The organism is Exiguobacterium sp. KRL4, from assembly GCF_001870785.1.
In the GTDB taxonomy this organism is placed as follows: Bacteria; Bacillota; Bacilli; order Exiguobacteriales; family Exiguobacteriaceae; genus Exiguobacterium_A.
The window spans coordinates 57672-173014 of sequence record NZ_MOLV01000001.1 but is presented as its reverse complement, the minus strand read 5'-3'; the positions used below and the strand labels follow the sequence as shown (position 1 = coordinate 173014).

The window sequence follows — 115343 nt, the reverse complement described above, 5'->3', positions numbered from 1 at the left end:
CCTCTGAATACGAACTCCATACCTATACGGACATGGAACAGATCGAGTTTTGGGAATTCATGGTCAAGTCAGGTCATGAACTCGGCATCTATCGGGAGTCCGTTCCACAGGAGCTTGTCAAACAACATCTGTGGGAGTTACGTAAACAATATGATCTTCACTACGTGACGGCGCGATCGGAAATCGTCCGCCCTGTGACGGAAGAGTGGATCAAGCAACACGAATTGCCACTTGATTCGTTGATCATGACAGGTTCCCACGATAAAGTACAAGTCGTTCGTGATTTGTCGCTCGATCTCTTCATGGAGGACCGGCTTGAAAATGCGATTCAAATTGCGGAAGACACGTCGATTCCGGTCATCTTGTTTGATGCACCGTACAACCGGCGTGCGATTCCTGAAAACATCGTTCGCGTCTCGTCTTGGAACGAAGCCGTTCAGGCAATCCATAAGTTTGCGCCGATTCGCTAAAACAGCCTTTATTGGCTGTTTTTTCTGTATTTTGCGGTTCGAGTATCGTACAATGATGACAGATTCCAGATTATCTCATTTTTACATAGTGCTAAACGTGAAAGGATTTCTTTATGCTATCGACCCTTAACATCTTTTTTCTGAATATCTGTATCATTTTTTTAGTTCTGTCCGTGACATTTTACCTCATGCGCAACCGGCTCCCCATCCAACGTGATTCCAAAATCTCGACCCGTTTTTACTTTGGGTTGGCCAACGGTCTGACAGGCATCTTACTGATTCATAACTCGATTTCCATCAATGGCGCCTTTATTGACTTGCGGTTATTGCCACTCGCCTTATCCGCTTTATACGGTGGACCAATCAGTATCATGACGACGGGTTTCCTGTTAATCGCCTACCGGATTCTCCTCGATACGGGCGAATCGATGATTGCCTTACAAAATTCCATCATTACGTTAGTCAGTTTCATCGGACTTGTCTTACTCTGTACACGGTTCATTAAACAAAAGGCGACTTTGTTTACGGTCATCGTCACGATCGGCTCTCTACTCGTTTTAGTTCGGATGTTGTTAAGTGAAGCAGAAAACAATGCGTGGCAATCGATTTATGTCCCGTACTTTTTGATCACGATTTTTTCTTCTCTCCTGTTTTACCGGTTGTCCGGTCTGTTGCAAGAGCATTTTGTCCTGTACTCGTATCAATCCTACTTGGCTTCGACCGATCAATTGACACGACTTGCCAATCGCCATGTCATCATGGATAGAGTAGCGGTTCTTGAACAGGAGCAAGCTCCTTGGGTCGTCATCCTGTTTGACTTAGACTACTTCAAAGCCGTGAACGACCAATACGGGCATGCCGTCGGCGACGCCGTCTTACGCCACTTTTCTGTTTTGCTGACCCAAGAATGTCCGGACGACGTGACAGTCGGTCGGTATGGCGGCGAGGAATTCATCGCCATCTTTCCGAATACATTTAAGATTTCTCCCGTTCAATTGGCACAACAGATTGTTTCGACTGTGACGAAGACCCCTTTCGTCATGCAAGATCATGCCCTGTCCATCACCGTCTCAGCCGGTGTTGCCTTTGCTCGACGCCAATCCGCAAGTATCGTTTTTAAACAGGCTGATGCTGCATTATATGAAGCGAAGAAGAATGGACGAAATCAATCCCATCTGTATTCAAACTAAAACGGAAGCGACGTCAATCCGTCACTTCCGCTTGTTTCATTTGCAGCAGGCAAATGATTTCTTCAAGGACAACAGGTTTTGCAAAAAAGTAACCCTGGAATAGATGAATGCCGATATTTTTCGCAATCCGAACCTCTTCGCCCGTCTCGACACCTTCTACGATACATTCAACGTGCATCGATTGACTGAGTTGGAAAATCGATTCTAAGATCGATCGCCGCTTTTCCGACTCTTCGACTTGTTCAATAAATTGTTTCGGTACTTTTAACTGACGAAGCGGCAAGAGTCGTTCGAGGACGTGATACGAAGCATGCCCTGTCCCGAAATCATCCAGCGAAACCGGGAAATCGAGGGTCTTAATGCGCCTTAATGCCCGCAGAATCGGCTGGCTCTCAAAATCAAGCGCCTGACTTTCCGTAATCTCAATCTTGATTTGTTTTGGCTGCAAGGAATACTTCAGTAACATCCGTTCGATGAACGGCATGAATGAATCATGTGTCAGTTGGCGTGGCGAGACATTGACCGACAAACTGAAGTCATCCGGAACCAGTCCGATCAGCCGTTTCCTCGTTTTACAGCCCTCTTCAAAAATCCATTCTCCGAGACGAATGATTAAATCGCTTTTTTCTGCGATCGGAATGAAAACAGTCGGACGTCCTGCACCTGGGATGGGGCTGTTCCAACGGACAAGTGCTTCAAGTCCAATGAATCGGTCCTGATCGGAATCATACTGCAATTGATAAACAAGATAAAAATCTTGATTGACGTCCGCTTGTGATAAGGCTTGAGCCGCCTCGACCCGAAGTGCCTGTTCGTCTCTCCACTCTTGATTGAGACACATGACTTTTTCTGAATTCCGGACGCTTTCCGGAAGTGCGGATGTAATCTGTTGAATCCGTTTCGTCATGCTTGATGGTTGGACTGTCCCGTCATCGATGACGATATATAAATTGACGTAAATCTGATGCCGGTCGACTTGATAAGGAGCCGACATCTGTTGGCTGAGTCGCTCCATCTCTTCTTGACAAGACACGCCAGGAGGCTTTTCCATCACGACGACGAGGGTCCCCCCCTCGACACGAACCATCCCTAAATGCGGTGGCAACAAGGTTTTAAGGCGTTCGATACAATCAAATAACACCCGTTCTTGAATCTCATCGCCAAAATATCGAGCCAACTCATAATAATTTTCAAGGTGAACGCCAACTAACAACAGTTGTTGATGGTGCGGCTGTGCAAAACGTTCTTCCAGTCCACGCATATTCAGAAGTTGTGTTTGTAGATCATGACGGGCTGCGTCATGTAATTGATTCGCCAGCATTTGAAGACGATGCAGATGGCGAAGGTGAAGATGATTAATGATAAAAGCAATACAAATCGCAATCCCAATCATTCCAAGTCTGGCATAGTGATCGGTTGGATCAATTTCGACTGAAACCGTCTCCGATTGGAGCATGACATATCCATTGGTCGCAACGATAATGACGACGGCGTACCACATCATGATCCGATCATACGCAATCAAGGCAATCATTAAAAATAAAAAGCAACTTGCCCATACTGTAACCGCAGCGTACGGCAACAAACTAATGGACGTAACCGGAATGATCAGAAACATGACGGATAACAAATGCGATTGGTAACGGTTCGATAATCGACTGCGACTGATTAAAAAGGTCATCAGACCAATAAGCACCAGTATGCTGATAATCGTTGATCGATTTAAGTACGCATTTTGAATTGTTTCATCCGTCGTGATCCAAAAAATAAGTGCTCCTGCACTCATCAAAAAAAAGGAAAAGTTACCAATCCACCTTTGCTGATTACGAACGATTTTATCCACTGTCTTGATGGGCATCGGTCTCCTCCTTCCTAAATCGGATAATTGTCTTAACTTTTTGACATCACTTCATGATACCCCTGCCCTCCCATTCCTAGCAATTATTTCCTGAAAAAAGACATGCCCCTTCATTTGTTCAAAGAAGACATGTCTGTTTATCTGTTACGTTATTTAATAAGATCATCATTTTTCGACTTGACCAAGTTGTTCAATGACGTCCGTCGCGGTGATACTACTCGGATGAATCCGTTGCTCCAAGTGTTTGGACGCTTGCGCATACCAAGATACCCCCATTGCAATCAATTGCTCGAGCGGTACCTGTTTGTAGTGTTTACGTTGCCCGAGCAAACTTGTAATCAGACCGAACAACGTATCGCCACTACCGCCTTTTGCCAATCCACTTGATGCCCCGGCAACCACATAACCGCCGCCGTCTGGTTTGGCGATTAGGATCACATGCGCTTTTAAAACCACAGTCACTTGATGCAACATCGCATAATCACTTGCCTGTTCAAATAAATCGTCTTGGACGGTCTGAACGGATTGATTCGTCATCCGTGCAAATTCTCCGATGTGTGGCGTGACGACAATTGCCGCTTTACGTTCCGGATAACGATCCCGGATCAATGCGCCCGCATCCAAGACGATCGGAATGTCTTGGTCAAACAAAAGATCCAGCCAGTCCGAGACGGAGTCCGAAACTAAACCGGGTCCGATTCCAGCGACATCCACTTGCGAGACCATCTCTTGAATTGCTTCTGTCGTCTGATTGAGGACCATCGCTTCCGGAGCATTGACGATCAATCCAACTTGCGCCGTCGGAACCGTTGCGACCTGAAGTTTCCCGACGCCGGTTCGAAGAGCAGCACGTGCCGCCAGTTGAATCGAACCCGGCATGTGTTCGCTACCACCAATCAACAACGCCGTGCCGTATGTTCCTTTATGACCATATGCGTCACGGGTCAACAACGGCGCAATCGACTCGGAAAATAACTGCCATCCGCCAAATGCCGGTAATCCTAAATCAATCTTCTCCAAGCGCCCAAAAAACGGAGCGGTCTTCAACAAGAAAGCAGACCGTTTAAAGGCGTGAAGCGAAAACGTCACATCTGCTTTTATTCCCTGACCGGAAAACCCAATGGAATGATCGGTCGGAATGCCACTCGGAACGTCAACGGCATAAAGTGTTGCCCATTGTTGTTGCTCACACACCCAACCAAACAAATCGGTCAGCGGTTTCGTCAGGCGGGATTGATCAAACCCCGTCCCAAACACAGCATCGACAATCACATCGTATTGTCCACACACTTCCTCTGTCACTAGACCAAATTTTTCAGCATACCGTTGATGTAGCAAAGCAGTTGGTGTTTTCACCTCTCCAAACGGCGCATGAACCGTGACATCATAGCCGTCGCGCATCAGTTCACGGCCAATCACATAACCGTCTCCCCCATTGTTACCTGTCCCGCAAATGATCAGAATCCGTTCTTTATTCGTATGCATGCTCTTGATTCGCTTCGCTATTTCATTACCCGCCCGTTCCATCAAGACTTCAAGCGGCAATCCGGATGTTTTTGCCCACTCATCGATTTGCCTTGCTTCCTGTGCCTCATAAATCATTTTCATCACCTCTGTTCGTCCTATTCCCCTTTTAGCTCATTTCAAGCAAAAAAGCCCTTTGAACCATCAAAGGACTTTCCGGCATCACCTTACTTATTTTTGACAGGCTGCACAGCGACCGTAGATTTCGAATTTATGGTCTTCGACTTCGAAGCCCGAATCTTTAATCGGAGCCACCCATTGCATCGGACAGACGTCCAATGTTTCTGTTTTTCCACATGTCCGGCAAATCAGATGGTGGTGATGATGTCCCGATTGACACGCAGCCCGAAATTTCATTTCTCCATCCAACTCCGTTGTCTCTAAAATCTCGATTTCCGCAAAATCGTTTAAGTTCCGGTAAATCGTATCGTAGCTGAGTGACGGATGTGACAATCGCAATTCCTCTGCCACTTCCCGTGCGCTGACATACCGGTTGGCTTCAAAGAGATACGCCAGCAAATCCAGACGTTTTGGCGTCATTTTGAATCCGGACGCCTTCATCCGCTCACGCGCTTGTTCGATGTTTTTTTTCATGCAATTTCCCTCCGATCCTAAACCGTTCGATCACCATGACGAGAATAAGTTCTGCGACGGCGAGCATGACAATCATGCCGCCTGGCGCTAAATCAAATTGATAAGCCAGAATCAAACCGGTAATCGTCGCCACTTCTCCAAATACAATCGCATAGAAGATCGTCGCCTTAAAGCTTTTCGCAAAACGAAGAGCTGCTGCGACCGGCAAGGTGATTAAGCTCGATACCAACAAAATCCCGACGACTCGCATACTAATCGCAATCACCAAAGCAACGACGATCATAAATAGAATATGGACCAGCCGAAGACGAATTCCGGAAACCCGTGCCTGTTCCTCGTCAAACGATAAGAATAACAATTCTTTATAGAACGCAATCACAAATAAGATAACGACACCTGTGACAATCAAAATCGTATAGACATCCGTCAAGGTGACAGCTGAGACCGTCCCAAACAAAAAGGACACGAGATCCATCGAAAAGCCATTTGCGAGGCTGATGAAGATGGCCCCAAGTCCCATTCCCGTCGCCATGATGATCGGGATAGCCAGTTCTTGAAAATGTTTATATTTCGCACGAAGCCAATCAATCGTCAAGGCAGCTATGACCGAAGTCACGATTCCGAGATACAACGGATTTAAATCGGCAAGACTCGCAACCATACCGGATATCAACAGACTAAGGGCAATTCCGGCCAGTGTGACGTGTGATAACGCATCCGCAATCAAACTCATTCGCCGGACGACGACGAATGACCCGATCAATGGCGCCGTAAAACCAATCAACACTGCCGCGACAAGCGCATATTGTAAGAACTTTAATGTCATGAACGCTTCAATCACTGGACGACCTCCCCTCGGTGGACTAAGACGCGTCCAGGGACTGGGTAAAGCGAACGAATCGTCTGTTCATCCAGTTCCCAGTATTCCTTGATGCCACAGTTACAGCCAAGCCGTCCGTCGACAAGGTGGATCACATCCGTTACCAGTTTACTGACAAAGTGAATGTCATGCGTCACGAGGACGAACGTCCGTTTTTTATCACGCCGTAATTCCTCTAAGATTTCATAAAACTCTTTGACGTACCGTTGGTCGACTCCGACCGTCGGTTCATCTAAAATCATCAAGTCCGGATCATTGACGAGTGCCCGTGCGATAAAGACCCGCTGTTGTTGTCCACCAGACAGGTCTCCGACTTTCGAGTCACGACGATCCCACATGCCGACTGTTTCAAGCGCCGTCTTTACTTTTTGACGATCCTGTTTCGTCACACGCCGAAATAATCCTTTTTTTGCATACAGCCCCATCTCGACGACTTCGGCGACCGTAACAGGAAAACCTGAATTAAACGATGCTGCTTTTTGAGATACGTAACTGATTCGCCACCAGTCACTGAAGGCTGCTTGATCTTGTCCAAATAAACGAATCGAACCCGTCGGCTTTAATAATCCAAGCATACATTTAATCAAGGTCGATTTCCCAGAACCGTTTTCCCCGACAATCGCGAGAAATTGACCCTGTTCGACATCAAATGTCACTTCATTTAAAACACGTCGATCAGGATAATCATACGTAAGTTGCTTGATTTCAATAATTGGTTCAGTCATGTCTATTCTCTCCTTCCGTCTCATGTTAAAACGGAATAGTTACGTCTTATCAACTGTTTTATTATAGCCCCAGCCGTCATCCGGTGCAACTGATGTAACTTTTTTGTGAACAGACGGTTTTTAACAGAAGCACAAGGTACAATAAAAGCATACAAGCTGTCGTTTTCAGAATCCTTGATTCGGGAAAAGACGGATTGATAAGTGAAAGGGGGCGGATTTCTTTTGAAAAACGAATTAGCAGTCATCGATATTGGATCCAACTCGATCCGATATGTCATTTTCCATCCAATCGATTCCGGTCGATACATCGAAAAAATCAATGTCAAGGTCGTGGCTCGACTATCCGCTCATATTGATGAGGACGGTGCATTAGATCCAGCAGGAATTCGCTTATTGTGTGAAACGTTACAACGTTTTTACGAAATCGGCGTCACCCACCTCGTCGAAGAGACGATTTGTGTCGCGACAGCCGCCATTCGAAATGCCAGTAACCGTGCAGGCATCGTGCATGCCGTTGAACAAGAAACACCGTTTACGATGCGTGTCCTCTCGGATGAGCAGGAAGCCTATTATGGCTATTTCGCGATCATCAATTCAACTTTCCTGACCGATGGCTACTCAGTCGATATCGGTGGTGGGTCCATGGAAGTCACGTTGATTGAGAATCGGGAAATGGTTGCGTACCACAGCTTCCCTTTTGGTGCCGTCACGTTGACCCGCCAATTCCTCTCCGGAGAAACGATGACGTCAGGTGAACAAAAGAAACTGATTAAATTCTTGCGTGAACAATTCGACGAAATTCCTTGGTTGAAAAACAAAAAGCTCCCACTGATTGGTGTAGGTGGTTCAGCCCGAAACTTCGTCCGAATCCATCAGTCGACCATGGATTATCCCTTACATGGGATTCATCAATATCAAGTCCGGGCAAAGGAATTAGGAAAATTGATTGATGAACTGGAAGACAAAGCACCTAAGCATCTAACGAAAATTGAAGGACTTTCCAAAGACCGGGTTGATATCTTTTTACCTGCGTTGATTGCGATTCATGAGCTGGCGTTACATATCGAAGCTGATCAGTTTGTGATGAGTAATTACGGGCTGCGAGAAGGGCTCGTCTATGAATACGATTTACGGGAACAGAATCAACGGCGTATCGAAAACGTTCGGGAGGAAAGCCTTTACCAGCTCGAAAGTGATTATAAAGTCAACCGGGACCGAACGAACTATCTCGGGACGATTTCTAAATCGATTTATCGTCAACTGGTCACATTCGATATCATTCCGGAACGGGCCGTCGATTTACGCTTACTCGATTCAGCCAGTCGCCTGCTGTACTGCGGACAATATATCAATCCAGACACACGTTCCAATCAGACCTTTTATCTTTTGACGAATACCGATTTAAAAGGTATGACGCATAAAGATCGTCTGGCTTTAGCGCTCGTCAGTTCCTATTCTTCTTCTAAACGGATGAACCAACTCTTGAAACCCTTTAAGGACTGGTTTACCGATAAATCAATCGAACGTTTTGATTTACTCGGGTCGATCTTGAAACTGACAGAGGCACTTGATGTCACAGAACGTCGAGCCGTCAATAGTGTCGAGCTTGCGCTAGCAAAGGACGGGAAAAATATCCGAATCATTCTTGATACGGGCGATCACGACTATGGATTTGAAGTCGAAAAAGCAGAAAAACAAAAAAAGCATTTAGAACGTGTCATCAACCGGTCTATTCAGTTAGACACTAAAGGAGGCGGCCTTATATGAAAATTGACTCCCCGGAGTTCTTCAACAACCGAGAAATCAGTTGGTTACAATTCAACGAACGTGTATTAGGTGAAGTCCTGGACACACGAAATCCTTTAATGGAACGCTTGAAGTTTTTAGGAATCTTCAGTTCCAATCTGGATGAATTTTATATGGTTCGTGTCGGCGGACTGAAAGACGAGGTATTAGCGGGATTTAATAAACCGGAAAATAAACAATACCTGACTCCAAAACAACAGTTACGGGCCATCGCAACAAAAACAAAAGAACTTGTCGATCAGCAGTATGAAGCGTTTAAAGAAGTGACCCAAGCCTTGAAAGCAGAAGGTGTCTCCTTTTTAAAACATGAAGAATTAAATGAAACCCAAGCGGAATACGTCAAAGCCTTTTTTAGAGAACAAGTTTTCCCGGTCTTGACGCCCGTTGCTGTTGACGCCTACCGCCCCTTCCCGATGTTGTCGTCAAAATCACTCAACATCGCGACGGCTCTCGAAGCGGAAGACGGCTCGAAACGAAACTTAGCACTCGTGCAGGTACCTGCCGTCTTGCCACGGTTTGTCGATCTACCGGTCGATGATGAAGAAACGACAGCTGTCATCTTACTCGAAGACGTCATCATCTCGTTCATCGATTCCTTGTTCAAAGGCTACCGCGTGTTATCTGCCATGCCGTTTCGGATTACCCGGAATGCGGATTTACCGTTCCATGAAGAAGGAACCCATGATTTATTGAAATTGATTGAAAAAGAACTGAAGAAACGCCGCTGGGGAGTTGGAATTCGTCTCGAAATCCAAAAAAATGCCATCAATACGAATTTGCTGAATATGCTGCGTGATGTACTGGATCTACAGGACCGGGATATCTATGCCGTCGACGGACCCATCGATCTAACATTTGCCTTTGCGTTTTACAGTCAGATTGGTGTTGAATACGATCATTTGATTTATCAGACGATCATGCCTGTCGAACCTCCTGCTCTTGAAAAATCCAAAAATTTATTCGATCAAATTTTACAACAGGATTATCTGTTGCATCACCCGTACCATACGTTTGATCCTGTCGTCCGGCTGATCGTCCAGGCTGCCAATGATCCAAACGTACTGGCTATCAAACAGACGTTGTACCGTGTCTCCGGGGACTCTCCGATCATTAAAGCGTTGAAAACGGCTGCTGAAAACGGAAAACAGGTCACAGTCCTCGTCGAATTGAAGGCACGTTTTGATGAAGCGAAAAACATCGAATGGGCCAAACAATTAGAAAAAGTAGGAGCCCACGTCATCTACGGTTACAGTGATTTAAAGACCCACTCTAAAATCACGTTGATCGTCCGGCTGCAAGAAGGACGGATCCAACGCTTCGTCCACCTTGGAACAGGGAACTATAATGATTCCACGGCTAAGTTGTACACGGATATCGGTCTTCTGACAGCACGCGAACAGATCGCTGAAGATGCTACGAACTTCTTTAACTGGTTATCCGGTTACGGGGAACAGCCACAGTGGAATGCGCTCCATACATCACCGAACTCGATGCTCGAGAAATTTTTATCATTAATTGATGAAGAAATCAAATACCATAAAAAGCATGGAAATGGACGAATCGTTGCTAAAATGAACAGTTTAACGGAAAAAGATATCATCTTAAAACTGTATCAAGCTTCGCGAGCCGGTGTCCGAATCGAATTGATTGTACGCGGTGTCTGTTGTCTTCGTCCGCAAGTCGAAGGCGTCTCGGAAAACATTCGTGTCACATCGGTTGTCGACCGGTATCTCGAACATTCACGAATCTTTTATTTCCACCACAATGGCGACGATTTGATCTACTGTTCGAGTGCCGATTGGATGACACGGAACATGCGCAAACGGATTGAAATTCTTTTCCCGATCATCGATGAAGAACAGAAAAACTACATCAAGGATTGTTTGGCGCTGACATTAGCTGATAATGTAAAAGCACGCGAGCAAGATGAACATGGCGTCTATCACTATGTCACAAAAGGTAAACAAGCTTGCGAATCACAAATTTTGATTCAACATTATACAAATGGAAAATTGAAAGCAAAACCTTCTTTTGATCGTCCTTTGGATCAAAAATGGATTCCGGTTGAGAAATCAGAAGAGAAGATTACCTTTGATCCGAATTCTTCCAAAAAATAATCGTTGTTTAACGTCAGACATCTTCATATAATAAACATGTAAGCGTTTTTTCATATGAAGAAAGGACTGGACCTCATGCTTCAACAAATTTTATTGTCTTTGCTAGCTGGTATCATCTGTGGCGTCGTCTTCACGGCTCTTAAACTGCCAATTCCCGCTCCACCCGTTTTTCCGGCCATCGTCGGGATCTTTGGTGTGTTTCTTGGTATGAAAGTATTTTTATTCATTGCTGACCGCTGGCCATTCTGATTGCCTAACGTGCAGTGCGTTCAACATAAAAAGCGTTTTTCTTCTCCGATTGGACAAGAAAAACGCTTTTTAGTTATTTTTTTAATGCTTCTGCAATGACGTTGTCCCAATTGACGTCATCACAAGCGGTTTTACAGGTCGGCTCTACTTCACAGGTCGCACATTTTCCTTTTTTCGCTTTTTTCGTGAAGCGGACTAACGAAAAACCGGCATAACCAAATACGAGCAGACCAATAAACAAGTCAATCAGATGCATTGTTATTCCTCCCTTAAGAAAATCCTAGGGCTTGTCCCGTTTGGTAAATCAAAAACGAAATCCCATACGCAACAAACAATCCGTACAGGCTCGCAATCCAGGTCCATTTGGCACTACCGACTTCTCGGCGAATGACCGCAACGGTTGCAAGACATGGCACATACAGTAAAACAAATGCCATGAAGCTGTAAGCACTAAGTGGTGTAAATTGTCCGGACAATTGCCGTCCGAGTTCTGATTCGTTGACCGCATAAATGATGGCCATCGTCGAAACGACGACTTCTTTGGCTAAGAAACCTGTAATCAAAGCGGCTCCTGCCTGCCATGTCCCAAAACCAAGTGGGATCAATAACATTGCAATCAGACCACCAATCATCGCAAGGAAACTGTCATTCATATTGACATCGAATCCAGCTGGACCCGTATAGGCAAGTAACCAGATGATAACCGATCCGCCAAAGATGAACGTCCCTGCTTTCCGGACGAAGCCTTTTCCTTTTTGCCAAGTACTACGCCATAACGTTAACCCTTGTGGAACACGATATGGTGGTTGTTCAACTAAAAATAAACTCGTTGCTTCTTCGGCCGCAAGGACTTTTGAAAACACTTTTGCCGCAAGCAATGCTAACACGATACCTAGAATATAAAGTGATAAGACAATCGATGCCTGATTACTCGCAAAAAAGCTTCCTGCGAATACAGCATAAATCGGTAATCGTGCCGAACAAGACATGAACGGTGAAATGAAGATCGTCACCAGTCGTTCCCGCTCCTCTTCTACGGATCTTGCTGCCATGATCCCAGGAACATTACACCCGAATCCGATGATCATCGGGATGAAACTTTTCCCGTTCAATCCGACCATCTGCATGAAACGGTCCATGACGATTGCGACACGCGCCATATAACCGGAATCTTCAAGAAACGAGATAAAGAAAAATAAAACAAAGATTTGGGGCACGAATACCAAGACGCCACCTACACCTGCAATGACACCATCAATTAATAAATCTTGGATGAATCCGGATGCTCCGACCTGTGTCAGGATAAAGACGACACCTGTCGAAATTGGTCCTTCAATGATCGCCGCCAACAAATCCGACAAGGGGGCTCCAATCCAGTTAAACGTGACATGGAATAAGACATATAATACCGCAAAGAAAATTGGTAATCCAAGAATCGGATGTGTGACGACTGCGTCAATCCGATCCGTCCACGTTTTACGCTCTGACTTTTCTTCGACGACAGAGCACGCACGAATGGCGATTGCCCAGTTTCTTCGGCACTCGGTAATATGTGCATGAATGAACCGACCGAGCTGATGTTCCAACTGTTTTCGGACTTCAATGATACTTGGTGCTTTTGTTTCGAGGTATTCGACGAATACCCGATTGCCTGCTAAATATTGAACGGCCATCCAACGTTCATTTTCTAGCAAACCGGCTTGTTCGATAATGGTCGTGATGGCTTGTTCCGTCTCCGGACCATAATCGATTCGTAAAGGTGTGTTCGCCTTATTGGCGATGGACGACAACAAGACTTCACAGCCGTCTCCTGTTCTTGCGACGATTGGAAACACATCGACACCGAGTGCGGTTGCTAATTGTTTGGCATCAATCGTCGTTCCTCGATTACGCGCGACATCCATCATATTTAACCCGATCTGAATGGGTTTTCCGATTTCTAGAAGTTGTGCCGTCAGTTGCAGGTTTCGTTCCAGCTGGGAAGCATCGATGATATTGATCATACCGTCAAACGAGTCTTCCATCAAAAAGCGGGCAACGACTGCTTCGTCAGCTGACAGTGGATCGAGATCATATATCCCCGGTAGATCAATCAACTGCCCTCGATTTCCGTGCAGTTTTCCGACCTTTTTATCGACCGTTACGCCAGACCAATTTCCGACATGAGCGTACGACCCTGTCAATCGATTGAATAAAGACGTTTTCCCGGTATTTGGATTCCCTAACAGGGCGATTTTTTGAGTCATGGTAAGAACACTCCGATATTCTTGGCATCGCTTCTTCGGATTGCAATCATTTGATGATGATCACGTTGTTCTATCGTCAAAGGACCATGAAAGCTTGCTCGTCTTTTGACGACGACCGGACATCCTTCATAAAATCCAAGCGCAAGCAACCGTCTGCGGAGTCGATCTTCAATTTTGTTCAAGTCAGTCATCACAACAGGTTGATCAATTGGAATCATTGCTAAATCAGTCATGCCCTTTCCTCCAGTACTCCATTTTCACTGATAATAATTATCAGTCTTGATTATATCATGAGGACATCATCTAAAAAACAGCAAGCAGCCCGGAGATGAACATCCGGGTCGCTTACTGTTATGGTGATGATTCATCTGATGTCGCTGCAATATCCTTGATTTCATGCAATCCTTGATGTGCCAAACGATGACAGGTCGGACATACCGTTTGGAAATGCCCTTGATGTTCGTGCCATTCCAAGATCGATTGCTGTCTGTTTCCACAAAGCTCACAGGACTTTTCTAAAGGCATCAGGTGATTCCGTTCCCGAAACCGTTCCATCCGGCGTTCTTTCGCCTGTTTGATAGTCGTCACATCAGACTCGAAATGACCCGTCTGCCATGCTTCTACCAACCATTGTCTGATTTTCGGATCCATCTGCCCTGGGGTAATCTTTAGCGAGGAACCTAACAACGGATGACGTAAATCGACACTAATCAAATCCAGACAAGCATACGTCTGTTCTTGTTCATCCGCCTCCGTCAACCAGTGAGGATCGGCAGGACGTGTCGTATATTCACTGAACAGGACTTCGGCGTAAGCGATGATTCCATCCTTCGTCGCCAAAAAAACTTCTTCCCCTTCTGATAACTCTGCCGGCAAATAAAACGGCTCTTTGGTTTCATAATACGTGACGACCGCTTGACGTAAGGCAAATTCCGACTCTTCTATGATTAGTAGATGACACACGCGACAGACACCTCTCTCGTTTAAATGGATGTACCGATCAGTGGTAAACGCCACTCGGCATCAAAATTCCCCGAGCGTAGCATCGCAATCTCTTCTTGATACGGAGCCACTTTCTTTTTAGGATCAAGTCCGATATACGGCGTCTCAAGAATTTTTGGCAAATGTGCCAAGTCCCGATGATGGACGATCCGATGTAACGGATCAAATCCGATTTCACCAAAACCAATGTTTTCGTGACGGTCTTTTTTAGCACCTCGGATGTTTTTCGAATCATTGACATGAATGACGCCAAGACGGTCGATGCCAACGATTCGATCAAATTGTTCGAGTACCCCGTCCAAATCATGGACAAGATCGTATCCGGCATCATGGACGTGACAGGTATCGAGACAAACAGATAGACGATCATTATGGGTTACACCGGCGATGATTTCTGCAATCTCTTCAAACGTCTTTCCAATTTCCGAGCCTTTTCCGGCCATCGTCTCAAGCGCAATCTTGACTTGTTCATCTCCCGTCAACACTTCATTGAGTCCTTCAATGATTCGTTTGATCCCAATTTCTTCCCCGGCACCGACATGGGCTCCCGGATGAAGTACGATATGCTTCGCCTTTTCAAGCGCTTCTGCCCGACGAATCTCTTCTGCTAAAAAGGATACCGCCAGTTCAAATGTTTCTGGTTTTGTCGTATTTCCTAAGTTGATGATGTAAGGCGCGTGGACAACGATTTCTTCAATCCCGTTCGCCTCCATGTGCAACAAGGCTTCCGGAATCCGGAGGTCACTGATCGGCTTTCGTCTTGTATTCTGGGGTGCTCCTGTATAGACCATCATCGTCGTTGCTCCGTAAGATACTGCCTCTTCGCTCGCACCAAGCAGCATCTTTTTCCCTGAAAGGGACACATGTGAACCAATTTTCATTCGAATTTCCACCTTTCTTCTGTTTCCAGTGTACCAAATGTCGAAAAAAACAAGAACCTTTAGCCACGCTAAAAAAACAAAGTCCACGGATTGGTACCGTGAACTTTGCTTAAAGGGTCGATCCTTGACGAATTCGCCTCAGATTCATTATTTTGATTTGCTTGCATTTGCCTTACGCTCGGCACGACCAACTCCACGTTGTTCCTTGATGCGTTCGCGTTTTGCTGTTTCTTTCAGCTTATACTGGTGTTTCTTTTTATAACCTGGTTTTACACGTTTTTTCGCTTTTGCCGCTTCACCCGATAAACGACTGTGTGCTGTTTTCGAAACGGCTGTCTTCATGTTTGGTTTAGCACGGCGGCGTTCTTTGACTTCGCTGACTTGACCACTCTTGACATCAACGTTGATGAATTCAATCCCACGGTCTTCAAGACGGTTGATTGAACCATTTTCGTGATCTTCAAACAATGTGTAAGCCAAGCCGTCTTGGTCAACACGACCCGTCCGACCGACACGGTGAACATAGAAGTCAAGATCTTTCGGAATACCATGGTTGATGACATGCGAGACACCTGAGATATCAATGCCACGTGCAGCAAGATCCGTCACGATGACGTATTGGTACTTCGCTTCATTGATCTCCTTGATGGCTTGTTTCCGGCGGCGTGCCGGTAAGTCACCGTGAAGCGAACCGACATTGAGTCCCGCTTCAAGGAAGAGGGCTTCAAGTTCAATTGCTTCTGTTTTTGTATTCGTAAAGACAAGACAGATATACGGGTTAAGCGCCTTCGCCAGTTTCAATGCCAAATCAGAACGATCACGGTGTTTGACAGGAACGGTATGATGGACGATTTTCTTAGCTGTCTGTTGTTTTGGATCCACATGCGCATAACGTGGGTTGTTCATGTATTTTTTCAAGAACGGTTGCAGTTTCTCTGGAATCGTTGCTGAGAAAACCATCATTTGCAATTTCTCTGGAAGAGCTTGCGCAATCCGGTCGACTTCTGGTAAGAATCCCATATCGAGCATTTGATCCGCTTCATCAATGACATAATGTTTGACAAAATGTGGTTTCAAGGCTTGCTCTTTAAACAGATCCAAAATACGTCCCGGTGTTCCGATGACGATTTGTGGAGACACTTTGAGACGTCCGATTTGACGTTCGCGGTCCATTCCGCCTGTGATCAGACTCGTTTTAATATAGTCGGGTTGTTTGACGAGGATTGATTTCAATTCCTCGTGAATTTGCCATGCGAGTTCACGTGTCGGTGCAACGATGATCGCTTGCATTTCCTGTGACGCCGGATTGACGTTTTGAACGATTGGTAACAGGAACGATAATGTTTTTCCTGTTCCCGTTTGTGATTGTCCAATGATATCCCGCCCTTTGAGCGCTGCCGGAATGATCCGGGATTGAATATCGGTTGGTTTTTTAATACGTGCGTCTTCGAGTGCTTCGACGACGAACGGGTGCAAATCGAAATGGCTAAATCCATTCATATTTGTCACCATCCTTTCTCTTTCTTTAACAATTAAAGGCGAATCGTCCGCCCTCACCATCTATTTCTTTAGTTCAACATGGGTATTGGTCTACTACCGTCATACAAATATGAATACGTATAGAAACGATCGGGATTTTTTTTGTTTTTCGTATGAAGCTTCAACGCGCTGAAGGCGACTTTCATCATCTCTTCAGCGGACTGGACGACCGTCGCGTCCATCGATTTCATGTCAACAGCTTCTAATATAGCACGATTCCCATCGATTCCGACAACTATTTTTCCGGAAATGTTCGCTTTTTTCAATGCTTCGAGTACACCCATCGCAATATCGTCATTGTGACAGTAGACGGCATCAAACACGATTCCTGACTCAATCAGCTGTTGCATGACTCGCTCCGATGTGACGGGATCATAGTTTCCGCTAGCTGAATTTATGATGGAAAGACCCGGTTCGTTCTTGATTCCTTTTAAGAATCCCAGGTGTCGTTCATTGGTCGTATGGACGTTTGCCGTACCGGCAATCTCGATGATCCGGCCCTTTGCCTGCCCGGTTCGTCTAATCAACTCATTTTTCATATAGGAAGCCAATTGCTCCCCGATTACTTGATTGTTCGACGTGATGGAACTGATGACGGCATCTGAACGAATCATCCGATCAATCGCAAATACCGGAATTCCTGCTTGTTTAGCCTCTTCAATCGCACTGCCGATATAGACGTCGTCTAGTGTCGTAATGAAGATCGCATCCACTTTTAGTTGGATGAATTCTAAGATTTGTTCCCGTTCACTGATCCGTGAATTTTGTGAGGTCGCAACGAGTGCTTCGTATTTGTTTGCCTTGGCCTCTGCCTTAAAGGCGTTGATCAACCGTTGCGCAAATTCATGTTTATCGTTGACGACCGTAAAACCGACGACGTTTCGCTTCGGATTGGTTTCCTTTTGGACAAACAGATTCGAAATGATGAGCACGGACGAAACCCAGATGATTAACACAATCAACCACGACTTATTAAACCTCATGCTTGCTCACCCTGCCTTGGGAAAAACAACTGAATGGTCGTTCCGACTCCGACTTTACTATCCACTTCGATTCGTCCATTGTGTTGGCGAACGATTTGACTCGACATGAATAACCCTAACCCGTTCCCATTTATTTTAGACGTGTTGAATGCTTGCCCAATCAGACTAATCTGCTCCGCATCCATCCCGACCCCATTATCCTGGATGATAAAAACAAACTGATCCGGATAAACGTGCAGGTGGACATGACAGATTCCATCGATGCCTTTTGATTCGACAGCGTCGAGAGAATTTCCGATACAGTTCGACAACACCTGCAACAGTCCGTTTTCAGAAGCATACAGTGGCGGCATGTGTGCTGGCGTATAGATTTTACAGTCCGCTTCATATGGATGTGATTTTGATTCGAGAATGAATGTCAGCTTTTCCATCATCTTTTTCATGTCAATCCGAGTCATTTCCAACGTCGTTCTATCATTTTTTGATAAATCAAGCATCGTCTGAATCAGCTGATTGGCACGGTCGAGTTCCGATAAGGCAATCTGCATCATATCCGGATTGTTTTGTTTTTCTTCCGACAAGAGCTGAAGTGCCATCTTGACTGGTGTCAATGGATTTCGGATTTCGTGGGCAATCCCTGCTGCGAGCTGTCCGAGCGACGCTAACTTTTCTTGATGCAGGATGACCTGTTGTTGACTGAGCTGCTCGACCCGCGCATGCTCCATTCGTTGTGCATACTCATTATAGGCAGACACCAAGGTCTTGATTTCATTTGAACCAGACCGTTCGAGAGTGATCGGTTGCGGGGTCGTGCTTTTTTCGATTTTTTGAACCAATTCAAGTAACGGTGCCGTCAATTGCCGCGACATCAAATAGCCGACGATCAGACTCAAAACTAATGTGAGTGCCGCGATGACTAAATATTGTTGGCGTGTCGTATAGACCGGCTCGTAAAAGACACTTCGCGGCGTTCGAACTAGTATCTTCCAGTCCGTCACCTTCAAATCACGCGCGAAATAATACATGTCTTTATTCGTACTAAAGATTTCGTATGGTTTTGTACTCTGAAAGGCACGGTCAACGACACTTTGGCTCAAGACACGTTCTTGATCCGTGACCAGGTTTCTCGATGTCGCGAGCGGTTCACCTTGGCTGTTAAACAGATAGGCCATCGTGTCATCATCAAACGATTCAAGTGAATTACGAAAGACGACGGAATTCATCAGACTGAGCCCACCGCCAAACACGCCGACACGTTCGTTCCCATTCCGGACAGGTACATACATATAAGACAGATAGTCACTGTCCAGCTTATACCGTTTACTCATATGAAAATCCGTACTCGTTAAAGCCTGTAAAAAAGCATCATCTCGTCGAACGGACGATTCCCGGATACGCCGATCCTCACTTGAGAACCAAGTCATCTTGTCGGTTTTCAGGTCATAATAAAAGAAACTCTTAAAACCGGTATCGATATCAAGCAAGTTCGTGTCACGAATTGCTCGCTCGAGGTTCTTCATATTGGTGACATTTAATTGAAGACCCATGATTTTTTCGTGTAAATTTCCGACACTGTCCCGAAGTGCATTACTCGAGACTTCAACACTTTTTTCACTCTGCTTTTCTGTCTGTTGTTCCACTCGTGAAATCGTCACACGATCCGCCGTGAAGGCAAGTGCTGAGATGACAAGACAAATAAGAATGAATAATACAGCCGTGATTTGGAAAAAATAGGACCGCATCATCTTTTTCGTCTCCATCTTTCCACCTCCTCCTCCATTCATTACAACTCAAATAGTATATCATGTTATCTGCCCGCCGCAGACTCCTCTATTTTCATTCAACTTGAATCAATGGTACACTCTACGTAATCACTCTTTCTATACTAAAGGAGAATCTAGACTATGCTTGTAAAAAAAATCAGTCCTCGTGGTTACTGTTATGGTGTTGTTGATGCCATGAAACTTGCCCAACAAGCCGCAATGAATGAAAATTTGCCGCGACCTATTCATATTTTAGGTATGATCGTCCACAATGCCCATGTCACACGTGAATTCGAACGAATGGGTGTCTTGACCGTAGATGGTCCCGATCGCCTAGAAGCGCTCGAAACGATTCAAGAAGGTACGGTCATCTTTACGGCTCATGGCATTTCTCCGGCCGTCTACGCACGTGCTGCCGAAAAAAAACTGACCGTCGTTGATGCAACCTGTCCAGATGTCACCCGAACACATGATTTGATCCGGACCGTCGTCGCAGACGATTACGAAGTCATCTATGTCGGTAAACACGGTCACCCAGAACCTGAAGGTGCAGTCGGTGTAGCACCAGAACACGTTCACCTCATTGAAAAAGTGGAGGATATCGAAGCCTTACCAGCTCATCTCACGACTAAAAAGATCATCGTCACCAATCAGACGACGATGAGTCAATGGGATGTCCAAGCGTTGATGGGACATGTCCGCGAAAAATATCCACATGTCGAAGTCCATAATGAAATTTGTAATGCGACGCAAGTGCGTCAAGAAGCTGTCGCTGAACAGGCCGGTGAATGTGATTTAGTCATCGTCGTCGGAGATCCACGCTCGAATAACTCCAATCGTTTGGCTCAAGTTTCGTTTGACATCGCTGAAACTCCGGCTCACCGGATTGGCGATTTAACAGAACTTGATTTATCTTGGCTCGAAGGTGTAAACCAAGTCGGCGTGACGTCAGGTGCTTCAACACCTACGCCGATCACAAAAAAAGTCATCGACTTCTTACAGCAGTATGATCCTGCTGATATCAGCACACATGACAAAACGCCGTTCCTTGAGCTGCGCCGGATCTTACCGAAAGTCAAAATTCTTTAATCTAAAACAAAACGATTCCCAAACCGTCTCAGACGGCGGGAATCGTTTTTTTCATAGGAATTGAAATGGATTCGTATTGGTCACGGAAACAAACAGTTCGACACCTTGGATGTTCTGTTTGTCGAACCGTTCCGTCAAGAGATCGACCACTCCTTGTTTCATGACCGATTCGACGTGATGTCCCGGATCGATGACAGCAAGACCAAGTGCCATCGCATCGTGAGCGACATGGAAATACAAATCACCTGTCACTAACACATCGGCCCCCGCAAAGGCAGCCGTCGACACATACTTATTCCCATCCCCACCTAATACGGCAATCTTACGGACCATTCGGTTTTCATCTCCAACAAAACGTAAGTTCTCAACAGCGAAGGCTGTCCGTACGTGTTCGGCAAATGCTTTCAGCGGAATCGCTTCTTCTAGATATCCAATCCGTCCCAGACCGAGTGAGGGTGCTGCCATCTCTTGACGGAGCAAATCATACGCTACCTCTTCATACGGATGGGCTTTTTTCATCGCACGGATGACTTGTTTCTGATTCAATTCCGTTACGATCGTTTCGATTCGGACTTCTGTCACCCGTTCCACCTGACCTGGCTTACCTCTATACGGATCGGTACCTGTTGTTGGTTTAAACTGACCGATGCCCGTGCTGTGGAACTGACAGTCGCTATATGCGCCGCTATGCCCTGCTCCTGCTCTTCCAAGAGCTCCAGCGACCTGTTCAACTGCTGTTTCCGGAACGAAGACAACGAGTTTATAGACGGTATTCTCGTAAGAAGGTGCCAATACGCTTGTATTCGTCAATCCTAATGCAGTTGCCATCAGGTCATTGACGCCTCCTTCCGCGACATCCAGGTTTGTATGCGCTGCATAGACAGCAATGTCATGGCGGATACATTTCATGACGATTCGCCCGGCCGCTGATTGATCCGTGACTTTCGCTAATTTACTGAAGATCGGTGGATGATGCGCAATGATCAAATCGATATTTTTTTCAATCGCTTCATCGACTACAGACTCTAAGACATCAAGTGTCACGAGCACACGTTTGACCTCTTTGTTCAGTGTTCCGATTTGTAATCCAATTGGATCTCCTTCAAAAGCGAATTTCTTCGGTGCAAATGATTCGAATTGTTCGATAATCTGTTGTCCGTTCGCCATCACCCCGTCACCTCTCCCATTTTTTGAATCAGCCATTCAATCGTCTCGATTTTCCCCTGCAATACTTCTGAATCGTTTCCACGACGCATCTGTTCTAGAATATACTGCCGTTTTTGTTTTTCCGTTTGCCATTTCTCCACAAAAGCCGGAGCTTTTTCCCGTGTGAGTTGAGGACCAAAAAACAATTCCCATTCCCGTTGTTCAAAATCGTCGGCATATAAGGATTCTTCACCTTTTTGAGCGACAAGAATTTCGTAGATTTTTTCATTTTCTTTGACGATGGCTTCGGATAACAAGGCATATCCATTCGCTAAAAGCCACTTTCTGACATCGACAGCATCGACGTTCGGTTGGAGGATCAGACGTTCCTCTCCTGATAGATGTGTTTTTCCTTCTTCAAGAATCGTCGCAATCAATGTCCCACCCATTCCAGCAATCGTAATGGCCGTCGCTTCGCCTGGTGTTAAAACAGTGAGACCACTTCCAAGTCGGACCTCGATTTCATCTTCTAACTGGACAAGTGCCACTTGTGCTTGTGCTGCTTCCATCGGTCCAAGATTGACTTCACCCGCGATTGCCCGTTCGACTAATTTTTTTTGGATACAGTAACATGGGACAAAAGCATGATCGGATCCAATGTCCGCTAGCACCGCTCCTTGTGGAATATAAGAAACTACTTTTTGTAAGCGTTGATCGAGTATGACGTTCGTTTGCATCTCTTTCATCCTTCCTCTGTTCAATCTCTCTTTTAAAAATAGCCGAATTGACGAAAAAAAGAAATAGTCGTCCCTGGTGAACTACTCACCACTTATTTGCTTCGCAAATTGAAGTGGGAGCTTCTTGGGAAGACCGTACTTTTACGAGCTACGATTATTTACCAAGCTCATCGGGTGGTTCCCACCCTGAAGGGTTTCAGTCTGCTAACATCAACAAGTTGATACTTGCGTTGATATCTCGATCATGATGCGCACCGCAAACACAGATCCACTCGCGCACATCCATTGTTTTCTTCTCGCCTTTTACGCCGCAAGAAGAACAGATTTGGGTCGAGGCGAACCATTGGTCTGCCTTTACGAGCGTCCGACCGTGGAACTTGCATTTATATTCCAGCTGCCGAACGAACTCATACCAACTGACATCTCCAATCGATTTGGCGATCTTATGGTTCTTCATCATGTTCTTCGATTTAAGTGTCTCGACGACGATGACTTGGTTATCGTCAACGATCCGTTTCGACAGCTTATGAAGAAAATCTTGACGTTGATGTGCAATCTTTTCATGCTTCTTGGCGAGGATTAGCCTTGCCTTCTCTCGGTTCTTACTCCCGATTTTCTTGCGGGACAAGGCGCGTTGCGCCTTCTTTATCTTCTCTTCGGACTTTCGAAGAAAACGAGGATTGTCAACTTTCTCAGAAACCCTCTCATCATTCGTCATGATGGCGAAGTGCTCCAAACCAAGGTCGATTCCTACTTTATTCTTGGCTGGAACCCATTGCTCTTCGGCTTGATCTACAAGGATGGAGATGAAGAATTTCCTTGTCTTCGTCATCGAGACCGTCGCGGACTTGATCACGCCATCAAACGGACGATGTTGTTTCAACTTCACAAAACCGATCTTAGGAAGTTTCACCTTATACTCTTCGATGCGGATGCTTTCCTTCAGATTGTTTGTTGTGTAAGAGGCTCGGTCGTTGTGCTTCGATTTGAACTTCGGAAACCCGACAGACTGATCTCGAAAAAAGTTGTGATACACCTTGTTTAAGTCCATCTGAGCGTTCGCAAGAGAAAGACTGTCGACTTCTTTTAGGAAAAGGAATTCGGGCTTGTACTTCGCTGGGGTTGGGAGCTTCTGCTTCGTGTGAGGGTTGAGCTTCGAATCTTCGTACAATCGGATACGCTCTTCGAGCATCTTATTGTAGACAAAACGGACACAACCGAACGTCTTCATGAAATATTCTTGTTGAGGTTTCGTCGGATAGAGTCGAAACTTGTACGCCTTCAGCAACGCAATCACTCCTTTCCTTGTTTTTCGATATAGTGTCTGATGACGTCGATTGTCGCACCTCCGGTCGTCACTAGACAGTAACTTCGAGACCAAAACATTTCTTTCCATAGTTGTTTCTTGACATGCGGAAAGTCTCGTTTGATCAGTCCTTTTGATTAGTCACACTGATTGTATCAAACGATTGCAGTCTTACCAAGACGGGCGATTCATCTCTCACCTACGCTGGGCTTCGCCCCGAGACGCTTAGAGGTGGGAGAATTCTCGCTAAATTTAGTTAAAACCACCACAAAAAAACACCCATCTCGGAGAAGAGACAGATGTTGATTGACTTATTTCTTTTCAGCAAGCCATTTCGCTAAAACAGTGGCTTCTTCGTCATTCGCAAGACCACCAGGCATTTGCCCTTTACCGTTCATTGCGATTTCTTTAATTTCTTCTTCTTTCAGCTTCGCGCCGATCTTTGTTAAGTTCGGACCTGCTCCACCTTCAAGATTTCCACCGTGGCATCCTGTACATCCTTTTGATGCAAACAGATCTTCCGGCTTCATTTCAGCTGTTGATGGACCTTTTTCAGCTTGTTTTACCTGATCGACCCCAAAGTATGACAATGAAATCATGGCGATGATGGCGATGATCGCAATCGCTGCGAACGGTACTAACGGATTACGCATTTGGATTCCCCCCCATATTCTATACCCAACCAAGTTGGTGACTGAATGGTATTCCCCGTTACTATTCTACTGTAAAAAAAACAGAGAAGGAAGAAAAAAACAAAACTTTTTCTCCCTTCTCACTAAAATTTCATATTTTCTTCACACTTTGAAATTAATCGAGGAAATCCTTGAGACGTTTTGAACGACTCGGGTGACGCAATTTACGTAACGCTTTCGCTTCAATCTGACGAATCCGTTCACGTGTGACACCAAATACTTTCCCGACTTCTTCAAGCGTCCGCGTCCGACCGTCATCAAGACCAAAGCGCAGACGTAAGACATTTTCTTCCCGATCCGTTAATGTATCGAGTACATCTTCTAATTGTTCTTTTAACAACTCATACGCTGCTGCGTCCTGGGGTGCTGTCGCATCTTGGTCTTCGATGAAGTCTCCGAGATGTGAATCGTCTTCTTCCCCGATCGGCGTTTCGAGCGAAACTGGTTCTTGAGCAATCTTGAGAATTTCACGGACTTTTTCCGGCGTGATTTCCATCTCTTTTGAGATTTCTTCCGGTGTCGGTTCACGTCCAAGATCTTGGAGCAACTGACGTTGAACACGAATCAATTTATTGATGGTTTCAACCATGTGAACCGGAATCCGGATCGTCCGTGCTTGGTCAGCGATCGCACGTGTGATGGCCTGACGAATCCACCACGTGGCATACGTCGAGAATTTATACCCTTTAGTATAATCAAACTTTTCAACCGCTTTGATCAATCCCATGTTTCCTTCTTGAATCAAATCAAGGAACAACATGCCGCGACCGACATAACGTTTTGCGATCGATACAACAAGACGCAGGTTGGCCTCAGCTAGACGCTTTTTAGCTTCTTCATCATTTTGTTCGATCCGTTTTGCAAGTTCGACCTCATCTTCTGCATTCAAAAGATCCACTCGACCGATTTCTTTCAGGTACATCCGGACCGGATCATTGATTTTGACACCAGGCGGAACAGATAGATCGTTTAAGTCGGCTTCTTCCTTGTCGTCCCCTGTTCCATCGTTGTTGACTTTGATGCCTTCGGTTTCGAGCAATTGAAGGAACTCTTCGAATTGTTGCGCATCCATCGATTCAAACGAACTGAGTTTATCCTCGATTTTTTGATGCGATAGTTCACCATTCTTGTGTCCGAGCGCGATTAGTTCATCCTTCGCGAGACGGAGTATTTCTGCTTCTGATCTTGCTTTTTCTGCCATCGAACCATACACTCCTTCCACATCATGCAACAGGTCATCGATCTTTCAAACGCCGTTTCCGTTCGATGATCGCCTGCATTAGTTCCGCTTGAGCACGGATATCTGTTTGTTGACTTAACTGTGACTTTTCCTCGTCCAGCATCCGTCGTTGTCGTTCGTTTTGAACGGCACGAATATAATGACTCAGTAAATCCGGATCATATTCCGGCATTAACATAAACTCTAGATCGGCTACGATTCGCTGAAGCGAAGCATCGTGAAGCATCGTCAGAAACCGGTCCGGATCCGCTGGGGTATTTGCTCCGTAAAATTCATATAGTTTTCCTGCGATCAGTTGATGGGCTGGATCGTTAAATGCCACACCAAGCTGATCACGTACCTCAAGGCCAACTTCCTCTGAACGAATCATATAGGCGAGCAAAAATCGTTCTGCTCGTTTCCAGTTCGAGAAGGTGCGGTCTTGAGGGGAAGAGGTAACTACTTGTGTCTCTTGCCGTCGTTCTTGTTTTGGTTTAATGTGTTGCGTCTGCAACGGTTTAACTTGTGACAGCAATGATTCTTTCGACAAGTGGAACTCTTCCGCCAGTTTCCCTAAATAGATGTCGCGTAACAATGGATTGGCCGTCCGACCAATCTCCTCAAGCATAGTTTCAATATAACGGACCCGTTCTCCTTCTAATCGGAGGTTTTTTCCTTGCCGAAAATAAAAAGATTTAAATTCAAGGCTTGAAATCCGCTCCTGTTCGATTAAACGAAGAAAGGACTCTTCCGACTGTGTCCCAATAAAAGAATCGGGATCTTCCTCATCCGGAAGACGAATGACAGAACAATCAACCGCAATGTCTTCTAGCAGGCGTAACGCTTTTAAAGTTGCGGCACGTCCGGCTTTGTCTCCGTCATAACAAACAATGACTTCATCGACGATTCGCCCCAGATTTTGAGCATGGATCGGTGTCAAGGCCGTCCCTAAAGAGGCTACCGTATAGGGTATACCCGCTTGAGCGACACGTACAACATCTAAATTTCCTTCCACTAGTACTACTTGTTTACTTTTACGCATCGCACCACGTGCTTGTGCAAAACCAAATAGCAACTCACTTTTATTAAAGAGTGGTGTTTCCGCTGTATTGACATACTTCGGGTCTCTTCCGTCAATGGAGCGTCCACTGAATCCAACAATCGTGCCATCACGATCTGAAATTGGAAATACAACCCTACCATTGAACCGATCGCGATAATCGCCATCTCTACCTACAGAAATCAGCCCAGCTTCTACCATTTCATCCAGATCAAAATTTCTTCTTGCCAACGAATCGACCGTGAATCGTTCTTGATCAGGTGCATACCCTAACTTGAATTCCCGCATGGCAGGTTCTTGAATCCCCCGTTTTTCCAGGTATTCTCGCCCGACATCACCCGCAGCCGTCTGCAACATGACTTCATGATACAAATCCGCTACGATTCGGTGAGCTTCTCGCATCCGGTATTTCTTTTCTTGATCTGGTGTCGATTCCGTTTGATCGGATCGTTCAAACTCTGGTAATTTGATATCCGTTCGATCTGCGAGCTTCGTGACGGCTTCCGGAAAACTCATCCCTTCCGTTTCCATGACGAACGTAATCGCATTGCCCCCTGCTCCGCAGCCAAAACAATAATACATGCCTTTGTCCGGAGAAACAGAAAAAGAAGGGGACTTTTCAGAATGAAATGGACATAACCCTGAATAACGATTCCCTTGTTTTTTTAATTCTACACGTTCTGATATCAATTCAACGATATCCGTTGCTTGTCGGACTTGGTCAACCAATTCGTCAGGAAGCCGTTTCAATCGGTCACCTCTCCTTTCGAACGTTTATATACATATACCCGCAATGAAACGGAACGAATACTCGTTCCGTTTCATTAGAAAAGTTGCATCATCTCATTTAAGCAGCTAGATTAGTATACTACGTGAATCATCACTTTACTAGTCATGTGATTTGCCGGAAATCCCGGTCAAGATTAAATTGGCTGTTTCCTCGACTGCTTTATTCGTCACATCGATGACCTGACACCCAATCCGGTCGTATAATTTTTTAGCATAGTCGAGTTCTCGATTAATTCGATCGATTTGCGCGTAAGCGGCTTCCGGCTTCAAGCCAAGTGAGCGTAACCGTTCCATCCGAATATCAATCAGCTTTTCAGGAGAAATCAATAACCCAAAACATTTTTCTTTTGGAATATCAAACAGTTCCTCTGGCGGAATCGATTCCGGAACGAGTGGCACATTGGCGACTTTATATCGTTTCAATGCTAAATACTGAGAAAGCGGTGTTTTCGATGTGCGTGACACACCGATCAACACGATGTCCGCTCGTTTGATTCCCCGTGGGTCGCGTCCATCATCGTATTTCACAGCAAATTCGACCGCTTCGATTTTCCGGAAATATTCTTCATCTAGTCGATAAATTAAGCCCGGCTCTTCCTTTGGCTGCATGCCGAGGCGTTCTTCCATCGTATCGAGCAAAGGACCTAACAAATCGATTGCTTTGACGTCATGAGCATGCGCCGTCTCCGCAAGCAGACGCCGGTGCGTGGCGTGAACGATCGTATAAACGATCGTCGCTTGCTCTTCTTTCGCATGTAACACAAGATCATAGATGACTTGATCGTCATCGACGAAGGGAATCCGGACGGTTTCGATTGCCTGTTCCGGAAACTGAATCGCGGCTGCCCGCACCACGAGTTCACACGTCTCACCAACCGAGTCACTGACTACATAAATGCGTTGTCTCATCTGCGAACCTCCTCTTAAAGCTCTTCATCTCGTGCTAATGCGACTAATACTTTTGTCATATTCGTTTTCGTCATGCGTCCGACAACTTTTAAGATCCCGTCCACTTGTTCGACGACCGGCATGGAATCAATCTGTTTTTCGATCAATTTCATTCCGGCACCAATCAACGTCTCTGATTTTTCACAAACGGTCAAGTTCGGCATCCGGGTCATGATGATGTTGACCGGTAACGAGTCAAGCTCCTGATTCCCGATCGCAGCACGTAAAAAGTCCTTTCGGGACAAGACGCCTACTAGGGCATGATCTTTTCCGACGACGAACAATGAGCCGACGTCTTCGAGAAACAAGTGAACAATCGCATCATACACCGTCATCCCTTCATGAATGACTTTCGCAGAAGACATGAATTCGCCTACCGTCAACGTATCCAGTTTTTCGTGTAACATCGACGCATTTTTTTTACCGACATACATATAGCCGACGCGCGGACGTGCCTCTAGCATCCCTGTCATCGTCAAAATCGATAAATCCGGACGTAAGGTCGCCCGGGTCAAGGAGAGTTCAGACGCAATCTGCTCTCCTGTGATCGGACCATTTTCTTTGACGATTTGGAGTATTTTTTTCTGCCGTTCATTTAACTTCATCGGCTCATCCGTCCTTTATTCACACTAAAGTGAGTGCATTGAATCGTGCGACTTTTTCGATTGCCGTCGCAAATCGTTTCATCTCGCTAAGGCGATTTGTCCGAACCGCTTCATCATCTGCCATGATCATCGTCCCGTCAAAATAGGCAGTGATCGTCGGCACGCTAGCTTCGAGTACTTGAATCGCCCGTTCATAGTCAGAGACTTCGACGGCTGCTTCAATTTCTGGAATCAGCTGTTCGATCTGTTCATGCAACGCACGTTCCGCTTCATTTTCAAAAAGTGTCGGATCGACAGTGACCACGGTCTCCGCTTTTTTCGAAATGTTCAAGACACGGCTGAGCTGTTCGACCGTTTTCTTAAACGTCGGACGTTGCGTCGCCTGTTCGAGCATCGCTGCTCGTTTTTCATTTGCTTCGACCGTCAACTGGGGTTCAAGTGCCGCTTCAATCACATCATGACGATGACCTTTTTCCGACAGACGGAATTTCAGGCGCTGATTGAAGAAGTCTTCCATCGCTGCTTTTACTTGTTCTGCATCGGCTTGATAAAGACCTGCTTTTAGTTGAGCCGTCACCACGAAATCAATCAGTTCTGACAGCGTCAAATCAATCTGGCGGTCCGATAAAATCTGAACGATCCCCTGCGCTTGGCGTCGTAAGGCATAAGGGTCAGCAGAACCACTTGGAATCATACCAACACCAAAGAAACCAGCGACGCTATCCATCTTATCCAAAACAGCTAATACTGTTCCCGTTGCCGTGCTTGGACTTTCATCCCCGGCAAACCGTGGTAAGTAATGTTCACGAATCGATGCTGCAACTTCTGCATCTTCGCCTTTCATGTTGGCATACCGTTCGCCCATCATCCCTTGGAGTTCTGTAAACTCGTAGACCATTTGACTGACGAGATCAAACTTGTAGATTGTTCCGGCACGTTCCACTTTAGCCTGTTCTGCTCCGAAACGATTGGCAAGTTGTAAGGCCATCTCACGGACACGGCGGACTTTTTCGCCTGTCGTTCCGAGTTTTTCATGGAAGACGATTTTATCCAACCGTGCTGCTTGCGCATCGATATCAGCCTTTTTATCTTCTTCATAGAAGAACTGAGCATCTGCAAGACGTGCCCGGATGACCTTTTCGTTTCCGCGGGCGACGTTCTCGATGTGATGCGCATTTCCGTTGCGGACCGTGACGAAATAGTGTAATAATGTCCCGTTTTTCTTCACTGGGAAATACCGTTGATGTTCTTTCATCGTCGTGATGAGGACTTCTTCTGGTAGTTCGAGATAGGCTTCATCAAACGCACCAAACAGAGCAGTCGGGTACTCGACCAAATTCGTCACTTCTTCGAGAAGGGTTGGATCAATCGGTACGTCAAAACCTTCCTGTTCGCTCAATGTTTGAATTTGTTCTTCAATCAACTGACGACGCTTGTCATAACTGACGATGACATGTTCTGCCGCGAGTGCCTCGACGTAGGCGTTCGGACGTAAAATCGTGATGTCTTGTCCGAGGAAACGGTGTCCCCGTGACGTCCGTCCCGTCTCGACAGTGGCCACTTCAAACGGAATGACTTGATCGTCAAGCAAGGCAATCATCCAACGAATCGGACGCATGTACCGTAACGATTGGGTGCTCCACCGCATGTTTTTCGGGAACGACATCGCTTCAACGATTTGTTTTAATCCCGGCATCAATGTCGCCGTTTCTTGTCCCGATTCTTTACGTACCGCGAAGATATACTCCTCGCCCTTTTCTTCTTGTAAGAATAAATCGTCCGTCGTTAACCCTTTTCCGCGTGCAAATCCTTGTGCTGCTTTTGTCCAGTTACCTTCTTCGTCCTGAGCAATCCGTTTAGCAGGACCTTTCAATGTTTCTTCTAAGTCTGTTTGACGCTCTGACATACCCGTGACGAGAACGGCAAGGCGGCGTGGTGTCGAAAACGATTCGATCGTCTCGAACGTAATCCGCGCTTCTGTCAAGAACGTCTTAATCCGGTCTTTTAACTGTGTTTCCGATTGCAGAACGAAACGAGCCGGCATTTCCTCAAGACCGATTTCAAGTAATAATTCATGCATGCGATTCACCTGCTTTCGATTTAATCAATGGGAATCCCAATCGTTCCCGTTCTTCGATGAAGCTTTGGGCACAACGGCGTGACATGTTTCTTACACGATGAATGAACCCTGTCCGTTCCGTGACGGAAATCGCCCCTTTTGCGTCCAGCAGGTTAAAGGTATGTGAACATTTTAAGATATAGTCATAGGCTGGGAACACCAGGTTCTCATCGAGTGCCCGGTTCGCTTCTTTCTCATACTGGTCAAACAATGTGAATAACAGGTCGACATCTGATGTCTCAAATGTATATTTTGAATGCTCGAATTCCGGCTGATAGAAGATATCGCCGTATTTGAATCCATCCGTCCACACTAAATCAAACACACTTTCGACGTCTTGGATATAGGACGCGAGACGCTCGATGCCGTAAGTGATTTCAACAGCAATCGGACTGCATTCGATCCCACCGACTTGTTGGAAATATGTGAACTGCGTGATTTCCATTCCGTTTAACCACACTTCCCATCCGAGACCCGCTGCACCAAACGTCGGATTTTCCCAGTTATCCTCGACAAAACGGATGTCATGTTCAAGTGGATTGATCCCAAGCAGTTCAAGACTTTGTAAGTACAATTCCTGAATGTTATCCGGTGACGGTTTCATGATGACTTGGAACTGATGGTGTTGATACAAACGATTTGGATTTTCTCCGTAACGACCGTCAGCTGGGCGACGGGATGGTTCTGTGTAGCAGACGTTCCATGGTTCTGGTCCGAGACTCCGTAAAAATGTCATCGGATTCATCGTCCCGGCACCTTTTTCCACATCATATGCCTGCATCGTCAAGCAGCCTTGTTCAGCCCAAAACTTTTGCAGTGTTAAGATCATTTCCTGTACTGTCATCTTCAAGACTTACACCTCCAAATTTATGCGGGAACGCAAAAACGTCCCTATGTACAACAAGGTTGTACATAGGGACGAGACAAGCCCGCGGTTCCACCCTACTTGCATGACTAGCATGCCACTCTTTGATCAGGAACACTCAAAAATGCCGTTCACACCCATTTCATTCCCGGCTCACACTATCCCGAAATCGCTTGACTGAACATCAGGTGTTACTCCTTTTTCTCATCGTGTTCGTTTAGTTAGTTCTTCCGCACTTATTCTACCGAACGATCGACCAGTCTGTCAATCGTCTCCGAGATTGAGTAATTGATCCAGAACCCGTTTCGAACGAAGACGAAGACCACTGTACCGTTCCATATAAGCATCCATGATTTGCCGTAATAAACGTTTTGTGTCCGGCTTCACTTCAACCTTACCGATCCGAGAAAAATCATAGACGGAAAATACATAAAGCATCTTAGCGACCGATTCCGTCAAATAGACAGCATGCTCATCTTCGTGCCGATGCCGCCTGCACAATAAGCCACCGTGGTTCAGTGAAAACGCGAATGGCGCTTCGGCACTGCCGCAAACCGTACAGCCGTTTAAGTGCGGGGCAATCCCTAAATGCCGTAATAACCGTAACTCGATGATGAAAGAAACGACATCCGGATCAAGTCCTTCGTCCATCGCCTCTAGACCATCGACGAACAAGTCATACAGTGCCGGTTGCGGTACCCGTTCATCAAGTGCCTTGTCCGCCAGTTCAAGGACATACATCGCATACGCCATCAAAAAAACATCTTGGCGGATGTTCGAATATCCGGTAATGACATCGGCTGACTTCAGTTGACCGAGACCACGCGAACGTGGATACACGTAAACCGCCCGAATGAACGGTTGACTCGCTGCGTTAAAACGGCTGCCTGGTTTTTTCGCACCACGGGCCATGACGGCGAGCTTGCCATATTCACGTGTCAACAGCGTAATGATTTTGTTTGATTCACCATACACGACCGTGCGTAATACAAGCCCTTCCGCCTTATCAATCATCGCTTAATACTCGTCGTCTCGGAAACCGAGTTCACGTAATTGTCCGGCTTTGTTCCGCCAGTCTTTTTGGACCTTCACCCAAAGGTTCAAGTAGACTTTTGTCCCGAGTAACATCTCGATGTCCGTCCGAGCTTCTGATCCGATTTCTTTTAACAAGGCACCACGTTTACCGATGATGATTCCTTTTTGTGAATCACGCTCAATCAAAATCGTCGCATGGATGTCAACCATGTTACCGTCTTCCCGTGTCTTGATCTGATCAATCGCCACAGCAATCGAGTGCGGGACTTCGTCACGCGTCTTTTGCAAAACTTTCTCACGAATCATCTCCGAGATGATAAACCGTTCCGGGTGATCGGTAATTTGATCTGCCGGGTAATACATTGGTCCTTCTGGAAGGATTTTCGCAATCTCTTGTAAAAGAGGTTCGACGTTGTTACCTTGAAGCGCCGAAATTGGAACGACTGCCGCAAAATCCAATTCGTTTTGATACGATTCGATGATTGGCGGGATGTCGTTTGGATGAATCAAGTCAACTTTATTCATGACGAGGATGATTGGTGTATCGAGATCTTTTAGCTTCTCGATAATGAACTCATCCCCTTTTCCTTTAGGTTCCGTCACATTAATCATAAAGAGAATCGCATCGACTTCACGCAACGCATTGGTTGCGACTTTCATCATGAAATCACCGAGTTTATGTTTCGGTTTATGAATCCCGGGTGTATCGATAAAAATCGTCTGCAAGTCGTCTGTCGTGTAGACACCTTGAATCTTATTCCGTGTCGTCTGTGGTTTATCCGACATGATGGCGATTTTCTGACCAATCACACGGTTCAAGAATGTTGATTTCCCGACGTTCGGACGACCGATGATCGAGACAAATCCTGATTTAAATCCTTCTTTAAACATGAAGATCTCCCTTCGTGAATGCACCTGGCAAGAGGGCGCCAACCGTCGTTTCCGTGACATCACCTGTCAAGTTCGTCAAGTAGACCGGCATATCGGCATCACACATCTCAAATAAGACTTGGCGGCACTGGCCACATGGTGCGACCGGACCTTCCGTATCGGCTACGACAGCCATCGCTGCGTATTCGCGTGCATCTTGCGCCCACGCTGAGAAGATGGCTGTCCGTTCAGCACAGTTGCAGAGACCGTATGCTGCATTTTCGATGTTACAACCGTGGAAGACTTGTCCGTCTTTCGTAAGCAAGGCAGCTCCGACTTGGAATTTTGAATAAGGAACATACGCTTTTTCGCGTGCGAGTTTAGCTTGTTCAAGTAATTGTTCTGTTTTCATGTCATTTTTCCCCTTTTAGGAACGGTATTGGCCAAAAAAAGGCCGGATTCTTATTGTACCAAATATGGAACAAAGATGCATAGTGCAATCGCAATTGATGTAAGCGCCAACACAAGAACAGCACCGCTCGCGATGTCCTTTGCCGCTTTTGCAAGTGGATGCCATTCTTCCGTCACGAGATCAACGGTCCGCTCAAAGGCCGTGTTAAACATCTCCGCACTGAGTACGACACCGACTGTTAAACACAAGATAGCTCGTTCCGTCGAAGTCAGTGGTAAGTAAAAGGCAACGAGTAAAACAATCAGACCAATCAGGAAGTGGACTTTCATATGCCGTTCTTCCTTGACAGCTTGGCGTATTCCGTTCATCGCATGAACAAACGGTAACCACCACGTCTTCACAATTTCCCTCGATACAACTCGAAGTGATGCAGGATTTCCTCCTGACGCTTTGTCATGATGTCTTCATCTGCTTTTTCAATGTGATCATACCCTAGTAGATGCAAAAAACCATGCACAGCTAAAAATCCAAGTTCCCGTTCAAAATGATTGCCGTATTCCGCTGCCTGCTCCCGGCATCGTTCGACCGAGATGATTAAATCCCCGAGGACAACTGGTTCGTCTTCAAGCAATTGAAAATCGATTTCATCTTCTCCGAGTTCATCCATCGCAAACGAAATGACGTCTGTCGCTTGATCTTTCCCACGCCATTCCCGGTTAATCTGCTGAATTTCATCATTTGTCACAAACGTGACCGACAATTCGCTGTTTTGTTCAACCTCTTCTTCTGTTGCTGTATAGACTAAAATCGACTCGACCAACTTCAGCTGATCTTCCGTCAACAATGTACCTTCATCTGTTGTATAAATGTTCATGTCAGTTCCTCTTTCTTTAATTCAGGATATTCAATTCGTTCATGGAAAAGTCCAGATAATGTGTGGCACGCACTCTCACCGACACGATAAATATCGCGTGTCGTCATGTCACATTCTGAAAATTGATCATCGAGTAATTTTTCACGAATGATTTTTTTGACCAATTCTTGAATTCCTGTTTCAGTCGGTGCTTTCATGGAACGAACCGCCGCTTCGATTGAATCAACAATCATGATGACAGCTGCTTCCCTCGATTGTGGCTTTGGACCAGTATACCGGAAATCACCTTCGTCGACCTCACCCTGTTCTGTCGCCTTGACGTAAAAATAACGTAATAACGAGGTTCCATGATGTTCCCGGCAAATATCGACGATGACACTCGGTAATTTTGCTTCTTCCAACAATTCAACTCCATCACCCGTATGCGTAAGAATGACCCGTGCCGATTCTTCCGGCTTCAGGCGATCGTGTGGATTAAGACCATGTTGATTTTCAATGAAGTAGAGTGGACGACGGGTTTTGCCTAAGTCATGATAGTAAGCTCCAACACGTGCCAGTAATCCATCCGCCCCAATCGCTTCGCAAGCTGTCTCAGCCAGATTGGCGACCATCATACTATGATGGTACGTTCCGGGTGCCTCGACTAACAGTTTTTTCAGTAACGGATGCGTTGGATTTAATAGTTCAAGGAGACGGGTTGGCGCCAAGATGCCAAACGTCATCTCGAGAAACGGCAACAATCCGATGGCTAAGATTGCGCTTAAGACGCCACTTGCAATCGCAAAACCTATCAAAATCGATGTTTCTTTTAGTTCCAGTTGCCCACTACGCATTAAGACAAACGCGAGGAAGACAGCGATATTGGCAGCAGAAATCGTCAAACTACTGATGAAAATCCGTCGTCGTGACAAGCTGGACCGCAGAAAATACGTCGCAACTAATCCCCCGACCAATAAATAAATCGCAATGTTAAAGCTAAAGTTCTGATTTACACTATAGAAAAAGGTTCCAGCTAGTGCCATGAACAGTGTACTCGACAAGGCAATTCGTTCATTCAGCAAATTACGTAGGACAAGTGCTGAAAAAGCTGTTGGTGTCAGTAGATAAAGTGCTGGATTGATGTCATCCGCTAAAAATGCCATCCCGTATGTGACGATGAGTTGGAGAATGACGACCAGATAGACGAGACTAAATAGCTTCACCTTGCCCATCTTCGCATAACGGAGGTTCGACCGACCAATGAATCCGAATAATAATAAAGTCATCAGTGCACTTAAAATCAATGTGCCAAGCAGCGGCTTAAAGGATTGGCGATCAGAAATTAATCCAACGAGTTTCAGTTGCCGGTACGCATCCTGAGAAATGATTTCTCCACGTTTGACGATGACTTCACCTTCAGAGATCAGCACGGGTTCGACTTTATCGTTCGTTTGCTTACGTAGTTGTTCTGTTTTCTCCGGATCATAGACGTAGTTCGTCACGATCAACTGATCGGTCAACGTTTTTCCAACTGCCTTCATCGAAAATGACAACGGCGACCGTTCAATGTCAAGTCGTGCATTTTCACGAGCTTCTGCGACTTCACCGCCGTCAGAAGAAATCCGTTGCCGCATCGCTTCTTCAATTGCCGTAATGACGACGTCACGGACCGTACTTCGGACCGCGGCCGATGACGTTGCGAGCAGACGCAACTCATCATCCCGTAGCAAGTCAGCAGCTTCCGTCCCCCGAAGACGCTGTTTGATTCGCCCGATGTCTTCTGCCTGCTTGATACCTTTGAGGCTCGCAAACAGCTGTTCGACTTTATCGATTTGCTGTGTTGCGTATTCCTGTTTAACCGTATATTGACTGTCGATTGCCGCGACGGTATTTTCTTTGAGTAACCGAGTTGCTTCGCGGTCTTCAATCGTCAGTGGTGATCGGATATCTTCTTCTGCAATCGAGAATGGTTCTGCCGATAACGCTTCCGGTCGGACACTGACATACATCATCGTTGAGATGATGATGTAGAAGCCAAGCGTCAACAGACCAATCCATATGCCTACTTTTCGCATCCGTTCGTCTCCTTTCCACCCTAAGACTCACCTGTTGCGTGTTAGCCGAGTTCTTGACTATACGCATCAATGATTTTTCGAACAAGTGGATGTCGGACGACATCAGCCGAGCTGAAGTGTTCAAAGTGGATGCCCCGGACATTTCCGAGTAAGTTTAAGGCTTCTTGTAAACCTGACGCCTTCCCGCGCGGTAAATCGACTTGCGTCAAATCGCCTGTGACGATCATCTTCGAATGGAATCCGAGACGTGTCAGAAACATCTTCATTTGTTCTCTTGTCGTATTTTGTGCTTCGTCTAAAATAACAAAGGCGTGCTCGAGGGTCCGTCCCCGCATATAGGCGAGCGGCGCGATTTCAATTACACCACGTTCCAACAAACGTGCGGTATGCTCGACTCCGAGAACATCATGTAACGCATCATAGAGCGGACGCAAATACGGATCGACCTTTTCTTTTAAGTCCCCTGGTAAAAATCCTAAATTTTCACCTGCTTCAACCGCTGGTCGTGTTAACACCAGTCGTTTGACGTACCCTTCCTTCAAGGCACGTGCCGCCATGACGACCGCAAGATACGTTTTCCCGGTTCCGGCCGGTCCGATCCCAAACGTCAGATCACACTTTTCGATTCCACGAACGTAACGGGCTTGCCCAAGCGTTTTGGCTCGGAGTGGTTTTCCTTTATGGTTCGTATGAATAACCGTATCGTACAATTCGAGTAATTCATCTACACGATCTTGTCGAGCGAGTTGAATCGCACTGGTTGCATCACGCTCTGTCAAAACAGCACCTCGATCAACAAGCTGTTTTAAGACACTGACCACCTGCTTAGCTAAAATAACAGACCGTTCTTCTTCTGCCTGCGCCAGTAATTCATCTCCCCGTGGTGTCAGTTGAACATCCAGTTCCGCTTCCATCGTTTTTAGTACGGCATCGTTCGGTCCTACGAATGCTTGAATCTGTTCTGAATTCGAAAATGCGAATGGGATTCTTTCATTAAATATCACGTTATGATTGGCCTCCTAATGATGGATAACAGTATGTCATCGCTATAAGTCTATTCTAGTCCACTTTAGCATTTTCAAAGAATAGATGGAAAGAAAAACCCATCCCCAACACGTTGTTTCCTAGTTTTGCCGAATCTTGATTCCAAACGGTTTATCGTGACCACCGATAGTCAGCTTCTTGAAGCAAAAAAGTGACCCTCGTAAGCACGAGGATCACTTTCTTTAACGAGGCGGTGTTTTCGAGGAACGTTTCGAAACCGGCGGTCCAAGGACTTCGCTCCAAATAATGGCTTGGCGAATTTCTTCTTGTGTCGTATGCATACCCTTTTGCCGATTACGTCGTATACCAATCTCATCGCTTGCAATACTCCCCGTGATTTTACCGATGTTCGACTTCGACTGTTGTTTTTGTGCTTTTAGACGATCTCGTTCATCCAATCGTTGTTGCAATTCAGTCCGTTGATGTTTGACCGGTTGTGTTTGTTTTTGTTGTTTCCGCTTGATCGCAGGAGGAAGATCACGATCCTCCGGTAACCGTGTTTCGACCTGATCGACCATTTTTTTGACATAATCGCCAAATTCCTTTGAGGGAACTCGTGTTGAAGAACTCGTTTTTTTCTGATCAGCTGCCTTGGAGATGACAGAGATGACACCAAAGGCGATCATCAACCCGACCCAAATTAAACTTTCCATCCTAGATCACCCTTTATTGTGAGTCATTCGGCGAAGATTGACCACCAATCGCTTGACGCATTTTCGTATCAGCTGTCACGTTCAAGTAGTTGGCATAATCCATCACGCTGAAGTTGCCGTCACGTAATGCTTCTGCAATCGCAAGTGGGACTTCTGCTTCTGCTGCCACGACTTTAGCCCGCATTTCTTCGACACGTGATTTCATTTCTTGTTCGCTTGCAATCGCCATGGCACGACGTTCTTCCGCTTTCGCTTGGGCGATATTTTTGTCAGCTTCCGCCTGATCGGTCTGAAGAACCGCTCCGATGTTTTTACCGATATCGATGTCCGCGATATCAATCGAGAGGATTTCAAACGCTGTTCCTGAATCGAGACCTTTCGCAAGGACGGTCCGAGAAATCATTTCCGGATTTTCGAGCACTTCTTTTTGATCCTGACACGAACCAATCGTCGAGATGACACCTTCACCAACACGCGCGATGACCGTCTCTTCACCCGCACCACCGACTAAACGGTCGATGTTGGCCCGAACCGTGATCCGCGCTTTTGCTTTTACTTCAATCCCGTTCATCGCGACACCCGCAATGAATGGTGTTTCGATGACTTTTGGGTTAACGGACATCTGTACGGCTTCGAGAACGTTCCGCCCTGCTAAATCAATCGCGGCTGCCCGTTCGAAACTTAGTTCGATGTTCGCCCGGTGTGCCGCAATCAAGGCGTTAACGACACGGTCGACGTTACCACCGGCCAGGTAATGACTTTCCAGTTGATTTGTATTGAGATCGATGCCGGCCTTGACGGCTTTGATCAATGGATTCACGATTTTTGATGGTGTGACACGACGCAGTCGCATCCCAACTAACGTGAAGATTGAAACACGGACTCCGGCGGCGAGCGAGCTAATCCAGAGTGGAATGGGGACAAGCGTAAAGAAGATTGCGAGGAAAATAAGTATTCCTCCCGATATGAGTAAAACGGTCAATAGTTCAGGTGTCATGTGAGTGACTCCTCCTTCGTTTTTTGGACTCGAACGATGACTCGTCCGTGGGTGACGTCTTGGACGACGACTTGCTCGCCCGAGTTGATGAAGCTACCTTCTGTGACCGCATCGACACGATTCCCGTCGATTTCAATCGTCCCTGCAGGGCGAAGCTGTGTCAAACTAGTTCCCACTTTACCACGCAGTTGTTCTTTGTCTTGATGAGATAGATATCCTTTTTCCGACGATGTCGAATCCGTCAAAATCAAGCCTCTCCATAAGAGCGATTGGTTTGATTTAATCCGACGATACGCCCAAAATCCAGCAGCGAGTGATAAAAAAACTGCCAAGCCTATCGCGAGACCGACTTGACCAACCGTTGCTCCGGCCATGATCAAACTCGCGAGGACAGCGCCGATGCCAAGCACACCAAAAATACCGAATCCTGTCACGAATATTTCGATCAGCAACATGATGACACCGATCATGAAGACCGCTAAAATCATCCCTAAGCTAAAAGACATTACTTCGTTCACCCCTTTTTCATCGGAATCAGACGACATACGATGTTCCTTCATTCTGAGCATGGTTCGTTGTTACTATTATTATATACGCTTTCATCTTTAAAAAGGTTTCATAACTCTTTTTAAGTTCCGAAAATTCTAACAACTCCAAAACAAAAAAAGGCATCCCGAAGGACACCTTTCAAAACGGGTTAATGCAGTTGTTGTTTAACAAGGCGATTAATTAGAGCACCGTCCGCTTTACCCTTAAGTTGCGGCATGACGATTCCCATTACTTTCCCCATATCAGAAGGAGCAGAGGCACCCGTCTGCGCAATAGCTGCGTTGACGATTTCCTGGACTTCTTCTTCCGAAAGTTGTTTTGGCATATAAGCTTCGAGCACGATTATCTCTGCTTGAATCTTCTCGACGAGGTCGTGACGATCAGCGCGTTCGAATTCTCGGAGGGAGTCGTTGCGCTGTTTCATCTCACGTGAGAGTATAGTTAGCTCTTCCTCATCAGTTAATTCTTGCTTACCGAGTTTAATCGCTTCATTTTGCAGGGACGACTTCACCATCCGAATCGTCGTAAGACGATCTTTCTCACGCGAACGCATGGCTTCCTTCATATCCACTGTCAAACGCTCTTGAAGACTCATGAGGATACACCCTCTCTTACGTTAGAACTTCTTACGCTTACGCGCAGCCTCCGATTTAAGCTTACGTTTTACACTTGGCTTTTCGTAGTGTTTACGTTTACGAACTTCAGCAAGCGTACCATCTTTTGAAACACCACGTTTGAAGCGGCGAAGTGCGTCTTCAAGTGATTCATTTTTACGTACACGAGTTTCCACTAGTTTTCCCTCCCTCCGATATTACCGACTAAAGGAAACGTGTCAGACACGTCATACAACATTATAGTAGGAATATACAATTTGGTCAATAGTTGATTGACCGGTTTTGAATCATTCCCGAGATGTTCCTTTTTGTTCTTTTCTATCCTCTCATGTCACCCCATTATTTACAACAGATTCATGGTTTTTTGCTGAAAAAAACCGAAATATTTTGTAAGCGCTTTCGTAATATTTTTGAAATGTTTTGTCAAAACGGTGAATGATGTGTCAAAATAGACACAGTTATCTGAAAAAGGAGTTGTTCTCATCTATGAAAGAAGCCAAACGAATCATTTGGGGATTGGTCCTCGGGATTATCCTCGGAATCATTCTCGCGACGTTACCCGACAAATCAATCTACGAAGGATTGAATAAGTATGCGCTCCAACCAATCGGGACGATTTTCCTGAACCTGATCAAGATGCTCGTCGTCCCGATCGTCTTCTTCTCGATTTCCCTTGGTGTCATGGGACTCGGGAATCCAAAAGAACTTGGTCGCGTCGGCGGAAAAGCCATCACCTATTTCATGACGACAACGGCTGTTGCCATCGTCATTGCACTTGGCTTGGCGTTGTTGATCAAACCAGGGACGTTCGGCACCTTTGCGACAGACAATTTAAAGTATGATCAAGGGAATTTACCAGATACTAGCTTGATCAATACAATCGTCGGGATGTTCCCGACGAATCCGATTGCTTCGATGGCAGAAGGCAACATGTTACAACTGATCGTCTTCAGTGTCTTCATCGGATTCGGGATTACGTTCCTCGGTAGTAAGGCCTCGACGTTACGTTCGTTCATCGAACAAGGAAATGACTTGATGACGTACTTGATTGGTCTCGTCATGAAGATGGCACCGCTCGGCGCATTTGCTTTGATTGCCTCTGCCGTTGGTGCACAAGGATTTGATTCACTGAAAGCAATGGCGCTTTATATGGGAGTCGTTATCTTGGCACTGGTCGTTCATTCTTTACTGACGTATGGCTCAACGGTCTCGTTGCTCGGAAAGATGAATCCGTTTTTCTTCTTTAAAAAGTTTGCCCCGGTCATGTTGTTTGCCTTCTCGACTTCGTCATCGAACGCGACGTTACCGGTCGCGATGCAAACGGCACAACGTGAGTTAAAAGTTCCACGATCCGTATCGAGTTTCGTCCAACCGCTTGGTGCGACGATCAATATGGATGGTACAGCAATCATGCAAGGGGTCGCGACGGTCTTTATCGCTCAGGTGTATGATGTCAGCTTGTCACCGGCGCAACTGGCAACAGTCGTCCTGACTGCCGTTCTCGCGTCTGTCGGAACAGCCGGCGTACCGGGTGTCGGTCTCGTCATGCTGACGATGGTTCTCCAGTCCGTCAACCTGCCTGTTGAAGGGATCGCCTTGATCATCGGTGTCGATCGCCTGCTCGATATGATGCGGACAGCCGTCAACATCACGGGTGACGCTGCTTGTGCCGTCATCGTCGCGAAATCGGAAGAAGGTAACCTGAACGAAGAAGAGGAAGAAGACGAGCGTTACGCTTAACTTTTCCTTGATCGAAAAAAAAACGTATCGCCACCGTGAGTCATTCACAGAGGCGATACGTTTTTTGTGCTTTATTTTTTTAACACGTAAGAACTGATTGGATCGACCGTAAGGCTGCCCGACACTTTTTTAAGTGTTTTCGTTCCGGCGGTTTTACCATCGACGATCACATTCCATGTTCCTTTTGGTAACGTCATCTTGACGGCTTGACGTTTTGCATTATGAACGACGTAAAGATCCGTTTTTTGTTGCGGCGCATCATCTGATAATTGATACGCTACAACCTGCTCCGGTGACGATGTGAACGTCAAGTAGCGGCGGATGTCTTTTGCTGTTCCTAAATGAAGAACAGGATTCGCTTTTCGGACTTGAATCAGTCCTTTCATGTAATCGACATCAGCTTGACGGTCCATTTTTAATTTCCAATCCAGTTGATTGACGGAATCCGGTGACTTGTACGAATTGTGGTCGCCACCTTTTGTCCGCATGAAATCTTGACCGGCATGGATGAAAGTTGTTCCTTGTGACGTCAGCAGGATGCTTGACGCCAAGCGATGCATCTTTGTTTTCGTCGCATCGGTATCTTGCGGATTCGTTAAGTTCAACTTGTCCCATAATGTGTGGTTATCATGGGCTTCGACATACGTGATGGCTTGATCTGGTTCTGCTGTGAAACCGGTGATTTCTTTGTTATAGGCAATCTCACCGACAACCCCGCGCTTGATGCGTGTTTCAAGACCTGCCTTGCCGTTGACGAAACCGGCTTCCGTATCTTCAAAAACACTTCCTTTGAGCGCATCACGCAAGTTGTCGTTAAAGTGTGCGATGCCCGGCATCTGCTTGGCATTCGTCTGATTGGCTTTTTCTGCTTCCGGAAGTGGTGTTCCAAGACTCCACCCTTCTCCGAAGACGAGGATCGACGGATCGATTTTAGTTGTCGTCCGTTTGACGGCATTCATCGTCTTAACGTCATGAATCCCCATTAAATCAAAACGGAATCCGTCCCATCGGTATTCTTTTGCCCAGTAGTCAACCGAATCGACGATCAGTTTATGCATCATCTTGCGCTCGGAAGCGGTATCGTTTCCGACACCTGTGCCGTTCGCCAGATCGCCGCCTTCTGTGTAGCGGTAATAATAGCCTGGGACGATTTTATCCAAGTTCGAAGCTTTCGCATCAAACATATGGTTATAGACGACGTCCATGACGGCACGTAATCCGTTATCGTGTAATCCTTGAATCATTTGTTTCATCTCTTTGATCCGGACTTTTGGATCATAGGCATTGGTTGCGTAAGAACCTTCAGGCGCATTGTAGTTTTTCGGATCATAGCCCCAGTTGTATGTTTTAAGCGGGTTCGTCTCATCGACGGACGCCGTATTAAAGTCATACACCGGAATGAATTGGACGTGGGTGATTCCGAGTTCTTTTAAGTGATCGAGTCCTGTTTTCGTTTTTGTTTTTTTACCGTTTTTCATCAAACGTGTGCCCGGTTCGACGACACCAAGATACTTCCCTTTTTGTTTGATGCCTGAATCGTATGTGTTTCCTGTCACATCAAACATCGACAAGTCACGGACATGCGTTTCGTAAATAATGGCATCCGTCGCTTGTTTCAGCGGCATTTTTGTTTTCGTCCAACGTTTTGGATCCGTTTCGTTTAAATCAACGATGACTCCTTGATCCCCGTTGACGGCAACAGCCGTCGCATATGGATCAACTGCTCGTGTCGTTTCTTTGGCATGTGTGACTTCATACGTATAACCTGTTCCGTCGAGGTCTCCCTTGACCGTAACGGTAAAGACACCACGGTCGCCGCGGACCATTTTTACTTCACGCACGATATCTTTTGTTGTTGCTGCTTGTTTTTTCGGTAACTTGTACAATTCGAGTTCCACTGCTTGGGCAGTCGGTGCCCAGACACGGAACGTCGTTTTGCCTTTTTGATAGACCGTACCGAGTTTGCCGTCGTATGCATATTTTTTGTCGAAGGCATCGGAACGTAATACTTTCCCGGCTTCTAAAATCCCTTCGCCAAAGACCGGATGTGACACGGTGACGATATTCGCAAGATCAATGTCCGACGCTACAGTGACTTCAAGTGTTTTCGCATCGACTTGTTTTACGACCGGATTGACCAACCCTTTAAACGTTAACGTTTTCAAATCATCCGCCGCAATCGGCGAGTTGGTTTTCAGCGTCATGGTTTTAAAATCGTCGGCTAAGAAACTTGTGAATTTCGGTGTCCGGTCGATGTCTGGTTTACTGTAATAGACTGTCTGGTCGCCTTCAATCAACCAAATGTCCTTTGCTCCAGCGTAATAAAAACGATCCGCCCCGTCTTTTTCAGACCATCCTTCGATGTGTGGGATGATCCCGACAAGACGTTCCTTTGTCGTGTTCGTCAATGTGACGTTGGCAACAGCACCAAACTCATCTTGACCATTAAATTCAAATCGTTTTCCATCCTGGGCGTTTGGCCATGCCCATACCCCGTACTTGTCATAATCATTATTGTAACGGTAATAATGAATGTTCGTATTGACGTCCTCGACGTCGCTGCCACCCGTTGGATTGACAGGTGATACTTCTTTACTGCCTGACTCGATCCACACTTCTGCGACGCCATCTTTGATCATGTCTTTTGTGATGAAGCGGTCGCTTTCTGAACCGGGATCTTTGTTCCACGAATCATCGCGGACGATGAAGCCGATTTTTTCCGGTTGATCCACTGGAAACTCATAAGCTGCGATTTTTCCATAAGCATCTTCGCCGTTAAAGGCGTGAGCCTTATTCGGGAAATAATCAGGTCCGTTCGCCCATAACCAGAGATTCCAATCTTTTTCTGACGTTTTATCTTCTTTGTAGTGAATGATGACGAGTGTCGATTTGCCTTTTTCCAGTGCCAAGCTATTTACTGGAAACAAACTAAACATCAGTGCAAACGTTAGCACAACTGCACAGACTGATTTCAATCGATTCATGCCGTATCCTCCTTGGATTTATGTAATCGTTTTCATTTCCATTCTCCATTCGTTCTGCCTGTCTGTCAAAGCTTATTTTAGTCTGCTAAAGAAAATAAGACTTTTGGACCAACAAGCGAAACGATAAAAAAGACTGCGTAAAAGGATTTCCTTTTGCACAGTCCTTGAAAACGATCTGATTAACTTTTCACCAATTCGTCGATCGCCTGTTTGGCTTCTTGCATCGATTGATCCGAGGCAAAGAAATACCAGACGCCATCACTCGCGATGTATCCCTCACCGTCCAGTTTGAGCGGTTTCAGACGTTCAAACCCGGTTTGGTTTTCTTGCGCCAGTTGAGCCGCTTCTGAAAACGTGATATTCGTGCTGAAGTTGTTTTTCAGGACACGACTGACTTCTTCTAAATTCGTCAGGACATCGGGACCGGCAAGTTTCATGCCGACCGCTTCCAGGACCTGCCGTTGACGGATTTGCCGTCCCATATCGCCGAGTGGATCTTGTTTTCGCATACGGGCATATCCACTCGCCTCGAGCCCATCGAGTTTGATTTTCCCTTCAGCGTAGTCTTTTTGCAGGCGGCGGTCATTCCAACTGAAAGCAGATGGATTGTCAACCGTCACACCACCGACCGCATCGACAAGTTCAATCAATCCGTCCATGTTGATTTTGGCATAGTACGGGACTTTGGTCTCAAACGTCTGCTCGACCGTCTCAATCGTCTCTTCGACGCCTCCGTAAGCATACGTGTGATTGATTTTGGTTTTCTCACCATTTGCGATCGTCACCTGCATATCACGCGGAATCGAAAGGGCGGTCGCTTGTTTTGTTTTCGGATTAAACGATAGCAACATGATCGCATCGGCTCGTCCCGGATCATTTTTTCGCTCATCGACTCCAATCAATAAAACATTGACCGGTTGCATCACTTCAAGCGGGAGCTTTTTTTCCCCTTTTAATGGCGTGATGAACGAATCAGCTGTTTGCTGGAGCTTTAAGAATGCATATCCTGTCGTCGCACTGATCGTTAAGACAAATAACAACAAGACGGCACTCACGATCCGCCAGCCAATCGGCCGTTGCTTTTTTCGTAGACGTGATCTCATGCGGTACCTCCCTTACAATTTCTGCTGATACGTCTTCATCAAGCCAGCGATGTTCGCATTGTGTAAAAAGACGACGGCATCCACATTTTTTTGCTTCGCGAATTCAGAAGCATCAAAATCTTTATTGACGTATCGCACATCAACGACCTCAAGATTGGCACTCTTGGCGAGAAACGGGAGGACCGGATTCGCAAACGAGTCCTTGAGGACAAGTAACTTTGGTCCCTTCGTCTTCGATGTCATCGATAAAATGCCATGGTTGCCGCGCATGAACACTTCATAACGATCGGCATAATCCCCCTCTTCTTTGATGAATTGCTCATCAATCAGCGGCTGACGACATTTGTTGTCGTAACAGACGTCAATGCCCTCAAATTGGTTGGCATCGTAATATTCAATTTTGTCTCCTGCGCTCGCATACGCAAGCGTCGTCTTACGGGCGAGTGAACCAAAGTAAGGATGTTCCGATGACCGTTTTGCCTGAGGATCCATTGCGACTTTTTTTAAGGTCGGCTCTGTTTTTCCAACCGTACGAATGATCTCGTCATACGCTTGATAGGCACCATCTATGTTCCAGTGATGGTCTGTCTTAAAGTAATCCGTCAACTTTAACGCATCTAGGGGAATTGATGTAATTCCTGCTTTCGTAAAACCGGCTTGCATCGTTTTGTACCGTTGCTCGGCGTTTGATGCGACGTAGTTCGGAATGATTCCATCCCGTTCCGCAATAACGGTTTTGGATGGTGCAAGTGCGAAGTAGACCGGACGGTTCACCTCTTGCGTGAACTGTTGAAAAGCACTCGGGATGACCGGTTGTACCGCTTGACTCGGTTCAATCAAGTAGCCGTCTTTAGCCGTATAAATGCCGTTGCGGAACGGCTGCCGGAGAACATTTTTTGATAATCGGGCCTGCATTTCAACAAAGGTTCCGCGCAACACTAATTGATCGGTGAAATAGCTTTCCACCTTCACCATATCTTCACCCGAAACAACACCTTGAACGGTCGGCTTAACAGACTGTGCAAGGGATCGATTTTCAAGCTGGGAACTGACTCGGTCTTCCCGAAGGATCGTGCCCACGCCAATCGCTATCAAGATGACGAAAAAACTGATTGTCGTCATCCACATCATCTTCCGTTCAAAGGAAGATGACGGTTGACCGACCTCTTTTGGCTTTAATTTGCGTTCGATTGGTTGTGCCATTTCGTCTTCTCCTTTCTAGAAACGGAAATAAATAAAGGGATTAAACGTACTTGCGACCAGCGCCGATGTGGCGAGGAACAACAAGACCATCGCATATCCATATTGCATCGTCTGTCCAATTTTGCCCGATGCCTCGACAAATCGTTCACCGATCCGTTTCGGAATCGGAGTCGCAGCAAGACACGCGAGCGCTAAGATTACACCATTTTGGACGAGTTGATAACTCGCGCGGTCATCCCACACAACATCCGGGACAAACATCGCTTGGATGTATGTGATCGCTTCCGGGAACGTTTCCGCCCGGAAAAAGACCCACCCGACTAAGACGAGCACCAGCGTCCAAACGGTCGCGAACACGGGAACCCGCGCCAGCAACTTCCCAAGGAAGGCTTTCTCGAGCATAATCCAGATTCCGTAGTAGACCCCCCAGGCAACAAATGTCCAACTCGCGCCATGCCAAAGTCCGGTCAACATCCAGACGATTCCGAGATTGCGATACTGTTTCCACGGTGACACCCGGTTTCCTCCAAGAGGAATGTAGACATAATCCCGGAACCAGGAGCCTAACGAAATATGCCACCGGCGCCAAAATTCAGATACTGATTTTGAAATGTACGGATAGTTGAAGTTTTCGAGAAAATGAAACCCAAACATCAATCCCAGTCCAATCGCCATGTCACTGTAGCCGGAAAAATCAAAATAAATTTGTAAGGCATAGGCGATGATTCCAATCCAGGCCAGTCCCATCGATAAATCCTTCATGTTAAAAATCGTATCTGCGACTTGCCCGCATCCGTTCGCTAAAATCAATTTTTTGGATAAGCCAATGATGAAGCGACGGACCCCTTGTGCAAATTCAGGCAAGGTTTCCCGCCGGTGATTGATTTCGTCCGCAACCGTCTCGTAACGAACAATCGGACCGGCAATCAATTGTGGAAACAACGCGATATACAAAGCGAGATCGAGCGGGTTTTTTTGGACTTGTCCCGCTTGACGATACACATCAATGACGTAACTCATCGCCTGGAAAGTAAAGAATGAAATCCCGATCGGTAAGACAACTTCCGGGACAAACAACGCCGTTTGAAACGTCTCGTTGATCGACGTGACAAAAAATCCGCTGTACTTAAACCAACCGAGCAACCCAAGGTTGACCGTAATCATACTGAACATGATCCACTTGACACCAATCCGCGTACGATACGTGTGTACGGCTAATGCAAACAAATAGTTGATCAAAATACTAGTCAGCATCAATAACACGAATCTTGGTTCACCCCAGGCATAAAAGAAAAGGCTCGCTACGAGGAGCCAGCCGTTCCGAAACGTGCGTGGCAACAAATGGTAGACAAGCAACACGATCGGTAAGAATAAAAATAAAAAAATCGTCGAACTAAATAACATGATAGGATTCCTCCTGTTTGAGCGGAACAAGTCGGTTGACATGTAATGTCGTCAACCGAACCCGCATATCTCCTTCAAGTAAAAACTTGAATGCAATCTTAAAGTAGTCAGCGCCTTTGACTCGGTCCAGTTGTAACGTACATGTCGTCGGTCCGTTGACTGTCAGCCACTCTGTTTCAGAATGCATCCGTTTTTTTTGACCGTACTGCATTTTGAATATTTGGATGTCGCACGATTGACTGGTCTCCAGTTCACAAGTGACCGTAATGACCTCTGCTTGTTCAAATGCAGCGTCCGAACGATACAGCTTCGATGGTGGATATTGAAATCCTTGATCGAACAATTGAATGTATAACTTATCGGTCGGATCCGCCTGTTGAAAATCGAACCAGACACCGTCTGCATCTTCTTCGAGTAGAATTTTTTCTCGGTTGCCCTGCGGAAAAAATTGATAGCTTGCCAGTTCAAGTGAGTGAGCACTCATACGGGTACCTCACTCAAAATCGCATCGACGATTCGCTCTGCCGCATGACCGTCTCCATATGGATTCGCCGCTTGCGCCATTGCTTCATAGGCGGCCTGATCCGTCAGCAACAGATGTCCCATGGCGTAGATTCGCTCCGGATCCGTCCCGACGAGCTTCAGCGTCCCCGCTTCGACGCCCTCAGGACGTTCTGTTGTGTCACGTAAGACGAGAACCGGTACACCAAGCGAAGGTGCTTCCTCTTGAATTCCACCAGAATCCGTCAAAATCAGAGTCGACCGGGCTGCCAAGTTATGAAAATCAAAGACATCTAACGGCTCAATCAATCGAATTCGTGGATGGTGGTTCAATTGTTCCGCCGCCTCGAGGACAATCGGGTTCGGATGGACCGGATAAACGATTTCGATATCTGGATGACTGTCCGCCAATCGTTCAATGGCATCAAAAATCTGCGACAATTGAAGATGGTTTTCCCGACGGTGAACGGTCAACAAAACCAGCTTCCGTCCGCTTGCAGCAAGATCCTTCAACACCGGGTGTGTGTAGTCCGTCGAAACCGTTGTTTTTAAAGCGTCGATGACCGTATTTCCTGTCACGATGATCGGACTTTTTTTGTTTTCCAAGCGCAAATTTTCCGCTGCCTGATCCGTCGGAGCAAAATGGTAATCAGCGAGTACACCTGTCAATTGACGATTCATCTCTTCCGGGAACGGTGCATACTTCTGATACGTCCGTAAGCCGGCTTCGACATGACCAACCGGAATCTGTTGGTAAAAGGCTGCAAGCGAAGCCGCGAATGTCGTTGTCGTATCCCCATGGACCAACACCAAATCCGGTTGCTCTTTTTCCAAGACACGACGCATCGCATTTAAAATCCGTGCCGTCATCTCTTCGAGTGTCTGGCGTGGACGCATCAAGTCTAGATCATGGTCTGGAACGATTTGGAACAGTTCAAGGACTTGATCGAGCATTTCCCGGTGTTGTGCCGTCACGACGACAATCGGTTCGACTCCTTCTCGTTTTTCCAATGCTTTGACGACAGGCGCCATCTTGATTGCTTCCGGTCTCGTTCCGAACACTAACATGACTCGTTTCATTCGTTCCATCCCCTATCCGTTATTCATGACGACAATTCGATCGTTTCGCCGCGTGCGGAACGTTCGATCTCATCACTTCGTCCTGTTCTTTTTTTCGTAACATAATGTGCGGCTTGTTTTTTCGTAAGCTGCTTGTACCAGTAAAGGTACTTATTATACTCTGCCATCGTTTCCGTCGTCGGACCAAACATCCGAACTTCTCCATACTCGAGCCAAAGAATTTTTGTACAAAAACTTTTGACTTGATTTAAAGAATGACTGACAAAAAAGATGGTTTTCCCTTGATCGCGAAACTCCCGCATCTTATCGAGACATTTTTCCGTAAACGTCTGGTCACCGACTGACAATGCTTCATCGATAATCAAGATGTCCGGGTTGATGTTAATCGAGATCGCAAAACCAAGTCTCGCCCGCATACCGCTCGAGTAAGTTTTGACCGCCTGATCGATGAAGTCCCCAATATCTGCGAACTCGAGAATTTCCGGTGTGATGGCTTGAATCTGTTTTTTATTCAATCCCATCATCAATCCTTTAAGTTCGATGTTGTCCCGCCCGGTCAGCTGGTTGTTCAGACCACTGGAAATCGCAATCAATGCTGATTTCCCACCAAGCGTCACCCGACCGTATGTCGGTGGCGTGACGTTCGCAAGCAGGTGAGACAATGTCGATTTACCACTCCCATTAATTCCGACCACACCGACAATTTCACCTTGCTTGACGGAAAACGAGACGTTTTTTAACGCGTAAAATGGTTTGCCGCTAACTTTACCGAACAACACTTCTTTTAATTTATCGATCGGGCGTGAATATAAGACGTAACGTTTTGAAACATTTTCAAATACGACGTGACTCATGTTTTCTCCTCCTAGACGTAATCAATGAAGTACCGGCGGAATCTCAGATGGACCGCTGCTCCGACTACTAACAAAACGGACGTCACAGTCCAGAAGTAGAGACCGTACCAGACGTGATCGAGTAAATATCCGGTTCCAATCAATGCTGAGCGGTACCCTTCAATCAAATAGACGAGAGGATTAATCATCAACAACGTCTTAAACAGACTGTGTTCCGGCGGTATCCACATGATTGGCGTCAAGTACATCAACATCCGGATCGCCGAAGTTACCATGTTTTGGACATCTCGAATCATCGTTGCTAGAGCAGACAACAAAAGCGAAACAGCATACAGAAAAATGACACCGGCCGGGACGATATACAACAACTCAAACGTATGCCATCCCGGAAAATAACCAAATGCCATTCCGAGAATAATCGTCAGGACAATCATCGCGATATGACGGTAAAATTGTGCCAAGATGACATAGGCCGGTATCGTACTGAGCGGAAAATGCATTTTCGAAACAAGGGCGACCCGTCCGTAAATCGATCGTGAACCGCTTGGGATCGTACTGCCGATGAAAAACCAGGCAATCAATCCACTGACCAACCAAAAGACGAATGGAATCCCGTCGACCGGATTTCCACCTCGAATCCCGAAACCAAACACGACCCAATAGACACCAATCTGCAGAAGCGGGGTCATGATTTCCCAGAACCATCCAAGGTATTGCATGCTGTATTGACTTTTCGTTTCATAAAGCGAAAGACGAAAGATCAGATAAAAATGATCTTTCAACTCTTTCCCGATTGTGCCAACCCCGTTCATATCGCTTTCGCGTCCACTTCCGTCGTTTGATACGTATGCAAGTTACCGAAGTTCAAGACAGTAATATCCTCGAGCGGTTGGACGATTCCTTTCGTATCAAATAAGACGGGTGTCCGCATCTGATTAACAAGACGTCGTGAATCAAATTGTTTGAATTCATCATGATCGACTAAGACGAGGGCAAGATCTGCTCCTTGAATGGCCTCAATCTCATCGACAAGCTCAAAGCGTGACGAAATCGAACGTTCAACGTGCGGATCGCAGACTGCTACATCCATGCCTCGGTCAATCAACTGTTCAATGACATCAACGGCTGGGCTTTCGCGCATGTCGTCGACGTTCCCTTTATATGTGACACCGAACACTGCGATTTTTGGTCGAACATGAGAAGAAACAAGTCGTTCAGCCTGTTCGGCGACGAAATGCGGCATATTGACATTCGTTTCTCGCGCCGTATGGATGATCCGTGCAAGGGATGGGGCTTTGGCGACGATGAAGTAAGGATCGACCGCGAGACAATGTCCGCCGACTCCTGGTCCCGGATGATGCAAGTTTACACGTGGATGCATGTTCGCCATCTCAATCACGTCAAGCACGTTAATCTCGAGTTTATGACAGACTTGCGTCAGTTCGTTAGCTAAAGCGATATTGACATCACGGAACGTGTTTTCCATCAGCTTCGACATTTCTGCCGTCTTCGCATCCGTCTTGACGATTTCACCTTGGACAAACGTTTCATATACCGCTGCTCCTGCATCCGCACAAGCCGGTGTCAATCCACCGACAATTCGATTGTTGTGAATGAGTTCATGTAAGATTTGTCCCGGAAGTACACGTTCCGGACAATGAACGACGAAGACGTCTTTCCCGATGACGAAACCGGCTGCTTCAATCAACGGACGGACATGATCATCCATCGTCCTTGGCGCGATCGTCGATTCAACGATGATGACATTTCCTTTTTGAACGTGCGGCAACATATTCTGAACGGCTGCCAGGACATACTTCAAGTCACACGATTTATACGTGTCATTTAAATTTGGTGTCGGAACGGCAATTAAAAAGACATCTGCCGGTTCCGGTGTCAGTGTTGCCCGAAACTTTCCATTTGCGACGACACGTTTGATGACATCTTCAAGTCCCGGTTCTTCGATATGAATGTCTCCCGCATTCAACATCTTGACGATGCGTGGGTCGATGTCGACCCCGACGACGTCCGTTCCGTGATCTGCAAACATGGCTGAAGAAGGTAATCCAATATATCCGAGTCCGATTGTACAAAGTTTCATTTTGTCATTCCTCCATCTAGTTACGAGTTAGTCCTTCACGTCAGCAAATTACCGACTGTGTCGTGGCTGTAACTAGACCATAACGACAATTGCTTGTGTTTCCAATGGTTCTAACCATCTCTTAAACCATTCTTCACAGACCTTACATTCAAGGCGTTTCCTGTGCTTTTTGTAAAGCTTGTAAATAATCAGCGAAAATTTATCGTATTCGGCAAACAAACAACCGAATCCAGTCAATTCCGTTGTTTCCTGTCGTGGATTTTCCTGTATCTGTCTTGTTCCCTTCTTCGTTCGCCGCTTGTTTACATCGTCATTTCACGGTAGACGTCCAACAAATGGTGTTTTTCTTTATCCCAGTTGTATTTCCGACGCGCCTGCTTTGTCCGTTCTTTCATCGCCTGACGCAAGCCGTCTTCCTCGACGATTTGGTTCACGGCAACGGCAATCGCTTCCGGAGATTCAACGTCGACGAGTAATCCGACGCCTTCTGTCTCGACGACACGACGGATTTCCGGTAAATCCGCTGCAACGACCGGCACGAGTGCCGCCATGTATTCAAACAACTTATTCGAAGAAGCGGAATAGTGGTTAAAACAAATGTTTTGCAGGACTTGAAAACCGACTGTCGCAGCCGCCGTATAACTCGGCAGCTGATCGAGCGGTACTTTATCGATGAAATGGATCCGCTCCCGTTCCGGGGACTGTGCTGCCAACTCCTGGAGACGCGGTTTGATTTTTCCATCTCCAACAAACAGCAAAGTCCCACGTCGGACAAACGGCATCGCTTCAATCAGTCGCTCAAGTCCCCGCCCTTCCTGGATACCGCCTTGGTACAGCAGAATGGGTTCGTCCTCCTCAATGCCGATTTCTTGATGCACGGATCGTGGGCGTGGTATTTCTTCCTGATAAAACGGATAATTATGCAGGACAGCCGGCCGTTCTCCATAAAGTGACGCATGGTAGTCGGCCCGTGTGTCATTTTCAACCATCGTTCGATCCACAAACCGTAACAAGTAACGCTCAAATAATCCTTGCCCTTTTCCATAACCTGTCCGGTCGGTCTGAACTTCATGCGAATCGTAAACGATCTTCGCCCCTCTTGCAGAAAAAATCGCTTGGGGCAACGTGTTTAAATCGTTCGCATGCATGATATCGTACGTGTGTTTACGAGCCGCCCGTGTCATGCGGATGATTCCGAAGCTGTTGTACAGCGCGTAGCGGACAAACCGGCTTTTCTGTAAGAGATACAGCAGCACCAAGACTGGAATCAGCCAAGGAAACAGCAATAACACTCCTGCGCCGGCCATCAGCGTAAGAGGATTACGCTTCCGGATCCGGCGCAGCATGGATTCAAGTGGAGGTGTCCGATCGATTCGAAGAATCTGAAAACCTGCCGGGTGTCGTTCGAGTTTCGGTAAACTTCCATCATTAAGACAATACAAATCGACGTGATAACCTGCTTCCGAGAGCGCCGTACATTCCCGTAAGACACGCGCATCGTTCGTAAACGTGTTCCAAACAAACATTCCGACCCGTTTCATTTGCTCACCCCCACTACTCGAAGATCGGTTTGACGAATCGCCTCAAACAACCGCTCCTGATTTTGTTCCCAGTCAAAATGAGACTGGACATACCGCACACCCGATTGTCCCATCGCGCTGCGCGCTTCCGGATGTTCCGCCAGATAACGAATATGCTCGACGATTTTTTCGCGACTGCGCTCGCGGGAGACGAACCCTGCACCTGCGTCCTCAATCACCTTTGCAGCGTGTCCCGAGACTGCTCCGACAACCGCACACCCCATCGCCATGTAGTCGATGATTTTACCTGGCGTTACCGTATCAAACGCTGTACTCTCGACTAACGTCGCAAAGGCGATATCACTTTTGGCGAGTTGTTTCAGCGCATCCCATCGTGGCATCGCATTCATGAAATGAATATTTGTCAGTCCACGCTCTAAGACGTGTGCTTCAAATTTTTCCTTGTGATACCCGTATCCGACGACATGGAATTCAATCTGGGCATCTTCTTTTAATTGTTCTGCGACATCGAGCAATAAAAAGACATCCTGCGCAAGCCCGATGTTGCCTGTATAGACGACGCGGACTTGTTCCGACACTTTCCGCCGTTTGATCAACCATTCATTTTCTTCAATCGAATTTGGAATGTAATGAATCTTCTCAGAGGCGATTCCTTTGCTTTCGATATAGGACCGAAATCCTTCACTGTTGATGACAATTTGATCCGCTTGATGATACATCCATTTTTCGAGCCAGTAGAGTGGCGCTAATAGCAGCCGTGATTTCGTGATCCCGACACCGACCAGTGATTCCGGCCATAGGTCGCGAACATCCAGGATGAGTGGTGCTTTTTTAAGGTATTTGGCGACGACTCCGACCAGTCCCATGAAGATCGACGGTGTCGTCGCATAAATGTAGGCATATTGTTTTTTATCATGACGTACCTCTTGCACAGCCAAGACAAACTGTTCAATGAATAAGTGAAGTCTCCGCCATAAATTCGTCGTTGCCCGAAGATCACGTGGCTGAATCCGCGTGATTTTGGCAGCATCTAAGCTGGGTTCATCCCAGAACATCGCATCTGTATACAATTCAGCCGTCGGATAGAGGGGTTCCGACGTCAAGACATGGACCTCACTGCCTTGTTGCTCCATCCGTTTGAAGATGTTTTTCATCCGGTTCGCAGCGCTGCCGATTTCCGGATAAAAATTTTGACAAATCATCAGGACGTTCATCGTCTCCGGACCCGTCGTTTCTTTACGTTTCGTCTGAATTTCCAGTAACGGATGACGATTTTTCCGAGCTTTGAATTTGCGAGTGACCGGTATTTTGATTTCCATTCTGCATTCGCCTCCAAGACATCCAGATTCGACACAAGTGCCCCTTCGTATCGTGCGAGCACCAACTGATATTGTTGCGTCAACAACTCAATCGCTTCTTCTTTCTCCGCGAGTAGTCGTGTGAGTTGATCTCGCTCTGATACCAACTCCGTATGTTCCTGCTCGATCTCCGCTTGTTTTTGTTGCTTCTGTTCCCATTTTTTATTCAGTTGCTTCAAGCGGACGATTTCCGTGAGATGTAACCGTTCGACTGCTTCGAATGCTGTTTCGAGCCAGCTGACTTCTTGTTCCGTGACGGTGCGCGAGTGTTGTTTTTCCGGATGAAGCGTCAACGTCACACCCAACCATTTATCGATGCGCTCCAATTGTTCAATCGTCCCGTACGGTGTTAATTGTTCCAACAGATGCTGTAAATAGTACGTCCGTTTATGATCGGCATAATCGTTTACGCCGAACGGAACCGTCACGACAAGCCGACCACCGGGTTTTAAGAAGGAACAGGCTTTTTCCACAAACCGTTCCGGTTCCCCGATATGTTCTAAAACCTCGGTCATCAAGACCGTATCGAATCGTTGAGACGTTTGGAAGGTCATCAGATTGGCCTCTTCCAAATGAATCAATTCTTGAACGGAATGCGCCTCTTCTCTTAATGCCGCCGTCGCTTCCTCGATTGCTTCCGGCGAGACATCGATACCGACGACTTGCTTGCCTTCACGCCCAAGCAGAATCGGGACCAATCCACCGGAACAACCGATATCGAGAATTTGATTGCCTTTTGTTTCCCGAATGATCCAGTGAACCCGAGAACGGACTTTTTTCCCGAATGCGACACCGAGTTGATCATAATAGGCGGCCCGAATTTCATCTTTCGGTCGCATCATCTGTTTTGTCTGCATCATCTGACCTCCTCCAGTAATAATGTTTGAATCGCATCCGTCCGTTTCATGTCCGCCAACTCAACGAATTGACGAATCAGCGGGTTCGTTAAGTTCATTGGTTCGTAAAAAGCAACAATCATTCGCAGTAACGCGACACTAGGAGCAAAATCCTTATCACTGCAATACCGTAGCTTCACTAAATACCAATGCTCAAAGAAATGCTCGAAACGTGTCGTCTTATAGGCATCGAGCACACCGTAACGGGCAAATTTTTCTGCCCGTGCCTTTTCCCGGACGACACTCCGTTCGAAGAAACGAACCGTCAATGAGTTGACAGTCGAACCGGCAACCGCGGCATAGTAATAATGGATGACACGATTAACAAGCAAGACACGGTTTGCGTGCAGCATCATCTCTTGGAAAAACAATGAATCTTGTCCGACGGCTCCGACGACCTGCTCCAGTTGATGTTCCTGCAGAAAACGGCGATTGACGACCAACGCTTGGATACTTTGGACGGAAAAACGATTTTCCAATAAGTAGGCTTTCGGTTGATCACACACCGTCCGCCCTTGTTTTCGAATCTTCGGCAACGCGATAATGCTTGTCTTTTCCGCCAACTTCTTCATATGTCCGACAGCAAAGTCGAGTGTCGGATCTTGATCCAACTCAGCCAACAATTCGGCATACCGATCACTCAAGACCTCATTATCAGGATCAAGGAAAGCGATCCGTTCCGAGCGGGCCAGCTCAACCCCTTTATTTCGCGGACGTGAGGCACTGCCGCTTCCGCCTGTCGGAAACAGATGGGTCACGACATTCCCATGACGTCGTGCCAGGCGGTCAATCGCTTGACGGGTGAATCGATCCGTTGAACCATCATCTACTAAGATGATTTCCGTCTCATCAAACCGGTCCATCCGTTTGAGGCTGGCAAAACATTTATACGTCAAATACTTGCCATTGTTAAAGATGGGGACGACGACAGATAAAACAGGGGATTCTATGACAGCTGTACCGCCACCTTCGTTCCACTCCAGTGCATCGAGGAACAAGGTCTCTCCCTCAATCTTCCCTTCGGTGAACTGCTCATACGGGAACGCTTCACGCCAAATCATGGCGTTCGCCGTCGACCCTTCCGCTTCGCGGATTACGAAATGCGCTTCGTCAGTCCGCGTTTTGCGGGTAATCGACACATCACTGTATTTGAACCCGTTCACCAAGTCTTCCAAGTAGTACTCTCCGTATGATTCAGCACCGTCGAGCACAGTCACGAGATCAGCTGCGGCATAAAGCGCTCCGTTCAAGTCTTCTTCGTGGCAGATCACATCAGCTGTGATCGATTGACGCGCGAGCAGTTGTTCAAGTTCCGGCGTCGCATTGCGCAAGACGACGAGAAGCGTCCGTTTGACCGGCGGCATCTCCAGTTGCAGAAGCCGCGTCAATTGATCGATCCGGTCATAGACCGTATGAGATGACATGACAGAACGAATCCCTTCAGCCCGGAGTCGATCAATCTCGTCTTGCGTCGTCCGTTCGAGAATCGCCTGCACCTCTTGGTGGTCATGGATGGTAAAGACGTTCGGGAAATCATTATTGACGGCGATACTGTAGTTCGACAAAATCAGATTTCCGAGTGCTTGCGATTCATAGACCCGACGCGCACACATCGTCTTGCTGTACTTGATACTGTTTAGATTCAACACCCAGTCGTAACATTTACTGACCTGTTGCAACGCATCATAGGGAATCGCAGGAGCAACACGCGAGACGTAACGTTCCGGAAAATGATAGTCCGGTAAATTTAACTGGTAGTTCCGGTCAACGATATCGAGTGTATGGTCTGAACGTAAGACACCATCAAATAACATTTCCGTATCTTTGACACGCTCCGGATACTTCGCCATCCAGCTGCCGGCAAACAGAACGTGTTTTTTTCGGCTTCGCGTCGCTCCGACTGGATTGTGAATGAGGGGATTGACACCAAACGACGTCGCTTCAATCCGATCATGTCCACAAAGTACTTGGTATTCCGGAATCATCGCTTCGTCTGATGTTAAGATATAGTCGGCTGCTTTCGCCAAATCACTGAACCGGTCAAAGTTGCTTGGATCCTCCGTCGACTGGAATACAACCGGAATTCCTTTTGCTTTCACCTGTTTCATCATATCGAGCAAACGCTGCCGTTTTTTAGAGGTCGGTGTCGCGACCCCTTTCCAATCATCACCGTTTAAACCCTTCCACGACGTAACGACGAGAAACAGATCAATCGGTTTCTCAAAGACGTCCGTAAAGGTTGCCGGATTGACATAATGTAAATGTAACGCGTCCTGATAATAGGCATGCATGAACTCTGAACAAACAATCGCCACCTCAAGCGGACGACGTTCGTAATAACGCGAGCCACCCGTCACGGGGATTTCCTCATACGCAATCTCCTTCAGCAACTCCCTGTTGCTTTCTTGGTGATAACGCTTTGTTTTTGCTTCAAGTGGTGATGACTTAGGACGAACCGTTGTTTTCATCCGTAAGACCTCGAGCTGTTTTAATCCCTCGACTGAAGCATGGTTTGCCGCCGGTGCCGATTGGATTCGTTTCTGTTCAGTCCGCACCCAGTTTAATTGTTCAATAATGCTTTTCTTCCACTTTTGTTCACTCACACGTATACACCCTTCCTTCATTCATCTCTGTTTCAGTCTACGAGACCAGTTCAAAGAGGACTTAAAGGTCGTGCAAGGTTTTTGTAAAGACTTGGTGAAGCAATTGGCCTGTTTCCTTACATTTATCATCAAATGAGGATGCGATTGTGTGGAGTCGAGTTTGTTCGTGTCTTGTTTTGCCACAAAACATCAATCTGATAAAAGTGTCTGTTTCGTTTTTAGAATCCATATTTCGGGTACATGTAAAAATATCGAAGACAAGGGGGATGACTAATCATGACGGATAAAAAACAAGACTTGCCAAACGAAACAGCGGATGTCGGCTTACACCCGGATCCAGAACCAGCAGAAACATCTGACCCAGGAATCAAGCCAGCAGATACACAACATCCGGACCCAGACGTTGAAGAATTACAAACAGATCCTGCTGATCAATAAGTGAAATGTTCATCAAAAAAAGGTTTTGCTCTCCGCATAGGAAAGCAAAACCTTTTTTGGCGTACCCTTATAACTTGACCAATAGTTTTCCGGTGTTTGAACCGTCAAACAGACCAAGAAACGCATCCGGGACTTGATCGAATCCTTCAAAAATCGTTTCTTCGTACTTCAGTTCACCATTGCTGACCCAGTGACCAAGTTGTTCCGCCGCTTCTTTAAAACGTTTACCATAATCCCCGACCAAGAAACCTTGCATCCGTGCGCGCGCAACAATCAGTTTTGATTGAACACGTGGACCGACATTCTCTTTTTCATTGTATCCGGAAATTGCTCCACAGACCGGAACACGGGCAAATGGATTCAGGCGATCGAGAACCGCATCACCAATTTCACCGCCTACATTTTCAAAGTAGACATCGATTCCGTCCGGACATGTCCGGTCCAATGCTTCTCCGATTTGCTCGGTTTTATAATTGATGACTTCATCAAATCCAAGTTCATCCTTAAGATATTGAATCTTTTCAGCACTGCCAGCAATCCCGACGACCCGTGCCCCTTTGATTTTAGCGATTTGACCGACGATCGAGCCGACTGCGCCTGCTGCTGCTGAAACCACTACCGTTTCCCCGGGTTGTGGGTTCCCGATATCAAGCAAGCCGAAATAAGCGGTCATGCCTGTCATGCCGAGCACACCCAGTGCCGTCGAGACAGGAGCCAGTGTCGCATCAATCTTACGGACGTGTTTCGCATCGACGACTGTTTTCGTCGCCCAATCGAGCATCCCGACGACGATATCATCAACTGCGAGAAGATCGCTTTTGGATTCCATGACCCGCGCGACGACTCCACCTTGAATCGGTGCACCGAGTTCAAAGGGTTGCGAGTAGGAACGGGCATCATTCATCCGCCCACGCATATACGGATCGACTGAGATATAAAGCGTTTCTAACAGGACTTGATCGGTTTTCAGTGGGTTCAACTCAATTGATTCATACCGGAACGTCTCTTGCGTCGGACGTCCGTCTGGTCTGTTGGCTAAGACGATTTGTTGTTCTGACATCTCTATTACCTCCCCGATTTTTTACCTCTTCACTCTAGCAGTCCTACCTCTTAAGTGCGAATACTTTGCTTTTCTTTTTTCAGAAAATTCCATTTCCTTCTTGACGTACTGTAAGGTCTTTCGTATGATTAATCACAATTCATCGCTTTTATACTGTTATGCATAAAAGCAATAAATTAAGGAGTGGATTTTCATCAACACGACCATGAAACGGTTTGACCGGCAATTCGTTGTACACGTACTGAACGGTCTCAGTATCGGGATTTTAGTTGCTCTTATTCCCGGGGCATTGCTTGGCGAACTTGCTAAAGCCTTGCTCCCTTACTTTTCTCCCGCACAACATATCATCGACTCGACGGCTCTCGCGATGCGGTTGTTGCCGATGGTGATCGGTGTCGCCGTTGCGATGCAGTTTAAGACAACCCCGATTGAGACGACCTCGATCGGTCTTGCGACCGTCGTCGGGTCCGGAGTTGCGAGCCGCACCGAGACGACTGGTTATTTATTTGTCGGGACGGGAGATGTCATCAATGCCGGATTGACGGCAGCAATCGCGACAGCACTCGTTTTATGGATTGGCAATCGTTTTAAGACATACACCGTCCTCGTCATTCCGACCTTGATCATCGTCGGTGCAGGTGGAATGGGCGTTCTTACTTATCCGTTTGTCACGAAGATTACAGCCACTATTGGTCAAGTGATTACACACCTTACTGTTCTTCAACCGGTGTTGATGGGCATTGCCTTAGCCGTGACTTTTTCTGTCCTGATCGTATCACCGCTCTCAACGGTCGGGATCGCAACGGCCATCAGTTTGTCTGGTGTTGCGGCAGGAGCTGCTAACCTTGGTGTTTGTGCCGCAGGTTTCGGACTCGCTATCGCTGGCTGGCAAGCTAATTCACGAGGGACTTCGATTGCTCATTTTTTAGGATCTCCCAAAATCCAAATGGCGAACTTCATCCGAAATCCGCTCATGATTATTCCTGTCATTTGAAGCGCTGCCGTACTCGGCGGACTCGCAGGTGTACTCGGTATTCAAGGGACCCCCTTTAGTGCTGGATTCGGTATGTCCGGTCTGATTGGTCCGATCAACGCCTTACACTTGATGGCAGGTGCTTGGACCTGGGTGAATGTTATTCTGGTTTTCGGATTATTCATCGTCCTACCGATCTTCCTTTGTCTGCTGTTCCACCAACTCTTTCGCCGTTTCCGCCCGTGGACGAATCCGGAACAGTACCGGTTAGATTTTGATTGATACGAAAAAGAAGCAGCTCGCTGACGCGGCTGCTTCTTTGTTAGACATATTTCAAAAGATCGGCTGGTGTATCCAGTTGATAATCAGCGGTTTTCCATTCCTCTTCTGTCCCAAATCCAAAACGACAAATCGCAACAGGCATGTTCTCGATCCGTGCCGCCTCGACGTCAGATGAACGATCGCCAACCATTACATACGCGACGTCACCAAACTCTTCCCGCTGTGCCGCTAAGATGTCGGCTTTTTGTTTTCCATTGACGGACTCTAAACATTTGGGACTCGTGAAATAAGAACGAATCGATTGACTGTCGAGGACTAGATTTAAATAGTGGACACCACAGTTACTCGCTGTCGATACGATATGTCCCCGTTTCGTCAATTCCTCCAACAGGTCTCGGATTCCGTCAAATAAAATTTCTTGTCCGGCTATCGTCTGTTCCAAGTGATGGTGACGTTTTTTACGAATCGACCGGATGTCTTCTTCTGATGCATCTGGAATCGCCTGACGCCAAAAGGCACTACCCGCTAATCCATAACTTGATTGCACACTCTCTTGTGACGGCTTGACGAGATGTGGCATATCGTCCATTGCCAAATGAATCGCCTCGGTCATCTGAGTTGTCGAATCAATCAACGTACCGTCAATATCAAATAAAATCACTGCCATAGGAACACTCCTCTATTTTTTTAATAGCTCTTGTCTTTTCAGTAATGTTTTTTTCCGGAAATACAGGTACCCCGCTCCACACACAACAAGACCAATCAACCAAGGTATGTAATGGTGGAAGTCATGGTGTCGTCCCATCATACCGTGTCCCAGTTTTTTTCCCCCCCAGATGAAAAAGACCGACCAGGCAAAAAAAGAAATCGTCGTCGCAATCGTAAACGTCAGCCGTGAGACACCCGTTAATCCTGCTCCAATCGCAAACCCCATTCGCCACATCGGTGACAACAAAAGAATAAAGCGCCCCCGTGTATCCATCTGGTGTTGGAACTGACTCATCTTCGTTTCAGAAATCCGAAACCACTTAAACACACGTGTCAGCAGGCGGTCACTGCCGAGCCGGCCGATTGTAAAAAAGATATTTTGACTGATCACAAAACTGATGACCGCGACAACTAACATGATAATCAGGTTAAATTCAGTCGTATGAACAAGATAACCCGCGTAGGCAAGCGGGACTTCACTTGGTAAAAATGGAAACATCAATGTCAACATTATTCCAAAATAGCCATATGATTCAATCCATGAGTGCCAAGCCATCACATACCTCCTTCCCTTGAAAACTTTTTCTATGTTTAGTGTAACGAACTTTTCAGGTAGCGTACAGAAATCACGTTTTTTCACGACAAAAAGCCCATTGCTGACTCGTAGTCAACAACAGGCTGAACATACTCAATAGGCGTCTTCACTTTGAAGTGGTTGTGTACGTGCTTTTTGTTGCTCGTCCTGCCAATCACTAAAGCGTGTCAATTCCTCAAAGACAGTTTTCGTCACGAATAAGATAATCGCGATATCATCAGCGAATCCAAATCCAAGGACGAAGTCAGGAACGAGGTCAATCGGTGACACGAGATAAATCAATGCGCCGATTACTTTCAAAATCGTCGTCCGACGAATGTTTCGATATTCACCTGATTGATACGCACGAACCATATCGATTAGTAAACGGACAGGAGAAAAAACGACTGATAAACTTGAATTTTTATTTATTTTATCAGTTGCCCGTTTTAGTATCGAATTGGTTTTCTTCGGTTGATCAATATACGACTTCGCTTCATCTGTATATTTTTTTTGTTCTGTCTCAAGCTTTTGATTCGATAAATCCATCAAAAATCCCCCATTCAACATAATAGTAGCGTTAACTATTGTTTATGTTCCCTAAAGCCTATGTTCATAATCCTTTCTTCCTATTATACAGCAGGTTTTAACCGATGCATTTTCGGCTATTTGAATAAAGCAGTCTACTTAGATATACGATCTCATCCTAGGAGTGATTCAGATGAACCACGTCAACCATACCGTCATCATTACCGGTGCCGCTAACGGCATTGGAGCGACACTTGCCAAAACCTATGCGAAAGAAGGCGCAACAGTCATTCTAGCCGACATCGATCAGATGACCGGTGATGATCTTGCATCAGAAATCGAAGCAGATGGTGGAACAGCTTATTTTTATCATCTAGATGTCCAGGATGAACGGGATGTCGATCTATTAATTGATAAGGCGATCGAACATACAGGGCGCATCGATGTCGTCATTAACAATGCGGGCATCATCGTCCGAAAACCTCTCCTTGAACTATCGCTCGACGAATGGGATCGGGTTCAACACACGAATCTTCGCAGTATCTTTTTGACGACAAAAGCCGCAGCTCCTTATCTGAAGAAGAATCCAGCTGGGGGTCGGATTGTCAATCTAGCTTCGACCCGCGCCTTCATGTCCGAACCGGATACGGAATCTTATGCCGCTACAAAAGGGGGTATCGTTGCCTTGACGCATGCTCTTGCCGTTTCCTTGGGAACAGACCGTATTTTCGTCAATGCGATTGCTCCCGGTTGGATTGAGACCGGTAATTATCATGAGCTATCACCCGAAGATCACAGCCAACACCCGGCTGGTCGGGTCGGAAAACCGGAAGATGTCGCACGAGCGGCCCTGTTTTTAACAGATCCGGAAAATGACTTTTTAACAGGTGAGACGTTGGTCCTCGACGGTGGAATGACACGAAAAATGATTTACGAAGAGTGAATCGGATTAATTAACCTTTTCTCGAAGGACTTAAACCTTTTTTCGTTTTCTTTTTTAATGTTACAAAAACATATCAGGTCCTCATGAAAAGTGAATGTCTTCATTCACTTTTTTGTGTTTTTCATTTCCCCCTCTTTTCAAGCGGTTTTCTTTATCTTTTGTCACTATAACTTAATCACTTCTGAATAAAAAAACATCACCTCCTGATAATTCCCATATAATATTTTTAATGAAACTGTAACGACGATTGGAGATCTTTCTTGTTAGAGTAGAACAGGTATCATTTCAAAACATGTATCAACATTCAGAAAGGAATGAACGGTCTACCTATGAAATCATCTTTAAAGCAAACGCTTGGTCTTTCACTCATGACAATCACAATACTCTTCAGCCCGCTGGCGCATCCAGTTGGTGCAACGAGTTCTTATAAAGAAAAACAATACCAGAACACACAACAACAATCGAAACAAAAAAATGCGCTCTCAAAGAAAAAAACACAATTATCACGAGCACAACAAAAGGTGTATGCGCTTGATCAACAGATTAATGGATTGACGTTGCAGGTCGTCGAGAATCAACAAAAAATGGATCACAACCGTAAACAAATCAATCAATTGGAAAAAAAAATTCGCACCTTAAAAGAAAAAATCAGCAAGCAAGAAAAAATGTTAGGTGATCGTTTAGCCGTCCGACAATCCAAAGCGGACGACGATCCCTTACTCGAAGCCGTCTTTGGTGCTAAGGATGTCGGCGATATGATCAGTCGATTCAATGCTTTTAACACGATTGCCGAAAGCGATGCTTCTTTGTTAAAGGATTACGAACAAAACAAACATCAATTGGCACTTGCTCAAAAAGACTTGAAGCAGACGCGGATTGATTTGATGGATGATCGGACACTGCTAAAAAAGAAACAACGTGAACTCAAAACCGAAAAAATCAAACGGACAGCGTTACTCAGTCGATTAAAAACAGAAAAACGGTCGATCGAAACAAACATCTTGAGCTTACAGGATGCCGCCGCACAATTAAAAGCCCAAGAAGCCGCTGCCCGTGCCGCAAAAGTAGCCGAAAAACAAGCTGCTTCCATCACGAAAACAAGTACAAAAGTGCTCTCAAAAGCAAAAGGTAAATTCATCAAACCGGCCGCTGGTTCCATCTCCCAAGGAATGGGTACAGCGAGTGGAGGTAATGGATACGCTTATCATAACGGGATTGATTTAGCCGGTCCCGTTAATTCCCCGATCGTCGCCTCGGCGAACGGGACTGTCATTCAAGCAAGCTCTGGTGGTCCTTACGGCAACCATGTTTACTTGTCGCACAGCATTGGCGGAAAAACCTATACGACGGTCTATGCACATATGAACGCGTTGAATGTAAAAGCAGGACAACAGGTCAAACAAGGTCAACAAATCGGAAAACTCGGTAGTACCGGAAACTCGACAGGTCCCCATCTTCATTTTGAAATTCATGATGGCGGATATCAATATAATGCCAATGGTCGGACGAACGAGCTTAACCCCAGCGATTTTTTCTAATTTATATGATAAAAAACTCACCGTTTTCCACTTCGGTGAGTTTTTTGTGTCCACTTATAATTTAAATTGATTTGTTTGCTGATCGAGTGAAGTCGTTGTTTGTTCAAGTTCTAACATCAGTTGATGAATCTGTTCAAATGAAGCTTGTTGATCCCGCATCGATGCCGCCACTTCTTCATTTCCTGCGGCTAACTCTTCCATCACACCACTGACCGAACTGACCTGATTGACGACCTGATTGGCTTGTTGTTTCGAGTGAACGAGCTGTGTCGCCATGAACTGTAACGTTTCCGTGACTTCTCCGACGTGACTTCTTGTTTCTTCAAACGCCGTTTTGACTTCAGCAAAGTTTTGTACTTGATGTTCTTGTTCTTTTTCTGATCGAAGCAAAGCGTCTTGTAATACCGCACCATCTGCTCGAATCGAACGCACGAGTGAAAAGATCGATCGTGTCGCTTGATGTGTCTCATCGGCCAATTTTTTCACTTCGCTGGCAACGACGGCAAATCCACGCCCGGCTTCTCCCGCTCGGGCTGCCTCGATTGCCGCATTTAGTGAAAGGAGATTCGTTTGGGCAGATACACTTGAGACAAGTTGCGCCATCTGTTCAATCTGTTGAGTTTGTTGTAAAAACCCGGCAAGTTGATGACCAAGCTCTCGATTTTGAAGCGAAGCGGTTTCTAATGATTCTGCCTGCTCCTGCATGATTCTTGCACTTTTCCCCATCGTCGCATCGGCAAGTTGTCCTTGGCTTAACGCCTGTTGGGCTCGATGTTCACTTTGTTCAAATAAACTGCTCATATCCGTGATCGTACTCACGGTCGTCTGTAAATCGTCGGAGACGGTCTGGGTCCCGCTCGCCATCTCGTTAATGGCATGCGTCATGTTTCCGGATACTTCAACGATATTGGCATTTTCGGCCGTCGCCTGTTCGCTCATCTGATTGATCGTCGTCGAGGTATGGCTGATCGTGCCGATGACCCCGTGCAACGTTCCTTGCATCTGGGCAATCGCTGACTCGAGTCGACCGATTTCATCCGTTCGCCCTGAGATTTTTAATTGTTGTGACACATCCCCTTGCGAAATCTGTTCTGCCGTTTTGACGACACGGCTGATCGGTCGTGTGATGCTCCGCGCGAAATACCAATTGTACAATGCTAAAGCAATCAGCAAGACGAATGTCGCAATCAGAACAGAGCGTGTCAGGTTCAACGTCTTGTCTTTCGCCTCTTGTTGCAAGACATCATAAAATTCCCCGTTTTTCGTATGTAACGTATATAAGTCACTTAACACCCCTTCAATTCGGGCAGCATATGATCGAATCGTAATCGGATTCAACTCATTTAGCAACGTCTCTCGTTCCGAGGATAACGTCGTATATTTCATTTTAGCCCGATCCAGATCTTGTTGAAAACGATCGATCAAGTACGCTTTTTGAAGCGAATTCAATGCGGCTTCATTTTTTTTACTCAACGCCAGTGCTTGCTCCTTCTGATTTTCTGAAGGTTGACTGGCTAGTCGGTTCCAAGCAGCCTGCTCGTATAGTAATTTTGTCTCGAGTTCTGAAATCTCAACTAACTGTTTACCGTAATCTTCGTTGTAAGATTGAATTTGTCGTAGTTCGAATAAGGTCCAGCCCATCAAGGCGACGACACTGACAATCGTCACGAGTGTCGATACTAAAAAGCGTTTCCGTAACGTCATTGCACGTCCACCTTCCCTTCGAGAATCTGTTGCTTCAGCTGTTCGAGTTGCTGTAATTCTTTTGCTGTGAAGCTGACATTACGAATCGGTGCGAGCTGGATTGCACCGTCCTTGACACCTAAGACGATTTGCCCCGACTGGAGACCTGACTCTTTTACCGTATCCCCAATCTTCGTAATCGCGAGATCCACTTGTTTCAGCATCGATGTCATGACCGCATCCGGTGCAATCGCTGTCTGATCGCTGTCAACACCAATCGCTTTGTTTCCTTTTGCCTCAGCAGCTTCGAGGACACCACTCCCTGTTAAACCAGCTGCGGCGTACAACACATCCGCCTCTTTTTTCATCTGGGTATTCGCAAGTTGTCTTCCTTTATCCGGGGCGGCAAAGTCTTCCGCATAATCAACCAGAACACGGATATCCGGATTGATGGCTTTTGCACCTGCCATGTATCCTTTTTCGAATTTTTCAATCAGTGGCGACTTCATCCCACCAATGAATCCGATCGTTTCACTTTCTGACTGGATTGCTGCTGCTGCCCCCGCTAAGTAGCTTCCCTCGTCTTCTTTGAATGTGACCGATAAGACGTTCGGCAACTCAGATACCGCATCAATAATCGCAAACTGCTGTTTCGGATATTGTTTGGCGACTTTTTCTAAATCTGCCTGCCCCATGAAACCAAGACCCACGACAACGGTCGGCTTTTGTTTGGCCAATGTCTCAAAAGCGACTCCATATGACTTCGTTTCACTCAATTCTCTATAATCAATGAACCAATCTTCTTTTTCTCGAAGCAACGACATCCCGCTCATCGCAGCGTCACTGAATGATTGATCGCCTAATCCTACATCAGACAGAACAACTGCCATTTCCCGTCGTTCCTTGACTGCTTGCTGAGGATCATCGATAACACTGCCGCAACCTGCTAAACCAATCGTCAGTGCAAGTCCGGTTAAACCGATTCGTTTTGACATTTTTCCACTTCCCTTCACTGTTCTACACTGGATTATCGGAAGGGATGTCTGACTTCTTAACCTAAAAATCAAATTCAGAATTATCCCAAAACAAAAAAAGCGCCCTTTTCCCAACTTTCGTTGCAAAAAAGGACGCTTACACTTATTTATTTTTAACTTAGTAATCGCTGTCTGAAGAACCACCTGTGACGATTGCGATACCGGCAGAAGCACCGATGCGCGTTGCGCCGGCATCGATCATCGCTTTTGCTCCTTCGAAATCACGGACACCACCTGATGCTTTCACACCGATGTCAGGTCCGACCGTCTCACGCATCAGACGAATGTCTTCTACCGTTGCGCCGCCTGTTGAGAAACCAGTTGACGTCTTAACGAAATCTGCGCCTGCTTTAACTGACAATTCAGCAGCTGTTTTGATTTCTTCTTTTGTTAAGAGACAGTTTTCGAAGATGACTTTAACAAGTGTACCGTTTGCCGCTTCGACAACCGCACGGATGTCGCGTTCGACGAGTGAAAGATCGCCGTCTTTTAACGCACCGATGTTTAAGACCATATCGATTTCTGTTGCGCCGTTTTTGATCGCATCTTGTGTTTCAAATGCTTTCACTTCCGGTGTGTTCGCACCAAGTGGGAAGCCGATGACTGTACATACTTTGACGGCATCGTCTGATTTTAAGAGTTCTGCTGCGAGTGCAACGTTTGTCGGGTTGACACAAACGCTTGCAAATTTGTATTCGAGTGCTTCTTTACAAAGTGTTTCGATTTGGGCACGTGACGTTTCTGCTTTTAAGGCCGTGTGGTCGATCATTGCTGCTAGGTTCATGATTAGTTCCTCCTTAAGGATATCCCTTATACTCTGTTTTCATTCTATCACGTGAGAGGTCAGACTTCTATCTTTTTGCGCTACTTTCCGCAGTTGTTTTTTTCGAATCAACAATCCATTTAGTGTAAAGACGAATGCAGCCGACCAAATGAATGTAAACGCAATCAAGTGAGTTCTCGTAAAGGGTTCGTCGTACAGGAGGACACCGATGGCAAGCGACAACGTCGGGGCGACGAACTGTAGAAAACCGACGACCGTAAACGGAATCCGTTGAGCGCCAAATCCGAACAATAACAAGGGCACAGCCGTGATGACTCCCGTCAAAACGAGCCCAATCGTTACGAAAATGGACGAAGTAAACGTCTCTTGTCCACTGACCCCTATGTAACCTAAAAATAGGATCGCAAGCGGTAACGGTGCGAGCGTCTCAATCGTCAGACTGACCGTTGATTCTAAAGGACGTTGTTTTTTAACGACACCGTAAAAACCAAAGCTGAAGGCAAGCGCCAGCGAAATCCACGGAAACTTTCCGTAACCAATCGTCAAAATCAAGACCCCGATCGTCGCAAGCAGAATCGCAAGCCATTCAATCCGTGACAATTTTTCCCGGAAAAAGAACACGCCGAAGACGATGCTGACGATAGGATTGATGTAATAGCCGAGCGAGGCTTCGACGATGAAATTATGATTCACAGCCCAGATGTAGATGAACCAGTTCATGCTGATGATCAGCCCATTCAAGAAAAAGAGTCGTCGGGTGAACGGATTTTTTAAGGCTCCGGTAAACTTTGGCAACGCCTTTTGAACATATAATAACAGCAGTAAAAAAAGAAACGACCAGACAATCCGGTGTGCTAAAATTTCTTCGCTCGAGACACTCGCGAGCAACTTCCAGTAAATCGGCAACAACCCCCAAATGATGTAGGCAGCTAATGTCGCAAACAAGCCCGATTTATTCATTGTTAATTCCCTCTTTTCTGGATCACGATACTTTTTTCATCCTCATCCGACCGCTCGATATTCCACTGATCGTAAATACAGCAACGGCCAACCAAATGAACAAGAACGCGATGAAGTGAATCGATGTAAAGACGTCATTGAACAAAAAGACACCAAGAATCAACGTCAAGGTCGGTGCGATATATTGTAAAATCCCGACGTAGACAAAAGGAATTTTCGGCATCCCGTATCCGAATAACATCAATTGCACCGCAGTCGCTACGCCAAGCATGACGATGGCGAACAAGGCCTCTGTCGGGAGAGCAATCGGGTTCGCTCCTGTAATGCCAAGTGTCAACATAGCAAACGGCAACGTGACAAGTGTCTCAAGAAACAGACCGGATAACGGCTCGGCGGCTGCCTTTTTTTTGAGGACACCATAAAAAGCAAACGATATAGCAAGTGAAAACGCGATGATCGGAAACTTTCCATATCCAAACGTTAAAATCAGGACACCAGTGATGGCGCTCGCCATCGCAAGAAGCTGAGCCCGATTCAAGCGTTCACCAAAAAACAGCAATCCGAACAAGACACTGACGAGTGGATTGATGTAATAACCGAGCGAGGATTCGACGATGTATCCTTCGCCGATCGCGTACAGATACAAGGTCCAGTTTCCCCCAAGGACAAGTCCTGCCCCTAAAACGGTATTGCGTTGACGTTTACTTCGCCAGAGTTGCTTGACGTGCTTAAACTTCCCTGTCAGTCGCAGTAACAACGTAACAAAGATAAAGGCACTGATGATTCGGATTGAGACGACTGTCCAGGCCGGCACTTGATCCGCAAACAGTTTATAGATCGGTAACAATCCTCCGATCACATAGGCGACGAACGTCGCACTCATTCCCCGTTTATCCATGATGAACCCCCTTTTCCTTATATGTATACAAGTAAAGCCGCCATCATCATGGCGACTTTTTCAGCTTATTGTTGATCGAGAATCTGGAACAATGTCTTCATTTCCGACTCCGTCAAGTCGCGCCATTCCCCAATCGGTAAATCACCGAGTTCGACGTTCATGATCCGGACACGTTGCAGACGTTTGACCCGGTAACCGAATTCTTTACACATCCGGCGAATTTGCCGGTTCAACCCTTGTGTCAAAACGATTCGGAACGTCCGCGACTCGAGCTGTTCAACGACACATTCCTTCGTCGTCGTTCCAAGAATGTCGACGCCGCTCGCCATACCTTCGATAAACGTTTCCGTAATCGGTGCGTCGACCGTTACGATGTACTCTTTATCGTGGTTGTTTTCCGCACGTAAAATCCGGTTGACGATATCCCCGTCGTTCGTCAGGATGATCAGTCCGTCAGAATCTTTGTCAAGTCGCCCAATCGGGAAAATCCGTTTCGGATGATTGACGAAATCAATGATGTTCCCTTCGATGTCACGCTCTGTCGTACACGTGATCCCGACCGGTTTGTTTAAGATCAAATACTCAAGTTCCGGCTTCGCTTGTAATGGTTGTCCATCGATCTCGACGGCATCTGTTTTTTCGACCTGCGAGCCGAGCTCGGCCACGTTTCCGTTGATCGTCACACGTCCGGCATCGATTAATTTATCGGCTGCCCGCCGGGAACAATATCCTGTTTCACTGATGAATTTATTAATTCGCATAAGTTTGTGTCCTCTTTCTCTTTTATAATCTTTACTCAGTGTAGCGTATCCGTTACTTGAAAACAAAATAATTCGTCACACCAAAAATAAAGTTCGTCTTCCGGTAACCGGAAGACGAACTCATTTCAGATCGCTTGTTCTTTTAGTGTCTCCATGACACGGACAAATTGTCCGTCGTTCATTGGATAACCGGCTTTGGTAATTTTGACACGAACGAGTTGACCAATCAATGATTCGTCCCCTTCGATCGCGACACGTAAGTAATTATCGGTATAACCGACGAGACGACCGCCTGCTTCTTCCGAAAATTCTTCCGGAATGATTTCAAGCAGTTCTCCCTCGTATTTCGACGCATATTCTTTGGCCAGTTGATCCGACAAAGCAATCAAACGGGCGACACGTTGTTCTTTAACCTGCTCATCGACTTGTTCATCCATCATTGCAGCCGGTGTCCCGGTCCGTTTCGAATACGGGAAGACATGCAGTTCACTGAACTTATGATCGTTGATGAAGTTAAACGTCTCCATGAACTCTTCTTCCGTCTCGCCCGGGAAACCGACGATGACGTCAGACGTAATCGCACAATCCGGCAGAACTTCCTTCAGACGCGTAATCCGTTCTCCGAACTCTGCCATCGTATATTTCCGGCGCATCCGGCGCAAGACCGTATCCGACCCCGATTGAATCGGAACGTGGAGATGCCGGACGACGATTGGCGAATCTTTAAGAACATCCAGCACTTCATCCGTGATTTGACTTGCTTCGATCGAAGAAATCCGAAGCCGTTCGAGACCTGTCACGGATTCCAGCGCTTTTAATAATTTCGCCAAGTTGTAGTCTTTGAGGTCTTCCCCGTAACCGCCCGTGTGAATACCGGTCAGTACGATTTCCTTATAGCCCGCATCCACTAATTGTTGTGCTTGCTTCAAGACATCTTCCGGTTGACGGGAACGCATCAGACCACGTGCCCACGGAATGATACAAAACGTACAGAAGTTGTTGCAACCTTCTTGGATTTTCAGGGAAGCCCGCGTCCGGTCCGTAAATGCCGGTACGTCGAGTTCTTCATACACTTTTGCCTTCATGATGTTACCGACGGCGTTGATCGGCATCCGTTCTTCGCGGAACTGTTCGATGTAACCAATCATCTTGTGCCGATCCTGTGTTCCGACGACGACATCAACCCCTGGAATCGCCATGATTTCAGCGGGAGATGTCTGGGCATAACAACCGGTGACACAGATGACACTGTCTGGATTTTGACGGATGGCCCGTCGGATGACTTGGCGGCTCTTTTTGTCACCCGTATTTGTTACTGTACATGTATTGACGACATAAACGTCGGCATGATCTGCAAAGTCAACACGTCCATATCCCGCATCCTTGAACAGTTGCCAGACGGCTTCTGTCTCGTAATGATTGACTTTACAACCAAGCGTTTGAAAGGCAACAGTTGCCATTTCACTCACCCTTTCAATTCAAAATGATACGATACGGCGGACAGGACATAGAGTGGTGCCGTTTCCGTCCGCAAAATCCGTCGTCCGAGTGATGCCGGCACGAAACCAACATCGGTTAAACGCGATACTTCCGTTTCCGTCAGCCCACCTTCTGGACCAATCACAACCAATAAGGAATCACCGGCTTTCAACCGTGACAGCGTGGAAGCGAAGGCTGCCGCCTCCCCTTCTTTGGCTGCTTCTTCATAGGCGATCAGACACGCGGTATAATTGGCCGCGTCTTGTAGGACTTCATCATACGTCACATAGTCAACAACCGGCAAGTGCGCCCGGTACGATTGTTCGGCTGCTTCTTTGATGATTTTTTGGAGTCGTTCGATCTTTTTCGGGATTTTTTTGGCATCCCATTTTGAGACCGAGCGTGCCGATTCAAAAACAAGCAGCTGACTGACGCCAAGCTCCGTCGCTTTTTGGGCAACCAGTTCCACCTTATCCCCTTTTGGTAACGCGTATGCAATCGTCACCTGGATCGGGAGTTCCGTTTCAATCGGGAGTTCCTCGACAATCTGGGCGACGGCGGATTGTTTATCGAGCTGTTCAAGTTGACAGCGAAATAATCCCGTCCCGTCCAACACCAAAATCTCATCACCGACATCCATCCGCATGACGTTTTTCATATGATGAGCGTCGTCTTTTGACAGTGAGAAGGTATTTCCTGCACGCGCGGTCTGTTCGACGAAATATCGTTGCATCGGCTTAAGCCTCGCGTTTCGCGATAATCGCGACCCAGTCCTCGAGCTTCGTCGTCTCAACGATTGTGAACCCGGCATCGATCATTGCGTCACGCACCATGTCTTTTTTCTGACCAATGATGCCCGATGCAATGAAATGACCACCCGGCAAAGTCAGTTTATAGGCATCGTTCACGAACAATAAAATAACTTCCGCCAGGATATTGGCGACGATCAATTCGACCGGTTCTTTCAGTTCCTTCATCAAATCGCCTTGGCGGACTGTCACTTGCTGACTGACTTGATTTAATGCCACGTTGTCCGTTGCCGAACGAACCGCTACTTCATCCAAATCAAGCGCAAACACGTCTTTTGCCCCCAGTTTTGCAGCAGCAATCGCAAGGACACCGGAACCTGTTCCGACATCGACGACCCGGTCGTTGTCTTGCAGGTAATTTTCAATCGCCTGGATACAGAGGACTGTCGTCGGATGCGTTCCGGTTCCAAAAGCCATGCCCGGATCCAGTTCGATGATCTTTTCATCCGGTTGTGGTGTATAGTCCTCCCACATCGGGACGACCGTCAAATGCCGGCTGATCTTGACCGGTTTATAAAACTGTTTCCACGAATGTGCCCAATCTTCTTCATCGACTTGAGTGAGCGTGACAGTTCCTGCACCAATCGTCAGACCGAATTTTGTCAGCATTTGAATGTCACGTTCGATTCCTTTGATCGTATCCGTCAAATCGCTACTTTCTGCAAGATACGCTTTGACGAGGACACCGCTATCCGGATATTCGTCACGTTTCTTTTCATCCCAAATTTCACCGAAGTTATCTTCACGGTGTGACATCACTTCGAAATCCTCTACATCCTCGATGACGACCCCACTCGCTCCTGCTTCATGTAAGATATTCGAGACTGCCTCGATCGCTTCTTGTGTCGTATGGACACTGACTTCCGACCATTTCATTATCTGTCACGCTCCTTTAGTGATCACCCTGTAAAGAATGTTTTGATTCGGCTGAATACGCCTTCGTGTTGTTCCTCGACACCTTTTTCATCACTGATTTCATTAAATTCACGCAGTAACTCTTTTTGACGATCAGTCAGGTTTTTCGGCGTAATGATGACGACGTTGACGTATTGATCCCCCTGATGACCTGAACGGACGTTTGGCATCCCTTTGCCCCGCAGACGGAACCGTGATCCGGTTTGTGTGCCTGATGGAATCTTAAGGCTTACTTTTCCATGAACGGTCGGCACTTCGATTTCATCCCCTAGTGTCGCTTGGGCAAATGTCAGTGGCATGTCCATGACGATGTGATCATCGACCCGTTCAAACAATTCATGTTCGCGGACACGGACGACGACGTAAAGATCACCAAACGGTCCACCATTGACGCCTGCTTCTCCTTTACCAGCTAAGCGGATCTGTTGTCCGTTATCGATCCCTGCTGGAATCTTGACACGAACATCTTTGTTTTTACGGACACGACCGGCACCACGGCATGTTTCACATGGTTCTTTGACGATTTGACCTCGTCCGTGACATGTCGAACATGTCGTTTGGTTCACGACACGACCAAACATCGTGTTTTGTTCGACGTTGATGTGACCAGATCCACCACAACGCTTACACGTTTCTGGATGCGTTCCCGGTTTAGCGCCTGAACCGTGGCATGTGCCACAATCCTCTTCGACTGGAATCGTGATGACTTTCTCGACACCCGAGACAGCCTCCATGAAGTCGATTTCTTCGACATATTGCAGGTCCTGTCCTTTACGTGGTGCGTTCGGATCTTGACGACGACCGCCACCAAAGAACATATCAAAAATATCGCCAAATCCTTCAGCTCCGCTGAATCCAGCTCCACCTTGTGATGGATCTTGGTGACCAAACTGATCATAACGGGCGCGGTGATTATCGTCCGATAACACCTCGTACGCTTCAGAAAGCTCCTTGAATTTTTGATCGGCATCCGCCTCTTTATTGACGTCCGGATGGTACGTACGAGCTAACTTCCGGTAAGCTCGTTTGATTTCTGCTGCTGAGGCATCGCGCGCGACGCCCAAGACTTCATAATAATCGCGTTTTTCCACGTGCATTCTTCCTCTCTTTGGTTCCGATTCATTTCATACTGTTTGATTTTACCGAACTTCATGCGACATGGAAAGAGCCAAAGCGCGGATTACGCTTTGGCTCTCTCTAGCGCCCGAAAGATCGGTCGATTGAATTATTTGTTGTCTTTGTCGTCAACTTCTTCGAATTCAGCGTCCATGACGTTGTCATCTTGTCCACCAGCTTGTGCGCCTTCAGCGCCCGCTTGTTGTTGAGCCATGTTTTCGTAGACTTTTTGTGTCAACTCTTGAACGACTGTCGACAATTCATCTTTTGCCGTACGAATCGCTTCGACGTCTGTTCCTGCGAGTGCAGTTGTGACTTTTTCTTTTGCTGCTTCTGCTTTTTCTTTGTCTGCTGCGTCAATTTGCTCACCGAGATCTTTGACTGCTTTATCTGTCGCGAAGACGAGTTGATCGGCTTCGTTACGAAGTTCAACTTCTTCTTTACGTTTGTTATCCGCATCTGCGTTCGCTTCTGCATCTTTGACCATTTGGTCGATGTCCGCTTCAGTCAAGCCGCTTGATGATTGGATTGTAATCGATTGTTCTTTGTTCGTACCAAGATCTTTTGCTGATACGTTAACGATTCCGTTTGCATCGATATCGAATTTAACTTCGATTTGCGGCACACCACGTTGTGCTGGCGGAATGTCTGTCAATTGGAAACGACCAAGCGTTTTGTTGTCAGACGCCATCGGACGTTCGCCTTGAAGAACATGGATATCAACGGCTGGCTGGTTATCAGCAGCTGTTGAGAAGACTTGTGATTTCGAAGTCGGGATCGTCGTGTTACGATCGATCAATTTCGTCATCACGCTACCCATTGTTTCGATTCCGAGTGAGAGTGGTGTTACGTCGAGAAGGACAACATCTTTGACGTCCCCTGTTAATACGCCACCTTGAACAGCTGCTCCGAGGGCAACGACTTCATCCGGGTTAACCCCTTTGAATGATTCTTTGCCTGTGAAGTCTTGCACTGCTTTTTGAACAGCAGGAATACGAGTTGATCCACCAACGAGGATGATTTTGTCGATTTTGTCCGGTGTCATGCCAGCATCGCTGAGGGCACGACGTGTTGGTGCCATCGTCCGTTCTACGAGATCAGCTGTCAAATCGTCGAACTTCGCACGTGACAATGTCATTTCCAGGTGAAGCGGACCTGCTGCGCCAGCCGTGATGAACGGAAGACTGATTTGTGTTGAAGAGACACCTGAGAGATCTTTCTTCGCTTTTTCAGCAGCGTCTTTTAAGCGTTGAAGCGCCATTTTATCTTGGGCAAGATCGATGCCGTTGTCTTTTTTGAATTCTGCAACCAAGTGGTCGATGATTTTTTGGTCAAAGTCATCTCCACCAAGACGGCTGTCACCGGCAGTTGAAACTACTTCGAAAACACCGTCTCCAAGTTCAAGGATCGAAACGTCGAATGTACCGCCACCTAGGTCATAGATGAGGATCGTGTGGTCTTCGCCTTTTTCAAGACCGTAAGCAAGTGCTGCTGCCGTCGGCTCGTTGATGATCCGTTTGACGTCAAGACCAGCGATTGTCCCTGCGTCTTTTGTCGCTTGACGCTCAGCATCGTTGAAGTAAGCAGGAACCGTGATGACCGCTTCCGTTACTTTTTCACCGAGGTAGTCTTCTGCTTGTGCTTTGAGTTTTTGAAGAATGATGGCAGATACTTCTTGTGGTGTGTAGTCTTTGCCTTCGACTTCAACTTTATAGTCTGTACCCATGTGACGTTTGATCGACATGATTGTGTTCGGGTTTGTGATGGCTTGACGTTTTGCGACTTCCCCGACTTGACGCTCGCCGTTTTTGAAAGCAACGACAGATGGTGTCGTACGGTTTCCTTCAGCGTTTGCGATAACGACAGGCTCTCCGCCTTCCATTACTGCGACACATGAGTTTGTTGTTCCTAAGTCAATACCAATGATTTTTGCCATGATAAATTCCTCACCTTCGAATAGTTAGTTTAGTAGTGTTAAATCAGATCGTAACGTAGATTATTCTGCGACTTTGACCATACTTGGACGAATGACACGATCGTGTAATTTGTATCCTTTTTGGAATTCCGCTGTGACGACACCTGATTCGTGTTCTTCACTCGGCTCCTGAACGACTGCCTGATGCAGGTTCGGATCAAAGGCTTCTCCAACAGCTGGAATCTCAACGACGCCCTCATTTTGGAGTGTTTCCACCAATTGACGTTTGACCATCTCGACACCGGCAAGAACAGACTTTGTCTCTTCGTTATCCGATTCGATTTGAAGCGCACGGTCGAGGTTATCGACTAGTGGGAGCAATTTCTCGACGATTGCCTGAGAAGAATATTTCGCACGGTTTTCGGCTTCAATCCGGTTCCGGCGTTTAAAGTTGTCAAAATCCGCACGAAGGCGTAATTCTGATGCTTTTGCTTCCGCAAGTTGTGCCTCAAAATCAGGAGCCGGTGTTTCTTCGACGAGGTCAGCTTGAATGACCTCTTCTTCCGTTACTTCGACTGTTTCTGTTGCTTGTTCGGTAACTTCTTCATTATTATTGAGGTTTTGATTCTGCTCTTTTTTTTCCACTCTGAATCGAGCCCCTTTCTATATTCAATCCAAGCTGTTTTTACGCAACTCGGTTTGGAATGCTTGGAGAAGATGAATGATCGAATTGATGCCTCGATTGTAATCCATCCGTTTTGGACCAATCAGCGCAAGTGTGCCAAGCGAAATCCCATCTACGGAATAATGCGCACGAATCACACTACAGTCCTTCAGGGCATCGACATTGTTTTCACTACCGATCGTAATCAAAATCTGATTATCGAGATTCGGACTCAAGAAATCAAACAATGCTTCCTGTTGTTCAATCAACTCAAGGACAGGTCGCAACTTGGCGACATCTTGAAATTCTGGTTGGTCAAACATATTTGCTTTGCCCCCCAAATAAATCAACGGGCGTTCGTTGTCTTGGTCCATCAAGACGATATCAAGTGCTTTTGACAGCAAGGTCGTCTGTTCCGAATGTTCGGAACGAAAACGTCTGATTTCTTCTAGCAGACGTACACGAAGTTGACTCAGCGGTGTCCCGCGCAACGTTTGGTTCAACCTTTGCATCAGGCGACTTGCCGCCTCTCGTGAAAGTGCTTCTGCTAACTGAAGGGTTTTATGTTCGACATGTCCCGTTTCGGTCACGAGAACGATGACGACACGTCCTTCCGCTAACGGAATTAACTCTAAATGATGGAGGCGTTGCCCTTCTTCTTTTGGTCCTAATACAAGCGTCGTATAATGGGTCAATTCGCTCAACAGGTCCGCTGTATGTCTGATCAACCGATCATTTTCATTCACGGAATGGGCAAATAACGATTTTAATGCTTTTGCCTCTTGCGGTGAGATGCTTTCCGGACGTATCAGATGATCGACATAAAATCGATATCCAAGCTCGGATGGGATTCGGCCAGCAGATGTATGTGGCTTTTCAATCAATCCCATTTCTTCGAGGTCCGCCATCTCATTTCGAATGGTCGCGGAACTGAACGTCACGTCACTCCGTTTCGAGAGCGTCCGTGAGCCGACGGGTTGAGCGGTTTTGATATAATCATCGACGATTGCACGTAAAATCAACAATTGGCGATCCGTCAGCACCTTCTTCACCACCTTATTTTGTTAGCACTCACTTTTAACGAGTGCTAATTACATCTTTACTATAAGGAATCCTCGAAATGATGTCAACCAATTTGCTGAACCCTTTGAAGAGTTTCCCATTCTGCGATACAGTGAAACAAACAACTAAAAGGAGGAGTGAGATGTTAGAACTGTTTGCAATGGCCGGCGTGTTCGTCTGGATTTTCATCGCAGTCCTTGGAACCACGGCATACTTCTTGCGAAAATCCAAAAAATAAAACGGCGTCTGCATACTTTCGTATGAACGCCGTTTTGTTGTCGAAATTAAACCTGTCATCGTGCTGGTTTTTCGTTATTCAATTTCCGCTTCCCCGATGAACTCCGCAAACACTTCATTGGCGAGCGGTACACCCGCATCCGTCAAGCGGATGTGTGTCGCTGTCCGCTCGACTAATCCGCGTGGCAATAACTTCGCAATCGTTTTCCCAAACACTTTTTCGAGGGACAGTCCGTACTTGCCTTCGAAATGTTTCTCGGATACGCCTTCCTTCATCCGGAGACCAAGAAACATCTCCTCTTCCATCCGTTCGACTATCGTCAACGGTGTTTCATTACGGACCGGTAAGCCTTCCGCTTTGATGTAGTGTGGAATCGGCGCAATGTTCGCCCGACGTGTCTGATTGATGTAACTGTGGGAACCAGCCCCAAATCCGTAGTATTCGTCATTCTCCCAGTAAACCCGGTTATGACGACTTTCCCGATTCGGTAAGGAGAAGTTCGAGATTTCATATTGTTTTAATCCGCCCGCTTCAATCGTCTCGATCATCAAGCGATACATATCGGCTTCTAAATCTTGCGTCGGCAAGGGCAATTTTCCTTTCCGTTCTTGAATCGCAAAGACCGTATGCGGCTCAAGGATCAAGGAATAGGATGAAATATGGGTGATCGGTAAACGTAAGGCCCGTTCGACATCATATTTAACTTGTTCGAGCGTTTGATTCGGTAGTCCGAACATCAGATCAACGGAGATGTTATCAAACCGTTTTGCTGCGTGATCAAGTGTTTCTGCGACTTTGGCCTCCCGGTGTGTCCGTCCGATCCGCTCGAGCAATCCGTCGTCAAACGACTGGACTCCAAAACTGACCCGGTTGACCCCTCCCGCTTTCATGATGTCGAGTTTTTCGGGTGAGACGCCGTCCGGGTTCGATTCGACCGTATATTCAAGCGTCTCATCCGTTAACGGAAGCAAATGTTTTGTAATGATGTCCATCAACCGTTGCATCTGCGGTTCATTCAACGCGGTCGGCGTTCCTCCGCCGATGAAAATCGTTTCGAGGCGGTCGGTTGGGTACTGCTGTAACGTCAGTTCGATCTCCCGTTCTAACGCATCGAGATACTCGGCGACCGGTTGGTTTTTTAAAAAGACTTTATTAAAGTCACAGTAATAACAAATATGTTCACAAAATGGAATGTGGACATATGCGGCGCGTGGTGTCATTTCGCCTCATCCTTTCTTTACTTAAACAGAAAAAGGGTGCGTTAGACGCCCCCTTGGTTTATTTCCTTAATCTTCATCCATCGATAGAACCGACATGAAGGCTTCTTGCGGTACTTCTACCGAGCCTACCATCTTCATGCGTTTCTTACCTTCTTTTTGCTTCTCAAGCAATTTACGTTTCCGTGAAATATCTCCACCATAACATTTCGCTAGAACGTTTTTCCGCAACGCTTTAATTGTCGAGCGGGCGACAATCTTCGTTCCGACGGCCGCTTGAATCGGTACTTCAAACTGCATCCGTGGAATCAATGCTTTTAATTTATCAACGATGACCTTGCCTCGTTCATACGCAAAATCACGGTGAACGATGAAGCTCAAGGCATCGACGTTTTCGTTGTTCAAGAGGATGTCCATCTTGACGAGACGTGACTGCTGGTACCCGATCAATTCATAGTCAAGTGATGCATATCCTTTTGTACTCGATTTCAGCTGATCAAAGAAATCATAGACGATTTCCGACAATGGGAGTTCGTATGTGATTTTGACCCGTGCCGTATCGATATATTCCATATCGACGAACGTCCCACGTTTCTTTTGACACAGCTCCATGATCGCCCCGACATAATCGTTTGGCGTCATGACGGCCGCTTTGACGTACGGCTCTTCGATGAACTCGACTTTTTGTTGTTCCGGCATTTTCGACGGGTTATCGACGTGGAGAACTTCCCCAGCCGTCGTCGTCACATGATAAATAACCGATGGCGCCGTCGTGATCATATCGATGTTAAATTCACGTTCGATCCGTTCCTGAATGATTTCCATGTGAAGCATACCAAGGAAACCACAACGGAAACCAAATCCAAGAGCCTGTGATGTTTCCGGCTCGAATTCGAGGGCCGCATCACTCAACTGAAGACGTTCAAGCGCTTCACGTAAATCATTGTAACGTGCTGCATCAATCGGATAGAGACCACAGTACACCATCGGATTCATTTTCCGATAGCCCGGTAAGGCCTCAGTAGCTGGCTGTTTCGCAAGCGTGATCGTATCTCCGACCCGGACATCTCCAACCGTTTTGATAGACGCAGATAATGTTCCAACGTCTCCGACCGTTAATTCCTTCTGACGAAGTGGTTTTGGTGTCGATACGGCCAGTTCAAGGACTTCAAAATCTTTTCCTGTCGACATCATGCGAATCTTATCACCGATTTTCACCGTCCCGTTGACGACACGAATCGATGCCACGACACCACGATAGGCGTCATAATACGAATCAAAGATCAACGCTTCGAGTGGTGCTTCCGGATTTCCTGTTGGTGCCGGAACTTTTGCAACGATTTGTTCGAGAATCTCTTCGATTCCGATTCCGGCTTTCGCCGACGTCGGAACAGCTTCAGACGCATCGAGTCCGATGACGTCTTCGATTTCTTGACGGACACGTTCTACATCCGCCGACGGTAAATCGATTTTATTGATGATCGGCAAGATTTCTAAATCGTTATCAAGCGCCAAATAGACGTTGGCAAGCGTCTGGGCTTCGATTCCTTGCGCCGCATCGACGACGAGTACAGCACCTTCACAAGCAGCAAGCGAGCGTGATACTTCATATGTGAAGTCGACATGTCCCGGTGTATCGATCAGATGGAGGATATATTCCTCACCATCTTTTGCCGTATACTTCAACTGGACGGCATTCAATTTAATGGTAATTCCACGTTCACGTTCTAAGTCCATCGCATCCAGCGTCTGATCTTTCATTTCGCGTGATGTCAAAGCACCTGTTTTTTCTAAAATACGGTCTGCAAGCGTCGATTTCCCGTGGTCAATATGGGCGATGATCGAGAAATTTCGAATACTTTTTTGCCGCTTTAAACGGTCTGCATTATTCATGTTTATAGTCACCTTACCTTATAGTCAAACGTACATACGCTTCATTATACCAAAAATCACACGGGGTGTACCATCTCGTTTTGTTTTCCCAAAAAACAAAAATCCAAAGAAACACTAGAGCTGTTATTGCTTTTAAGAAAAACGTTTGCTACAATTGTGTTTGTTCTGTTGAACGATAAATGCAGATATGCGAATATAAATCTCGAATGAGTTTTCTTGGAGGTGAATCATCCATGGCTAACATTAAATCAGCAATCAAGCGTGTTAAAACAGCTGAAAAACGCCGCGTCGCTAACGTACAACGTAAATCGTCTATGCGTTCAGCAATCAAAGCAGTCGAAACTTTCGCTACTGAAGGCAACAAAGAGCAAGCGCTCGTAGCTTTCAACACAGCGTCTAAGAAAATCGACAAAGCTGCTGCTAAAGGTCTTATCCACAGCAACAAAGCTGGTCGTGACAAATCACGTCTCGCTCGACTCGTAAACGCACTTTAATTCTTTTTTTGAAGAATACAGTGATCGATCACCACTCGGAGCTTGCTCCAGTGGTGATTTTTTTATGTCTAAAAACCACCTGGACAGAGTTCTGTCAGGTGGTTGTCTTCAAGCTTTAAATCGATCGACCATCACATGATGCGGGCCAATCCCTTCGATTTCAAATGATTCACTTGCGATGGTCAGCCCGATCTGCTCGTAGAACGGAACTGCCACAAGTCGGGCATTACACCACCAACCACGAGCTTCTCTTTTGACTAACACATTTCGTGCTTCTTCGAGCAATGCCTTCCCGAACCCTTCTCCCCGAACATCAGGACTCGTCGCCATCCCGCGCAGCTGATACGTTATTTCAGAATCTTGTTCAAACGAACATTTTGAAAATGTACCAATTGCAACAATACACCCATTTTTGATTCCACCGAGATGGAATGTTTCTTCCGCATGGTCATCCGGATAGATACATGCTTCGATGGGTTGATGCGGACGTAAGACTTCATGTCGAAGCGGAATCACTTCGGATGCTTGGATCATTCGAATTTCCACATGATCTCCTCCTTACAAAGTTGCTAATCGAACGACAAGCGCATCAAATAAAATGCGTTTATCGCCTCGTCCAGTCTTCATCCCTTCGTCCGTCGTCGTGATGGCAATCAAGGCTTGTTCGAGCTGGGCGAACGTAAATCGTTTTCCAGATTGTAATGCTAGTTTGATGGCATAAGGATGGGCACCGACTTTCGAAGCGATTTGTCGCTCTCCATAACCTTGCTCGGCCAACCGTTTCGCCAAGAGCATCATCCGGTATTGACGCGCCATCAATCCAAGTAAAGCCAATACTTCCTGACCTTGCTTCTCTAAATCACGGATCAAACGAATCGCCGGTTCGAGTTGACGTTTCATCAAATAATCGGTCAATTGAAATACATTGTCTTCCAACGTCCGCGGGACAAGTAGATTCACATCCTCCAGCTCAATCGTCGGATGATCTCCAGCATACAGCATCAATTTATCGAGTTCATGTGTCAGCGTCGCCCACATCTCACCCGTCAAAAAAATCAGTCGTTCGATGGCCGGGCGTTCCATCCGGTATCCTTTGTCATTAACCGTATCCATCACAAAACGAAATAATTCTTCCATTGTTGGTTTTTTGGCTTCAAGCAATACCGCACGATCTTTTAGACGTTTGACGATTGTCTTACGTTCATCCAGTTTCTCGGCCTCGACAATCAGGACGACGATCGCATAATCAGCTGGTTTGACGATGTATTCCGCTAACCGGTCGACGTTATGTGTTTTTTTATCTTTTGCTCCCGTTAAAAAAGTCGCCGGCTTTGCAATGACGACACGGTAGTCACTCAAAAAAGGAACGGTTTCTGCTTCATCGAGTACGGCATCGAGCGGCTGGTCGTTCAGATCGATTTTCATATAATCAAACCGCTCGCCGTCCGGCAAGGCAGCTTTAACGATTTCACGTTCCCATTCTTCCAAAAGGTGCCGTTCTGTTCCGTATAATAAATAAAGGTTCGCCAATTTTCCGTTGACAAGCCAAGGAGTTTTCATCTTCCCCACCACATTTCACAGTTTGTTCTTAACTTCATCATAGATAATCCTCTTTTATTCCGCTATACTAGAAGCGGAATCTATTTTTAGGGGGAATGCAGCATGGCACATTCAGTACGCCCACCAAGTGAGAATGCGTTTGAAAACGATATTCAATCAAAACGTAATGACGCGCTTGACTCTGCCGTCGGTTTTGGCGCATCGTTCGGTTTTTTCGCAGTCTTGTTCATCATTGGCGTTGTAATCAAATTCTTAAGTCTATAATCACTAAAACAGCAACCTTGGGGGGTTGCTGTTTTTTATTTTAGCATAGGTTCACAACCTGTTGCTGAACAAGTTATCATTCCTTCTTGATCGGTCCGCATGATGGTCCGACCTCTTATTCGCTCCAGTACTTCTGCATGGGGATGACCATACCGATTGTTTCGTCCGGATGAAATGATGACGATCTCCGGGTCAGTCCGTTCCAACAATTCTTTTCCTGTCGATGTCTTTGAACCATGATGTCCGGCTTTCAGGATGTCTACTTTCCCGACTGACCACTCCTCCTCTTGATCGACACTGGCATCTCCTGTCAATAAAACTCGCTTTCCTGCGACATCGGCCAGCAGGACGATCGAACGGTCGTTTTCTTCATCCTCACTCCCTCGCGGAGCAAGGACACGCAACCAGGGGCGAATCCGTTGCCCGGATCGGACGAATTCAACTCGTGTCCCCGTCGCTTCAATCGTTTTGACCAATTCTTGTCGTTTCTCGTCTTCGTTATCGTATCGTCCAAGGTAAATCGTATCAACCTGTACTTTCTGCAGTAGTCCGACAAGACCACCGACATGGTCGTGATCGGCGTGAGTCAGGACCAAACCGTCAATTTGCTTCTCGGATCGTGTATACAAAAAAGGAGCGACGATTTGCCCACCTGGATCGAAGGGGCGTAAAGGAGGGCGTTTCGAGAGTGAATACGCACCGCCTGTATCGACAACAAACGTCTCCCCGTCTTTTTCGACGACCGTACTGTCCCCTTGTCCGACATCAAGAAAGGTAATCCGTTCCCCTGTCCGTACATCCATCCACGTACTCGCTAATGCGAGACAAAGTAGCGGGATCACATGCCCGAACCATTTGCGTTCAGCTACCCACCACCCCGAAAACACACCAGCTACGACAGCCGTCCAGAGCGGGAGTGGTAACAGATGCAGTGCTAGCGAAGACAACGGTAATCGTTCTACCCATGCTAAGGACTGATCGAGTAATGAAATGGCTTGACCATGAAGAGGAATGATCGTCGTCGACGTTGGCAGCAAGATGGTCGCACTCGCGAGAAATGACAGCGGTAGGATGATCCATTCAATCCATCCCCCTAAGACGATATTCAACACTGGAGACCAGACGGAAAGTTCCGTCTGCTCCGTTAGTTGTAAAAACAGGCTCGTCATGACTTGTGCCCACATACTGATCAACAACCAGTTCCACGGACGAGGGATGCCTTCCCACAAGTTACGGGACAATAAGAGAAAAATCGTTAACCCCACCGTCAATTGAAAACCAATATCATATAAGCTCGTAAAGGAGACCGCTAATTGAAGGGACGCTACCCAAGCAACGACCATCAAAGGGTCCGGTCGGCGGCTGATACGATAGCAAAACAAGAGGAACATCGCGACACATACAGCACGTGTCACCGGAGCACTCCATTCCGTCAACCAACCGTACAGCGGTAACAATGCTAAGAGGAACTCGTATCGACGCTCCCGTGTCAATCGGAGCTTCTTTAAGACCCATAACATCGTCCAAATCAAAAACGCGATGTGTGAGCCGGAAATCACGATGGCGTGGAGTAATCCAAACTTCTTGAAACGCTCTAGCGTCGTCTGATCCATCAGACGGTCTTCTCCTAAGACAAGTGCTTCGATATAAAGGGCTTGTTTGATGGGAAGTTGCTCAATCTGCGCCATCCATCGTTGTCGAATACGGCGTCCGTTCGCTTCATATCCCGGTGTCTCGGAACAGTCTCCCCACTGTTCGACCTCATACTTCCCTCGTAACTGTTCTGTCCGCATCCAGCGCGCTTCATCAAAACCACCCTCGTTCATCCTCGGCAGGACAGGTACTTCTTTTAGCGTCACCTCACAGCGTTGCCCAATCCGTTCGTAATCAAGATGCGTTGCGTCATCAAGCGTTGCCGCGACGATGATTGTTTGTGTTTGCGCTTCTGCCAGATAACGAATCCGGTCTCCGTTCTGTTTGGCATCAAGGATGTCGATGGCTGTGATTTCCGTTAATGCGGGAGGCGTGACGACATGAAACAGGAAAAGCAGACTCAATCCACAGATTGTCAGTAGATGAAACATCGACAACGACCACGATTTGAGGACCCCGATGCTTGCGAGCACCGCGACGAACCAGAGGGATTCTTTGCAGGCAATGAGTAGAATGATAAAAAACAAAGGAAATAGAGGCATTAGTAGACGATCAAATAGGCTTTCAGATTTTCCAACGTCTTTGGTCCAAATCCTTTGACGTCCCCTAAATTTTCATATGTCGCAAATCCACCCTTATCCTCTCGGTATTGTAAAATCGCAGTTGCTTTCGCCGGACCGATACCAGGGACTTCTAATAACTGTTCTTCCGTCGCCGCATTCAAGTCAAGCAGTCCTTTCGGGACATCAGCCGCCGCTTTTTTCGGTGATTTGGACTTCGATGATTTCCCTTTCTGTTTAGTCGGAACAATCAACTCCTGACCGTCAATTAAACGTGCGGCTAGATTCAATTGATGGATGTCCGCTACCGCTGTCACATCTGCTCGTTTAATGGCATCTTGAACCCGGTCCCCGAGACGGAAGGAATACGGTCCGGGATGTTTTACGGCCCCTTTGATGTCGACCATGATTTTTTTTTGGAGAAGCTGCTCTTCTGATTGATCTTCCGCCTGTGCATCCTGTTCATGCTTGACAATCGCTGGTTTTTCAACAAGCGCTTCGTTCGAACAAGAAGGCAGCGGAACGAATAATACGATAAGTAGTAATACGACTACTGCTCCAGTAGCAAATTGTTGTAAGCGTGGAATCGTCATCAGTACCCCTCCTGTCTTTCGACTGTATCAATTTTTCCGCGACCATCGTTTTTCGTTAACTTCTTTTTCTCCCCCGTCTCTTGAAGGCTACTCGGCATTTGTCCGTCCTTAGGGGCGATTATTTGCGGCTATTAGCGATTAACGCAAAAAAAACCATCAACCTGGACTTGGTTGATGGTCTTGGCAAATCTTATAGTTTTTCAGCGACGAAAAAGATGCGCTCAGCTGTCTCGGTCGGAGCATCGGACGTAAAGTCGCCCGTCACCGCACGCACACGGAAACCCGCCTCGCGTAACCAGGTGATGTACTGCTCAGGTCGATACGTCCGTTGGTGATGCGTTTCGTCGACACGGTCATATCGTCCATCTTCCCCTTCAATGAAAAACGTCAGTTCATGGACGACGGACAACGGAGACTCACCGGGATCGGCAAACCAAATATACGAACTTTGTTCGGCATGGGTCGCATATGTTTTCCCGTTGAAAAGGGTCTCCATCTTATGTGGCGAATGGACATCAAATAACAACAATCCACCGTCCTGCAGCAAACGTGCCATACTCTCAAACGTCTGTTTAACATCTGCTTCTGTTTGCAGATAATTCAACGAGTCGCACAAAATCGTAATCGCATCGACCGGTGCCGGCAGTTCGAGTTCCCGCATGTCCTGAACCCAAAAGTCAATATGTCGTCCTGTTTCCATTGCCTTTTCTTGAGCGATTTCAAGCATTTCCTCTGACAAATCGACGCCTGTGACATCGTAATGATCGGCGAGTAACAACGTCGCTGTTCCCGTACCACAACCAATATCAGCAACCGTTTTCCCTGGCTCCACATGTTTACGGACCCACGCCACCCACTCGGGGTACGGAACATCTTGCATCAGTTCGTCATAGACATACGCAAACTGTTCGTACGCCATTAGTCGATCTCGACTTCTACTTTAGGAGCATCTGCCCATAATTTCTCGAGGTTGTAATAGTCACGGTCATCGCGGTGGAACACATGGACGACGACGTTTTCAAGGTCAGCGAGGACCCAACGTGCCGCATCCATTCCTTCGAGTCGTTTGATCGGCAATTCGTTTTTGTGAGCAACTTCTTTTACTTCACGTGCAATCGCTTGGACTTGTTTTTCGGAGTTCCCTTCACAGATGACGAAGTAATCCGCAATCGGTGAAATTTTCGACATGTCGAGTACGACGATGTCCTCGGCACGTTTATCATCAATAGCATTTACGATTAATTTTAATTCTTGTTCGACTGTCATAAGACGGTCCCCTTTCGTTTTTCCGCGACGAACGCATTGTACGTCTCAATCGTCAACGGAAAAATCACTGTTTGTTTTTTACATAAAAATTCAATCGTCTGCACAAGTGTCGCAATGACCGCTTGCGTCAAATCTTTTTGTGCAATCTGCCGGAGTTGTTCGACACCCGGATAATTCCGGTTCGGTTCAATGGCATCCGCAACGAAAATCACTTGATCGAGTAACGGCATATTAGGCGCACCCGTCGTATGATTCGCAATCGCCTGATAGATGGACGTATCCTCGATTCCAAGCTCACGCTTGACGAGTTCTGCCCCAATCGGTGCATGCAGTAATTCATCGTCATACATCAATAAATCATCCAAACCCAGCTCGGTTGCTATCGTACGCATATAGGATACATTCCGATACTTGGCGTAGTCATGTAACATTGCGGCTAATGCGGCCTGCTCTTTTGAAACTCCATTTTGTTGCGCCAGTTGAATCGCCGTCTCGACGACCCCTAACGTATGAATGTACCGTTTCTCCGGTAATGTCTGTTCAATGATTTGTTTGGCTTCTTCAAGTCGCATAGAGTTTCCACTCCTCGATTAATTGTCGGACCGGTTCCGGTACAAGATAACGAATGCTGCGTCCTCTTGCGACCCGTCGCCGGATATCGGTCGAGGATACTTCAAGCAACGGCATATCGACGGCTGTGACCCGGGCACCCTCCGGTATTAAATACCGACTTCCCGGACGGGCAACAGCCCCAAAGTGAATTTCTTCATACAATTCTTCCGCCCGGTACCAAGTATCTAGATTGACTAACGAATCGGCGCCTAACAAAAAAAAGAAATCCTGTTCCGGATACCGACTCTTTAGTTCACGAATCGTATCAAATGTATACGACTTCGCTTCACGTTCAAATTCAATATCCGATACAAAAAAGGCTTCATTGGACTGAATCGCGGCTTGAACGAGCTGAAGTCGTTTCGTTGCACTCGTGATTGCCGCTTGTTTATGCGGCGGAAGTTTTGCCGGCAAAAACCAGACCGCATCGAGTCCAAGTTGTTCCTTCGCTTGTTCTGCGATCAACAGGTGTCCGATATGCGGCGGGTCAAATGTCCCGCCCATCAGACCAATCTTCATCGTGGTAATTGAAGTGTCTTATTCTCTTTCGACTCTTTGTAGAGAACAATGACCTTACCGATGACTTGTACCAGTTCTGCATTTGTTCCGTCAACGAGTTCCGCCGCGACATCTTTTGGTGCTTCCGCACAGTTTTGCAAGACTTGTACTTTCAATAATTCACGTTTTTCGAGTGCGTCCATCAAATCAGCACACATCGCTTCACCGACTCCATTTTTTCCAACTTGGAAAATCGGGCTTAAATCGTGGGCAGTTGCCCGTAAATACCGTTTTTGTTTACCTGTTAACATCTTATGATTCCTCCAATTGCTTTCTAATCACCTGTTCGCCAAGTGCGAGATCAGGTTTTTGACCAGTGAAACGTTCAAACGCTTCAGCTGCTTGTAGTACGAACATCAAGACACCATCTAATGTAGCAAGTCCGCTTGCGGTTGCTTCACGCAAGAGACGGGTCGGAGTCGGTCGATAAATAATATCACAAATCAAGGCCGTCGTCTCTGTCAACTCGATCGGCATTGCTTCAAGATTAGGCGCCATTCCGACCGATGTCGTATTGATGACGACATCGTACGGTGTTAAATCTACGACCGTCGACCACGGAATACTGTTACATCCCAATTCAGTCGCGACCTGTTGCGCCGTCGCATCCGTCCGATTCATGACAGTCACACGCCCGGATAACGCCGGAATGATTCCACGGGCTGCTCCACCGGCACCAATTACCAATAGATTCGTTGTCGTCGTTCCCTGCGTAGCTAAGGCACGCGCAAATCCGATTCCATCTGTATTGGCCCCAACCAGTTCCTCCCCATCCCAATAGACCGTATTGACCGCTCCTGCACGCGCAGCAGCAGGCTCTAAGCGATCGAGAAAGGGAATGATCGCCGTTTTATATGGAATCGTGACATTGATTCCATCCAACTGCCGATTTCGTAATCGCATGACAAGTGATTCTAATGCGTCTGCTTCGACATCCACCATGGTATAACAGCCGAAAAGCCCAGCCGCCTTCAGCCATGTTTCGTGCAACATGGGTGAAAGTGAATGGGCAATCGGATGACCGATGACAGCAAAATGCATCAGACAAGCGCCTCACGTAACGAGACGGCAACACCTTTTGGTGCGTAGGCAGCAACTCGTCCGCCTTTTCCGTGAACAGCAACCCAGCCAAGTCCACTGAAGACGATATCCGTCTTCATGTTGTCGCGGAGACTGAACTCGTGTCGAACGAGCGGAGGAAGCATCTCAAGCGTTTTCTCATTCGGAGGGGACAACAGTTCTCCATTATGATTCGCATACAAATCGTCCGCTTTATCGAGCTTCGTCCGATGGACCTTCAAGTCGTTCGACATGTAAATGACGAATGACCGTTTGTTTCCTTCCATGTAGTCAAGACGAGCTAGACCACCGAAGAACAATGTTTGTTGCGGATGGATTTGGAACACTTGCGGCTTGATTTCTTTTTTAGGCGTAATCAATTTCAAGTCTCTTCCGTCCACATAATGCGCCATCTGATGATGGTTGATGATTCCTGGCGTGTCGTAAAGGTTACAGTTATCATCGAGTGGGATGTCAATCAGATCAAGCGTCGTTCCCGGGAAGTGACTGACTGTGATGACCGCCTCTTCTTCTTCCCCGAATCGTTTGATGACTTGATTGATTAAAGTCGATTTACCGACGTTCGTACAGCCGACGACATAGACGTCGCGTCCTTTGCGGTAATAATCGATTTTTTCTGCAAGTTCGTCCACGCCGTGTCCTTTTTTCGCACTGATCAGATGGACATCTACTGGGCGTAATCCAAGTTCTTTCGATGTTTGGCGCATCCAGTTCATCAGGCGATTCGGATTAAGTGACTTCGGTAAGAGATCGGCTTTGTTTCCGACCAATAATACATCATTTTTTCCGACAAAACGATGTAAGCCCGGTAACCAACTTCCGTTGAAATCAAAAATATCAACGATTTTGACGACAAGTGCATCTTTTTGACCGATTCCATCTAAGATTTTGACAAAATCATCGTCCGTTAATGCGACGTCTTGAATTTGGTTGTAGTGCTTGAGTTTAAAACAACGTTGGCAGATGACCATTTCACGGTCAAGTGCAGATTTAGGCGCATAACCAGGTGCTTTCGGATCCTCTGTTTGGATCGCGACACCACAGCCTGCGCAATTGATTTCTTCCATGTGTGTGTTGAGCCGCATCGGGAACTTTCCCTTCTCTATTCAACGTAGCGCCCTGCTCGCCACTCCAAGAGCGTAACTTCCGACCTTTTGCCGTACATGCTGCGACTACTGCCTATCCTTTCATCTACCGGTATGACAGGGTCATTGTTGCTTATCTTGACGAATCGCTTCAATTGGATGTTTTAACACTGCTGGATCCTCTTTGACACGTTGCGTCAATTTATAGATCCCTTTACGCTTCATCCGTCGAAAAATCACGCGTTCCATCAGGCGATTAAATTTTGTGACGACACCGTCTGTTTTGACGACGGGTTGAACATGGATCACTTCGATACCTACTGAATTTGCGCCTAACACATCCGTAAACAGTTGATCCCCAAGGAAGACAACTTCCTTCGCGTGATAACCGAATTCCGTCAGCGCCCGTTTGAAACCGATCGGTAATGGTTTACGTGCCGGTGCAATATAATGTAGGCCAAGTGGATCCGCAAACTTCTTGACTCGATCGCCGTTGTTATTCGAGACGATGATGACGTCAAATCCATATTGGTTATTCACCATATCGAGCCATGACACCAATTCGTCTGGAGCATCGGCAATATTCCAAGCGACAAGTGTATTATCGAGATCCGTTAAAATTGCTTTGACACCGTTTCGTTTTAACATTTCTAAGTCGATATCATAAATCGATGCCACGAAATGTTTTGGATAAAGTCGTTTAAACACGAATAAAACCTCCAGATAATGGTCTAGCTCTATAGTTAAGTTTAAGAAACAGTTATGTTCTTATCGTTCGATTATAGCACAATCAATTTGATAGAGCGACGACCAAACGAAAAGGGATTAACCCAAAAGTAATCCCCTTTCCCTTCCATCCGTCTTTCTCTGCACGAGATGCGTGAACCGAGTGATTTTTCCTAGACGAGAACAGTGTGGCAGATTTTAATCCGCCACACTGTTCTCGTCTAAAAATAACTTTTAAGTCCACTGCCTGCATCATCGACTCTTAATAATAGCGAATCCACAAATAGAGTTGCGATAAAATCAGTGTCACGAGTGTGATCGGCGCTCCGTACAGTAAGAATCGTCCATACGTGAATTTCTCCCCTTGTCGCGTGGCTAACCCTGCCACGATAACATTGGCAGATGCACCAATCAGTGTCCCGTTCCCACCCAAGCAGGCTCCAAGCGACAGCGACCACCATAACACCTCGACTTGTTGACTGTCCGGCGATAGACCGATTCCCGTCGCCACATCGTTGATGAGCGGGATCATCGTTGCAACAAATGGGATGTTATCAATCGTCGCACTTGCGATTCCGGATAACCAAAGAACGGCAGTCGCGGTCGTCTCGATGTCCCCCCCCGTCAAGTTGATCGTTTTTTCAGCCAGATAACGAATAATACCGACTTCTTGAATCCCTCCAACCAAAATGAACAGACCTGCAAAGAAGAAAATTGTCGTCCATTCAATACGAGCAAACACTTCCTCCAGCTGATGATCGTTTTCGATCGTCAGTACCATCAGAATGGTTGCTCCAAGCATCGCGATTGCAGGTGCCTCAAGATGAATCCCGATTCGATCCAGTAATGGATGGAGAACGAATAAAGCGATGGTGCTCACAAGCACGATGCTGCTGCGTAAAACCAGTTTACGGCTGATGATGTAACTGTTTTCATCAATTTCCATCAGCTTTTGTTGATTTTCTGGTTCGACATGCAATTGTTTCCGGAAAATCAAATATAAAATGCCGAGTGTGACGAGTGTGATGAACACAATAATCGGTGCCAAATTCCACAAAAAAGAATTAAATGTCAAATGCGGATTCGCAGCACCAATCATGATATTCGGTGGATCACCAATCAGCGTCGCCGTTCCACCGATGTTCGCAAACAAGACTTCTGCTAGCAGAAACGGAAACGGTTTGATTTTCAAGACTTTTGTAATCGAGAATGTAATCGGAACAATTAAGAGGACGGTCGTGACATTATCTAAAAATGCCGACCCAAATGCCGTCAATACCGACAACATAATTAAAATCTTAATGGGGTCTCCCTTTGTCCGTTTCGCTGCCCGAATCGCAATGTATTCGAACACTCCCGATTGATTGGCAATCGTGACGAGAATCATCATCCCAATCAGCAAAACGATTGTTCCCCATTCGACGTACTCGAACAGGGCGGACTCGAGATCAACGATTCCGAAAATGACCATCGTCAACGCTCCTAGTAAGGCGACGATGGCACGACTCATTTTTTCACTAATAATAAACGCGTATGTCACTAAAAAAATCAATAAAGCCACATAAATTTGAATCGATGAGTTCGTCATTTCTGTGAACATCAACGTCTGCATGACAAATCCCCCCTTAGGCATGACAGGACGCTCTCCTAGTACGCAGAGAACGCCCCGTGTTTATGAATTCCAGTATCCGATTCGTTGGCCCATCAAAACCGGACCTGTAATGTCGTCTGCTAACGTGACAGCATCTTTCGGACAGATCAAGACGACCGTCGAACCGAACGAAAAATAACCAAACTCATCGCCACGTTCGACTTCACGACGTGGGTTCGTCTGAACGATCGTGTTGACGTTCAATGCTCCGACCATGACGTGTTCGAGTGCGTGTTTTCCTTGGGTAATTCGGGTCACACGTCGGTAGTTTCGTGTCAACGGACGTTTCCCATACTCGAGTCCCAGCTCATTGACAGGCGCTGAATCGCGTCCTAACGTATAACTTGTCCGAACCATGCCATCGATCGGTACATGGACGCGGTGGTAGTTTTGCGGACTGAGATAAAAGATCATGACACGTCCGCCAACGTAATTCTGAGCTTCGTGGTGCGAACCAAGTAACTCTGACACGGAATAGCTTTGATCCTTTACCACAAACCGACTGTCTTCCGTCAAATCATCGACGACGGATAACATACCGTCACACGGACTGACGAAGGCGTTCGGAGACGCGTCGATCGGACGGGCATCTTCTTTTAAGTGTCGGACAAACAAGTCGTGTAAGGTTTTATATGAATCAAGCGGTTGGTCTGCTTCTTGCATCTGCAGGTCATACATCTTTACGAACGGTTGGATCAATGGTCGACTCGCTGGACTCATGGCAAATCGCCGTAATTGTTTCGCAACTACTGGATGTCCGTTCAACTCAAACAGTTGAGTAAAAAACCATTTTTTAATCATTTAAATCACCTGACGATTCTTCTTCTGAATTTTTAACGTCTTTACCGGCAAAAAATTCTTTATACGCTTCTTCTGTCTGCTCACCGGATACCCGGCTGACTTCTTTCCCATCTTTGAAATGAACGACAGTTGGCGTCCCTTCGATGGCAAACGTATCCCAAGCCGACTGCTCAACTGCAAGATCGATTTGTTCGAACGGAATATCCTGCTTCTCGCCGAGCGGCACTAAGTACGGTTTTACTTTTTCACAATGGACGCATCCCGTCTGATAAAAGTACGTGTAGAACTCATCTCCGGATTGCAGTTTATCGGACACTTGACTTGCAGTTAAGTTTCCGTTTTTAGAAGCCGAATCTTCTCGGTCCATGAACAGTAACAGGCTCGCTCCGAGTAAGACGATTAGCGCAATGACACCAGCTGTAATCCAATTGGCTTTTGATTGCGGTTTTTTTGTTGGTTTGACACGGTTAGACTTCTTTGACACATCGATCCCTCCGTCATCTTGGCAAAAGCCATTTTTTCTGAATCATTATAGCACGCCCATTCGCAAGAATCGTATCGATTTGCAAAGCGTCATCAATCAGTAACAGATCGGCTCGTTCTCCTATTTTGATTTCTCCACCAGAAATCCCATACGCCTGTGCGACGTTCAACGTGACCGTCTTTATTGCATCCTCCAGTCGAACACCGTGCCGGACGGCATCGCGGACTGCTTCAAGAATCGAGTTTGGTTTTCCTGTCTCTAAACGCAACAGTTTTCCGTTCTCATCAAACGCAGGCAGACTGGCTCCAGCATCACTCGACATCGTAATCTGATCGAGCGGAATGCCCGCATCGAGCGCACGTTTTAAGGCAATTCCTGCCGGTACTTCCCCTTCTTGAATGAAGGCCTCCGTCGTACACGTCGTGAAATCGATTCGCCCACCTTGTTTGGCCCACCTTAAACCGGCTTCGAAAATCCGTTCGCTTCGATTGATGTGTGTCGGCAAAAATTGTGTGATGGGAATGTCCGTTGTTTCGACCACATTTTCCAGTAAACGAAGTGCTTGTTTGCCGTCACCGATATGGACATTCATCGTTCCGTTGACTCCTTTTAGAAGACCGGCAATCCGGGCTTGTGAAGCGAGACGCGCCAGTTCTTCAACAGTCGGTTGCGTCGAACGGTGGTCGTTGATCGCAATCTCACCGATACCGATGACTTCGTTGATTAAAAGAATGTCTTCGGCAATTGAATTGGTGATCGATACAGGGGGCACGGCATAACTACCGGACAATAAAAAAGGACGGATGCCCTGACTTGTATACCCACGAACATGTGCAAGCAAGTCAATTCCTGTCCGGGTCCAGCCGTCCGTCCCGAGCAGACCAACGACGGTCGTGACGCCACCGGCTAAGAAGTCTGTTGCCACAAGAGGAGCGGTCCGCGTCGCAAATCCCCCTTCTCCACCTCCACCAATCGGATGGACATGTCCGTCAATCAAACCGGGAATGAGCTGTTTCCCTGTCCCATCGATGGTCTCTGTAATCAACCGTTCATCGATGGCATAGGATCCGATTGCCAGAACCTTGCCTGCCCCAATCCATACATCGGTGAACTCACCTGCTACACTTACATTTTTAAGAATTATCATCGCTTGCCTCCTAAACCATAAAAAGCGAGCCTATCGTCCGAATGACGATATCTCGCTTTTACCTTATTCTGCCTTTGTCCCTTGACCAAGACCAAGATCTTCATTGACTGCATCAAGTGCGAAGACGACAAGTGAAGTCACGACTGACATAGCTGTCGCGAATCCGAAGTTATACGTGACTGCATCGACCGCTGATACGATGAACACAGCTGTGTTCACGAGTAAGAACGACCAGAAGAATGTAACGAGAAAACGCATTCTTCCCCCTCCATTTCTTAACTTACTTTTTAATGTCCTACGTTTTGTAGTATATCATTTTTTAGTACGACAGACAGCTTTTCTCTGTTTTTTTTAAACGCTTTCTTGATTCTGAAAAGCAGGCAATTCTAGATGTTTTTTTAGAGGGATATGCTACAGTAAGCATAATGAATCAAGAGTGGAGTGGGTTATTTTATGCAACGTCATCTTATCACCGTCGATCTAGACGGTACTTTACTACGTGACGACAAGACAATCAGTCAAACGAACTTAAAGGCTTTACGGACCGCTCGGGAAAACGGTCATGAAGTCGTCATCGCAACAGGACGTCCTTTTCGACATGCCAAACGCTATTACGACGAACTCGGTCTGACGACACCTATCGTCAATTTCAATGGTGGGCTCGTTCACCATCCACACGATCGACACTTCGAAGTCAGTCACCATCCGATTCCGCTGAAGACGGTTCAACACATCTTGGAGTCGGTATCGGACTCGAAAACACAAAACATCGTCTGTGAAGTGACCGATCATGTTTATTTCCAACGTGATCCGGTCGGTATTTATGAATTTTATACGGACCATGCTTTATCCGTGACGACAGGTGACCTCCGAAAGGTCTTACAACACGAACCGACGTCGTTACTGATTCATGCGAAAGGTGAACACGTCCAAGACATCCGTTCTGAGTTGTCGAGCATCCATGCCGAAACAGTCTTGAACCGGCAGTGGATTAAACCTGAATATATGGTCGAAGTGATGCGCAAAGGAACGAGTAAAGCAATGGGTCTCCAACAGATTTCGCGATATCTCGGCATTGATCAAAAACAGATTGTCGCCTTTGGTGACGAAGAAAATGATTTGGAAATGCTCGATTACGTGGGTCATGGCGTCGCGATGGGCAATGCGATCGGTCCGCTCAAGCTGATCGCCAACGGAACAACAAAAACCAATCAAGAAGATGGGATTGCCTACTATCTGAAACATGTGCTCGGACTAATTTAAGCCCGCCTAAACAACATAAGCCGTCTCCTCTGTCAATACGACAAAGAAGACGGCTTATTCGTGTCCTTCAAGGACCATTGATTCATCTGCTGGAACCCTTACCCTTTTCGGAAATAGCCAACGACTGAATCTGTTGCTACGACATTGATGAAAACCGTCTCGTCCGCGTCACGACAAATCCGTTCGACATCCCGTAATTCATGTCGTTCGATGACCATCATCAGTGTTGACTTCTCCGCTCTTGAATAGGTCCCGATCGATGGCATCTGTGTGATTCCCCGAATGATATGTTGATGGAGTGCCGTCGTGATGTCATCGGCATGATTCGTGATGATGAAAATCGTTAACCGTTGATTGCTCGTGTGGATCTCATCGACGACTTTTGATGTCACATAGATGAAGACAATCGTATAGAGCGCTGTCGACCAGCCAAATAATGCACCTGCGAGTATCGCAATCAAGAAATTAAGGACAAACAGATACAATCCGACGCTTCGATCGGAAAAACGAGCAAAAATCAAAGCAACGATATCAAATCCACCTGTCGAGGCCCCGAATTTAATCGTGATTCCTGTTCCAATCGCAAGCAACACACCGCCGAAGACAGCATTTAGTGTCTGATCACCCGGAATGACCGCATATTGTGGAATAAGTCCAATAAAAATCGTCGTCGCCAAAACTGAAATCAAGGTAATGATGGTAAAACTTCGTCCTAACATGATCCATGCTAAAACAATCAACGGCAGATTCAGTACTAAGAACCAGACGTTTTCCCCAAAGGCGAATGCCGTTCCCTGTAACACCTGCGTTAAGATCTGGGCGAGTCCTGTAAATCCTGTTGAATACACACCACTTGGAATCAGGAACCAGTTCATTGCCAATGCAATGACGAACCCGCCAATCGAGGCGACAATTACTTTTAAGATACTTTCCTTTACAACCGCTGTCACACCTTGTTCTCCTCTCATTCGTAAACTATCTTGGAACACTTTAGCACATAACAAATGAGTCCGGATAGTCAAGAAGACGAAAGAATTGTATTTCTTTTTTTGGTACCGCTCTCATTTTCGGAAGTTGAACACAACTTAACGTTTAGGAAAAACTAAAAAAATTCCGACATGCTGACCATGTCGGAATTTTTGTCATACTGTCATCGATGCTGGAATCGTAACCGTACCTTCTGCCGGAACTTCTACGCTGTCACCATGTAGCTGCAACGTAAATGACTCGCCGATATTCTGCTCGATAGATACTTCGTTTTGTTTGACGTGCACGAGGATGTGATGACCGCGCCATTGCATCCGGAACGAATAACTTGTCCAGCCTTTTGGCAACATCGGCTTAAAGGACAAGGCACCGTCTTGAACACGAAGTCCCGCGAATCCGTGGACGATTGACATCCAAGATCCGACCATCGACGTAATGTGTAGACCGTCTTCTGTATCGTTGTTGTAGTTATCAAGATCGAGACGCGCCGAACGTTGATATAATTCCATTGCTTTTTCTTCATACCCGACTTCTGCCGCGATGATTGAATAGATACACGGCGAGAGCGACGATTCGTGGACCGTCCGCGGCTCGTAAAAATCAAAGTTTTTCTTTTTCTCTTCAATAGAGAAACGATCCGTCAGGAAGTATAACCCTTGTAAGACGTCCGCTTGTTTGATGAAGACGGAACGTAAGACACGGTCCCACGACCAGTTTTGGTTTAATGGTAAGTGTTTCGGATCAAGATCTGCGACCATGATTTGTTCCTTATCCATGAAACCATCCTGTTGCATGAAGACGTCCGGCACAGAGTCATCTTTTGGATAATACATCTTTTGATCGATATCTGCCCAGTGCGCCAATTCTTCATCCGTCAACGCGAGCTGATGCATCAATTCTTCCAACCGTGTCGGTTCTTCTTGTTCTAAATGACGGTGAACCGTTTGGGCATACTCAAGACACCAGGCTGCCATCAGGTTCGTGTACCAGTTGTTGTTGACATTGTTTTCGTATTCGTTTGGTCCTGTTACACCCAAGATCATATAGACGTCTTTATGTGGCACATAGTTGACACGACTCGCCCAGTAACGCGCAATCTCAACGAGCACTTCAAATCCATATTGTCCAAGGTATGACGTATCACCTGTATAGTTCGTATAGTTGTAGATAGCGTGAGCAATCGCCCCGTTGCGGTGAATCTCTTCGTGCGTGATTTCCCACTCGTTGTGACATTCTTCTCCGTTCATCGTCACCATCGGATACAAGGCACCTTTCATTCCAACATTCTTATCCGCGTTTTCTTTTGCTTGCGGCAATTGGTTATGACGGTATTTGAGTAAGTTCCAAGCGACATCCGGCTTCGACGTCGCGAGGTAGAAGTTGAGACAGTAGGCTTCTGTATCCCAGTATGTCGCACCGCCATACTTTTCTCCCGTAAACCCTTTCGGTCCAATGTTTAGACGGGAGTCTTCTCCTGTGTACGTCTGGAACATATGGAAGATATTGAATCGAATACCTTGTTGGGCTTCGATATCGCCTTCGATTTTTACGTCTGCCTCTTCCCAATGTTTTAACCAGGCTGCTTCATGGTCAGCCAGAACATGATCAAATCCAGCTTCGAACGCATCATTGACCCGTTTCATCGCCTGAGCAAGCAAGTCCTCGATTTCATAATCACGATTCGTCACGAGTGCAACCAACTTTTCAGCTGTAACGGATTCTCCCGCGGGTACCTGCTTCGTGAAGCGATTCGAAACGTACTGCAATGTGCCTTCAAGCACTTCACATCTTGCTCCTTCGACATCTGTAATCATTGCTGCCGTCACATGCCAATCCAGTTTTTTCGTTTTAGACGTGACATAGGCAAACCGTTCCTCTGCTCCATGTTCGACGGGGAGCCAGAACTTTTCATCGTAGTTCGAATCTTCATTTTCGACATCCGCATCAAGGTAGGATTCGATGACGATTTCTGCGTCAAAGTTAACAGGAGTGACGGTATACCGGAGTCCGGCAAGCTCTTTATCGACGATTGAGAAAAAACGTTTTGCTTCGATTTTCGTTTCTTCGGTTCCATTTTTGATCAACATCGTCCGCGTGAGGACACCATGTTGCATATCGAGTTCGCGTTTAAAATCAACGACATCCCATTCGTTCAAGTCAACGTTTTTTCCGTTGATCGAAACACGGATACCCATGATGTTGACGGCATTCAATACTTTTGCAAAGTATTCCGGATACCCATTTTTCCACCAGCCGACACGCGTCTTGTCCGGATAATAGACACCGGCGACATACATGCCTTGATGGGTATCGCCCGAATAATCTTCCTCGAAGTTCCCTCGCATTCCCATATGTCCGTTCCCAATCGATGTCATCGATTCAGCTAGACGGTTATCTTCCGGATGGAATCCTTGTTCTGTAATCTTCCATTCGTTAATATCAAATAATCGTTTCATTTTAAGTAGCTCCTTCATTCTTAATCACATGGACGCACAAGCCTTTTTGTAAGCGTTTTAATATTCTCTACCTTCTTTATTTTACACATAATAACCACTAATGCAATCGTTTGCACGAAAATAAAATTCTTTTTCTGCGTCTCTTTCTATTTTGGATGTGGCTGCCCTCTTTACGGTATTTCCCTCAAAAAAAACACCCCCGGTCCGTGATGGACTGATGGTGTTTAAGACTTACTTGGCGGTTCCACCACATGATTGGCGAACGACCAGATAATGAGGCACGATGACCCGTTTTCCGTAAGGTGTCGCTTCTTCATTAATCTGTTCAATCAGACAATTCGTCGCTTCAAATCCAAGACCAAAGATGTTGATTTCGACTGATGTCAACGGTGGACTAGAGAACTCCGCGATGAATAAGTTATTAAAACTGACGACTGCCATCTGATTGGGGACACTGATTTCCATCTCATTGAGCGTACTCATGACACCAAGTGCCATCATGTCGTCACTGACAACGACAGCAGTCGGCGGATGTTCAAGCGACATCAAACGTTTGACGGCATCGGCCCCGCCTGTCGTCATGAACGGCGCACTGACGATATACGAGTCATGAATCGGGATGCCTTCTTCCATCAGTGCCGTTTTGTATCCACCAACACGTTCCTGTGTGACCGCTAAGTCCTGTGATCCACCGACAAAGGCGATACATTCGTGACCGAGTTGATGTAAATATTTTGTGACTTCACGCCCTGCGAGGTAGTTATCCGTATCCACATACGTCACATGGGAAGAATCACTAAACGGTTTACCGACGACGACGAACGGAAATTTAGAGTCCTGTAAAAACTGGACGACTTTATCATCCGTCCGTGAATACAAGACGACGACCCCATCGACTCGACGACCCTGAACCATCGAGACGACACCTTCGTATACTTCTTCTTCCGAGACACCTGTCGTCATGTATAGCGAGTATCCGTTTTGATGTGCTTTCGTACTGATACCCCGAATCACTTCTGAGAAAAATGGATTTTGAAGTGTTTTCGTCGCCGCACTTGGCATGACAAGACCGATTGCCTGGGTTGTCCGATTCGCGAGACTCCGGGCATGAACGTTTGGATAGTATCCCAACTCCTCCATCGCCTGACGGACACGTTCCTTCGTTTTTTGGCTGATCCGCGGGCTGTTTGCAATCACACGCGATACAGTAGAGGGCGCGACATTTGCTTCTCTCGCGACATCCTTGATTGTTACTTGCATCCCTTTCACCTCATCATTTCCCTACAAATGTATTTTAGAGTGTTTCCTTCGTCCGATTGATCCGTCTTCGATGTACGAACAAAATGATTAAGGCAAGAATCGGTGCGATTGACCCAATTGCAACAAGCGAGACCCAATTCACTTGCGAACGCTCGATCACATATCCATTGGCACTGTTCGCATCAAGCGTCACTTCATACGCATCACCATCTTGGCGAACGACATCCGAGAACAGTAACCCTCGTAATCGTTGATCGTCACCCACTTCTGATGCCTTTACACGTAATGTCGTTTTCTTTTCCCCTAAGTTAATAGCATACAGGACTGTCTGATTTTTTGTTTTTCGTTCAAACACAGCCATATGATCGGTTTTCGCGACCATTCGCTGTTTACCTGTTTCAAAGGCAGAATAGTCATCACGCATCTTGTTTAACGTCTGTACATATTCTTGCATCTTATCGTTTTTGTCGAACTCCATCATCATCCGATTTCCTGGATCGTCTCCACCAGGCATCGCCACTTCTGTCCCCTGATAGACAATCGGCATTCCTGGTGCTGCATACAAGGCAAACAACGCGAGACGCAGTTGACGTTCCTCATCTTCGGCTCCACCAATCTTCGCTTCTGTGATAAAGCGTTTTAAGTCATGATTATCAATGAAGTTCGCTAAAGACATCGCTTTCGGGTTAAACGTAGTATCTCGATTATAAACCGAATCCAACTCTTCCGCCGAACCATTTTTTCGAGTGAATTGATCTTTGATGCCGTAATAAAACGGGAAGTTCGTGACGGAATCAAATCCTAATTTTGAATACGTCGCAATCTTTCGTGGATCCCCGTCAAATACTTCTCCGAGCAGGAACAAATCCGGATGATCTTGTTTGACGGCCGGAATGAACTTTTCCCAAAAACCGGGTGGAACATGCCGGACGGTATCAAGACGATAGCCATCAATTCCCGTCTCATCGACCCAATACTTGGCGACATCAATCAAATAGTTGACGACCTCTTGATTTTCCGTATTGAAGTCTGGCAAGTCAAATAACCAATTGTTTTCGACTTCTGCTTGGTTGTTCCAGTTCATGATGGTTTGTTCTTTATGGAACCAATCTGGTTTTTCCTCAACAAGTGGATGGTTAGGTCCTAAATGATTGACGACCAGATCAAGCACTACTTTAAGATCACGCTTATGCGCTTCCTGGACCAATGTCTTGAACTCTTCTTTTTTCCCGAAATGTGGATCGATTTCATAATAATCATCCGTCCAGTATCCGTGGTATCCGTTCGGTCGGTTCTTAAAGATTGGTGTCAACCAAATCGATGTGAACCCCTGTTCCTTGATGTAGTCCAAACGTTTTGTGACCCCTGCTAAGTCGCCACCTTGAAAGGCTTTTGGATCATCGGAATTTGCTTCTAGATCGTTACTCGGGTCACCGTTCTCAAACCGGTCGACCATGATGAAATACATCCGTTCTTTTTCCCATCCTGCTGCTTCGCTCGTCTGCGGAAATATTCCGATAGACAAGAGAAGCGGCAAGAGGAGAAGCATCACGCCTCGTCTCATGCCGCTGATTCCCCCTTGATTGATTACCCTTTCGTTCCACCTGCTGTCAGTCCAGATACGAAGAAGCGCTGGAAAGCGAAGAACAGGAGAACGATTGGTACTGCTGATAACACGGCACCTGCCGCAAACAATGTGAAGTTATTATCGAATTGCTCTGAAACCATGTTGTAGAGTCCAACGGCTAACGTCTGTTTCTCCGGTGAACGGAGAACGAGTGATGCCAAGATGAAATCGTTGAATGGTGCCATGAAGTTAAACAAGGCGATAACCGCGACCATTGGTTTAGCGAGTGGAAGAATGATCTGCCAGAAGATCCGAAGATGTCCTGCCCCGTCCATCCGTGCCGCTTCATCTAGTTCCTTTGGTATTGTATCAAAATATCCTTTTGCAAGATACGTATTCATCGGAATCGCGCCACCTGCGTAGAGGAGAATCAATGCCAAATGTGTATCAAACAACTGCAACATGTTCAACAAGACGTAGATCGCGATGATGGCAACGAATTGTGGCACCATTTGCAGCACGAGGAACAAGATTAGTGAATTTTTCCGTCCTACGAACCGGTACCGTGAAAAAATATACCCTGTCAGCGTAATCAGTGCCACTGAGACGACCATCGTAATCACGGCGATTTTGATAGTGTTTAAATACCACATGCCGTAATCCGTTTGTGTCGCATCAAATAAGTCAAAGTAATGGATCAATGTCGGATTGCTTGGGAAGATATCAGAAGTGATGCTTTTCCCCGGGTTCAGTGATGTCCCGGCAACCCATAGCAGTGGATACACGATAATTATCGAGGCGATCGTCAAAATGAGGTATGACAACGCCATATTGATTCGGTTTTGTTTTCTCATTAGATCATATCCTCATCTTTGAATGATTTTGAACGTTTAAACTGAATGACGGCAATCGTCATGATAAAGAACGACAACACGAGCGTAATCGCTGCGGCAAATCCATATTGCGGATTCGAACCAAGCGACAGTTTGTAAATCCAGGAGATCAGGATATCCGTTCCGCCAGCCGATTGACCCGGAACAGCCGGTCCCCCGTTGTTAAAGAGATAGATGATGTTGAAGTTATTGAAGTTAAACGTGTATTGCGTGATTAAGATCGGTGCTGTTGCAAACAAGATCATCGGTAACGTAATCAAACGGAATTTTTCGCCTGAAGTCGCTCCGTCAATCGTCGCTGCTTCATACAAATCTTCTGGAATCGACTGCAGAATACCGGTCGTCAATGTCATGATGTACGGGAATCCGAGCCACCACTGAATCCCGATCAATGCGAGTCGTGTATAGGTCGGATCCGTCATCCACTCGACACCACTATCCAACCCGATTGCCGGAAGTAATGTCGTATTGAAGACACCAAACGTTTCATTAAACATCGAACGGAAGATCAAAATCGTGATGAACGCTGGTACTGCCCACGATAAAATTAAAATCGAACGGAAGAATCGTTTTCCCTTTAAGCCTTTTTGATTCAATAAGACAGCAAGACCGATTCCGATCGCGATGACACCGGTTGTCGAAGCGACTGTCCAAATCAAGGTCCATCCTAATACACTGATGAACGTGTCGCGGAAGATATCCACTGTAAAGATGTTCAAGAAGTTTTGAATTCCAATCCAGTCGACGAGTTTTGCGGGTGGTGAGTTATTGAACTTGTAGTTCGTAAAGGCAATCAAAAATGTAAAGATCAATGGTAAGACGACCGTAAAGACTAGGAGAACCAACGATGGAATCAGCATGGCATACGGGAATCCATTATCACGGAAGTTCCGGAGCTGCATTTTCAAAGAAGGTACTTCTAATTCCATATCACGGAGCTTACCGATCCGATACGCATCGATAAAGTTCCAGACGTAAATGGCGATACCAAACACAAGCAGAATCAATGCAATGATTCCCTCGACCATCAAGAAGATCGAGTGATCCCCCCTTACGCCTGGTACCTCACCGAGTGTAATCAATCCCCAAATCGCACCGCGATCTCCAGGACCGTTCCCAGCTCCTTTAAAAAACAGTTCGAAGTTCACTAAAAAATACGATAGAACGACGATAAAAAAAGTCGCGCCTTTTAAAAATTGTTTGTTGTACAGTTGCCCCAATCCAGGAACGATCGATATCACCGCCGCAATCGTCCGGTGATTCGTTTTAGGTTCTGGTGTCTTTGTTGGTTTTGGTGTCGCAATGGCCGCCATCGTCTGTTCTCCTTTCCAAAGGTCATGTCTGACCTCAGGCTTCTCTTCCAACCATAAAGATAAGGGGGAATCGAAGATCCCCCTCTCTTTAATTCTGTCTCATCGATTCAGTTGATTACTGATTGTTTGCTTCGATTTGTTGCTTGATTTGTTTAACAGCATCATCAGCTGATTTTTGTGCATCTTGTTTGTCAGTTGCAACGAGTTGAAGTGCTGCTGCCATCGGCTCCCAAACTTGACCCATCTCAGCGATGTTCGGCATTGGAACACCATCTTTAGATTGTGCGAAGACAGCTGCTGCGACTTCGTTGTCTTTGATCGTTGCATCTTCTTGAAGTGCTGTTACTGGTGGAATCTCGTTGTATTTCTCAAACATCGCTTTGGCATTCTCTTCGCCAGTGAGTGATACGAGGAACTTCTCAGCCCACTCTGCGTTTTCTGAGTATGCTGAAACGGCATATGTTTTTACCCCAACGAATGTTTTGATTGCTTCGCCGTTAGGAAGCTTCGGAAGAGCTGCTGCCCCTAAGTTGATACCTTTTTCTTTGTAGCTTGCGACTGCCCATGGTCCGTTCATGACTGCGACTGCTTTTTTGTCGCCGAACAATTGGTCCATTGCTTGACCACCGCCACCGCCGATCAAACCTTTCGGGAAGAGACCTTCTTTGTACCATTTACCGATGTAGTCCATTCCTTCGACTGCGCCTTCATTATTGAGGCCGATGTCTGCAGGATCAAGTTTTCCACCGTTATCTTTAAAGACGTATCCACCGTATCCACCAATCGGACCGTGTGCGAAGTAGAAGTTATCCCAAAGTGCGAGGAAACCGTATTTGCCGTCTTTTTTCTGATCTGTTGAAATCTTGTACAAGTCATCCATTGAAGCAGGTGCTTCTTTTAACTCATCTTTGTTGAAAAGAAGAATTGGTGTTTCGACTGCTTTTGGATAACCGTATACTTTTCCGTCAAACGTTACTGCTGATTTCGCTGTATCGATAAATGGCTCAAGTGCTTTTTCGCCGTCTTTGAGTTCAGCGATCAACCCTTGGTCAACAACTGTTCCGATTTGGTCATGTGGAAGGAGAATGATGTCAGGACCTTTTCCAGCAGGACCGTCAAGAGCGACTTTCTTTTGTTGATCCGTCATTTTTACTTCTTTGACTTCAACTTTGACGCCTTCTTTTTCTTCAAACGCTTTAGCAGCTGCTTTTGTTGTTTCAGCTTTTTCTGTATCTTCCCAGATGACGATTTTAGCTGGTTTTTTTCCGCCTTCTGAACTTGTGTCCGAAGAACCTGAATCCGTGCCACCACCACATGCTGCAAGAGCACCGACTGCCATGACAGATACCGAAAGACCTGCTACTAATTTTTTGATTTCCATGTTTGAAAATTCCTCCCCAAGTTAACGTACGAATGATAAGTTCTGATGCACAACGTTTGCATAAAGGCACAACCATTTTCTCGTGATAACAACCGAGGGGTTGTAAGTGTTTTATGAAAACGTTTGCATCACCTTTACATTTTTATTATACAATCTAAAATCCTTTTGACAAGTCCTTTTTATTAAATATTTTCCTACATTTCAAAAAGATCATTTAAAATTTTTTTCGAAAACGGTTTGTCTGTATTAGTAAAATCAATTTAAAAAGAAAACGTTTACATTTAGACCGTTTGCACAAACAGGTGCAATCGATTGCATTGTATACGCGTCTTCTGTTTAATCCGTCATCTTTTTCTTGAATTCCAATTGACTTTAAGAAAGCGCTTCACTATTCTTAGGTCGAGGACTATTACATTATAATGCAAGCGATTGCACTTAGGGAGTGACCACAATGCTGAAAGAAGCCGTTTTCCACCGCGCCATGTCTCCATTCGTCTACAAATATGATGAAAAAACCATTCACATTCGATTACAAACTAAAAAAAATGATGTCAATCACGTCGAGTTGATCTGGGGTGACCCGTACGATTGGCATACTGAAAATCCAGATGATGCTGACTGGAATTTTGATCCGTCTAAGGCCAACTACTGGAATACGTTCGAGACCCCGATGACACGCAGTGGTTCTGATGAACTGTTTGATTACTGGTTCATCGATGTCATTCCTCCATTTCGCCGTCTCCGCTATGGTTTTCGCCTTCACGACGGACAGTCAAGCCATGTTTTCACAGAACGAGGCTGGTTTGATGAAAAACCATTAGATGATACTGGCTACTACTTCTGTGTCCCTTATTTGAATAAAGTGGACGTCTTTCATGCACCTGACTGGGTCAAAGATACGGTCTGGTACCAAATCTTCCCTGATCGTTTTGCGAACGGTGACCCGGTCAATGATCCTGCCGGCACACTGCCTTGGAACAGTACTGAGCCAACGACGACCAATCTATTCGGTGGCGATTTTCAAGGTGTGATTGATAAGATTGATTATCTCGTAGAGTTAGGCGTTACAGGAATCTATTTCTGCCCAATCTTTGAGGCCAAATCAAACCATAAATACGATACGATTGATTATCTCGAGATTGACCCTCAATTCGGAACAAAAGAAAAATTTAAGGAAATGGTGGATCTGCTCCATGAAAAAGGAATCAGAATCATGCTTGATGCCGTCTTTAATCATGCTGGTTTCCACCACAAGGCGTTTGCTGACATTCGAGAACATGGTAGCAATTCATCTTACCGAGATTGGTTCCACCTGCGTAACTTCCCGCTGGTGACAGAACCTATGCCCAACTATGATACTTTTGCGTTTGTCCCGGAAATGCCAAAATTCAATACGGAAAACCCGGAAGTAAAAGCCTACTTGCTTCATGTCGCTCGTTATTGGGTCGAAGAATTTGGGATCGACGGTTGGCGATTAGATGTCGCGAACGAAGTCGATCATGCCTTTTGGCGCGATTTCCGAAACGTCGTCAAAGAAGCGAATCCCGATACGTATATTCTTGGAGAGATTTGGCACGACTCCCAAGAATGGTTGCTCGGCGATCAATTCGATGCCGTCATGAACTATCCATTCACGAACGCTGCCTTAAACTTCTTTGCTCTCGATAAGACGACCGCTTCTGCCTATGCCAATGATATGTCGCATGTCCTGTTCTCGAATACGATGAATGTCAACGAAGTGACGTTTAATTTGATTGGCTCACATGATACGCCACGGGCTTTGACACGAGCCGGCAATGATAAAAATAAAATGCGGTTACTCTTATTATCGATGTTGACGTTCTCTGGAAGCCCGGTCATCTACTATGGTGACGAAATCGGACTGGATGGCGATCAAGATCCAGGTTGCCGAAAGTGTATGCCTTGGGATACTGCAGAACAGGATTTAAATCTGTTGATGTATACAAAACATTTGCTTCATTTGAGAAGCCACCATAAGACACTGGCCAATCACGGACATATTTCCTTTGTCCACGCTGACGATGAAACCAATACCATCGTCATGCGTCGAATGAGTCAAGATGGGACCTATTATGTCTACTTCAACAACTCAAACCACCAAGCAACGATTCCAGCTCCTCAGGCTGGACAAGGCATGGATCTCTTTTCGAACACGCCGCTTCCTTCATTGGATGTGACACTTGCTCCGTATACCGGAACAATTATTCAAGTCATTTGATCTGAAGACAGTCTTTTCGCTTTTTTGCGAAAAGACTGTCTTTTTTCATTTGTATGACAAGCTCATTTATTTTTTCAATTTAGGGTAAATAAAAATAAGAAAGGGGTGATTCTTCTCTCATGGAATTAATTTTTTACACTGGACTCATCTTGATTGGTCTGTTTGCCGTCAGTTATCTGAGCGAACGGTTTCATCTTCCAAGCATCTTGGCCTTCATCTTAATCGGGATTGTACTTGGTCTTTATTTCGATCTTCCTGAAGAACTAAAACTTGGTGGAGAAGCGGGTATCATTGTTCTGTTTTTTTTGCTCGGTTTAAAGTTTTCTGTCGCCGATTTGATTATTCAGTTCCGAAACATTTGGAAAGCGGGACTGATTGATCTTTTGTTATCTTTTGGTGGTACTTTCCTTTTAACGTTAGCTTTTGGTTTTTCTGTACCGGAAGCATTTTTAATCGGTTGTGTCCTGTATGCGACAAGTTCTTCGATTTCAGCCCGCTTACTCGATCGTGAACCTGATAAACATAAAGATGTGAATCGCTTCGTACTCTCTTTGCTCATCTTTGAAGACTTGGCGGCCCCACTTTTGTTAACAACAGCTCCATTTGTCCTCGGAACACAAGAATTCACCTTCATGAAGGTCGGAACGATTTTCCTTGGTTTTGTATTCTTGTTCAGTGCTTTGATTTTTTTAACCGTCTTCATTCGTCAAAAATCCAAAATCGTTGACTCTCTCTATCGTCATCCAGACGCCGGAATCGGCATCATCGGCTTAATTTTGACCTTTTCAGGAATTGGGATCATGTTTGGTTTGTCCGAAGTCCTCGGTGCATTCATCGTCGGGATTTTATTGACGGAAATCAAAGAGACACGCTATTTAAAACGGCTTGTAACACCATTTCAAGATTTGCTTTTACCATTATTCTTTATTTCATTCGGAATGTCGTTTGAGATGACGGAAGGACTTCCATTAGACTGGTTTTTCTTTGCCCTTGTCGTCTGGGGACTTTTGTCGAAGTTCCTTGTTGGTTTCCTAGGAGGACGATCGTTTGGACTCTCTAACTACCATGCGATTGAATCCGGGTTTTGTTTAGGACCGCGTGGAGAATTTTCGATTTTATTCATTACGCTTGCTAGTGGAGCTTTTGTGACCTTGACTGGTCTGTACATTTTTGTATCCGCCTTTCTTGGGATCATGTTGTTCCGTATTTCTAGTAGATTGACCGATCGAACACATGCGACCGCTAAGAAAATCAAACAAAAGATGCAATAAGCGCTGAAAACGAGACCTTCCGATTAAATAGTCGGAAGGTCTCGTTTTTGATAGAATTATTATATAAGAACCGTTTCGTCAACGCCCGACGAAAACCGGCGCTTTTTTCTCAAGAAAAGCTTGAACTGCTTGTTGGTGGTCTTCCGTTTTACCCGCACGCGATTGATAGATGATTTCCTGAGCCAACATGTCTTCTAACGTCGATTCTGAACTCGCCGCCTGCAATTGTTTAATGTAGCCGATGACTTTTGTTGGGCGATTGGAAAGAAATTCTGAAAAAGCAGTTACCTCATCTTCAAACTGTTCCGCTTCGACGACTTTTGTCACTAAATGATAATCATACGCTTGCTGCGCTGTAATCGTCTCACCTAATAAGGCCAGTTCCAATGCTTTGGCACTTCCAATCAATCGTGGTAAGAAGTAAGGTGCTCCCGCATCAGGTACCAACCCAATGTTGATGAATCCTAAAGATAGTTTCGCATCCTCCCGTACAAGCCGAAAATCACACGCTAACGTCAAGGAAAGGCCTGCTCCCGCAGCGACACCATTGATGGCGGCAACGGTTGGTTTATTTGTTGTTGCCAGCGCTCGAATGACCGGATGATAATAATGCTTTAAATACTCACCATGATCCATGCCAGGTTGGACAGTTTTTAAATCTTGTCCGGCACAAAATCCTCGTCCTTTTCCCGTCATAACAATTACCCGAACACTTTCATCTTGATTCGCTTCTTCGATTGATTCTGCTAATTCTGTCAAAAGCGTCGATGTGAGCGCATTTAATCGTTCAGGACGTGACAACGTAATCGTCGCGATGTGTCCTTTTACTAGATAA

107 protein-coding genes and 2 pseudogenes (2 of these 109 cut by a window edge) are annotated in these 115343 nt (G+C 46.3%); 16 read left to right on the top strand and 93 right to left on the bottom strand.

Annotated features, from left to right (window positions below):
* Both BLD48_RS00780 and BLD48_RS00775 read left to right on the top strand, forming a co-directional pair.
* A protein-coding gene (locus BLD48_RS00780) for a 5' nucleotidase, NT5C type (RefSeq protein ID WP_083412208.1) crosses the window boundary here: on the top strand, positions 1 to 470 show its 3' portion. Its footprint begins 100 nt before the window's first position; only the last 470 of its 570 coding nucleotides appear in the window; its start codon lies off the left edge, out of view; its stop codon occupies positions 468 to 470.
* 188 nt (positions 471 to 658) lie between these two features.
* On the top strand, positions 659 to 1660 hold the full coding sequence (locus BLD48_RS00775; protein ID WP_161487685.1) for a GGDEF domain-containing protein: 1002 nt from the start codon (positions 659 to 661) through the stop codon (positions 1658 to 1660).
* A gap of 13 nt (positions 1661 to 1673) precedes the next feature.
* Here BLD48_RS00775 and BLD48_RS00770 read toward each other — a convergent pair whose 3' ends face one another.
* From BLD48_RS00770 to BLD48_RS00750, 5 genes are all read right to left on the bottom strand, one after another.
* On the bottom strand, positions 1674 to 3518 hold the full coding sequence (locus BLD48_RS00770) for a GGDEF domain-containing phosphodiesterase (protein WP_071498534.1): 1845 nt from the start codon (positions 3516 to 3518) through the stop codon (positions 1674 to 1676).
* A 165-nt stretch (positions 3519 to 3683) separates the two neighbouring features.
* Positions 3684 to 5126: an NAD(P)H-hydrate dehydratase gene (locus tag BLD48_RS00765; protein WP_236629894.1), complete on the bottom strand. Its 1443-nt coding sequence runs from the start codon at positions 5124 to 5126 to the stop codon at positions 3684 to 3686.
* A gap of 87 nt (positions 5127 to 5213) precedes the next feature.
* Positions 5214 to 5636: a Fur family transcriptional regulator gene (locus BLD48_RS00760; protein WP_071498533.1), complete on the bottom strand. Its 423-nt coding sequence runs from the start codon at positions 5634 to 5636 to the stop codon at positions 5214 to 5216.
* Positions 5608 to 6477, bottom strand: a complete 870-nt coding sequence (locus BLD48_RS00755; protein ID WP_071498532.1) for a metal ABC transporter permease — start codon at positions 6475 to 6477, stop codon at positions 5608 to 5610. Before BLD48_RS00755 ends, BLD48_RS00760 begins: the two co-directional genes overlap by 29 nt.
* On the bottom strand, positions 6474 to 7241 hold the full coding sequence (locus BLD48_RS00750; protein WP_071498531.1) for a metal ABC transporter ATP-binding protein: 768 nt from the start codon (positions 7239 to 7241) through the stop codon (positions 6474 to 6476). The genes BLD48_RS00755 and BLD48_RS00750 overlap by 4 nt, the downstream gene beginning before the upstream one ends.
* Positions 7242 to 7463: 222 nt before the next feature.
* Between BLD48_RS00750 and BLD48_RS00745 the strand changes: the two genes are divergently transcribed.
* From BLD48_RS00745 to BLD48_RS00735, 3 genes are all read left to right on the top strand, one after another.
* On the top strand, positions 7464 to 9008 hold the full coding sequence (locus BLD48_RS00745) for a Ppx/GppA family phosphatase (RefSeq protein WP_071498530.1): 1545 nt from the start codon (positions 7464 to 7466) through the stop codon (positions 9006 to 9008).
* Positions 9005 to 11164 carry an RNA degradosome polyphosphate kinase gene (locus tag BLD48_RS00740; RefSeq protein ID WP_071498529.1) on the top strand — a complete coding sequence of 720 codons (2160 nt, stop codon included), beginning with the start codon at positions 9005 to 9007 and terminating at the stop codon, positions 11162 to 11164. Before BLD48_RS00745 ends, BLD48_RS00740 begins: the two co-directional genes overlap by 4 nt.
* A 75-nt stretch (positions 11165 to 11239) precedes the next feature.
* Positions 11240 to 11413, top strand: a complete 174-nt coding sequence (locus tag BLD48_RS00735; RefSeq protein WP_071498528.1) for a XapX domain-containing protein — start codon at positions 11240 to 11242, stop codon at positions 11411 to 11413.
* Positions 11414 to 11486: 73 nt separating this feature from the next.
* Here the strand turns inward: BLD48_RS00735 and BLD48_RS00730 are convergent, their stop codons facing one another.
* From BLD48_RS00730 to BLD48_RS00695, 8 genes are all read right to left on the bottom strand, one after another.
* Positions 11487 to 11669 carry a FeoB-associated Cys-rich membrane protein gene (locus BLD48_RS00730; protein ID WP_026831035.1) on the bottom strand — a complete coding sequence of 61 codons (183 nt, stop codon included), beginning with the start codon at positions 11667 to 11669 and terminating at the stop codon, positions 11487 to 11489.
* Positions 11670 to 11682: 13 nt separating this feature from the next.
* A complete protein-coding gene (feoB, locus tag BLD48_RS00725) occupies positions 11683 to 13659 on the bottom strand; it encodes a ferrous iron transport protein B (RefSeq protein WP_071498527.1) in 1977 nt (658 codons plus the stop codon).
* On the bottom strand, positions 13656 to 13892 hold the full coding sequence (locus BLD48_RS00720; RefSeq protein ID WP_014969825.1) for a FeoA family protein: 237 nt from the start codon (positions 13890 to 13892) through the stop codon (positions 13656 to 13658). Before BLD48_RS00720 ends, feoB begins: the two co-directional genes overlap by 4 nt.
* A 118-nt stretch (positions 13893 to 14010) precedes the next feature.
* A complete protein-coding gene (locus tag BLD48_RS00715) occupies positions 14011 to 14622 on the bottom strand; it encodes a hypothetical protein (RefSeq protein ID WP_071498526.1) in 612 nt (203 codons plus the stop codon).
* Positions 14623 to 14642: 20 nt separating this feature from the next.
* Complete coding sequence (locus BLD48_RS00710; RefSeq protein ID WP_071498525.1) at positions 14643 to 15542, bottom strand: deoxyribonuclease IV; 900 nt, start codon at positions 15540 to 15542, stop codon at positions 14643 to 14645.
* 147 nt (positions 15543 to 15689) lie between these two features.
* The gene (locus tag BLD48_RS00705; RefSeq protein WP_071498524.1) at positions 15690 to 17042 is read right to left on the bottom strand and encodes a DEAD/DEAH box helicase; all 1353 of its coding nucleotides are present in this window, start codon (positions 17040 to 17042) and stop codon (positions 15690 to 15692) included.
* 68 nt (positions 17043 to 17110) lie between these two features.
* Positions 17111 to 18064 carry a sugar ABC transporter substrate-binding protein gene (locus BLD48_RS00700; protein ID WP_071498523.1) on the bottom strand — a complete coding sequence of 318 codons (954 nt, stop codon included), beginning with the start codon at positions 18062 to 18064 and terminating at the stop codon, positions 17111 to 17113.
* Positions 18061 to 19824, bottom strand: a complete 1764-nt coding sequence (locus tag BLD48_RS00695; protein ID WP_071498522.1) for a sensor histidine kinase — start codon at positions 19822 to 19824, stop codon at positions 18061 to 18063. The genes BLD48_RS00700 and BLD48_RS00695 overlap by 4 nt, the downstream gene beginning before the upstream one ends.
* Positions 19825 to 19968: 144 nt before the next feature.
* Between BLD48_RS00695 and BLD48_RS00690 the strand changes: the two genes are divergently transcribed.
* Positions 19969 to 20916: a 4-hydroxy-3-methylbut-2-enyl diphosphate reductase gene (locus BLD48_RS00690; RefSeq protein ID WP_071498521.1), complete on the top strand. Its 948-nt coding sequence runs from the start codon at positions 19969 to 19971 to the stop codon at positions 20914 to 20916.
* A gap of 51 nt (positions 20917 to 20967) precedes the next feature.
* On the opposite strand, the gene BLD48_RS00685 is transcribed toward BLD48_RS00690, so the two are convergent.
* From BLD48_RS00685 to rpsU, 23 genes and pseudogenes are all read right to left on the bottom strand, one after another.
* On the bottom strand, positions 20968 to 22083 hold the full coding sequence (locus tag BLD48_RS00685) for a Nif3-like dinuclear metal center hexameric protein (protein ID WP_071498520.1): 1116 nt from the start codon (positions 22081 to 22083) through the stop codon (positions 20968 to 20970).
* A complete protein-coding gene (locus BLD48_RS00680) occupies positions 22083 to 22799 on the bottom strand; it encodes a tRNA (adenine(22)-N(1))-methyltransferase (RefSeq protein ID WP_071498519.1) in 717 nt (238 codons plus the stop codon). The genes BLD48_RS00685 and BLD48_RS00680 overlap by 1 nt, the downstream gene beginning before the upstream one ends.
* A gap of 196 nt (positions 22800 to 22995) precedes the next feature.
* On the bottom strand, positions 22996 to 24087 hold the full coding sequence (gene tnpB, locus BLD48_RS00675) for an IS200/IS605 family element RNA-guided endonuclease TnpB (RefSeq protein WP_071498518.1): 1092 nt from the start codon (positions 24085 to 24087) through the stop codon (positions 22996 to 22998).
* A 5-nt stretch (positions 24088 to 24092) separates the two neighbouring features.
* Positions 24093 to 24242: pseudogene (locus tag BLD48_RS16010) on the bottom strand (transposase); the annotation flags it as partial.
* Positions 24243 to 24416: 174 nt separating this feature from the next.
* Positions 24417 to 24758, bottom strand: a complete 342-nt coding sequence (gene cccA, locus BLD48_RS00670; RefSeq protein WP_071498517.1) for a cytochrome c550 — start codon at positions 24756 to 24758, stop codon at positions 24417 to 24419.
* Between the two features lie 154 nt (positions 24759 to 24912).
* Entirely contained in the window at positions 24913 to 25998 is a 1086-nt protein-coding gene (rpoD, locus tag BLD48_RS00665; protein WP_012369736.1) for an RNA polymerase sigma factor RpoD, read from the bottom strand.
* 34 nt (positions 25999 to 26032) lie between these two features.
* Positions 26033 to 27826 (bottom strand): DNA primase, encoded by a 1794-nt coding sequence (gene dnaG, locus BLD48_RS00660; protein WP_026831029.1) that lies wholly within the window; start codon positions 27824 to 27826, stop codon positions 26033 to 26035.
* 138 nt (positions 27827 to 27964) lie between these two features.
* Positions 27965 to 28774 carry a pyruvate, water dikinase regulatory protein gene (locus BLD48_RS00655; protein ID WP_071498516.1) on the bottom strand — a complete coding sequence of 270 codons (810 nt, stop codon included), beginning with the start codon at positions 28772 to 28774 and terminating at the stop codon, positions 27965 to 27967.
* A gap of 14 nt (positions 28775 to 28788) precedes the next feature.
* On the bottom strand, positions 28789 to 29418 hold the full coding sequence (gene ccpN / locus BLD48_RS00650) for a transcriptional regulator CcpN (protein WP_014969814.1): 630 nt from the start codon (positions 29416 to 29418) through the stop codon (positions 28789 to 28791).
* 19 nt (positions 29419 to 29437) lie between these two features.
* On the bottom strand, positions 29438 to 31498 hold the full coding sequence (glyS, locus tag BLD48_RS00645) for a glycine--tRNA ligase subunit beta (RefSeq protein ID WP_071498515.1): 2061 nt from the start codon (positions 31496 to 31498) through the stop codon (positions 29438 to 29440).
* Positions 31491 to 32381, bottom strand: coding sequence for a glycine--tRNA ligase subunit alpha (glyQ, locus tag BLD48_RS00640; RefSeq protein ID WP_026833630.1), 891 nt, complete (start codon positions 32379 to 32381; stop codon positions 31491 to 31493). Before glyQ ends, glyS begins: the two co-directional genes overlap by 8 nt.
* A 285-nt stretch (positions 32382 to 32666) precedes the next feature.
* A complete protein-coding gene (gene recO / locus BLD48_RS00635; protein WP_071498514.1) occupies positions 32667 to 33416 on the bottom strand; it encodes a DNA repair protein RecO in 750 nt (249 codons plus the stop codon).
* Positions 33417 to 33419: 3 nt separating this feature from the next.
* The gene (gene era, locus BLD48_RS00630) at positions 33420 to 34328 is read right to left on the bottom strand and encodes a GTPase Era (RefSeq protein ID WP_014969810.1); all 909 of its coding nucleotides are present in this window, start codon (positions 34326 to 34328) and stop codon (positions 33420 to 33422) included.
* Positions 34321 to 34719, bottom strand: a complete 399-nt coding sequence (locus tag BLD48_RS00625; RefSeq protein WP_014969809.1) for a cytidine deaminase — start codon at positions 34717 to 34719, stop codon at positions 34321 to 34323. Before BLD48_RS00625 ends, era begins: the two co-directional genes overlap by 8 nt.
* A gap of 50 nt (positions 34720 to 34769) precedes the next feature.
* Positions 34770 to 35120 carry a diacylglycerol kinase family protein gene (locus BLD48_RS00620; protein WP_071498513.1) on the bottom strand — a complete coding sequence of 117 codons (351 nt, stop codon included), beginning with the start codon at positions 35118 to 35120 and terminating at the stop codon, positions 34770 to 34772.
* Positions 35117 to 35593, bottom strand: a complete 477-nt coding sequence (ybeY, locus tag BLD48_RS00615; RefSeq protein ID WP_071498512.1) for an rRNA maturation RNase YbeY — start codon at positions 35591 to 35593, stop codon at positions 35117 to 35119. Before ybeY ends, BLD48_RS00620 begins: the two co-directional genes overlap by 4 nt.
* Complete coding sequence (locus BLD48_RS00610; protein ID WP_071498511.1) at positions 35590 to 37647, bottom strand: HD family phosphohydrolase; 2058 nt, start codon at positions 37645 to 37647, stop codon at positions 35590 to 35592. The genes ybeY and BLD48_RS00610 overlap by 4 nt, the downstream gene beginning before the upstream one ends.
* Positions 37648 to 37688: 41 nt before the next feature.
* Entirely contained in the window at positions 37689 to 38651 is a 963-nt protein-coding gene (locus tag BLD48_RS00605) for a PhoH family protein (protein WP_071498510.1), read from the bottom strand.
* 222 nt (positions 38652 to 38873) lie between these two features.
* On the bottom strand, positions 38874 to 39344 hold the full coding sequence (locus BLD48_RS00600; protein WP_071498509.1) for a hypothetical protein: 471 nt from the start codon (positions 39342 to 39344) through the stop codon (positions 38874 to 38876).
* A gap of 13 nt (positions 39345 to 39357) precedes the next feature.
* Positions 39358 to 40341 carry a flotillin-like protein FloA gene (floA, locus tag BLD48_RS00595; protein ID WP_071498508.1) on the bottom strand — a complete coding sequence of 328 codons (984 nt, stop codon included), beginning with the start codon at positions 40339 to 40341 and terminating at the stop codon, positions 39358 to 39360.
* The gene (locus BLD48_RS00590; protein WP_071498619.1) at positions 40338 to 40847 is read right to left on the bottom strand and encodes an NfeD family protein; all 510 of its coding nucleotides are present in this window, start codon (positions 40845 to 40847) and stop codon (positions 40338 to 40340) included. The genes floA and BLD48_RS00590 overlap by 4 nt, the downstream gene beginning before the upstream one ends.
* A gap of 191 nt (positions 40848 to 41038) precedes the next feature.
* Positions 41039 to 41485 carry a GatB/YqeY domain-containing protein gene (locus BLD48_RS00585; RefSeq protein WP_071498507.1) on the bottom strand — a complete coding sequence of 149 codons (447 nt, stop codon included), beginning with the start codon at positions 41483 to 41485 and terminating at the stop codon, positions 41039 to 41041.
* Between the two features lie 21 nt (positions 41486 to 41506).
* The gene (gene rpsU / locus BLD48_RS00580; RefSeq protein WP_012369719.1) at positions 41507 to 41680 is read right to left on the bottom strand and encodes a 30S ribosomal protein S21; all 174 of its coding nucleotides are present in this window, start codon (positions 41678 to 41680) and stop codon (positions 41507 to 41509) included.
* 310 nt (positions 41681 to 41990) lie between these two features.
* Between rpsU and BLD48_RS00575 the strand changes: the two genes are divergently transcribed.
* A complete protein-coding gene (locus tag BLD48_RS00575; RefSeq protein ID WP_071498506.1) occupies positions 41991 to 43244 on the top strand; it encodes a dicarboxylate/amino acid:cation symporter in 1254 nt (417 codons plus the stop codon).
* 71 nt (positions 43245 to 43315) lie between these two features.
* On the opposite strand, the gene pulA is transcribed toward BLD48_RS00575, so the two are convergent.
* The 13 genes from pulA to BLD48_RS00510 all read right to left on the bottom strand — a co-directional run bounded on the left by pulA (position 43316) and on the right by BLD48_RS00510 (position 60872).
* Positions 43316 to 46228 (bottom strand): type I pullulanase, encoded by a 2913-nt coding sequence (gene pulA, locus BLD48_RS00570; protein ID WP_083412206.1) that lies wholly within the window; start codon positions 46226 to 46228, stop codon positions 43316 to 43318.
* A gap of 179 nt (positions 46229 to 46407) precedes the next feature.
* The gene (locus BLD48_RS00565; protein ID WP_071498504.1) at positions 46408 to 47331 is read right to left on the bottom strand and encodes an LCP family protein; all 924 of its coding nucleotides are present in this window, start codon (positions 47329 to 47331) and stop codon (positions 46408 to 46410) included.
* Between the two features lie 12 nt (positions 47332 to 47343).
* Complete coding sequence (locus BLD48_RS00560) at positions 47344 to 48534, bottom strand: DHHW family protein (RefSeq protein ID WP_071498503.1); 1191 nt, start codon at positions 48532 to 48534, stop codon at positions 47344 to 47346.
* Positions 48535 to 48549: 15 nt separating this feature from the next.
* Entirely contained in the window at positions 48550 to 49938 is a 1389-nt protein-coding gene (locus tag BLD48_RS00555) for an MBOAT family O-acyltransferase (RefSeq protein WP_071498502.1), read from the bottom strand.
* Entirely contained in the window at positions 49928 to 50422 is a 495-nt protein-coding gene (locus BLD48_RS00550) for a hypothetical protein (RefSeq protein ID WP_071498501.1), read from the bottom strand. The genes BLD48_RS00555 and BLD48_RS00550 overlap by 11 nt, the downstream gene beginning before the upstream one ends.
* Entirely contained in the window at positions 50419 to 51519 is a 1101-nt protein-coding gene (gene wecB / locus BLD48_RS00545; RefSeq protein ID WP_071498500.1) for a non-hydrolyzing UDP-N-acetylglucosamine 2-epimerase, read from the bottom strand. The genes BLD48_RS00550 and wecB overlap by 4 nt, the downstream gene beginning before the upstream one ends.
* A gap of 23 nt (positions 51520 to 51542) precedes the next feature.
* Positions 51543 to 52373 (bottom strand): ABC transporter ATP-binding protein, encoded by an 831-nt coding sequence (locus BLD48_RS00540; RefSeq protein WP_071498499.1) that lies wholly within the window; start codon positions 52371 to 52373, stop codon positions 51543 to 51545.
* 11 nt (positions 52374 to 52384) lie between these two features.
* Positions 52385 to 53185 carry an ABC transporter permease gene (locus BLD48_RS00535; protein ID WP_071498498.1) on the bottom strand — a complete coding sequence of 267 codons (801 nt, stop codon included), beginning with the start codon at positions 53183 to 53185 and terminating at the stop codon, positions 52385 to 52387.
* A complete protein-coding gene (locus BLD48_RS00530) occupies positions 53182 to 54474 on the bottom strand; it encodes a nucleotide sugar dehydrogenase (RefSeq protein ID WP_071498497.1) in 1293 nt (430 codons plus the stop codon). Before BLD48_RS00530 ends, BLD48_RS00535 begins: the two co-directional genes overlap by 4 nt.
* A 302-nt stretch (positions 54475 to 54776) precedes the next feature.
* A complete protein-coding gene (locus tag BLD48_RS00525) occupies positions 54777 to 56015 on the bottom strand; it encodes a glycosyltransferase (protein WP_071498496.1) in 1239 nt (412 codons plus the stop codon).
* Positions 56012 to 57334: a glycosyltransferase family 4 protein gene (locus BLD48_RS00520; protein WP_236629893.1), complete on the bottom strand. Its 1323-nt coding sequence runs from the start codon at positions 57332 to 57334 to the stop codon at positions 56012 to 56014. Before BLD48_RS00520 ends, BLD48_RS00525 begins: the two co-directional genes overlap by 4 nt.
* Positions 57226 to 58233: a class I SAM-dependent methyltransferase gene (locus tag BLD48_RS00515; RefSeq protein ID WP_071498494.1), complete on the bottom strand. Its 1008-nt coding sequence runs from the start codon at positions 58231 to 58233 to the stop codon at positions 57226 to 57228. Before BLD48_RS00515 ends, BLD48_RS00520 begins: the two co-directional genes overlap by 109 nt.
* A complete protein-coding gene (locus BLD48_RS00510; protein WP_071498493.1) occupies positions 58230 to 60872 on the bottom strand; it encodes a glycosyltransferase in 2643 nt (880 codons plus the stop codon). Before BLD48_RS00510 ends, BLD48_RS00515 begins: the two co-directional genes overlap by 4 nt.
* Before the next feature lie 276 nt (positions 60873 to 61148).
* Between BLD48_RS00510 and BLD48_RS16350 the strand changes: the two genes are divergently transcribed.
* The gene (locus tag BLD48_RS16350; protein ID WP_201723122.1) at positions 61149 to 61310 is read left to right on the top strand and encodes a hypothetical protein; all 162 of its coding nucleotides are present in this window, start codon (positions 61149 to 61151) and stop codon (positions 61308 to 61310) included.
* 67 nt (positions 61311 to 61377) lie between these two features.
* Here BLD48_RS16350 and BLD48_RS00505 read toward each other — a convergent pair whose 3' ends face one another.
* Positions 61378 to 62376 carry an NADP-dependent oxidoreductase gene (locus tag BLD48_RS00505; RefSeq protein WP_236629899.1) on the bottom strand — a complete coding sequence of 333 codons (999 nt, stop codon included), beginning with the start codon at positions 62374 to 62376 and terminating at the stop codon, positions 61378 to 61380.
* Positions 62377 to 62575: 199 nt separating this feature from the next.
* Between BLD48_RS00505 and BLD48_RS00500 the strand changes: the two are divergent.
* Positions 62576 to 63625, top strand: a pseudogene (locus BLD48_RS00500) (PTS sugar transporter subunit IIC).
* Positions 63626 to 63665: 40 nt separating this feature from the next.
* Here BLD48_RS00500 and BLD48_RS00495 read toward each other — a convergent pair.
* From BLD48_RS00495 to BLD48_RS00485, 3 genes are all read right to left on the bottom strand, one after another.
* On the bottom strand, positions 63666 to 64292 hold the full coding sequence (locus BLD48_RS00495; protein WP_071498491.1) for an HAD family hydrolase: 627 nt from the start codon (positions 64290 to 64292) through the stop codon (positions 63666 to 63668).
* 12 nt (positions 64293 to 64304) lie between these two features.
* Entirely contained in the window at positions 64305 to 64889 is a 585-nt protein-coding gene (locus BLD48_RS00490; RefSeq protein WP_071498490.1) for a DedA family protein, read from the bottom strand.
* A gap of 132 nt (positions 64890 to 65021) precedes the next feature.
* The gene (locus tag BLD48_RS00485; RefSeq protein ID WP_071498489.1) at positions 65022 to 65456 is read right to left on the bottom strand and encodes a YkvA family protein; all 435 of its coding nucleotides are present in this window, start codon (positions 65454 to 65456) and stop codon (positions 65022 to 65024) included.
* Positions 65457 to 65628: 172 nt separating this feature from the next.
* On the opposite strand from BLD48_RS00485, the gene BLD48_RS00480 reads away from it, so the two are divergent.
* Both BLD48_RS00480 and BLD48_RS16625 read left to right on the top strand, forming a co-directional pair.
* A complete protein-coding gene (locus BLD48_RS00480; RefSeq protein ID WP_071498488.1) occupies positions 65629 to 66378 on the top strand; it encodes an SDR family NAD(P)-dependent oxidoreductase in 750 nt (249 codons plus the stop codon).
* A gap of 368 nt (positions 66379 to 66746) precedes the next feature.
* Entirely contained in the window at positions 66747 to 67916 is a 1170-nt protein-coding gene (locus tag BLD48_RS16625) for a murein hydrolase activator EnvC family protein (protein ID WP_236629892.1), read from the top strand.
* A 54-nt stretch (positions 67917 to 67970) separates the two neighbouring features.
* On the opposite strand, the gene BLD48_RS00470 is transcribed toward BLD48_RS16625, so the two are convergent.
* The 15 genes from BLD48_RS00470 to lepA all read right to left on the bottom strand — a co-directional run bounded on the left by BLD48_RS00470 (position 67971) and on the right by lepA (position 85344).
* Positions 67971 to 69620, bottom strand: coding sequence for a methyl-accepting chemotaxis protein (locus BLD48_RS00470; RefSeq protein WP_071498486.1), 1650 nt, complete (start codon positions 69618 to 69620; stop codon positions 67971 to 67973).
* On the bottom strand, positions 69617 to 70594 hold the full coding sequence (locus tag BLD48_RS00465) for a BMP family lipoprotein (protein ID WP_071498485.1): 978 nt from the start codon (positions 70592 to 70594) through the stop codon (positions 69617 to 69619). The genes BLD48_RS00470 and BLD48_RS00465 overlap by 4 nt, the downstream gene beginning before the upstream one ends.
* A gap of 157 nt (positions 70595 to 70751) precedes the next feature.
* Entirely contained in the window at positions 70752 to 71417 is a 666-nt protein-coding gene (deoC, locus tag BLD48_RS00460; protein ID WP_026833666.1) for a deoxyribose-phosphate aldolase, read from the bottom strand.
* A 39-nt stretch (positions 71418 to 71456) separates the two neighbouring features.
* Positions 71457 to 72377 (bottom strand): EamA family transporter RarD, encoded by a 921-nt coding sequence (gene rarD / locus BLD48_RS00455; RefSeq protein WP_071498484.1) that lies wholly within the window; start codon positions 72375 to 72377, stop codon positions 71457 to 71459.
* Between the two features lie 22 nt (positions 72378 to 72399).
* Entirely contained in the window at positions 72400 to 73275 is an 876-nt protein-coding gene (gene rarD, locus BLD48_RS00450) for an EamA family transporter RarD (protein WP_071498483.1), read from the bottom strand.
* A gap of 65 nt (positions 73276 to 73340) precedes the next feature.
* Positions 73341 to 74036 (bottom strand): 23S rRNA pseudouridine(2604) synthase RluF, encoded by a 696-nt coding sequence (gene rluF / locus BLD48_RS00445; RefSeq protein ID WP_014969772.1) that lies wholly within the window; start codon positions 74034 to 74036, stop codon positions 73341 to 73343.
* 125 nt (positions 74037 to 74161) lie between these two features.
* On the bottom strand, positions 74162 to 75496 hold the full coding sequence (gene mtaB, locus BLD48_RS00440) for a tRNA (N(6)-L-threonylcarbamoyladenosine(37)-C(2))-methylthiotransferase MtaB (protein WP_071498482.1): 1335 nt from the start codon (positions 75494 to 75496) through the stop codon (positions 74162 to 74164).
* Positions 75497 to 75501: 5 nt separating this feature from the next.
* A complete protein-coding gene (locus tag BLD48_RS00435) occupies positions 75502 to 76248 on the bottom strand; it encodes a 16S rRNA (uracil(1498)-N(3))-methyltransferase (protein WP_071498481.1) in 747 nt (248 codons plus the stop codon).
* 4 nt (positions 76249 to 76252) lie between these two features.
* On the bottom strand, positions 76253 to 77200 hold the full coding sequence (gene prmA / locus BLD48_RS00430; protein ID WP_071498480.1) for a 50S ribosomal protein L11 methyltransferase: 948 nt from the start codon (positions 77198 to 77200) through the stop codon (positions 76253 to 76255).
* Positions 77201 to 77223: 23 nt separating this feature from the next.
* On the bottom strand, positions 77224 to 78330 hold the full coding sequence (gene dnaJ / locus BLD48_RS00425; protein ID WP_071498479.1) for a molecular chaperone DnaJ: 1107 nt from the start codon (positions 78328 to 78330) through the stop codon (positions 77224 to 77226).
* Positions 78331 to 78464: 134 nt separating this feature from the next.
* Entirely contained in the window at positions 78465 to 80291 is a 1827-nt protein-coding gene (gene dnaK / locus BLD48_RS00420) for a molecular chaperone DnaK (protein WP_071498478.1), read from the bottom strand.
* A gap of 60 nt (positions 80292 to 80351) precedes the next feature.
* The gene (grpE, locus tag BLD48_RS00415; protein WP_071498477.1) at positions 80352 to 80915 is read right to left on the bottom strand and encodes a nucleotide exchange factor GrpE; all 564 of its coding nucleotides are present in this window, start codon (positions 80913 to 80915) and stop codon (positions 80352 to 80354) included.
* A 24-nt stretch (positions 80916 to 80939) separates the two neighbouring features.
* The gene (gene hrcA / locus BLD48_RS00410) at positions 80940 to 81977 is read right to left on the bottom strand and encodes a heat-inducible transcriptional repressor HrcA (RefSeq protein WP_071498476.1); all 1038 of its coding nucleotides are present in this window, start codon (positions 81975 to 81977) and stop codon (positions 80940 to 80942) included.
* Between the two features lie 331 nt (positions 81978 to 82308).
* A complete protein-coding gene (gene hemW / locus BLD48_RS00405; protein WP_071498475.1) occupies positions 82309 to 83454 on the bottom strand; it encodes a radical SAM family heme chaperone HemW in 1146 nt (381 codons plus the stop codon).
* Positions 83455 to 83520: 66 nt separating this feature from the next.
* Positions 83521 to 85344, bottom strand: coding sequence for a translation elongation factor 4 (gene lepA / locus BLD48_RS00400; RefSeq protein ID WP_071498474.1), 1824 nt, complete (start codon positions 85342 to 85344; stop codon positions 83521 to 83523).
* Positions 85345 to 85577: 233 nt separating this feature from the next.
* Here lepA and rpsT point away from each other — a divergent pair, with 233 nt between their 5' ends.
* Positions 85578 to 85838, top strand: coding sequence for a 30S ribosomal protein S20 (gene rpsT / locus BLD48_RS00395; RefSeq protein WP_012369681.1), 261 nt, complete (start codon positions 85578 to 85580; stop codon positions 85836 to 85838).
* A 108-nt stretch (positions 85839 to 85946) separates the two neighbouring features.
* Here rpsT and BLD48_RS00390 read toward each other — a convergent pair whose 3' ends face one another.
* Positions 85947 to 86384 carry a GNAT family N-acetyltransferase gene (locus BLD48_RS00390; RefSeq protein ID WP_071498473.1) on the bottom strand — a complete coding sequence of 146 codons (438 nt, stop codon included), beginning with the start codon at positions 86382 to 86384 and terminating at the stop codon, positions 85947 to 85949.
* 12 nt (positions 86385 to 86396) lie between these two features.
* Complete coding sequence (holA, locus tag BLD48_RS00385) at positions 86397 to 87398, bottom strand: DNA polymerase III subunit delta (protein ID WP_071498472.1); 1002 nt, start codon at positions 87396 to 87398, stop codon at positions 86397 to 86399.
* A 102-nt stretch (positions 87399 to 87500) separates the two neighbouring features.
* Between holA and BLD48_RS00380 the strand changes: the two genes are divergently transcribed.
* Positions 87501 to 87662 carry a YqzM family protein gene (locus BLD48_RS00380; RefSeq protein WP_012369678.1) on the top strand — a complete coding sequence of 54 codons (162 nt, stop codon included), beginning with the start codon at positions 87501 to 87503 and terminating at the stop codon, positions 87660 to 87662.
* Between the two features lie 35 nt (positions 87663 to 87697).
* Here BLD48_RS00380 and BLD48_RS00375 read toward each other — a convergent pair whose 3' ends face one another.
* The 15 genes from BLD48_RS00375 to BLD48_RS00305 all read right to left on the bottom strand — a co-directional run bounded on the left by BLD48_RS00375 (position 87698) and on the right by BLD48_RS00305 (position 100136).
* Positions 87698 to 89842, bottom strand: coding sequence for a DNA internalization-related competence protein ComEC/Rec2 (locus BLD48_RS00375; RefSeq protein ID WP_236629891.1), 2145 nt, complete (start codon positions 89840 to 89842; stop codon positions 87698 to 87700).
* Between the two features lie 14 nt (positions 89843 to 89856).
* Positions 89857 to 90468: a ComEA family DNA-binding protein gene (locus BLD48_RS00370; protein ID WP_071498470.1), complete on the bottom strand. Its 612-nt coding sequence runs from the start codon at positions 90466 to 90468 to the stop codon at positions 89857 to 89859.
* 190 nt (positions 90469 to 90658) lie between these two features.
* On the bottom strand, positions 90659 to 91387 hold the full coding sequence (locus tag BLD48_RS00365) for a class I SAM-dependent DNA methyltransferase (RefSeq protein ID WP_071498469.1): 729 nt from the start codon (positions 91385 to 91387) through the stop codon (positions 90659 to 90661).
* Positions 91387 to 91734 carry a ribosome silencing factor gene (rsfS, locus tag BLD48_RS00360; protein ID WP_014969755.1) on the bottom strand — a complete coding sequence of 116 codons (348 nt, stop codon included), beginning with the start codon at positions 91732 to 91734 and terminating at the stop codon, positions 91387 to 91389. Before rsfS ends, BLD48_RS00365 begins: the two co-directional genes overlap by 1 nt.
* Positions 91731 to 92306 carry a bis(5'-nucleosyl)-tetraphosphatase (symmetrical) YqeK gene (yqeK, locus tag BLD48_RS00355; protein WP_071498468.1) on the bottom strand — a complete coding sequence of 192 codons (576 nt, stop codon included), beginning with the start codon at positions 92304 to 92306 and terminating at the stop codon, positions 91731 to 91733. Before yqeK ends, rsfS begins: the two co-directional genes overlap by 4 nt.
* A complete protein-coding gene (nadD, locus tag BLD48_RS00350) occupies positions 92296 to 92865 on the bottom strand; it encodes a nicotinate-nucleotide adenylyltransferase (RefSeq protein ID WP_071498467.1) in 570 nt (189 codons plus the stop codon). Before nadD ends, yqeK begins: the two co-directional genes overlap by 11 nt.
* Positions 92862 to 93155 (bottom strand): ribosome assembly RNA-binding protein YhbY, encoded by a 294-nt coding sequence (yhbY, locus tag BLD48_RS00345; RefSeq protein WP_071498466.1) that lies wholly within the window; start codon positions 93153 to 93155, stop codon positions 92862 to 92864. Before yhbY ends, nadD begins: the two co-directional genes overlap by 4 nt.
* 1 nt (position 93156) lies before the next feature.
* Positions 93157 to 93945, bottom strand: coding sequence for a shikimate dehydrogenase (gene aroE, locus BLD48_RS00340; RefSeq protein ID WP_071498465.1), 789 nt, complete (start codon positions 93943 to 93945; stop codon positions 93157 to 93159).
* Entirely contained in the window at positions 93945 to 95051 is a 1107-nt protein-coding gene (gene yqeH / locus BLD48_RS00335) for a ribosome biogenesis GTPase YqeH (protein WP_014969750.1), read from the bottom strand. Before yqeH ends, aroE begins: the two co-directional genes overlap by 1 nt.
* Before the next feature lie 141 nt (positions 95052 to 95192).
* Positions 95193 to 95777 carry a YqeG family HAD IIIA-type phosphatase gene (locus BLD48_RS00330; RefSeq protein ID WP_014969749.1) on the bottom strand — a complete coding sequence of 195 codons (585 nt, stop codon included), beginning with the start codon at positions 95775 to 95777 and terminating at the stop codon, positions 95193 to 95195.
* A 280-nt stretch (positions 95778 to 96057) separates the two neighbouring features.
* The gene (locus BLD48_RS00325; protein WP_369825730.1) at positions 96058 to 97407 is read right to left on the bottom strand and encodes an ArsB/NhaD family transporter; all 1350 of its coding nucleotides are present in this window, start codon (positions 97405 to 97407) and stop codon (positions 96058 to 96060) included.
* 60 nt (positions 97408 to 97467) lie between these two features.
* The gene (locus tag BLD48_RS00320; RefSeq protein ID WP_083412205.1) at positions 97468 to 98247 is read right to left on the bottom strand and encodes a phosphatidylserine decarboxylase; all 780 of its coding nucleotides are present in this window, start codon (positions 98245 to 98247) and stop codon (positions 97468 to 97470) included.
* Positions 98240 to 98731: a thioredoxin family protein gene (locus BLD48_RS00315; RefSeq protein WP_071498464.1), complete on the bottom strand. Its 492-nt coding sequence runs from the start codon at positions 98729 to 98731 to the stop codon at positions 98240 to 98242. The genes BLD48_RS00320 and BLD48_RS00315 overlap by 8 nt, the downstream gene beginning before the upstream one ends.
* A gap of 13 nt (positions 98732 to 98744) precedes the next feature.
* Positions 98745 to 99878, bottom strand: a complete 1134-nt coding sequence (iadA, locus tag BLD48_RS00310) for a beta-aspartyl-peptidase (protein WP_071498463.1) — start codon at positions 99876 to 99878, stop codon at positions 98745 to 98747.
* A gap of 63 nt (positions 99879 to 99941) precedes the next feature.
* On the bottom strand, positions 99942 to 100136 hold the full coding sequence (locus BLD48_RS00305; protein WP_012369663.1) for a YjzD family protein: 195 nt from the start codon (positions 100134 to 100136) through the stop codon (positions 99942 to 99944).
* 195 nt (positions 100137 to 100331) lie between these two features.
* On the opposite strand from BLD48_RS00305, the gene BLD48_RS00300 reads away from it, so the two are divergent.
* Positions 100332 to 101141 carry a Cof-type HAD-IIB family hydrolase gene (locus tag BLD48_RS00300; RefSeq protein ID WP_071498462.1) on the top strand — a complete coding sequence of 270 codons (810 nt, stop codon included), beginning with the start codon at positions 100332 to 100334 and terminating at the stop codon, positions 101139 to 101141.
* 98 nt (positions 101142 to 101239) lie between these two features.
* Here the strand turns inward: BLD48_RS00300 and BLD48_RS00295 are convergent, their stop codons facing one another.
* The 7 genes from BLD48_RS00295 to BLD48_RS00265 form a co-directional block, all read right to left on the bottom strand.
* Positions 101240 to 102091, bottom strand: a complete 852-nt coding sequence (locus tag BLD48_RS00295; RefSeq protein ID WP_071498461.1) for a YitT family protein — start codon at positions 102089 to 102091, stop codon at positions 101240 to 101242.
* A gap of 192 nt (positions 102092 to 102283) precedes the next feature.
* Positions 102284 to 104584 (bottom strand): glycoside hydrolase family 65 protein, encoded by a 2301-nt coding sequence (locus BLD48_RS00290; protein WP_071498460.1) that lies wholly within the window; start codon positions 104582 to 104584, stop codon positions 102284 to 102286.
* A gap of 231 nt (positions 104585 to 104815) precedes the next feature.
* The gene (locus BLD48_RS00285; RefSeq protein ID WP_071498459.1) at positions 104816 to 105844 is read right to left on the bottom strand and encodes a LacI family DNA-binding transcriptional regulator; all 1029 of its coding nucleotides are present in this window, start codon (positions 105842 to 105844) and stop codon (positions 104816 to 104818) included.
* 34 nt (positions 105845 to 105878) lie between these two features.
* Positions 105879 to 107408: an alpha-amylase family glycosyl hydrolase gene (locus tag BLD48_RS00280; RefSeq protein ID WP_071498458.1), complete on the bottom strand. Its 1530-nt coding sequence runs from the start codon at positions 107406 to 107408 to the stop codon at positions 105879 to 105881.
* A 23-nt stretch (positions 107409 to 107431) separates the two neighbouring features.
* On the bottom strand, positions 107432 to 108265 hold the full coding sequence (locus tag BLD48_RS00275) for a sugar ABC transporter permease (protein WP_071498457.1): 834 nt from the start codon (positions 108263 to 108265) through the stop codon (positions 107432 to 107434).
* On the bottom strand, positions 108265 to 109617 hold the full coding sequence (locus tag BLD48_RS00270; protein ID WP_071498456.1) for a carbohydrate ABC transporter permease: 1353 nt from the start codon (positions 109615 to 109617) through the stop codon (positions 108265 to 108267). The genes BLD48_RS00275 and BLD48_RS00270 overlap by 1 nt, the downstream gene beginning before the upstream one ends.
* 115 nt (positions 109618 to 109732) lie before the next feature.
* Positions 109733 to 110992: an extracellular solute-binding protein gene (locus BLD48_RS00265; RefSeq protein ID WP_201723123.1), complete on the bottom strand. Its 1260-nt coding sequence runs from the start codon at positions 110990 to 110992 to the stop codon at positions 109733 to 109735.
* 457 nt (positions 110993 to 111449) lie between these two features.
* Here BLD48_RS00265 and BLD48_RS00260 point away from each other — a divergent pair, with 457 nt between their 5' ends.
* Both BLD48_RS00260 and BLD48_RS00255 read left to right on the top strand, forming a co-directional pair.
* Complete coding sequence (locus tag BLD48_RS00260; protein WP_071498454.1) at positions 111450 to 113237, top strand: glycoside hydrolase family 13 protein; 1788 nt, start codon at positions 111450 to 111452, stop codon at positions 113235 to 113237.
* 119 nt (positions 113238 to 113356) lie between these two features.
* Positions 113357 to 114508 (top strand): cation:proton antiporter, encoded by a 1152-nt coding sequence (locus tag BLD48_RS00255; RefSeq protein ID WP_071498453.1) that lies wholly within the window; start codon positions 113357 to 113359, stop codon positions 114506 to 114508.
* Between the two features lie 78 nt (positions 114509 to 114586).
* On the opposite strand, the gene BLD48_RS00250 is transcribed toward BLD48_RS00255, so the two are convergent.
* Positions 114587 to 115343, bottom strand: the 3' portion of a protein-coding gene (locus BLD48_RS00250) for an enoyl-CoA hydratase/isomerase family protein (protein ID WP_236629890.1). It continues 17 nt past the right edge of the window; the window shows 757 of its 774 coding nt (coding positions 18-774); the start codon falls outside the window, past its right edge; it ends in the stop codon at positions 114587 to 114589.

Bases quoted from the DNA above. Each gene is read 5' to 3' on its own strand.
- BLD48_RS00775 (WP_161487685.1), top strand. From the start codon at position 659: ATGCGCAACCGGCTCCCCATCCAACGTGATTCCAAAATCTCGACCCGT.
- BLD48_RS00770 (WP_071498534.1), bottom strand. From the start codon at position 3,518: ATGCCCATCAAGACAGTGGATAAAATCGTTCGTAATCAGCAAAGGTGG.
- BLD48_RS00765 (WP_236629894.1), bottom strand. From the start codon at position 5,126: ATGAAAATGATTTATGAGGCACAGGAAGCAAGGCAAATCGATGAGTGG.
- BLD48_RS00760 (WP_071498533.1), bottom strand. From the start codon at position 5,636: ATGAAAAAAAACATCGAACAAGCGCGTGAGCGGATGAAGGCGTCCGGA.
- BLD48_RS00750 (WP_071498531.1), bottom strand. From the start codon at position 7,241: ATGACTGAACCAATTATTGAAATCAAGCAACTTACGTATGATTATCCT.
- BLD48_RS00740 (WP_071498529.1), top strand. From the start codon at position 9,005: ATGAAAATTGACTCCCCGGAGTTCTTCAACAACCGAGAAATCAGTTGG.
- BLD48_RS00735 (WP_071498528.1), top strand. From the start codon at position 11,240: ATGCTTCAACAAATTTTATTGTCTTTGCTAGCTGGTATCATCTGTGGC.
- BLD48_RS00730 (WP_026831035.1), bottom strand. From the start codon at position 11,669: ATGCATCTGATTGACTTGTTTATTGGTCTGCTCGTATTTGGTTATGCC.
- feoB (WP_071498527.1), bottom strand. From the start codon at position 13,659: ATGACTCAAAAAATCGCCCTGTTAGGGAATCCAAATACCGGGAAAACG.
- BLD48_RS00720 (WP_014969825.1), bottom strand. From the start codon at position 13,892: ATGACTGATTTAGCAATGATTCCAATTGATCAACCTGTTGTGATGACT.
- BLD48_RS00710 (WP_071498525.1), bottom strand. From the start codon at position 15,542: ATGAAAATTGGTTCACATGTGTCCCTTTCAGGGAAAAAGATGCTGCTT.
- BLD48_RS00705 (WP_071498524.1), bottom strand. From the start codon at position 17,042: ATGAATGGATTTAGCCATTTCGATTTGCACCCGTTCGTCGTCGAAGCA.
- BLD48_RS00700 (WP_071498523.1), bottom strand. From the start codon at position 18,064: ATGAGGTTTAATAAGTCGTGGTTGATTGTGTTAATCATCTGGGTTTCG.
- BLD48_RS00695 (WP_071498522.1), bottom strand. From the start codon at position 19,824: ATGGAGACGAAAAAGATGATGCGGTCCTATTTTTTCCAAATCACGGCT.
- BLD48_RS00690 (WP_071498521.1), top strand. From the start codon at position 19,969: ATGCTTGTAAAAAAAATCAGTCCTCGTGGTTACTGTTATGGTGTTGTT.
- BLD48_RS00685 (WP_071498520.1), bottom strand. From the start codon at position 22,083: ATGGCGAACGGACAACAGATTATCGAACAATTCGAATCATTTGCACCG.
- BLD48_RS00680 (WP_071498519.1), bottom strand. From the start codon at position 22,799: ATGCAAACGAACGTCATACTCGATCAACGCTTACAAAAAGTAGTTTCT.
- cccA (WP_071498517.1), bottom strand. From the start codon at position 24,758: ATGCGTAATCCGTTAGTACCGTTCGCAGCGATTGCGATCATCGCCATC.
- rpoD (WP_012369736.1), bottom strand. From the start codon at position 25,998: ATGGCAGAAAAAGCAAGATCAGAAGCAGAAATACTCCGTCTCGCGAAG.
- BLD48_RS00655 (WP_071498516.1), bottom strand. From the start codon at position 28,774: ATGAGACAACGCATTTATGTAGTCAGTGACTCGGTTGGTGAGACGTGT.
- ccpN (WP_014969814.1), bottom strand. From the start codon at position 29,418: ATGAAGTTAAATGAACGGCAGAAAAAAATACTCCAAATCGTCAAAGAA.
- glyS (WP_071498515.1), bottom strand. From the start codon at position 31,498: ATGCATGAATTATTACTTGAAATCGGTCTTGAGGAAATGCCGGCTCGT.
- glyQ (WP_026833630.1), bottom strand. From the start codon at position 32,381: ATGACAGTACAGGAAATGATCTTAACACTGCAAAAGTTTTGGGCTGAA.
- recO (WP_071498514.1), bottom strand. From the start codon at position 33,416: ATGATTGATAAGGCGGAAGGGCTTGTATTACGCACGGTCGTGTATGGT.
- era (WP_014969810.1), bottom strand. From the start codon at position 34,328: ATGTTTAAAGAAGGATTTAAATCAGGATTTGTCTCGATCATCGGTCGT.
- BLD48_RS00625 (WP_014969809.1), bottom strand. From the start codon at position 34,719: ATGAAAACAGAACAATTACTTGAACAAGCTAAACTCGCACGCGAAAAA.
- ybeY (WP_071498512.1), bottom strand. From the start codon at position 35,593: ATGAACATTTATACAACAGATGAAGGTACATTGTTGACGGAAGATCAG.
- BLD48_RS00610 (WP_071498511.1), bottom strand. From the start codon at position 37,647: ATGCGAAAAGTAGGCATATGGATTGGTCTGTTGACGCTTGGCTTCTAC.
- BLD48_RS00600 (WP_071498509.1), bottom strand. From the start codon at position 39,344: ATGGAAAGTTTAATTTGGGTCGGGTTGATGATCGCCTTTGGTGTCATC.
- floA (WP_071498508.1), bottom strand. From the start codon at position 40,341: ATGACACCTGAACTATTGACCGTTTTACTCATATCGGGAGGAATACTT.
- BLD48_RS00590 (WP_071498619.1), bottom strand. From the start codon at position 40,847: ATGTCTTTTAGCTTAGGGATGATTTTAGCGGTCTTCATGATCGGTGTC.
- BLD48_RS00585 (WP_071498507.1), bottom strand. From the start codon at position 41,485: ATGAGTCTTCAAGAGCGTTTGACAGTGGATATGAAGGAAGCCATGCGT.
- BLD48_RS00575 (WP_071498506.1), top strand. From the start codon at position 41,991: ATGAAAGAAGCCAAACGAATCATTTGGGGATTGGTCCTCGGGATTATC.
- pulA (WP_083412206.1), bottom strand. From the start codon at position 46,228: ATGAATCGATTGAAATCAGTCTGTGCAGTTGTGCTAACGTTTGCACTG.
- BLD48_RS00565 (WP_071498504.1), bottom strand. From the start codon at position 47,331: ATGAGATCACGTCTACGAAAAAAGCAACGGCCGATTGGCTGGCGGATC.
- BLD48_RS00560 (WP_071498503.1), bottom strand. From the start codon at position 48,534: ATGGCACAACCAATCGAACGCAAATTAAAGCCAAAAGAGGTCGGTCAA.
- BLD48_RS00555 (WP_071498502.1), bottom strand. From the start codon at position 49,938: ATGTTATTTAGTTCGACGATTTTTTTATTTTTATTCTTACCGATCGTG.
- BLD48_RS00550 (WP_071498501.1), bottom strand. From the start codon at position 50,422: ATGAGTGCTCACTCACTTGAACTGGCAAGCTATCAATTTTTTCCGCAG.
- wecB (WP_071498500.1), bottom strand. From the start codon at position 51,519: ATGAAACGAGTCATGTTAGTGTTCGGAACGAGACCGGAAGCAATCAAG.
- BLD48_RS00540 (WP_071498499.1), bottom strand. From the start codon at position 52,373: ATGAGTCACGTCGTATTTGAAAATGTTTCAAAACGTTACGTCTTATAT.
- BLD48_RS00535 (WP_071498498.1), bottom strand. From the start codon at position 53,185: ATGAACGGGGTTGGCACAATCGGGAAAGAGTTGAAAGATCATTTTTAT.
- BLD48_RS00530 (WP_071498497.1), bottom strand. From the start codon at position 54,474: ATGAAACTTTGTACAATCGGACTCGGATATATTGGATTACCTTCTTCA.
- BLD48_RS00525 (WP_071498496.1), bottom strand. From the start codon at position 56,015: ATGAAACGGGTCGGAATGTTTGTTTGGAACACGTTTACGAACGATGCG.
- BLD48_RS00520 (WP_236629893.1), bottom strand. From the start codon at position 57,334: ATGGAAATCAAAATACCGGTCACTCGCAAATTCAAAGCTCGGAAAAAT.
- BLD48_RS00515 (WP_071498494.1), bottom strand. From the start codon at position 58,233: ATGATGCAGACAAAACAGATGATGCGACCGAAAGATGAAATTCGGGCC.
- BLD48_RS16350 (WP_201723122.1), top strand. From the start codon at position 61,149: ATGACGGATAAAAAACAAGACTTGCCAAACGAAACAGCGGATGTCGGC.
- BLD48_RS00495 (WP_071498491.1), bottom strand. From the start codon at position 64,292: ATGGCAGTGATTTTATTTGATATTGACGGTACGTTGATTGATTCGACA.
- BLD48_RS00490 (WP_071498490.1), bottom strand. From the start codon at position 64,889: ATGGCTTGGCACTCATGGATTGAATCATATGGCTATTTTGGAATAATG.
- BLD48_RS00485 (WP_071498489.1), bottom strand. From the start codon at position 65,456: ATGGATTTATCGAATCAAAAGCTTGAGACAGAACAAAAAAAATATACA.
- BLD48_RS00480 (WP_071498488.1), top strand. From the start codon at position 65,629: ATGAACCACGTCAACCATACCGTCATCATTACCGGTGCCGCTAACGGC.
- BLD48_RS16625 (WP_236629892.1), top strand. From the start codon at position 66,747: ATGACAATCACAATACTCTTCAGCCCGCTGGCGCATCCAGTTGGTGCA.
- BLD48_RS00470 (WP_071498486.1), bottom strand. From the start codon at position 69,620: ATGACGTTACGGAAACGCTTTTTAGTATCGACACTCGTGACGATTGTC.
- BLD48_RS00465 (WP_071498485.1), bottom strand. From the start codon at position 70,594: ATGTCAAAACGAATCGGTTTAACCGGACTTGCACTGACGATTGGTTTA.
- deoC (WP_026833666.1), bottom strand. From the start codon at position 71,417: ATGAACCTAGCAGCAATGATCGACCACACGGCCTTAAAAGCAGAAACG.
- rarD (WP_071498484.1), bottom strand. From the start codon at position 72,377: ATGAATAAATCGGGCTTGTTTGCGACATTAGCTGCCTACATCATTTGG.
- rarD (WP_071498483.1), bottom strand. From the start codon at position 73,275: ATGGATAAACGGGGAATGAGTGCGACGTTCGTCGCCTATGTGATCGGA.
- rluF (WP_014969772.1), bottom strand. From the start codon at position 74,036: ATGCGAATTAATAAATTCATCAGTGAAACAGGATATTGTTCCCGGCGG.
- mtaB (WP_071498482.1), bottom strand. From the start codon at position 75,496: ATGGCAACTGTTGCCTTTCAAACGCTTGGTTGTAAAGTCAATCATTAC.
- BLD48_RS00435 (WP_071498481.1), bottom strand. From the start codon at position 76,248: ATGCAACGATATTTCGTCGAACAGACCGCGCGTGCAGGAAATACCTTC.
- prmA (WP_071498480.1), bottom strand. From the start codon at position 77,200: ATGAAATGGTCGGAAGTCAGTGTCCATACGACACAAGAAGCGATCGAG.
- dnaK (WP_071498478.1), bottom strand. From the start codon at position 80,291: ATGGCAAAAATCATTGGTATTGACTTAGGAACAACAAACTCATGTGTC.
- hemW (WP_071498475.1), bottom strand. From the start codon at position 83,454: ATGACACCACGCGCCGCATATGTCCACATTCCATTTTGTGAACATATT.
- lepA (WP_071498474.1), bottom strand. From the start codon at position 85,344: ATGAATAATGCAGACCGTTTAAAGCGGCAAAAAAGTATTCGAAATTTC.
- rpsT (WP_012369681.1), top strand. From the start codon at position 85,578: ATGGCTAACATTAAATCAGCAATCAAGCGTGTTAAAACAGCTGAAAAA.
- holA (WP_071498472.1), bottom strand. From the start codon at position 87,398: ATGAAAACTCCTTGGCTTGTCAACGGAAAATTGGCGAACCTTTATTTA.
- BLD48_RS00380 (WP_012369678.1), top strand. From the start codon at position 87,501: ATGGCACATTCAGTACGCCCACCAAGTGAGAATGCGTTTGAAAACGAT.
- BLD48_RS00370 (WP_071498470.1), bottom strand. From the start codon at position 90,468: ATGACGATTCCACGCTTACAACAATTTGCTACTGGAGCAGTAGTCGTA.
- BLD48_RS00365 (WP_071498469.1), bottom strand. From the start codon at position 91,387: ATGGCGTACGAACAGTTTGCGTATGTCTATGACGAACTGATGCAAGAT.
- rsfS (WP_014969755.1), bottom strand. From the start codon at position 91,734: ATGACAGTCGAACAAGAATTAAAATTAATCGTAAATGCTATTGATGAT.
- yqeK (WP_071498468.1), bottom strand. From the start codon at position 92,306: ATGCGACTTGAAGAAGCCAAACAAATCATTGAACAGACATTACCGGAG.
- nadD (WP_071498467.1), bottom strand. From the start codon at position 92,865: ATGAAGATTGGTCTGATGGGCGGGACATTTGACCCGCCGCATATCGGA.
- yhbY (WP_071498466.1), bottom strand. From the start codon at position 93,155: ATGTTAACAGGTAAACAAAAACGGTATTTACGGGCAACTGCCCACGAT.
- aroE (WP_071498465.1), bottom strand. From the start codon at position 93,945: ATGCATTTTGCTGTCATCGGTCATCCGATTGCCCATTCACTTTCACCC.
- yqeH (WP_014969750.1), bottom strand. From the start codon at position 95,051: ATGGAAGAAATCAATTGCGCAGGCTGTGGTGTCGCGATCCAAACAGAG.
- BLD48_RS00325 (WP_369825730.1), bottom strand. From the start codon at position 97,407: ATGCAGACGTTGATGTTCACAGAAATGACGAACTCATCGATTCAAATT.
- BLD48_RS00320 (WP_083412205.1), bottom strand. From the start codon at position 98,247: ATGATTAAAAAATGGTTTTTTACTCAACTGTTTGAGTTGAACGGACAT.
- iadA (WP_071498463.1), bottom strand. From the start codon at position 99,878: ATGATAATTCTTAAAAATGTAAGTGTAGCAGGTGAGTTCACCGATGTA.
- BLD48_RS00305 (WP_012369663.1), bottom strand. From the start codon at position 100,136: ATGCGTTTTCTCGTTACATTCTTCTGGTCGTTCTTACTCGTGAACACA.
- BLD48_RS00300 (WP_071498462.1), top strand. From the start codon at position 100,332: ATGCAACGTCATCTTATCACCGTCGATCTAGACGGTACTTTACTACGT.
- BLD48_RS00290 (WP_071498460.1), bottom strand. From the start codon at position 104,584: ATGAAACGATTATTTGATATTAACGAATGGAAGATTACAGAACAAGGA.
- BLD48_RS00285 (WP_071498459.1), bottom strand. From the start codon at position 105,844: ATGCAAGTAACAATCAAGGATGTCGCGAGAGAAGCAAATGTCGCGCCC.
- BLD48_RS00280 (WP_071498458.1), bottom strand. From the start codon at position 107,408: ATGAGACGAGGCGTGATGCTTCTCCTCTTGCCGCTTCTCTTGTCTATC.
- BLD48_RS00275 (WP_071498457.1), bottom strand. From the start codon at position 108,265: ATGAGAAAACAAAACCGAATCAATATGGCGTTGTCATACCTCATTTTG.
- BLD48_RS00270 (WP_071498456.1), bottom strand. From the start codon at position 109,617: ATGGCGGCCATTGCGACACCAAAACCAACAAAGACACCAGAACCTAAA.
- BLD48_RS00260 (WP_071498454.1), top strand. From the start codon at position 111,450: ATGCTGAAAGAAGCCGTTTTCCACCGCGCCATGTCTCCATTCGTCTAC.
- BLD48_RS00255 (WP_071498453.1), top strand. From the start codon at position 113,357: ATGGAATTAATTTTTTACACTGGACTCATCTTGATTGGTCTGTTTGCC.